General features: G+C 75.5%; 57 protein-coding genes and 1 pseudogene (1 of these 58 running past the window's edge). 34 read left to right on the top strand and 24 right to left on the bottom strand.

What is annotated here, in order from left to right; genetic code table 11:
* From ACIF6L_RS16375 to ACIF6L_RS16310, 14 genes and pseudogenes are all read left to right on the top strand, one after another.
* Positions 1 to 4,463, top strand: partial view of a type I polyketide synthase gene (locus ACIF6L_RS16375; protein WP_396487588.1) — the final stretch only. 12,586 nt of this gene lie to the left of the window's left edge; the window shows 4,463 of its 17,049 coding nt (coding positions 12,587-17,049); its start codon lies beyond the left edge, outside the window; it ends in the stop codon at positions 4,461 to 4,463.
* Positions 4,464 to 4,615: 152 nt separating this feature from the next.
* Positions 4,616 to 20,620: a type I polyketide synthase gene (locus ACIF6L_RS16370; protein WP_396492532.1), complete on the top strand. Its 16,005-nt coding sequence runs from the start codon at positions 4,616 to 4,618 to the stop codon at positions 20,618 to 20,620.
* A gap of 46 nt (positions 20,621 to 20,666) precedes the next feature.
* Entirely contained in the window at positions 20,667 to 36,635 is a 15,969-nt protein-coding gene (locus ACIF6L_RS16365; protein WP_396487585.1) for an SDR family NAD(P)-dependent oxidoreductase, read from the top strand.
* Complete coding sequence (locus tag ACIF6L_RS16360; protein ID WP_396492530.1) at positions 36,632 to 47,503, top strand: type I polyketide synthase; 10,872 nt, start codon at positions 36,632 to 36,634, stop codon at positions 47,501 to 47,503. The genes ACIF6L_RS16365 and ACIF6L_RS16360 overlap by 4 nt, the downstream gene beginning before the upstream one ends.
* Before the next feature lie 43 nt (positions 47,504 to 47,546).
* A pseudogene (locus ACIF6L_RS16355) lies at positions 47,547 to 58,184 on the top strand (type I polyketide synthase); the annotation flags it as partial.
* Between the two features lie 79 nt (positions 58,185 to 58,263).
* A complete protein-coding gene (locus ACIF6L_RS16350) occupies positions 58,264 to 59,139 on the top strand; it encodes an arylamine N-acetyltransferase (protein WP_396487583.1) in 876 nt (291 codons plus the stop codon).
* Positions 59,140 to 59,240: 101 nt separating this feature from the next.
* Positions 59,241 to 60,587, top strand: a complete 1,347-nt coding sequence (locus ACIF6L_RS16345; protein WP_359807019.1) for an NAD(P)/FAD-dependent oxidoreductase — start codon at positions 59,241 to 59,243, stop codon at positions 60,585 to 60,587.
* A gap of 161 nt (positions 60,588 to 60,748) precedes the next feature.
* Positions 60,749 to 61,825 (top strand): 3-dehydroquinate synthase family protein, encoded by a 1,077-nt coding sequence (locus ACIF6L_RS16340; RefSeq protein ID WP_396487581.1) that lies wholly within the window; start codon positions 60,749 to 60,751, stop codon positions 61,823 to 61,825.
* Positions 61,822 to 63,258 (top strand): 3-deoxy-7-phosphoheptulonate synthase, encoded by a 1,437-nt coding sequence (locus tag ACIF6L_RS16335; protein WP_396487579.1) that lies wholly within the window; start codon positions 61,822 to 61,824, stop codon positions 63,256 to 63,258. The genes ACIF6L_RS16340 and ACIF6L_RS16335 overlap by 4 nt, the downstream gene beginning before the upstream one ends.
* Positions 63,255 to 64,082, top strand: coding sequence for a shikimate dehydrogenase (locus ACIF6L_RS16330; protein WP_359807028.1), 828 nt, complete (start codon positions 63,255 to 63,257; stop codon positions 64,080 to 64,082). Before ACIF6L_RS16335 ends, ACIF6L_RS16330 begins: the two co-directional genes overlap by 4 nt.
* Positions 64,083 to 64,287: 205 nt before the next feature.
* Positions 64,288 to 65,448 carry a 3-amino-5-hydroxybenzoate synthase gene (rifK, locus tag ACIF6L_RS16325; protein WP_352294548.1) on the top strand — a complete coding sequence of 387 codons (1,161 nt, stop codon included), beginning with the start codon at positions 64,288 to 64,290 and terminating at the stop codon, positions 65,446 to 65,448.
* Positions 65,445 to 66,548, top strand: a complete 1,104-nt coding sequence (locus tag ACIF6L_RS16320; RefSeq protein ID WP_396487577.1) for a Gfo/Idh/MocA family protein — start codon at positions 65,445 to 65,447, stop codon at positions 66,546 to 66,548. Before rifK ends, ACIF6L_RS16320 begins: the two co-directional genes overlap by 4 nt.
* On the top strand, positions 66,545 to 67,240 hold the full coding sequence (locus tag ACIF6L_RS16315; protein WP_359807031.1) for an HAD-IA family hydrolase: 696 nt from the start codon (positions 66,545 to 66,547) through the stop codon (positions 67,238 to 67,240). Before ACIF6L_RS16320 ends, ACIF6L_RS16315 begins: the two co-directional genes overlap by 4 nt.
* 25 nt (positions 67,241 to 67,265) lie before the next feature.
* Positions 67,266 to 68,213, top strand: coding sequence for an ROK family protein (locus ACIF6L_RS16310; RefSeq protein ID WP_396487575.1), 948 nt, complete (start codon positions 67,266 to 67,268; stop codon positions 68,211 to 68,213).
* A 51-nt stretch (positions 68,214 to 68,264) separates the two neighbouring features.
* On the opposite strand, the gene ACIF6L_RS16305 is transcribed toward ACIF6L_RS16310, so the two are convergent.
* On the bottom strand, positions 68,265 to 69,926 hold the full coding sequence (locus ACIF6L_RS16305; protein WP_396487573.1) for a bifunctional 3-(3-hydroxy-phenyl)propionate/3-hydroxycinnamic acid hydroxylase: 1,662 nt from the start codon (positions 69,924 to 69,926) through the stop codon (positions 68,265 to 68,267).
* A gap of 362 nt (positions 69,927 to 70,288) precedes the next feature.
* Between ACIF6L_RS16305 and ACIF6L_RS16300 the strand changes: the two genes are divergently transcribed.
* The 5 genes from ACIF6L_RS16300 to ACIF6L_RS16280 all read left to right on the top strand — a co-directional run bounded on the left by ACIF6L_RS16300 (position 70,289) and on the right by ACIF6L_RS16280 (position 74,383).
* Positions 70,289 to 71,068: an alpha/beta fold hydrolase gene (locus ACIF6L_RS16300; protein ID WP_329491278.1), complete on the top strand. Its 780-nt coding sequence runs from the start codon at positions 70,289 to 70,291 to the stop codon at positions 71,066 to 71,068.
* 23 nt (positions 71,069 to 71,091) lie between these two features.
* On the top strand, positions 71,092 to 72,459 hold the full coding sequence (locus ACIF6L_RS16295) for a cation:proton antiporter (RefSeq protein ID WP_359807038.1): 1,368 nt from the start codon (positions 71,092 to 71,094) through the stop codon (positions 72,457 to 72,459).
* Positions 72,456 to 72,899: a type II 3-dehydroquinate dehydratase gene (locus ACIF6L_RS16290; RefSeq protein WP_329491280.1), complete on the top strand. Its 444-nt coding sequence runs from the start codon at positions 72,456 to 72,458 to the stop codon at positions 72,897 to 72,899. Before ACIF6L_RS16295 ends, ACIF6L_RS16290 begins: the two co-directional genes overlap by 4 nt.
* Before the next feature lie 111 nt (positions 72,900 to 73,010).
* Positions 73,011 to 73,703: an alpha/beta hydrolase gene (locus ACIF6L_RS16285; RefSeq protein ID WP_359807041.1), complete on the top strand. Its 693-nt coding sequence runs from the start codon at positions 73,011 to 73,013 to the stop codon at positions 73,701 to 73,703.
* A gap of 110 nt (positions 73,704 to 73,813) precedes the next feature.
* Positions 73,814 to 74,383, top strand: a complete 570-nt coding sequence (locus ACIF6L_RS16280; RefSeq protein WP_396487570.1) for an SRPBCC domain-containing protein — start codon at positions 73,814 to 73,816, stop codon at positions 74,381 to 74,383.
* 129 nt (positions 74,384 to 74,512) lie between these two features.
* Here the strand turns inward: ACIF6L_RS16280 and ACIF6L_RS16275 are convergent, their stop codons facing one another.
* A complete protein-coding gene (locus ACIF6L_RS16275; protein WP_396487568.1) occupies positions 74,513 to 75,985 on the bottom strand; it encodes an MFS transporter in 1,473 nt (490 codons plus the stop codon).
* A 192-nt stretch (positions 75,986 to 76,177) separates the two neighbouring features.
* Positions 76,178 to 77,557: a DUF6777 domain-containing protein gene (locus ACIF6L_RS16270; RefSeq protein WP_396487566.1), complete on the bottom strand. Its 1,380-nt coding sequence runs from the start codon at positions 77,555 to 77,557 to the stop codon at positions 76,178 to 76,180.
* A gap of 202 nt (positions 77,558 to 77,759) precedes the next feature.
* Here ACIF6L_RS16270 and ACIF6L_RS16265 point away from each other — a divergent pair, with 202 nt between their 5' ends.
* Positions 77,760 to 79,103, top strand: a complete 1,344-nt coding sequence (locus ACIF6L_RS16265) for a streptophobe family protein (RefSeq protein WP_396487564.1) — start codon at positions 77,760 to 77,762, stop codon at positions 79,101 to 79,103.
* Between the two features lie 18 nt (positions 79,104 to 79,121).
* Here ACIF6L_RS16265 and ACIF6L_RS16260 read toward each other — a convergent pair whose 3' ends face one another.
* The 3 genes from ACIF6L_RS16260 to ACIF6L_RS16250 form a co-directional block, all read right to left on the bottom strand.
* A complete protein-coding gene (locus tag ACIF6L_RS16260) occupies positions 79,122 to 80,108 on the bottom strand; it encodes a serine/threonine-protein kinase (RefSeq protein ID WP_396487685.1) in 987 nt (328 codons plus the stop codon).
* 92 nt (positions 80,109 to 80,200) lie between these two features.
* Positions 80,201 to 80,809 (bottom strand): hypothetical protein, encoded by a 609-nt coding sequence (locus tag ACIF6L_RS16255; protein ID WP_396487563.1) that lies wholly within the window; start codon positions 80,807 to 80,809, stop codon positions 80,201 to 80,203.
* Between the two features lie 94 nt (positions 80,810 to 80,903).
* On the bottom strand, positions 80,904 to 83,270 hold the full coding sequence (locus ACIF6L_RS16250; RefSeq protein WP_396487562.1) for an FHA domain-containing protein: 2,367 nt from the start codon (positions 83,268 to 83,270) through the stop codon (positions 80,904 to 80,906).
* A 226-nt stretch (positions 83,271 to 83,496) separates the two neighbouring features.
* On the opposite strand from ACIF6L_RS16250, the gene ACIF6L_RS16245 reads away from it, so the two are divergent.
* Positions 83,497 to 84,846: an acyltransferase gene (locus ACIF6L_RS16245; protein WP_396487560.1), complete on the top strand. Its 1,350-nt coding sequence runs from the start codon at positions 83,497 to 83,499 to the stop codon at positions 84,844 to 84,846.
* 147 nt (positions 84,847 to 84,993) lie between these two features.
* Here the strand turns inward: ACIF6L_RS16245 and ACIF6L_RS16240 are convergent, their stop codons facing one another.
* The 12 genes from ACIF6L_RS16240 to ACIF6L_RS16185 form a co-directional block, all read right to left on the bottom strand.
* A complete protein-coding gene (locus ACIF6L_RS16240) occupies positions 84,994 to 85,785 on the bottom strand; it encodes a DUF3050 domain-containing protein (protein WP_329491289.1) in 792 nt (263 codons plus the stop codon).
* A 76-nt stretch (positions 85,786 to 85,861) separates the two neighbouring features.
* Positions 85,862 to 86,824 carry a transketolase C-terminal domain-containing protein gene (locus tag ACIF6L_RS16235; RefSeq protein ID WP_359807060.1) on the bottom strand — a complete coding sequence of 321 codons (963 nt, stop codon included), beginning with the start codon at positions 86,822 to 86,824 and terminating at the stop codon, positions 85,862 to 85,864.
* Entirely contained in the window at positions 86,821 to 87,870 is a 1,050-nt protein-coding gene (locus ACIF6L_RS16230) for a thiamine pyrophosphate-dependent dehydrogenase E1 component subunit alpha (protein WP_396487557.1), read from the bottom strand. The genes ACIF6L_RS16235 and ACIF6L_RS16230 overlap by 4 nt, the downstream gene beginning before the upstream one ends.
* On the bottom strand, positions 87,867 to 88,781 hold the full coding sequence (locus ACIF6L_RS16225; protein ID WP_329491292.1) for a phytanoyl-CoA dioxygenase family protein: 915 nt from the start codon (positions 88,779 to 88,781) through the stop codon (positions 87,867 to 87,869). The genes ACIF6L_RS16230 and ACIF6L_RS16225 overlap by 4 nt, the downstream gene beginning before the upstream one ends.
* Positions 88,782 to 88,813: 32 nt before the next feature.
* Positions 88,814 to 89,926 carry a VOC family protein gene (locus ACIF6L_RS16220; RefSeq protein WP_396487554.1) on the bottom strand — a complete coding sequence of 371 codons (1,113 nt, stop codon included), beginning with the start codon at positions 89,924 to 89,926 and terminating at the stop codon, positions 88,814 to 88,816.
* 113 nt (positions 89,927 to 90,039) lie between these two features.
* Positions 90,040 to 91,305 (bottom strand): beta-ketoacyl-[acyl-carrier-protein] synthase family protein, encoded by a 1,266-nt coding sequence (locus ACIF6L_RS16215; RefSeq protein ID WP_396487553.1) that lies wholly within the window; start codon positions 91,303 to 91,305, stop codon positions 90,040 to 90,042.
* Positions 91,302 to 92,921 (bottom strand): class I adenylate-forming enzyme family protein, encoded by a 1,620-nt coding sequence (locus ACIF6L_RS16210; protein ID WP_359807071.1) that lies wholly within the window; start codon positions 92,919 to 92,921, stop codon positions 91,302 to 91,304. Before ACIF6L_RS16210 ends, ACIF6L_RS16215 begins: the two co-directional genes overlap by 4 nt.
* A gap of 138 nt (positions 92,922 to 93,059) precedes the next feature.
* The gene (locus ACIF6L_RS16205) at positions 93,060 to 93,569 is read right to left on the bottom strand and encodes a beta-ketoacyl synthase N-terminal-like domain-containing protein (RefSeq protein ID WP_359807072.1); all 510 of its coding nucleotides are present in this window, start codon (positions 93,567 to 93,569) and stop codon (positions 93,060 to 93,062) included.
* Positions 93,566 to 94,726 carry a beta-ketoacyl synthase N-terminal-like domain-containing protein gene (locus tag ACIF6L_RS16200; protein ID WP_359807075.1) on the bottom strand — a complete coding sequence of 387 codons (1,161 nt, stop codon included), beginning with the start codon at positions 94,724 to 94,726 and terminating at the stop codon, positions 93,566 to 93,568. The genes ACIF6L_RS16205 and ACIF6L_RS16200 overlap by 4 nt, the downstream gene beginning before the upstream one ends.
* A complete protein-coding gene (locus ACIF6L_RS16195) occupies positions 94,723 to 95,004 on the bottom strand; it encodes an acyl carrier protein (RefSeq protein WP_329491298.1) in 282 nt (93 codons plus the stop codon). The genes ACIF6L_RS16200 and ACIF6L_RS16195 overlap by 4 nt, the downstream gene beginning before the upstream one ends.
* The gene (locus ACIF6L_RS16190) at positions 95,001 to 95,276 is read right to left on the bottom strand and encodes an acyl carrier protein (RefSeq protein ID WP_329491299.1); all 276 of its coding nucleotides are present in this window, start codon (positions 95,274 to 95,276) and stop codon (positions 95,001 to 95,003) included. Before ACIF6L_RS16190 ends, ACIF6L_RS16195 begins: the two co-directional genes overlap by 4 nt.
* 136 nt (positions 95,277 to 95,412) lie before the next feature.
* Complete coding sequence (locus tag ACIF6L_RS16185) at positions 95,413 to 96,849, bottom strand: class I adenylate-forming enzyme family protein (RefSeq protein WP_396487549.1); 1,437 nt, start codon at positions 96,847 to 96,849, stop codon at positions 95,413 to 95,415.
* Positions 96,850 to 97,025: 176 nt separating this feature from the next.
* Between ACIF6L_RS16185 and ACIF6L_RS16180 the strand changes: the two genes are divergently transcribed.
* From ACIF6L_RS16180 to ACIF6L_RS16165, 4 genes are all read left to right on the top strand, one after another.
* On the top strand, positions 97,026 to 98,141 hold the full coding sequence (locus ACIF6L_RS16180; protein ID WP_396487547.1) for an alpha-hydroxy acid oxidase: 1,116 nt from the start codon (positions 97,026 to 97,028) through the stop codon (positions 98,139 to 98,141).
* A 147-nt stretch (positions 98,142 to 98,288) separates the two neighbouring features.
* Complete coding sequence (locus tag ACIF6L_RS16175) at positions 98,289 to 99,062, top strand: methyltransferase domain-containing protein (protein ID WP_359807082.1); 774 nt, start codon at positions 98,289 to 98,291, stop codon at positions 99,060 to 99,062.
* A gap of 201 nt (positions 99,063 to 99,263) precedes the next feature.
* Entirely contained in the window at positions 99,264 to 100,202 is a 939-nt protein-coding gene (locus tag ACIF6L_RS16170) for an alpha/beta hydrolase (RefSeq protein ID WP_359807084.1), read from the top strand.
* Positions 100,199 to 101,539, top strand: coding sequence for a PLP-dependent aminotransferase family protein (locus ACIF6L_RS16165; RefSeq protein ID WP_396487545.1), 1,341 nt, complete (start codon positions 100,199 to 100,201; stop codon positions 101,537 to 101,539). The genes ACIF6L_RS16170 and ACIF6L_RS16165 overlap by 4 nt, the downstream gene beginning before the upstream one ends.
* Positions 101,540 to 101,616: 77 nt before the next feature.
* On the opposite strand, the gene ACIF6L_RS16160 is transcribed toward ACIF6L_RS16165, so the two are convergent.
* From ACIF6L_RS16160 to ACIF6L_RS16145, 4 genes are all read right to left on the bottom strand, one after another.
* Positions 101,617 to 102,381, bottom strand: a complete 765-nt coding sequence (locus ACIF6L_RS16160; RefSeq protein ID WP_329491305.1) for an ABC transporter permease — start codon at positions 102,379 to 102,381, stop codon at positions 101,617 to 101,619.
* 23 nt (positions 102,382 to 102,404) lie between these two features.
* Positions 102,405 to 103,361, bottom strand: a complete 957-nt coding sequence (locus ACIF6L_RS16155) for an ATP-binding cassette domain-containing protein (RefSeq protein ID WP_352294601.1) — start codon at positions 103,359 to 103,361, stop codon at positions 102,405 to 102,407.
* Positions 103,362 to 103,510: 149 nt separating this feature from the next.
* Positions 103,511 to 104,692 (bottom strand): glycosyltransferase, encoded by a 1,182-nt coding sequence (locus ACIF6L_RS16150; RefSeq protein ID WP_396487542.1) that lies wholly within the window; start codon positions 104,690 to 104,692, stop codon positions 103,511 to 103,513.
* Positions 104,689 to 104,991: a hypothetical protein gene (locus tag ACIF6L_RS16145; RefSeq protein WP_396487541.1), complete on the bottom strand. Its 303-nt coding sequence runs from the start codon at positions 104,989 to 104,991 to the stop codon at positions 104,689 to 104,691. Before ACIF6L_RS16145 ends, ACIF6L_RS16150 begins: the two co-directional genes overlap by 4 nt.
* A gap of 97 nt (positions 104,992 to 105,088) precedes the next feature.
* Here ACIF6L_RS16145 and ACIF6L_RS16140 point away from each other — a divergent pair, with 97 nt between their 5' ends.
* From ACIF6L_RS16140 to ACIF6L_RS16120, 5 genes are all read left to right on the top strand, one after another.
* Positions 105,089 to 106,021 carry a 3-oxoacyl-[acyl-carrier-protein] synthase III C-terminal domain-containing protein gene (locus ACIF6L_RS16140; protein ID WP_359807096.1) on the top strand — a complete coding sequence of 311 codons (933 nt, stop codon included), beginning with the start codon at positions 105,089 to 105,091 and terminating at the stop codon, positions 106,019 to 106,021.
* A gap of 108 nt (positions 106,022 to 106,129) precedes the next feature.
* Positions 106,130 to 106,420 (top strand): acyl carrier protein, encoded by a 291-nt coding sequence (locus ACIF6L_RS16135; protein WP_329491311.1) that lies wholly within the window; start codon positions 106,130 to 106,132, stop codon positions 106,418 to 106,420.
* A 4-nt stretch (positions 106,421 to 106,424) separates the two neighbouring features.
* Positions 106,425 to 107,264, top strand: coding sequence for a hypothetical protein (locus ACIF6L_RS16130; RefSeq protein WP_396487539.1), 840 nt, complete (start codon positions 106,425 to 106,427; stop codon positions 107,262 to 107,264).
* On the top strand, positions 107,261 to 108,079 hold the full coding sequence (locus tag ACIF6L_RS16125; RefSeq protein WP_396487537.1) for a 4'-phosphopantetheinyl transferase family protein: 819 nt from the start codon (positions 107,261 to 107,263) through the stop codon (positions 108,077 to 108,079). The genes ACIF6L_RS16130 and ACIF6L_RS16125 overlap by 4 nt, the downstream gene beginning before the upstream one ends.
* A 111-nt stretch (positions 108,080 to 108,190) precedes the next feature.
* Positions 108,191 to 109,912 (top strand): condensation domain-containing protein, encoded by a 1,722-nt coding sequence (locus ACIF6L_RS16120; protein WP_396487536.1) that lies wholly within the window; start codon positions 108,191 to 108,193, stop codon positions 109,910 to 109,912.
* A gap of 95 nt (positions 109,913 to 110,007) precedes the next feature.
* Here ACIF6L_RS16120 and ACIF6L_RS16115 read toward each other — a convergent pair whose 3' ends face one another.
* Together ACIF6L_RS16115 and ACIF6L_RS16110 are read right to left on the bottom strand one after the other, a co-directional pair.
* On the bottom strand, positions 110,008 to 110,793 hold the full coding sequence (locus ACIF6L_RS16115) for a hypothetical protein (RefSeq protein ID WP_396487535.1): 786 nt from the start codon (positions 110,791 to 110,793) through the stop codon (positions 110,008 to 110,010).
* Positions 110,790 to 111,455, bottom strand: coding sequence for an RNA polymerase sigma factor (locus tag ACIF6L_RS16110; protein WP_396487533.1), 666 nt, complete (start codon positions 111,453 to 111,455; stop codon positions 110,790 to 110,792). Before ACIF6L_RS16110 ends, ACIF6L_RS16115 begins: the two co-directional genes overlap by 4 nt.
* A 232-nt stretch (positions 111,456 to 111,687) precedes the next feature.
* Here ACIF6L_RS16110 and ACIF6L_RS16105 point away from each other — a divergent pair, with 232 nt between their 5' ends.
* The 4 genes from ACIF6L_RS16105 (at position 111,688) to ACIF6L_RS16090 (ending at position 115,214) form a co-directional block, all read left to right on the top strand.
* On the top strand, positions 111,688 to 112,566 hold the full coding sequence (locus tag ACIF6L_RS16105; protein WP_396487531.1) for an SAM-dependent methyltransferase: 879 nt from the start codon (positions 111,688 to 111,690) through the stop codon (positions 112,564 to 112,566).
* 114 nt (positions 112,567 to 112,680) lie between these two features.
* On the top strand, positions 112,681 to 113,568 hold the full coding sequence (locus ACIF6L_RS16100; RefSeq protein ID WP_396487529.1) for a hypothetical protein: 888 nt from the start codon (positions 112,681 to 112,683) through the stop codon (positions 113,566 to 113,568).
* Positions 113,569 to 113,644: 76 nt separating this feature from the next.
* Positions 113,645 to 114,448: an SDR family NAD(P)-dependent oxidoreductase gene (locus ACIF6L_RS16095; protein WP_396487528.1), complete on the top strand. Its 804-nt coding sequence runs from the start codon at positions 113,645 to 113,647 to the stop codon at positions 114,446 to 114,448.
* Between the two features lie 16 nt (positions 114,449 to 114,464).
* Complete coding sequence (locus tag ACIF6L_RS16090; RefSeq protein WP_396487526.1) at positions 114,465 to 115,214, top strand: polysaccharide deacetylase family protein; 750 nt, start codon at positions 114,465 to 114,467, stop codon at positions 115,212 to 115,214.
* The last annotated feature ends 129 nt before the right edge of the window (positions 115,215 to 115,343 follow it).

Below are 115,343 nucleotides of genomic sequence, written 5' to 3'. Positions count from 1 at the left end.
ACCACGACTACGTGACCCGGCTGCGGCAGGTGCCCGACGACGTGCAGGGCTACGTGATGACCGGGACGTCCTCCAGCGTCGCCTCGGGCCGGGTGTCCTACGTGTTCGGCTTCGAGGGCCCGGCGGTCACCGTGGACACGGCCTGCTCGTCGTCCCTGGTGGCGATGCACCTGGCCGCGCAGGCGCTGCGGCGCGGCGAGTGCTCGATGGCACTGGCCGGCGGGGCGACCGTGATGTCCAGCCCGGACGCCTTCCTGGAGTTCTCGCGGCAGCGCGGCCTCTCCGCCGACGGGCGCTGCAAGGCCTACTCGGCGACGGCCGACGGCACCGGCTGGGCCGAGGGTGTGGGCGTCGTGGTGCTGGAGCGGCTCTCCGAGGCGCGGCGCAACGGGCACCGGATCCTGGCGGTGCTGCGCGGCAGCGCGGTGAACCAGGACGGCGCGTCGAACGGCCTGACCGCGCCCAACGGCCCCTCGCAGCAGCGGGTGATCCGCCGGGCGCTGGCGAACGCGGGCCTGAGCGCCGCCGAGGTGGACGTGGTCGAGGGCCACGGCACCGGCACCTCGCTGGGCGACCCGATCGAGGTCCAGGCCCTGCTGGCCACCTACGGCCAGGACCGGCCCGCCGACCGGCCGCTGCGGCTCGGCTCGCTGAAGTCCAACATCGGCCACACCCAGGCGGCGGCGGGTGTCTCCGGCGTGATCAAGATGGTGGAGGCGATGCGGCACGGCGTGATGCCCGCGACCCTGCACGTCACCGAGCCGACCCCGCAGGTGGACTGGGCGGCGGGCGCCGTCGAGCTGCTCACCGAGGCGCGGGAGTGGCCGCGCGACGGCCGGCCGCGCCGCGCGGCGGTCTCGTCGTTCGGTGCGAGCGGGACCAACGCGCACGTGATCCTGGAGGAGGGCCCCGAGCCGGTCCCGGCGGAGCCGGCCGACGGGCCCGCGCCGGACGCGGTGGTGCCGCTGGTGGTGTCGGCGCGGAGCGCCGCCTCGCTGGCGGGCCAGGCCGGCCGGCTGGTGGCCTTCGTGGAGTCGGCGCAGGCCGCGCCGCTCACCGGAGTCGCCGGGGCACTGATCGCGCGGCGGGCGGTGCTCGCCGAGCGCGCGGTGGTGGTGGCCGGTTCGCGGGACGAGGCGCTGGCCGGGTTGGCCGCGCTGGCCCGGGGCGAGCGCAGCCCCGCCGTGGTGACCGGGACCGCCGCGTCCTCCAGCGGACCGGGCCGCACCGTGCTGGTCTTCCCGGGGCAGGGTTCGCAGTGGGTCGGAATGGGGCGTGAACTGCTGGACGCCTCGCCGGTGTTCGCCGAGCGGGTGGCGGCGTGCGCGGCGGCGCTGGACCCGTGGGTGGACTGGTCGCTGGTGGACGTGCTGCGCGGGGACGCGCCGGCCGAGCTGCTGGACCGGGTGGACGTGCTCCAGCCGGCGAGCTTCGCGGTGATGGTTGGTCTGGCCGCCGTCTGGGCCTCGGTGGGCGTGCTGCCGGACGCCGTGTTGGGCCACTCGCAGGGCGAGATCGCGGCGGCCTGCGTGGCCGGTGCGCTGTCGCTGGAGGACGCGGCGCGGATCGTCGCGGTGCGCAGCCAGGTGATCGCGGGCAGCCTCGCCGGGCGCGGCGGGATGGCCTCGGCGGCGCTCTCCGAGGCCGACGCGCTGGTCCGGCTGGCGCCGTGGGCGGACCGGGTGGAGGTCGCCGCGGTCAACAGTCCGACGTCCGTGGTGGTGGCCGGTGACGCCGAGGCGTTGGACGAGGCGCTGGAGGTCCTGGCGGCCGACGGTGTCCGGGTGCGCCGGGTCGCGGTGGACTATGCCTCCCACTCCCGGCACGTCGAGGCGATCGAGGACACCCTGGCGGAGGCCTTCGCGGACATCCGCAGCCAGGCCCCGCTGGTCCCGTTCTTCTCCACCGTCACGGGCGAGTGGATCGACGGGGCGGGCGTGCTGGACGGCGGCTACTGGTACCGCAACCTGCGCGGCCAGGTCCGCTTCGGCCCGGCCGTCGCCGCCCTGCTCGGCCAGGGCCACACCGTCTTCGTCGAGGCCAGCGCGCACCCCGTACTGGTCCAGCCGGTCAACGAGATCTTCGACACCGCCGAGGACGACAGCGTCCGGCTGCGCGCCGTCGTCGGCGGCACGCTCCGCCGCGAGGAGGGCGGGCCGCGCCGGCTGCTGGCCTCGATGGCCGAACTCTTCGTTCGGGGCGTCGCCGTGGACTGGACCGGCATCCTGCCCGCCGGGGCCGACGCCCCGCTGGCGGAGCTGCCGACCTACGCCTTCGACCGCCGGCACTTCTGGCTCCAGGAGGGCGGGACGCCCGACGACGCCGCCTCGGCGGCCGAGGGCGCGGACGCCGACTTCTGGGCGGCCGTGGAGCAGACCGACCCCGACTCGCTCGCCCGGCTGCTCGAGCTGGCCGCGGCCGACCAGCGCGAGGCGCTGCGCACGCTGACCCCCGTCCTGGCCGACTGGCGGGGCCGGCGGCGGCGCCGGTCCAGCGCCGAGAAGCTGCGCTACAACGTCACCTGGCGGCCGCTCGAACGCGAGGCCGTCGGTGTGCCGAGCGGCCGGTGGCTGGTGGTCGTCCCGTCCGGGCGACCGGCGGACGCACCCGTCGACGGCCTGCTGGCCGCGCTGGCCGCGCAGGGGCTCGACCTCGTCACCCTGGAGGGCGCGGCCGAGGAGACCACCCGTGCCCGCCTCACCGAACGGCTGACCGCCGTGCTGGCCGAGCAGGACGTGACCGGCGTGCTCTCGCTGCTCGCGCTCGACCCGGGGACCACCGGGCCGGACGTGAGCGCCACGGTGGCCACCCTCGCGCTGATCCAGGCGCTCGGCGACGCCGCGCCCGGCCGCCCGCTCTGGTGCCTCACCCGGGGCGCCGTGAACATCGGGATCCAGGACACCCTCACCGCACCGGCGCAGGCCGCGCTGTGGGGCCTGGGCCGGGCCGCCGCGCTGGAATTCCCCGACCGCTGGGGCGGTCTGATCGACCTGCCCGCCGCGCACGACGCCCGGACGGCGCAGTACCTGCTCGGCGCGCTGAACGGCGCCGCCGGCGACGACCAGCTCGCCGTCCGCCGCTCCGGCGTCTACAGCCGCCGGCTGGTCCGCAAGGCCGCGCCGGAGCCCACCACGGGCGGCTGGCAGCCCAGCGGCACCGTGCTGGTGACCGGCGGCGCCGAGGGGCTCGGCCGCAACGCCTCGCTCTGGCTGGCGGAGTCCGGCGCGAGCCGGCTGATCGTCACCACCGGCCCCCGGACGGCCGAGGAGGACCTGGCCGGGCTGCGGGCGGAACTCGCCGCACTGGGCACCGGCACCACCGTGGTGGCCTGCGCCGACGCCGATCGGGACGCACTCGCCCGGCTGGTCGCCGAGGCGCCCGCGGACCAGCCGCTCACCGCCGTGCTGCACGCGGCCGACATGGCCTGGACCGGCTCCGTCACCGACACCGGCGCGGCGGACCTCGCCGAGGTCTTCGCCGCCAAGGTGGACACCGCCTTCTGGCTCGACGAGCTGTTCGCCGACACCCCGCTCGACGCGTTCGTCGTCTTCTCCTCGATCGCCAGCGTCTGGGGCGGCGGCGGGCAAGGCGTCTCCGGCGCGGCCAACACCGTGCTGGACGCGCTGGTCGAGTGGCGTCGCGGACGCGGCCTGCGGGCGACCTCGATCGCCTGGGGCGCCCTCGACCAGGTCGGCGCCGGGATGGACGAGGCGACCCTCGCCCAGCTGCGCCGCCGGGGTGTCCTGCCGATGGCTCCGCAGGTCGCGATGACCGCCTTCGAGCAGGCGGTGCGGGCGCACGAGAAGTTCGTCACGGTGGCCGACATGGACTGGGACGCCTTCATCCCGGCGTTCACCTCCGTCCGGGCCAGCCCGCTCTTCGCCGACCTCCCCGAGGCCGACGCCGCGCTGCGGGCCTCCCAGCCGGACAGCGGGAACAGCGACACCACCTCCTCGCTGGTGGACTCGCTGCGGGCCGTCCCGGAGGCGGAGCAGGGCCGGATCCTGCTGAAGCTGGTCTGCGGCCACGCCGCGACCGTCCTCGGCCACAGCGGCGCCGAGAGCATCGGCCCGCTGCAGGCCTTCCAGGAGGTCGGCTTCGACTCGCTGGCCGCCGTCAACCTGCGCAACAGCCTGCACGTCGCCACCGGCCTGCGGCTGCCCGCGACCCTGATCTTCGACTACCCCACCCCGGACGCCCTCGTCGGCTACCTGCGCGCCGAACTCCTGCGGGACACCGGCGACGACCTCGACGGGCGGGAGGACGACCTGCGGCGCGCGCTCGCGGACGTCCCGTTCGCCCGCTTCAAGGAGGCCGGCCTCCTGGACACCCTGCTCGCCCTCGTCGAGACCGAGGACGCCCCCGCACCCGACGCGGCGGCCGAACCGGCCGAGGACGACGCCGACCTGATCGATGCCATGGACGTCGCCGACCTGGTGCAGCGCGCCCTCGGCCGGAACTGACCCGGACGCCCGGCGACCACCGGTTCAACCCCGAACCGCCCCGAACCGCCCCGAACCGCCCCGAACCGCCCCGATGACCCGGTACGACCAGCTGACCACTGACAGCGGACTGACACGGAGGACGTAGGAACATGACGACGCCGGACGAGCAGATCGTCAACGCACTTCGTGCCTCGCTGAAGGAGAACGCGCGGCTCCAGCAGGAGAACCAGAAGCTCCTGGAGGCCCCCGCCGAGCCCATCGCCATCGTGTCGATGGCCTGCCGGTACGCGGGCGGGATCCGTACCCCCGAGGACCTCTGGCGGGTCGTCACCGACGGCACCGACGTGTACACCGCGTTCCCCGAGGACCGGGGCTGGGACCTCGAAGGCCTCTACCACCCGGACCCGGACAACCCCGGCACCACCTACGTCCGCGAGGGCGCGTTCCTGCACGACGCCGGCCAGTTCGACGCCGGGTTCTTCGGCATCTCGCCGCGCGAGGCGCTCGCCATGGACCCGCAGCAGCGGCAGCTGCTGGAGGTGTCCTGGGAGGCCCTGGAGCGGGCCGGCATCGCCCCGCACTCCGTCCGGGGCACCGACATCGGCGTGTTCGCCGGCATCGTGCACCAGGACTACGCCCCGGACCTCAGCGGCTACGAGGGCTTCCTCAGCCTGGAGCGGGCCCTGGGCACCGCCGGCGGTGTCGCCTCCGGCCGGGTCGCCTACTCGCTCGGGCTGGAGGGCCCGGCGGTCACCGTCGACACCATGTGCTCCTCGTCGCTGGTCGCCATCCACCTGGCCGCCCAGGCGCTCCGCCGCGGCGAGTGCTCGATGGCGCTGGCCGGCGGTGCGACCGTGATGTCCACCCCGGGCGGCTTCGTGGGCTTCGCCCGCCAGCGCGGCCTGGCCTTCGACGGCCGCTGCAAGTCCTACGCGGCCTGCGCCGACGGCTCCAGCTGGGCCGAGGGCGCCGGTGTCATCCTGCTGGAGAAGCTCTCCCGGGCCAGGGAGCTCGGCCACCGCGTGCTGGCGGTCGTCCGGGGCTCCGCGCTCAACCAGGACGGCGCCTCCAACGGTCTGACCGCGCCCAACGGCCCCGCCCAGCAGCGGGTCATCCGCAAGGCGCTGGACAGCGCCAACCTGTCCACGGGCGACATCGACATGGTCGAGGGCCACGGCACCGGCACCGTCCTCGGCGACCCGATCGAGGCGCAGGCGCTGCTGGCCACGTACGGGCAGGACCGCGTGGACGGCCGGGAACCGCTGCGGCTCGGCTCGGTCAAGTCGGTGATCGGCCACACCCAGGCGGCGTCCGGGGTCGCCGGTGTGATCAACATGGTGCAGGCGCTGCGGCACGGCGTGATGCCGGCCACCCGGCACGTCGACGCGCCCACCCCGCAGGTGGACTGGACGGCGGGCGCCGTCGAGCTGCTGACCGAGACCCGGCCCTGGCCGGAGACCGGGCGGCCGCGCCGGGCCGGGGTCTCCTCCTTCGGCGCCAGCGGCACCAACGCGCACCTGATCCTGGAGCAGGTGCCCGAGGACGAGCCCGCCCAGGCCGGGGCCGCGCCCGACGCCGTGGTGCCGCTGGTGGTCTCGGCGGCCTCCGAGGGGTCCCTGACGGGCCAGGCCGAGCGGCTGGTCTCCTTCCTCGACGCCGCGGAGGGGGTCTCCCTCGCCGGTGTGGCGGGGACGCTGGCCACCCGGCGCGCGGTGCTCGGCGAGCGGGCGGTGCTGGTGGCCGGTTCGCGGGACGAGGCGCTGGCCGGACTGGCCGCGCTGGCCCGGGGCGAATCCGCCGCCGGGCTGGTGACGGGGAGCGCGACCGGGGCGGGCAAGCTCGTCCTGGTCTTCCCGGGACAGGGTTCGCAGTGGGTCGGCATGGGCCGTGAACTGCTGGACACCTCCCCGGTGTTCGCCGCGCGCGTCGCGGAGTGCGCGGCGGCGCTGGAGCGCTGGGTGGACTGGTCGCTGGAGGAGGTGCTGCGCGGCGAGGCCCCGGCCGAGCTGCTGGAGCGCGTCGACGTGCTCCAGCCGGCCAGCTTCGCGGTGATGGTCGGTCTGGCCGCCGTCTGGGCGTCCGTGGGCGTGCTGCCGGACGCGGTGGTCGGGCACTCCCAGGGCGAGATCGCGGCGGCCTGCGTGGCCGGTGCGCTGTCGCTGGAGGACGCCGCGCGGATCGTCGCGGTGCGCAGCCAGGTGATCGCGGGCAGCCTCGCCGGGCGCGGCGGGATGGCCTCGGTGGCGCTCTCCGAGACCGACGCCGTCGAGCGGCTGGAGCGCTGGGCGGACCGCGTCGAGGTCGCCGCCGTCAACGGCCCGGCGTCCGTGGTGGTCGCCGGTGACGCCGAGGCCCTCGACGAGGCCCTCGACGCGCTGGAGGACCAGGGCGTGCGGGTGCGGCGGATCGCGGTGGACTACGCCTCCCACTCCCGGCACGTCGAGGCGATCCAGGAGACCCTCGGCGAGGCCTTCGCGGACATCCGCAGCCAGGCCCCGCTGGTCCCGTTCTTCTCCACCGTCACCGGTGAGTGGATCGACGGGGCGGGCGTGCTGGACGGCGGCTACTGGTACCGCAACCTGCGCGGCCAGGTCCGCTTCGGCCCGGCGATCACCGCGCTGCTCGGCGCGGGCCACACCGTCTTCGTCGAGTCCAGCGCCCACCCGGTACTGGTCCAGCCGATCAGCGAGCTGGTGGACGCCGCCGACGCCTCGGCCGTGGTCACCGGCTCGCTGCGGCGGGACGAGGGCGGCCCGCGCCGCCTGCTGACCTCGATGGCCGAACTCTTCGTCCGGGGCGTCGCCGTGGACTGGACCGGCCAGCTGCCGGCCGGGGCCGACACCGCCCTGGTCGACCTGCCGACCTACGCCTTCGACCACCAGCACTACTGGCTCCAGCTGACCGGATCGGCCACCGACGCCGCCTCGCTGGGCCTCACCGGCACCGACCATCCGCTGCTCGGGGCGGTGGTGCGGCTGCCGCAGTCGGACGGGCTGGTCTTCACCTCCCGGCTGTCGCTGCGCACCCACCCCTGGCTCGCCGACCACGCCATGCAGGGCGTGGTGATCGTCCCCGGCACCGTCTACGTCGACCTGGCGGTGCGCGCGGGCGACGAGTTCGGCTGCGGCATCCTCGAAGAGCTGGTCATCGAGGCCCCGCTGGTGCTGCCCGAGCAGGGCGGCGTGCGGGTCCAGGTCGCCGTCGGAGGCCCCGGCCCGACCGGCTCCCGCACGGTGGACGTCTACTCGCTGCGCGAGGACGCCGCCGGCGAGGACGGCGACGGCGAGTGGACCAGGCACGCGACCGGTCTGCTCTCGTCCGCCGCCCCGAGCGGCAGCACCACGCCCGCCGTGGACTTCGCCGCCTGGCCGCCGGTCGGCGCCGAGCCCGTGGAGATCGAGGACTTCTACACCGACCTGGTCGTCCGCGGCTACTCCTACGGCCCGGCGTTCCAGGGCCTGCGGGCGGTCTGGCGGCGCGGCGAGGAGCTCTTCGCCGAGGCCGTGCTGCCGCCGGAGCAGCGGGAGCACGCCGACCGGTTCGGGATCCACCCCGCCCTGCTGGACGCCGCCCTGCACACCAACGCGTTCACCAACCCGGAGGACGGCCGCAACGTGCTGCCGTTCGCCTGGAACGGGCTGGTGCTGCACGCGCTGGGCGCCTCCGCGCTGCGGGTGCGAGTCGCCCCCCGGGGCACCGACGCGCTGTCCTTCCAGGCCGCCGACGAGGCCGGCGAGCTGGTCCTGACGATGGACTCGCTGGTCTCGCTGCCGGTCTCCGCCGAGCAGTTGGGCAGCGCGGCCGGCCAGGACGGCCGGGACTCGCTGTTCCGGGTCGAGTGGACCGGGCTGCCCGCGCCCGAGGGCGCCACGGCCGCGCCGGTCTGGGCCCCGCTGTCCGGACCGGAGGACGTGGCCGCGCTGGCCGTCCGCGAGAACGTGCCGGCGGTCGCCGTGCTGGACGCGACCGCGGCCGACGCCGAGGCCGACCCGCTGGAGCTCACCTGCCGGGTGCTGGCCGCGATCCAGGCGTGGACGGCCGCGCCGGGCCTGGCCGAGGCCCGCCTGGTGGTCGCCACCCGGGGCGCCGTCCCGGCCGGCGGCGAGGCCGCGGTGACCGACCCGGCCGGCGCCGCCGTCTGGGGCCTGGTCCGCGCCGCCCAGGCGGAGAACCCGGACCGGATCGTCCTGGTCGACCTCGACCCCGCCGCCGCGGCCGGGGCGGGAGCCGTCCTCGGGGCGGTGCTGGCTTCCGGCGAGCCGCAGGTCGCGGTGCGCGGCACGGCGCTCTCCGCCTCCCGCCTGGTGCGTGCCGACGCCGCCCCGGAGGAGGCCCCTGCCACCGCCTTCGACCCGGACGGCACCGTCCTGGTCACCGGCGGCACCGGCTCGCTCGGCGCCGTGGTCGCCCGCCACCTGGTCACCGAGCACGGTGTCCGGCACCTGGTGCTGGCCGGCCGCCGGGGCCCCGCCGCCGAGGGCGCCGACGAACTGGCCGACGAACTCGCCGGACTCGGCGCCACGGTGTCGGTGGTCGCGAGCGACGTCGCCGACCGGGAGGCGGTCGCCGCGCTGCTGACCGCCGTCCCGGCCGAACGCCCGCTGACCGGCCTCGTCCACCTGGCCGGCATCCTGGACGACGGGGTGATCGGCGCGCTGACGCCGGAGCGGATCGCCGGGGTCTTCGCGCCCAAGGCGACCGCGGTGCGCCACCTGGACGAGCTGACCCGCGAACTCGCCCCGCAGCTGCGGACGTTCGTGGTCTTCTCGTCCGCCGCCGCGCTGCTCGGCTCGGCCGGCCAGGGCAGCTACGCCGCCGCCAACGCCTACCTCGACGCCCTGATGACCCGCCGTCGGGCCGGCGGACTGCCCGGTCTCTCGCTGGCCTGGGGCCTCTGGGAGCAGAGCACCGGCCTGACCGCCCACCTGAGCGAGGTCGACCAGGCCCGGATGAGCCGCGGCGGCGTCCTGGCGCTGACCCCGGCCGAGGGCCTGGCCCACTTCGACACCGGTCTGCGGGCCGAGCAGGCGCTGCTCGTCCCGATCAAGCTCGACCTGCGGGCGCTGCGCTCGGACACCGCGTCCGGCGGCGCCGTCCCGCACATGCTGCGCAGCCTGGTGCGGAGCGGGCGCCGGGTGGCACGGACCGCCGCCGGGGACGGCAGCGGGCTGGTCCGCCGCCTGGCGGGGAAGTCCGAGGCCGAGCAGGAGAGCATCCTGCTGGGCATCGTCCAGGCCGAGGCCACCGCGGTGCTCGGCTTCAACGGCCACGAACTGGCCCAGGGCACCCGGGGCTTCAGCGACATCGGCTTCGACTCGCTCACCGCGGTCGAGCTCCGCAACCGGCTGAGCGCCGCGACCGGGGTCAAGCTGCCCGCCACCCTGATCTTCGACTACCCCACGCCGGTGGCGCTCGCCCGCTTCCTGCGCGAGGAGCTCGGCGACACCGCGGCCGGTGCCGCCGCCGCCCCCACCGTGGTCGCGGCCGACCCGGACGAGCCGATCGCCATCGTCGGTATGGCCTGCCGGCTGCCCGGCGGCGTGGTCGACCCCGAGGGCCTGTGGCGCCTGGTGCACGAGGGCCGCGACGGCATGGTGGGCTTCCCGGACAACCGCGGCTGGAACCTCGACGAGCTCTTCGACGACGACGCGGCGAAGCCCGGCACCTCCTACGTCCACAAGGGCGGCTTCCTGCGCGACGCCGGGGAGTTCGACGCCGAGTTCTTCGGGATCTCGCCGCGGGAGGCGCTGGCGATGGACCCACAGCAGCGGCTGCTGCTGGAGGCCTCGTGGGAGGCGTTGGAGCGGGCCGGCATCAACCCCGGCACGGCGCGGGGCGGCAACATCGGCGTCTTCTCCGGTGTCTCCATCCACGACTACGTCGAGTCGCTGACCAGCATGCCCGCCGAGCTCGAAGGCTTCGTCACCACCGCGACCGCGGGCAGTGTGGCCTCGGGTCGGGTCTCCTACGTGTTCGGCTTCGAGGGCCCGGCGGTGACGGTGGACACGGCGTGCTCCTCCTCGCTGGTGGCGATCCACCTAGCCGCGCAGGCGCTGCGGTCCGGCGAGTGCTCGCTGGCGCTGGCCGGCGGCGTCGCCGTGATGGGCTCGCCGGTCGGCGTCCTCGGCATGTCGCGCCAGCGCGGCCTCGCCGCCGACGGCCGGGTCAAGGCGTTCTCGGCGGGCGCCGACGGCACCATCCTCTCCGAGGGCGTCGGCATCGTGGTCCTGGAGCGGCTCTCCGAGGCCCGGCGCAACGGGCACCAGGTGCTCGCGGTGCTGCGCGGCAGCGCGGTGAACCAGGACGGCGCCTCCAACGGCCTGACCGCGCCCAACGGCCCCTCGCAGCAGCGGGTGATCCGCAAGGCGCTGGCCAACGCGGGCCTGGCCGCCTCGGACATCGACGCGGTGGAGGCGCACGGCACCGGAACGGCGCTGGGCGACCCGATCGAGGCGCAGGCCCTGCTGGCCACCTACGGCCGGGACCGCGACCCGGAGCGTCCGCTCTGGCTCGGCTCGCTGAAGTCCAACATCGGCCACACCCAGGCCGCGGCCGGTGTCGCGGCCGTCATCAAGATGGTGCAGGCGCTGCGGCACGGTGTGCTGCCCTCCACACTGAACGTCAGCGCGCCGACCCCGGAGGTGGACTGGTCCGCCGGGGCGGTCGAGCTGCTGACCGAGGCGCGCGACTGGGCCGCCGGCGGCCGGCCGCGCCGGGCCGGGATCTCCTCCTTCGGGATCAGCGGCACCAACGCGCACCTGATCCTGGAGGAGTCCGTCGAGGTGCCGGCCGTCGAGCCGGCGGCGGACGACGTGCTGCCGGGCGCTGACACGGTGCCGCTGGTGGTGTCGGCCGCCTCGACCGGCTCGCTGGCCGGTCAGGCCGCGCGCCTGGCGGCCTTCCTCGACACGGCGGACCGGCCGTCGCTCGCCGCCACGGCGAACGCGCTGCTGTCCCGGCGCGCGCTGCTCTCCGAGCGCGCGGTGCTGGTGGCCGGTTCGCCGGAGGAGGCGCTGGCCGGGCTGGGCGCGCTGGCCCGGGGCGAGTCGGCCCCGGCCCTGGTGACCGGCGGTTCGCTCGGCTCGGCCGGTGCGGGCCGGACGGTGCTGGTGTTCCCGGGGCAGGGCTCGCAGTGGGCCGGCATGGGCCGTGAACTGCTGGACACCTCCCCGGTGTTCGCCGAGCGGATCGCGGAGTGCGCCCGGGCGCTGAGCCCCTGGGTGGATTGGTCGCTGGCGGAGGTGCTGCGCGGCGAGGCCCCGGCCGAGCTGCTCGACCGGGTGGACGTGCTCCAGCCGGCCAGCTTCGCCGTGATGGTCGGTCTGGCCGCCGTCTGGGCGTCCGTGGGCGTGCTGCCGGACGCCGTGCTGGGCCACTCCCAGGGCGAGATCGCGGCGGCCTGCGTGGCCGGTGCGCTCTCCCTGGAGGACGCCGCCCGGATCGTGGCGGTGCGCAGCCAGGTGATCGCCGGTCAGCTGGCCGGTCGCGGTGGCATGGCGTCGGTCGCGCTCCCCGAGAGCGAGGCGCTGACTCGCCTGGAGCGCTGGGCGGACCGCGTCGAGGTCGCGGCCGTCAACGGCCCGGCCTCGGTGGTGGTCGCCGGTGACGCCGAGGCCTTGGACGAGGCGCTGGAGGTGCTCGCGGCCGACGGCGTGCGGGTGCGCCGGGTCGCGGTGGACTACGCCTCCCACACCCGTCATGTCGAGGCGATCGAGGAGACCCTGGCGGAGGCCTTCGCGGACATCCGCAGCCAGGCCCCGCTGGTGCCGTTCCTCTCCACCGTCACCGGCGAGTGGATCGACCAGGCGGGCGTGCTGGACGGCGGCTACTGGTACCGCAACCTGCGCGGCCAGGTCCGCTTCGGCCCCGCCGTCGCCGCGCTGCTCGAAGCGGGCCACACGGTGTTCGTCGAGTCCAGCGCCCACCCGGTGCTGGTCCAGCCGATCAACGAGATCGTCGACGAGACCGCGGTCGACGCCCTGGTCGCCGGCTCGCTTCGGCGGGACGAGGGCGGTCCGCGCCGCCTGTTCGCCTCGATGGCCGAACTCTTCGTCCGCGGCGTGGCCGTCGACTGGACCGGTGTGCTGCCGGCCGGCGCCGAGACCGCCCAGGTGGACCTGCCCACCTACGCCTTCGACCACCGGCACTACTGGCTGCAGACCGCCCCGGCCACCGACGCGGCCTCGCTCGGCCAGGCCACCGTCGACCACCCGCTGATCGGCGCCGTCGTCCGGCTGCCGCAGTCGGACGGGCTGGCGTTCACCTCCCGGCTGTCGCTGCGCACCCACCCCTGGCTGGCCGACCACGGCGTCGGCAGGGTCGTCCCCGTCCCCGGCGCCGCGCTGGTGGAGCTGGCCGTCCGTGCCGGTGACGAGGTCGGTTGCGGCACCCTCGACGAGCTGGTGATCGAGGCCCCGCTGGTGCTGCCCGAGCACGGCGGCGTCCGGGTCCAGGTCACCGTCGGCGGCCCCGACGAGAGCGGTGCCCGCAGCGTCGACGTCTACGCCGCCCGCGAGGACGCCGACGACGACACCGGCGCCTGGACCAGGCACGCCACCGGCCGGCTCGCCCCGGCGGCGGCCCGCACCGAGGCGCACGCCGACCTCGTCGTCTGGCCGCCCACCGGCGCCCGGCAGGCGAGTGCCGACGAGCTCTACGACGACCTGCTCCGCCTCGGCTACGCCCTCGGCCCGGCCTTCCAGGGCGTCCGCGGGCTCTGGCGGCGCGGCGAGGAGGTCTTCGCCGAGGTCGTGCTGCCCGAGGACCAGCGCGCCGACGCCGGCCGCTTCGGCATCCACCCGGCGCTGCTGGACGCCGCCCTCCAGTCCGGCCTGCGCCACGCCGCCGTGGCCGACGGGACCGCGGGCGGACCGCGGCTCTGGCAGCCGGCCGAGTGGACCGGCCTGACGCTGCACGCCGCCGGCGCCTCGGCGCTGCGGGTGCGGCTCGCGCCGTCCGACCGGAACGGGCTCTCGCTGGAGGCCGCCGACGAGACCGGCGGCCCGGTTCTGACCCTGGAGGCGCTCGCCTTCCTGCCGGTCTCCGCTGAGCAGCTCTCGTCCGCCGCGGCGGACGCCGGCCCGGACGCCCTCTTCCGGGTGGACTGGACCGACCTGCCCGAGACCCCCGCCGGCGGCGAGACGCTGCCGCCGTGGGTGCCGCTGTTCCACGCGGACGAGGTGCAGATCCTCGCCGACAATGTCACCTCCCCGGTGGTCGCGCTGGTGGAGGCGACCGACCGGCGCGGCGACGCCCTGGCCCGGACCGGCCGGATCCTGGACCTCGTCCAGACCTGGCTGTCCGCACCGAGCCTGGAGGACTCCCGGCTGGTGCTGGTGACCCGGGGCGCGGTGCCGGCCGGCGGCGACGCCGCGGTGACCGACCCGGCGGGCGCCGCCGTCTGGGGCCTGATCCGCGCCGCCCAGGCGGAGAACCCGGACCGGCTCGTCCTGATCGACACCGACACCGACACCGCCACCGACCTCACCTCCGGCACCGACGTCGAGCCGCTGCTCACCGCCGTGCTGGGCTCCGGCGAGCCGCAGGTCGCGGTCCGGGCCGGGGTGCTCTCCGCACCGCGGCTGGTCCGCGCGGCCGGTGGCGACGCGACCGGCGCCGAACCGGCCTTCCGCCCGGACGGGACCGTCCTGGTCACCGGTGGCACCGGCTCGCTGGGCGCGCTGGTGGCCCGGCACCTGGTCACCGAGCACGGCGTCCGGCACCTGGTGCTGGCCAGCCGGAGCGGTCTCGGGGCCGAGGGCGCGCCGGAGCTGGTGGCCGAACTGGACGGGCTGGGCGCGGCGGTGACGGTCGCCGCCTGCGACGTCGCCGACCGGGAGGCGGTGGCCGCGCTGCTGGCCGCCGTCCCGGCCGAGCACCCGCTGACCGGCGTCGTGCACACCGCCGGTGTGCTGGACGACGGCGTGATCGGCGCGCTGACGCCCGAGCGGATCGCCGGGGTCTTCGCGCCCAAGGTGACCGCCGTACAGCACCTGCACGAGCTGACCCGCGACCTCGACCTGACGGCCTTCGCGGTGTTCTCCTCCGCCGCCGGCCTGTTCGGGTCGGCCGGCCAGGGCAACTACGCGGCCGCCAACGCCTACCTGGACGCCCTGATGGCCCGCCGGCGGGCCGACGGGCTGCCCGGTGTCTCGCTGGCCTGGGGTCTGTGGGAGCAGAGCACCGGCCTGACCGCGCACCTGAGTGAGCTGGACCAGGCCCGGATGAGCCGCGGCGGCGTCCTGGCGCTGACCCCGGCCGAGGGCCTGGCCCTGTTCGACGCGGCCCTGCACGCCGACCGGGCCCTGGTCGTGCCGATCAAGCTCGACCTGCGGGCGGCCCGCGCCGACGCGGCCTCCGGCGGCGCCGTCCAACCGCTGATGCGGGGTCTGGTCCGGGCCGGCCGGCAGGCCGTCCGGGCGGCGGCCGCCCAGCGCAGCGGCGGCGGGCTGGCGGACCGGCTGGCCGGGCTGTCGGCCAGCGAGCAGGAGGCCCTGCTGCTCGACCTGGTCCGCGGCCAGGTGGCGACCGTCCTCGGCCACGCCGGGGCGGACAGCGTCAAGGCGGAGAAGGCCTTCAAGGACGCCGGCTTCGACTCGCTGACCTCCGTCGAACTGCGCAACCGGGTCCGTGAGGCGACCGGCCTCAACCTGCCCACCACCGTGGTCTTCGACTATCCGACCCCGCTCGCCCTGGCCCGCCACCTGCACGGCGCGTTCGGCCACGTGGCCGCCGCGGCCGGGCCGGCGGCGCCGGCCGTCCTGGCCGCCGACCCCGACGAGCCGATCGCGATCGTCGGCATGGCCTGCCGGCTGCCCGGCGGCGTGGCGAGCCCGGAGGACCTCTGGCGGCTGGTCGCCGACGGCCGGGAGGCCCTCTCCCCGTTCCCGGAGGACCGCGGCTGGGACCTGGACGGCCTGTTCGACGCCGACCCCGGCCGGATCGGCACCTCCTACGTCGACCGGGGCGGCTTCCTGCACGAGGCCGGCCTGTTCGACGCCGGGTTCTTCGGGATCTCGCCGCGCGAGGCACTCGCGATGGACCCGCAGCAGCGGCTGCTGCTGGAGGCGTCCTGGGAGGCGCTGGAGCGGGCGGGCATCGACCCGGCCGCGCTGAAGGGCACCGACGTCGGCGTCTTCTCCGGCGTCATGAGCCAGGGCTACGGGTTCGGCGGCGAGGTGCCGCCGGAGCTGAGCGGCTTCACCGCGACGGGCTCCGCCGGCAGCGTGGCCTCGGGCCGGGTCTCCTACGTGTTCGGCTTCGAGGGCCCGGCGGTCACCGTGGACACGGCCTGCTCGTCGTCGCTGGTGGCGATCCACCTGGCCGCCCAGGCGCTGCGCCAGGGCGAGTGCTCGATGGCGCTGGCCGGCGGCGCGACGGTGCTGGCCAACCCGCACACCTTCGTGGAGTTCTCCCGCCAGCAGGCGCTCTCGCCCGACGGCCGCTGCAAGGCCTTCTCCTCGACGGCGGATGGCACCGGCTGGGCCGAGGGCGCGGGTGTGGTGGTGCTGGAGCGCCTCTCGGAGGCGCGGCGCAAGGGGCACCGGGTGCTCGCGGTGGTCCGCGGCAGCGCGGTGAACCAGGACGGCGCGTCCAACGGTCTGACCGCGCCGAACGGTCCCTCGCAGCAGCGGGTGATCCGCAAGGCGCTGGCCAACGCGGGCCTGTCCACCGTCGAGGTGGACGCGGTCGAGGCGCACGGCACCGGCACGGTGCTGGGTGACCCGATCGAGGCGCAGGCCCTGCTGGCCACCTACGGCCAGGACCGGGAGCCGGGGCGTCCGCTCTGGCTCGGGTCCGTGAAGTCCAACCTGGGGCACGCGCAGGCGGCCGCCGGGGTGGCCGGTGTGATCAAGATGGTGGAGGCGCTGCGCCACGGCGTCCTGCCGCCCACCCTGCACGTCGAGGAGCCCTCGACCGAGGTGGACTGGCAGGCCGGCGCGGTCGAGCTGCTGACCGAGGCGCGGGACTGGCCGGAGACCGGCCGACCGCGGCGTGGCGGGGTCTCCGCCTTCGGCGTCAGCGGGACGAACGCGCACCTGATCCTGGAGCAGGCCCCGGTCGAGGCCGAGGTGCAGGCCGTCACGGTCGAGAACGCTCCGGCCGGTACGGCGCCGCTGGTGCTGTCGGCGAAGAGCGCGGGCTCGCTGGCCGGGCAGGCCGACCGGCTGGCGCCCTTCGTCGAGACCTCCGGGGCGGGGACGGCGGAGATCGCCGCCGCCCTGCTGGCCCAGCGGGCGCTGCTGTCGGAGCGCGCGGTGGTGCTGGCGGGTTCGCCGGAGGAGGCACTGGCCGGGCTGAGCGCCCTGGCGCGGGGTGAGCACAGCCCCGTCCTGGTGACCGGCACGGTGTCCGACACCGACCGGACGGTGCTGGTGTTCCCGGGGCAGGGCTCGCAGCGGGTCGGGATGGGCCGTGAGCTGGCGGAGCGGTACCCGGTGTTCGCCGAGGCCTTCGACGCGGCCTGCGAGGCGCTGGACGCGCAGTTGGCGGGGTGGACCGAGCACCCGGTGAAGGACGTGGTGCTCGGTACGGCCGGATCACTGGACCAGACCGTCTACACCCAGGCCGGGTTGTTCGCCGTGGAGACAGCGTTGTTCCGGCTGATCGAGTCCTGGGGCGTCCGGCCGGACGCCGTCATGGGCCACTCGATCGGTGAGATCACGGCCGCGCACGTGGCCGGGCTGCTCTCGCTCGGCGACGCGGCGGCGGTGGTCGCCGCACGCGGTCGGCTGATGCAGGCGCTGCCCCCGGGCGGTGCAATGGTGGCGGTCGCGGCCACCGAAGACGAGGTCGCCGAACTCCTCGGTGACGGCGTGGACCTGGCTGCGGTGAACGGCCCGTCATCGGTGGTCCTCTCCGGTGAGGAGGCGGCCGTGCTGAAGGCCGCGGAGCAACTGCGCGAGCAGGGCCGCAAGGTCAAGCAGCTGACCGTCTCGCACGCCTTCCACTCGGCCCTGATGGAGCCGATGCTGGCGGAGTTCGCCACCGCCCTGGCCAACGTGTCGTGGGGCGAGCCCAAGCTCGCGGTGATCTCCAACGTCACCGGCCGGGTGGCCGAGCCCGGCCAACTGGCCGACCCTGCCTACTGGGTGGACCATGTCCGCCGCCCGGTCCGGTTCGCCGACGGCATCGCCACGGCGGCCGGAGCGGGTGGGGCGCTCTTCGTCGAGCTGGGCCCCGGCGCCGCGCTCAGCAGCGCGGTGGCGGAGTCCGCCGGGGAGGACGCGGTCTGCGTCGCCGCCCTGCGCGACGGCCGCCCCGAGGCGCACACCGTGCTGGCCGCGGTGGCCGAACTCTTCGTCCGGGGCGTCGCGGTGGACTGGACCGGCCTCCTGCCCACCGGCACCGCCCACCTGGAGCTGCCGACCTACGCCTTCGACCACCGGCACTACTGGCTGCAGACCACCGCCGCAACCGACGCGGTCTCGCTCGGCCAGGTCACGGCCGACCACCCGCTGCTCGGCGCGGTGGTGGAGGTGCCCGAGACGGGCGGGGTGCTCTGCACGTCCCGGCTGTCGCTGCGCACGCACGCCTGGCTCGCCGACCACGCCGTCGGCGGGGTCGTGCTGGTCCCCGGCACCGGCCTGGTGGAGCTGGCCGTCCGGGCCGGCGACGTGGTCGCCGCCGGCGGGCTCGACGAACTGGTCATCGAGGCACCGCTGGTGGTGCCCGAGCACGGCGGAGTCCGGATCCAGGTCGCCGTCGGCGGCCCCGACGAGGACGGCACGCGGACCGTCGCCGTCTACTCGGCCCGCGAGGACGCGGCCGGCGAGATCGGCCCGGACGCCTGGACCCGGCACGCGGCCGGCACCCTGACGGCGGCCCCGGCCGACCGCCCGGCGGCGCCCGGCTTCGACACCACCGCCTGGCCGCCGGCCGGCGCGGAGCCCGTGGAACTCGACGTCGCCGGCTTCTACGAGGACCTCGCCCGGCACGGCTACGCCTACGGCCCGGCGTTCCAGGGCCTCCAGGCCGTCTGGCGGCGCGGTGAGGAGCTCTTCGCCGAGGTCGCCCTGCCGGACGAGCGGCGCGACGAGGCCGCCCGCTTCGGCATCCACCCGGCGCTGCTCGACGCGGCCCTGCACACCCAGGCGTTCGCCCAGCCCGAGGAAGGCCACAACGTCCTGCCGTTCGCCTGGAACGGGCTGGTGCTGCACGCCGCCGGCGCGGGCGCCGTCCGGGTCCGGATCGCCCCGCAGGGGCCGGACAAGCTCGCGCTGACCGCGGTCGACGAGGCCGGCGGCGCCGTCCTGACGGTCGACTCGGTGACCTTCCGGCCGGTGGACGTCGAGCAGTTGGACACCGCGGCCGCCACGGACGAGGGCCGCGACGCACTGTTCCGCCTGGAGTGGAGCACACTGCCGGCGGCCGCGGCCGCGGCGGCGCCGTCCTGGGTGCCGGTCGCCACCGGCGAGGAGGTGGCCGCGCTGGCCGCCGAGGCCCCCGCCGTCGCCGTCCTGGAGGCCCACGGCGGCGAGGACGCCGACCAGGTGCTCGCCCTGACCGCACAGGCCCTGGAGGTCGTCCAGGCCTGGCTGGCCGACGCGGCCTTCGAGGACGCGCGGCTCGTGGTGGTCACCCGGGGCGCGGTGCCGGCCGGCACCGACGCCGACGTCACCGACCCGGCGGGCGCGGCGGTCTGGGGCCTGCTGCGCACCGCGCAGGCCGAGAACCCGGGCCGGATCGTCCTGCTCGACCTCGACCCGGACACCGACGGCTCCTTCACCACCGTGCTCGGCGCCGTCCTGGCCGCCGACGAGCCGCAGGTCGCCGTCCGGGCGGCGGCGCTCTCCGTGCCGCGCCTGGTCCGGGCGCAGGCCCGGCCCGCGACGGAGGCACCCGAGGCGTTCCGCCCGGACGGGACCGTCCTGGTCACCGGTGGCACCGGCTCGCTGGGCGCGCTGGTGGCCCGGCACCTGGTCACCGAGCACGGCGTCCGGCACCTGGTGCTGGCCAGCCGGAGCGGTCTCGGGGCCGAGGGCGCGCCGGAGCTGGTGGCCGAACTGGACGGGCTCGGCGCGGCGGTGACGGTCGCCGCCTGCGACGTGACCGACCGGGAGGCGGTGGCCGCGCTGCTGGCCGCCGTCCCGGCCGAGCACCCGCTGACCGGCGTCGTGCACACCGCCGGTGTGCTGGACGACGGCGTGATCGGCGCGCTGACGCCCGAGCGGCTGGCCCGCGTGTTCGCCCCGAAGGTGACCGCCGTGAGCCACCTGGACGAGCTCACCCGTGACCTCGACCTGACGACCTTCGCGGTGTTCTCCTCCGCCTCCGGCCTGTTCGGCTCGGCCGGCCAGGGCAACTACGCGGCGGCCAACGCCCACCTCGACGCCCTGGCGCACCGGCGCCGGGCGGCGGGCCTGCCCGGTACGTCCCTCGCCTGGGGCCTCTGGGAGCAGATCAGCGGCATGACCGCCCACCTGGGCGCCGCCGACCAGGCCCGGATGAGCCGCGGCGGGGTCCTGCCGATCGGCCCGGCCGAGGGCATGCGGCTGTTCGACGCGGCGCTGCGGACCGACACGGCGCTGGTCGTGCCGATCAAGCTGGACCTGCGGTCGCTGCGGGCCGACGCGGCCGCCGGCCGCACCGCCCAGCCGCTGCTGCGGGGACTGGTGCGCTCCGGGCGGCAGTTGGCCCGGACGGCGGCCGGTGACAGCGGCGGGCTGACCCGCCGGCTCGCCGGCCTGGCCCCGGCGGCGCAGGAGGCCCTGCTGCTGGACCTGGTCCGCGGCCAGGTGGCGACCGTGCTCGGTCACGCCGGGCCCGACCAGGTCGGCCCGGAGACGGCGTTCAAGGACGCCGGCTTCGACTCGCTGACCTCGGTCGAACTGCGGAACCGGCTGCGCGAGGCGACCGGTCTGAAGCTGGCCGCGACGGTCGTCTTCGACTACCCCGCGCCGCTCGCCCTGGCGCGGTACCTGCACGGCGAGCTCGGCACCACCGACGACGCGCTGTCGATGGTGAACGCCAAGATCGAGGACATCGAGTCGCTGATCGCCGGACTGGTGTCCGACGAGTCCAAGAAGGCCGGCATCGTGCTCCGCCTCCAGGGGTTGGTGGCGAGGTTCAACGGGGTCGAGCAGACGGAGGAGTCCACGGTCGCCGAGCAGTTGGAGTCCGCCTCCGCCGATGAGGTCCTCGACTTCATCAACGACGAGCTCGGCATCTCTTGAGCACCACGCCTTCACGGTCTGCCCAAACCCCGGTGAGGAATTGACGATGGCCACGGACGAGAAGATCCTCAAGTACCTCAAGCGTGTCACGGCCGAACTGCACGACCTGCGTAAGCAGGTCCAGCGGAACGCGGACGAGCCGGTCGCGATCGTGGGCATGGCCTGCCGCCTGCCCGGCGGCGTGACCGGCCCCGAGAGCCTGTGGCAGCTGGTCAGTGAGGGCCGGGACGGCGTGTCGGCGTTCCCGGACGACCGCGGCTGGGACCTGGACGCGCTGTTCGACGACGACCCGGACAAGGCCGGCACCTCCTACGTCGCGCAGGGCGGGTTCCTGCGCGACGCGGGGAGGTTCGACGCCGAGTTCTTCGGGATCTCGCCGCGCGAGGCGCTCGCCATGGACCCGCAGCAGCGGCTGCTGCTGGAGACCTCCTGGGAGGCGCTGGAGCGGGCCGGCGTCGACCCGACCTCGCTCAAGGGCGCGGACGTCGGGGTGTTCAACGGGATCATGGGCGTCGACTACTTCTTCGGCGGCAACGTGCCGCCGGAGCTGGAGGGCTTCGCCGGGACGGGCGCGGCGGGCAGCGTGGCCTCGGGCCGGATCTCCTACGTGTTCGGGTTCGAGGGCCCGGCGGTCACCGTGGACACCGCCTGCTCCTCGTCCCTGGTGGCGATCCACCTGGCCGCCCAGGCGCTGCGCCGCGGCGAGTGCTCGATGGCGCTGGCCGGCGGCGCGACCGTGATGGCGACACCGCACACCTTCGTGGAGTTCTCCCGCCAGCGCGGTCTGGCCTCGGACGGCCGGTGCAAGTCCTACGCGGACGCGGCGGACGGCACCGGCTGGGCCGAGGGCGCGGGCGTGGTCGTGCTGGAGCGGCTCTCCGAGGCCCGCCGCAAGGGGCACCGGGTGCTCGCGGTGCTGCGCGGGTCGGCGGTGAACCAGGACGGCGCGTCCAACGGTCTGACCGCGCCCAACGGCCTCTCCCAGCAGCGGGTGATCCGCAAGGCGCTGGCGGCGGCCGGGCTCACTCCGGCCGACGTGGACGTGGTGGAGGGGCACGGCACCGGCACGGTGCTGGGCGACCCGATCGAGGCGCAGGCGCTGCTGGCCACCTACGGCCAGGAGCGCGAGCCCGGGCGTCCGCTCTGGCTGGGCTCGCTGAAGTCCAACATCGGCCACGCCCAGGCGGCGGCGGGTGTCTCGGGCGTGATCAAGATGGTGCAGGCGCTGCGGCACGGCGTGCTGCCCGCCACCCTGCACGTCGACGCGCCGTCCTCCCAGGTGGACTGGTCGGTCGGCGCGGTCGAGCTGCTCGACCGCAGCCGGCCCTGGCCGGAGGTGGACCGGCTGCGCCGGGCCGGGGTCTCCTCCTTCGGGGTCAGCGGGACGAACGCGCACCTGATCCTGGAGCAGGCGCCCGAGGACGAGGTGGAGCCCCTCGCGGGTGAGGCCGCGCCGGGGGCCGGGGCCGTGCCGCTGGTGCTCTCGGCGAAGAGCGCCGGGTCGCTGGCCGGTCAGGCCGAGCGGCTGACCGCCTTCGTCGGTGCGTCGGAACAGGAACTCCCGGACGTCGCCGCCGCGCTGGTGTCGCAGCGGGCGCTGCTGTCGGAGCGCGCGGTGGTGCTGGCGGGCTCCTCGGAGCAGGCGCTGGCGGGGCTGGACGCGCTGGCGCGCGGGGAGTCCGACGCCGCGCTGGTGACGGGCAGCGGTTCGGTCCCGGCCCGGACGGTGCTGGTGTTCCCGGGGCAGGGGTCGCAGCGGGTCGGGATGGGCCGTGAGCTGGCGGAGCGGTACCCGGTGTTCGCCGAGGCCTTCGATGCGGCGTGTGCGGCGTTGGACGCGCGGTTGGCGGGGTGGACCGAGCACCCGGTCAAGGACGTGGTGCTCGGCACGGCCGGATCCCTCGATCAGACCGTCTACACCCAGGCCGGGTTGTTCGCGGTGGAGACGGCGTTGTTCCGGCTGATCGAGTCCTGGGGCGTCCGGCCGGACGCGGTCATGGGCCACTCGATCGGGGAGATCACGGCCGCGCACGTGGCCGGGGTGCTCTCGCTCGGCGACGCGGCGGCGGTGGTCGCCGCGCGGGGCCGGCTGATGCAGGCGCTGCCCTCGGGCGGTGCGATGGTGGCGGTGGCAGCCACCGAGGCCGAGGTCGCCGAACTCCTCGGTGACGGCGTGGATCTGGCGGCGGTGAACGGGCCTTCGTCGGTGGTCCTCTCCGGTGAGGAGGCGGCCGTACTGAAGGCCGCGGAGCAACTGCGCGAGCAGGGCCGCAAGGTCAAGCAGCTGACCGTCTCGCACGCCTTCCACTCGGCGCTGATGGAGCCGATGCTGGCGGAGTTCGCCACCGCCCTGGCCAACGTGTCGTGGGGTGAGCCCAAGCTCGCGGTGATCTCCAACGTCACCGGCCGCGTCGCCGACCTGGGCCAACTGGCCGATCCCGCCTACTGGGTGGACCATGTGCGCCGCCCCGTCCGGTTCGCCGACGGCATCGCCACGGCGGCCGCACCCGGTGGCGCGGTGTTCGTCGAACTCGGCCCCGGCGCGGCACTGAGCGGCGTGGTGGACGAGACGGTCGACGGCCGAGCCGTGTCGGTGGCCGCGCTGCGCGACGGCCGCCCGGAGGTGCCCACCCTGCTGGCCGCGGTGGCCGAACTCTTCGTCCGGGGCGTCGCGGTGGACTGGGTGAAGACCCTCCCCGCCGGAGCCGGCGCCGCCCGGGTGGAGCTGCCCACCTACGCCTTCGACCACGAGTACTACTGGCTCCGGATGCTGGCTTCGGTGACCGACGCGGCGGCCCTGGGCCTGACCGGCGCCGGTCACCCGCTGCTCGGCGCGGTCGTCCAACTGCCGCAGTCCGACGGCCTGGTGTTCACCTCCCGGCTCTCCCTGCGCACCCATGACTGGCTCGCCGACCACGCCGTCGGCGGGGTCGTGCTCGTCCCCGCCACGGCGCTGGTGGAGCTGGCCGTCCGGGCCGGTGACGAGGTCGGCTGCGGCACCCTCGACGACCTGGTCGTCGAGGCGCCGATCCTCCTGCCCGAGCACGGCGGGGTCCGCGTCCAGGTCGCCGTCGGCGGCCCCGACACGCACGGCGCCCGCACGGTGGAGGTGTACTCCGCCCGCGAGGACGCCACGGACGCGTGGACCCGGCACGCCACCGGCACCCTGACGGCGACGAAGGACACCGACGGCCCGGAGTTCGACTTCACCGCCTGGCCCCCGGCCGGCGCGCAGCCGGTCGACCTCGGTGACCTCTACCCCGACCTGGTCGCCCAGGGCTACGCCTACGGCCCGGCGTTCCAGGGCCTGCGGGCGCTCTGGCGGCGCGGCGAGGAACTGTTCGCCGAGGTCGCCCTGCCGGAGGACCAGCACGACGATGCTGACCGCTTCGGCATCCACCCCGCGCTGCTCGACGCGGCCCTGCACCCGGGCCTGCGGGACACCGTGGCGGCCGACGCCGACCGGCTGTGGCAGCCGCTGCGCTGGAGCGGGCTGGTGCTGCACGCCACGGGCGCGGCGGCCCTGCGGGTGCGCCTGGCCCGGCTCGGCGCCGGCACGCTGGCCTTCGAGGCCGCCGACGAGACCGGTGCCGCCGTGCTGGCGGCCGACTCCGTGACGCTCCGCCCCGTCGCCGTCGAGCAGTTGGCCGCCTCGGCGGGCGCGACCGGCGGCGACGCGCTGTTCCGGGTGGAGTGGACCGAGCTGCCCCCGGTCGCCGCTCCGGCCGCCGTGCGGTGGACGGTGCTGTCCGGTGCGGCCGAGGTGGCCGCGCTCGCCGCCCCGGCGGACGGCGCGCCCGCGCCGTCCGTGGTGGTCCTGGACGCGGTCGGGGACGGTACGGACGAGCACGCGGTGCTCGGTCTGACCGGCCGGGTGCTGGCGGTCGCGCAGTCCTGGCTCGCCGCGTCCGGCCTCGAAGGCTCCCGACTGGTGGTGCGCACCCGGGGTGCGGTGCCCGCCGGTGGCGACGCCGGGGTGACGGACCCGGCGGGTGCCGCGGTCTGGGGCCTGATCCGGGTCGCGCAGGCGGAGAACCCGGACCGGATCGTGCTGCTGGACACCGAGACCGACACCGAGGCCGACACCGACCTCGGTGCCGTCCTCGCCGCCGTGCTGGCCACCGGTGAGCCGCAGGTCGCCGTCCGGGGGGCGGCCCTGTCCGCGCCGCGCCTGGTCCGCGCCACCGACGGCGCCGCGACCGACGGGCCTGCCGCGTTCGACCCCGAGGGCACCGTCCTGATCACCGGCGGCACCGGCTCGCTGGGCGCGCTGCTGGCCCGGCACCTGGTCACCGGGCACGGTGTCCGGCACCTGCTGCTGGTCAGCCGCCGGGGTCTCGGCGCCGAGGGCGCACCGGAGTTGGCGGCGGAGCTGGAGGATCTCGGCGCGACGGTGACCGTCACCGCGTGTGACGTGGCCGACCGGGAGTCGGTGGCCGCACTGCTCTCCGGCGTCCCGGCCGAGCATCCGCTGACGGGTGTGGTGCACACCGCGGGTGTGCTGGACGACGGGGTGTTCGGGGCGCTGACGGCGGAGCGGCTGGCCCGAGTGTTCGCCCCGAAGGTGACCGCGGTGCGGCACCTGGACGAGCTGACCCGTGAACTGGCGCCGGAGCTGCGCTCGTTCGTGCTGTTCTCGTCGGCGGCCGGGGTCTTCGGCTCGGCCGGTCAGGGCAACTACGCGGCGGCCAACGCCTATCTGGACGCGGTCGCCCACCGGCGCCGCGCCGACGGCCTGCCCGCCGCGTCGCTCGCCTGGGGCCTCTGGGAGCAGGCCGGCGGCATGGCCGCCCACCTCACCGAGGCCGACCAGACCCGGGTGAACCGGGGCGGGTTCCTGGCGATCGCCCCGGCCGAGGGCCTGGACCTCTTCGACGCGGGCCTGCGCGGCGGCCGGGCCGTGACCGTGCCGATCAAGCTCGACCTGCGCGCCGTCCGGGCCGAGGCCGCGTCCGGCCGCGGCGTCCTGCCCCTGCTGCGCAGCCTGGTGCCGGTCGGCCGGCGGGCCGTCCGGACCGCCTCCGGGCTGGCCGACCGGCTCGCCGGGCTGGCGGTGGCGGAGCAGGAGACGCTGCTGCTGGACCTGGTCCGCACCCATGTCGCGACCGTGCTCGGACACGCCGGCGCGGCGAACGTCAAGGCGGAGAAGGCGTTCAAGGACGCCGGCTTCGACTCGCTCACCTCCGTCCAACTGCGCAACCGGCTCCGCGAGTCGACCGGGCTCAACCTGCCCACGACCGTCGTCTACGACTACCCCACGCCGGTCGCGCTCGCCCGCTTCCTGCGCGAGGAGCTCGGCGACACCGCCGCCGCTGCCGCCGTCCCGACGGTGGTCGCGGCCGACCTCGACGAGCCGATCGCGATCGTCGGCATGGCCTGCCGGCTGCCCGGCGGCGTGGTCACCCCGGAGGACCTCTGGCGGCTCGTCTCCGAGGGCCGGGACGCGGTGTCCGGCTTCCCCGAGGACCGCGGCTGGGACGTGGGCGGCCTCTTCGACGACGACCAGGAGAGCATCGGCACCTCCTACGTCGACCAGGGCGGCTTCCTGCACGACGCGGGGCTCTTCGACGCGGGCTTCTTCGGGATCTCGCCGCGCGAGGCGCTGGCGATGGATCCGCAGCAGCGGCTGCTGCTGGAGATGTCCTGGGAGGCGCTGGAGCGGGCTGGGGTCGACCCCGCCGCGCTGAAGGGCCGGGACGTCGGGGTGTTCTCCGGCGTGATGACCCAGGGCTACGGGATCGGCGGCGTCATCCCGCCGGAGCTGAGCGGCTTCACCGCCACCGGCTCCGCGATGAGCGTGGCCTCGGGCCGGGTGTCCTACGTGTTCGGCTTCGAGGGCCCGGCGGTGACGGTGGACACGGCGTGCTCCTCCTCGCTGGTGGCGATGCACCTGGCCGCGCAGGCACTGCGGTCCGGCGAGTGCTCGCTGGCGCTGGCCGGTGGCGCGACGATCATGGCGACGCCGCACACCTTCGTGGAGTTCTCGCGACAGAAGGCACTCGCCCCCGACGGGCGGTGCAAGGCGTTCTCCTCGACCGCCGACGGCACCGGCTGGGGCGAGGGCGCGGGCGTCGTGGTGCTGGAGCGGCTCTCCGAGGCCCGGCGCAACGGACACCGGATCCTGGCGGTACTGCGCGGCAGCGCGATCAACCAGGACGGCGCGTCGAACGGTCTGACCGCGCCCAACGGCCCCTCGCAGCAGCGGGTGATCCGCAAGGCGCTGGCCAACGCGGGCCTGGCCGCCTCGGACGTCGACGCGGTGGAGGCGCACGGGACGGGGACCTCGCTGGGCGACCCGATCGAGGCGCAGGCGCTGCTGGCCACGTACGGGCAGGGGCGCGGGGACGGGGAGGCACCCCTCTGGCTCGGCTCGGTCAAGTCCAACGTCGGCCACACCCAGGCCGCGGCCGGGGTGGCCGGTGTGATCAAGATGGTGGAGGCGCTGCGGCACGGTGTGCTGCCGCCCACCCTGCACATCGAGGCCCCGACGCCGCAGGTGGACTGGTCGGTCGGCGCGGTGGAGCTGCTGACCGAGGCGCGGGAGTGGCCGGAGACCGGCCGCCCCCGGCGGGTGGGCGTCTCCTCCTTCGGGCTGAGCGGGACCAACGCGCACCTGATCCTGGAGCAGGCGCCCGAGGAGGAGCCGGCCGAGGTCGGGGCCGGCCCCGACGCCGTGGTGCCGCTGGTGGTGTCGGCGGCCTCGACGGCCTCGCTGGCCGGGCAGGCCGAGCGGCTGGCGGCCTTCGTCGAGGCGTCCGCGCCGGTCTCACCGGCCGCGGTGGCCGGTGTCCTGGCGACCCGGCGGGCGGCGCTCGGTGAGCGCGCGGTGCTGGTGGCGGGCTCGCGGTCCGAGGTGCTGGCGGGGTTCGCCGCGTTGGCGCGCGGGGAGTCGGCGCCGGGGTTGGTGACGGGCAGTGTGTCCGGTGCGGGCCGGACGGTGCTGGTGTTCCCGGGGCAGGGTTCGCAGTGGGTCGGGATGGGGCGTGAACTGCTGGACGCCTCCCCGGTGTTCGCCGAGCGGGTGGCCGCGTGCGCGGCGGCGCTGGACCCGTGGGTGGACTGGTCGCTGGAGGACGTGCTGCGCGGGGACGCGCTGGCCGAGCTGCTGGACCGGGTGGACGTGCTCCAGCCGGCGAGTTTCGCGGTGATGGTCGGTCTGGCGGCGGTCTGGGCGTCGGTGGGTGTGGTGCCGGACGCGGTGGTCGGGCACTCGCAGGGGGAGATCGGGGCGGCCTGCGTGGCGGGTGCGCTGTCGTTGGAGGACGCGGCGCGGATCGTGGCGGTGCGCAGCCAGGTGATCGCCGGTCAGCTGGCCGGTCGCGGGGGGATGGCGTCGGTGGCGCTCTCCGAGAGCGAGGCTGTGGAGCGGCTGGTGCGCTGGGCGGACCGCGTCGAGGTCGCGGCCGTCAACGGCCCGGCCTCGGTGGTCATCGCGGGTGACGCCGAGGCGCTGGACGAGGCGCTGGAGGTGCTCGCGGCCGACGGCGTGCGGGTGCGCCGGGTCGCGGTGGACTACGCCTCCCACACCCGCCATGTGGAGGCGATCGAGGAGACCCTGGCGGAGGCCTTCGCGGACATTCGCAGCCAGGCCCCGCTGGTGCCGTTCCTCTCCACCGTCACGGGCGAGTGGATCGACGAGGCCGGCGTGCTGGACGGCGGGTACTGGTACCGCAACCTGCGCGGTCAGGTCCGCTTCGGCCCCGCCGTCGCCGCCCTGCTCGAAGCGGGCCACACGGTGTTCGTGGAGTCGAGCGCCCACCCGGTGCTGGTCCAGCCGGTCAGTGAGATCGTGGACGAGGCCGGGGCCGAGGCCCTGGTCACCGGGACGCTGCGGCGGGACGAGGGCGGCCTGCGCCGCCTGTTCGCCTCGATGGCCGAACTCTTCGTCCGCGGCGTGGCCGTCGACTGGACCGGTGTGCTGCCGGCCGGCGCCGAGACCGCCCAGGTGGACCTGCCCACCTACGCCTTCGACCAGCAGCACTACTGGCTGCGGACCTCCCCGGCCACCGACGCGGCCTCGCTCGGCCAGGCCACCGCCGACCACCCGCTGATCGGCGCGGTGGTCCAGGTACCCGAGACGGGCGGCGTGCTCTGCACCTCCCGGCTCTCCCTGCACACCCACCCCTGGCTGGCCGACCACGCCGTCGGCGGCGCCGTGCTGGTGCCCGGCACCGGTCTGGTCGAGCTGGCGGTACGGGCCGGTGACGAGGTCGGCTGCGGCACGCTGGACGAGCTGGTGATCGAGGCCCCACTGGTCCTGCCCGAGCACGGCAACGTGCGGGTCCAGGTCACCGTCGGCGGCCCCGACGGGGCGGGCGCCCGCAGTGTCGGCATCTACTCGGTCCGCGAGGACGCGGCCGGGGACACCGGCGCGGACGCCTGGACCCGGCACGCCACCGGTACCCTGACGGCGACCTCGGACGCCGGCGGTCCCGCGTTCGACTTCACCGCCTGGCCGCCCGCCGACGCGGAGCAGCTGGGTGTCACCGGCGGCTACGAGCTGCTGGCCCAAGCCGGTTACGGCTACGGGCCGGTGTTCCAGGGCGTGCGGGCGGTCTGGCGACGCGGCGAGGAGCTGTTCGCCGAGGTCGCCCTGCCCGAGGACCAGCGGGACGCCGCCGGCCGGTTCGGCATCCACCCCGCGCTGCTCGACGCCGCCCTCCACCCCGTCATGCTGGACGTGGCGCTGGGGGACCCGACGGGCGTGAACCGGGCGGGCGACGAGTCCGAGGTGCACCTGCCGTTCGGCTGGAACGGGCTGCGGCTGCACGCGGCCGGTGCCTCGGCGCTGCGGGTGCGCCTGGTGCGGTCCGACGCGCAGACGCTCGCGCTGGAGGCCGCCGACGAGACCGGCGGAGCCGTCCTGACGCTCCGTTCGCTGGTCTCGCGCGCCGTCTCGGCCGACCAGCTGGGCAGCGCGGGCGGCGACGAAGGCCGCGACGCGCTGTTCCGGGTGGAGTGGACGGAGCTGCCCACCGGTACCGCTCCGGGCCTGGAACTCCCGCCGGCCTGGGTGCCGGTGGCCTCGCCGGACCACGTGGCCATGCTGACCAACGGCTCGGGCGTGCCCCCCGTGGTCGTCCTGGACGCGGTCGGGGACGGCCCGGACGAGTACGCGGTGCTCGGTCTGACCGCCCGGGTGCTGGACGTCGTCCAGGCCTGGCTGAGCACGCGGGGGCTGGACGCGGCGCGGCTGGTCGTGGTCACCCGGGGTGCGGTGCCCGCCGGTGGCGACGCCGGGGTGACGGACCCGGCGGGTGCCGCGGTCTGGGGTCTGATCCGGGTCGCGCAGGCGGAGAACCCGGACCGGATCGTGCTGCTCGACACCGACGCCGCCCCCGGGACGGACGTCGAACCGGTGCTCGCCGCCGTGCTGGGCACCAACGAGCCGCAGGTCGCGGTCCGCGGGACGACGATGTACGTGCCCCGGATCGCCCGGGCCACGGCCCCGGCCGACGAGGCCGCGGCGTTCGACCCCGAGGGCACCGTCCTGATCACCGGCGGCACCGGCACCCTCGGCGGCCTGCTGGCCCGGCGCCTGGTCACCGGGCACGGGGTCCGGCATCTGCTGCTGGCCAGCCGGAGCGGCCTGCGGGCCGAGGGCGCAACGGAGTTGGCGGCCGAGCTGACCGCGCTGGGCGCGACGGTGACCGTCACCGCGTGTGACGTGGCCGACCGGGAGTCGGTGGCCGCACTGCTCTCCGGCGTCCCGGCCGAGCATCCGCTGACGGGTGTGGTGCACACCGCGGGTGTGCTGGACGACGGGGTGTTCGGGGCGCTGACGGCGGAGCGGCTGGCCCGTGTGTTCGCCCCGAAGGTGACCGCGGTGCGGCACCTGGACGAGCTGACCCGTGAACTGGCGCCGGAGTTGCGCTCGTTCGTGCTGTTCTCGTCGGCGGCCGGGGTCTTCGGCTCGGCCGGTCAGGGCAACTACGCGGCGGCCAACGCCTATCTGGACGCGGTCGCCCACCGGCGCCGCGCCGCCGGCCTGCCCGCGATGTCCCTGGCCTGGGGCCTCTGGGAGCAGGCCACCGCGATGACCGCCCACCTCGACACCGCCGAGGAGGCCCGGACCGGCCGGAGCCGGAGCCGTTCGCTGGCCTCGGACGAAGGCCTGGACCTCTTCGACGCGGCGCTGCGCACCGGCGACGCGCTGCTCGTCCCGATCAAGCTCGACCTGCGGTCCATGCGCGCCGACGCGGCGGCGGGCCGCGAGGTGCCGCCGCTGCTGCGCGGGCTGATCCGGGCGAGCCGGCAGACCGCGCGGTCGGCGGCGGCCGACGGTACGGCCGGCCTGGCCGGCCGGCTGACCGGGCTGACGGTGGCCGAGCAGGAGGCGCTGCTGCTGGAGCTGGTCCGCGGCCACGCGGCGACCGTGCTCGGGCACGCGGGACCGGAGGGCGTGAAGACCGACACGGCGTTCCGCGACTCCGGCTTCGACTCGCTGACCTCCGTCGAGCTGCGCAACCGGCTGCGCGAGGCGACCGGTCTGAAGCTGCCCGCGACGGTGGTCTTCGACCACCCGACCCCGCTCGCCCTCGCCCGGCACCTGCACGAGGAGTTCGGCCACGTGGCCGCCGAGACCGGCGCGGCGGCGCCGGCGGTCGTGCTCGCCGACCCGTCCGAGCCGATCGCGATCGTCGGCATGGCCTGCCGCCTGCCCGGCGGTGTGGCGAGCCCCGAGGACCTCTGGCGGCTGGTCAGCGAGGGCCGGGACGCGATGTCCGGCTTCCCGTCCGACCGCGGCTGGGACCTGGACGGCCTCTTCGACGCGGACCCGGACAAGGCCGGGACCTCCTACGTGGACCAGGGCGGCTTCCTGCACGAGGCGGCGCTGTTCGACGGGGGCTTCTTCGGGATCTCGCCGCGCGAGGCGCTGGCGATGGACCCGCAGCAGCGCCTGCTGCTGGAGACCTCGTGGGAGGCGCTGGAGCGGGCGGGCATCGACCCGGCCACGCTCAAGGGCACCGACGTCGGCGTCTTCTCCGGCCTGATGGGCGCGGGCTACGGCTCGGGCAGCGACGTACCCGCCGAGCTGGAGGGCTTCGTCACGACCGGCGCCGGCAGCAGCGTGGCCTCGGGCCGGGTGTCCTACGTGTTCGGCTTCGAGGGCCCCGCGGTCACCGTGGACACGGCCTGCTCCTCGTCCCTGGTGGCGATGCACCTGGCCGCGCAGGCGCTGCGGACCGGTGAGTGCTCGCTGGCCCTCGCCAGCGGCGCGGCCGTGATGACCGGCCCCGGCGCGTTCGTGCAGTTCTCCCGCCAGCGCGGTCTGGCCTCGGACGGCCGGTGCAAGTCCTACGCGGACGCGGCGGACGGCACCGGCTGGGCCGAGGGCGCGGGTGTGGTGGTGCTGGAGCGCCTCTCGGAGGCGCGGCGCAAGGGGCACCGGGTGCTCGCGGTGGTCCGCGGCAGCGCGGTGAACCAGGACGGCGCGTCCAACGGTCTGACCGCGCCGAACGGTCCCTCGCAGCAGCGGGTGATCCGCAAGGCGCTGGCCAACGCGGGCCTGTCCACCGCCGACATCGACGCGGTGGAGGGCCACGGCACGGGCACCGTGCTGGGGGACCCGATCGAGGCCCAGGCGCTGCTGGCCACCTACGGGCGCGGCCGCGACCCGGAGCGGCCGCTCTGGCTGGGCTCGCTGAAGTCCAACATCGGCCACACCCAGGCGGCTTCCGGCGTGGCCGGTGTGATCAAGATGGTGCAGGCGCTGCGGCACGGCGTGCTGCCGCCCACCCTGCACGTGGACGCGCCGTCCTCGCAGGTGGACTGGACGGCGGGCGCGGTCGAGCTGCTGACCGAGGCGCGGGAGTGGCCGGAGACCGGCCGCCCCCGGCGGGTGGGCGTCTCCTCGTTCGGGCTGAGCGGGACCAACGCACACCTGATCCTGGAGCAGGTGCCGGAGGAGAACGCGGTGGAGCGGCCCGCCGTCGAGCCGACGGGTGTGGTCCCGCTGGTGCTGTCGGCGAAGAGCGCGGGCTCGCTGGCCGGGCAGGCCGACCGGCTGGCGCCCTTCGTCGAGACGTCCGGGGCGGGGACGGCGGAGATCGCCGCCGCGCTGCTGGTCCAGCGGGCGCTGCTGTCGGAGCGCGCGGTGGTGCTGGCGGGTTCGCCGGAGGAGGCGCTGGCCGGGCTGAGCGCCCTGGCGCGCGGGGAGTCCGCCGCCGGTGTCGTGACCGGGGGTGGCCAGGCCCGGACGGTCCTGGTGTTCCCGGGGCAGGGTTCGCAGCGGGTCGGGATGGGCCGGGAGCTGGCGGAGCGGTACCCGGTGTTCGCCGAGGCCTTTGATGCTGCGTGTGCGGCGTTGGACGAGCGGTTGGCGGGGTGGACCGAGCACCCGGTCAAGGACGTGGTGTTCGGTACGGCCGGATCGCTGGACCAGACCGTGTACACCCAGGCCGGGTTGTTCGCGGTGGAGACGGCGTTGTTCCGGCTGATCGAGTCCTGGGGCGTCCGGCCGGACGCGGTCATGGGCCACTCGATCGGTGAGATCACGGCCGCGCACGTGGCCGGGGTGCTCTCGCTCGGCGACGCGGCGGCGGTGGTCGCCGCGCGGGGTCGGCTGATGCAGGCGCTGCCCTCGGGCGGTGCGATGGTGGCGGTCGCCGCGACCGAGGCCGAGGTCGCCGAACTCCTCGGTGACGGCGTGGACCTGGCGGCGGTGAACGGTCCTTCGTCGGTGGTGCTCTCCGGTGCGGAGGCGGCCGTGCTGAAGGCCGCGGAGCAACTGCGGGAGCAGGGCCGCAAGGTCAAGCAGCTGACCGTCTCGCACGCCTTCCACTCGGCGCTGATGGAGCCGATGCTGGCGGAGTTCGCGGCCGTCCTGGCTAACGTGTCGTGGGGCGAGCCCAAGCTCGCGGTGATCTCCAACGTCACCGGCCGTCCGGCCGAGCCCGGCCAACTGGCCGATCCCGCCTACTGGGTGGACCATGTGCGCCGCCCGGTCCGGTTCGCCGACGGCATCGCCACGGCGGCCGGTCCCGGTAACGCGGTCTTCGTCGAGCTGGGCCCCGGCGCCGCGCTGAGCGGCGTGGTCGCGGAGTCCGCCGGTGAGCGCGCGGTCACGGTCGCCGCGCTGCGCGACGGCCGCCCCGAGGCGCACACCGTGCTGGCCGCGGTCGCCGAACTCTTCGTCCGGGGCGTCGCGGTGGACTGGGCGAAGACCCTGCCCGCCGGCCTTCCGGTCACCCATCTGGAGCTGCCCACCTACGCCTTCGACCACGAGCACTACTGGCTCCGGAGCGCTGCCGCCACCGACGCGGCCTCGCTCGGCCAGGGCCGGGCCGACCACCCGCTGCTCGGCGCCGTCGTCCAACTGCCGCAGTCGGACGGCCTGGTGTTCACCTCCCGGCTGTCGCTGCGCACCCACGGCTGGCTCGCCGACCACACCGTCGGAGGAGTGGTCCTCGTCCCCGGTGCCGCCCTGGTGGAGCTGGCCGTCCGCGCCGGGGACGAGGTCGGCTGCGGCACCCTCGACGACCTGGTCATCGAGGTACCGCTCCTCCTGCCCGAGCACGGCGGGGTCCGGGTCCAGGTCGCCGTCGGCGGCCCGGACGAGCAGGGCGCCCGCAAGGTCGAGGTGTACTCCGCCCACGAGGACGCGACGGAGACCTGGACCCGCCACGTCACCGGCACCCTCGCGGTGGCGCCCAGGGCGGGGGCCGAGCCGTTCGACACCGGGGCGTGGCCCCCGGCCGGTGCGGAGCCGGTCGACGTCGACGGCCTCTACACCGAACTCATCGCTCACGGCCACGAGTACGGACCGCTGTTCCGCGCCCTCCGGGCGGTGTGGCGGCGCGGCGACGAGGTGTTCGCCGAGCTCGCCCTGCCCGACGGGCAGCGGGACACCGCCGCCCGGTTCGGCCTGCACCCCGCGCTGCTGGACGCCGCCCTGCACCCCGCCCTGCGGGACGCGGCCGCGGCGGACCGGGACCGGACGTGGCAGCCGCTGGAGTGGCACGGACTGGCCCTGCACGCCGTCGGCGCCTCCGCGCTGCGGGTGCGGATCACCGAGGCCGGGCCCGACACGCTGGCACTGGCGGCGGTCGACGAGGCCGGCGGCCCGGTCCTGACGGCAGCCGCGGTGACGCTGCGGCCGCTCTCCGCCGAGCAGTTGGCGGTCGCGGCGGGCCCGGCCGACGACGACGGCCTGTACCGGGTCGACTGGACAGTGCTGCCCCCGGCGCCGCTGCAGGGCACCGGCACGGCGCCGCGGCGCGCGGCCGTCGCGACCGAGGCGGACCTCGCGGCCCTGACGGCCGGTGGGGACGTTCCCCCGGTCGTGGTCCTGACGGCCGTCACCGACGGCGAGGGGGCGGACGCCGTCCTCCCGCTCACCACCCGGGTGCTGGCGGTGGTGCAGTCCTGGCTGGCCGACGAAGCCCTGGAGGACTCCCGACTGGTGGTGCGGACCCGGGGCGCGGTGCCCGCCGGCGGCGACGCCGCGCTCACCGACCCGGCCGGCGCCGCCGTCTGGGGCCTGGTCCGGGCGGCCCAGGCCGAGAGCCCGGACCGGATCGTCCTGCTCGACCTCGACCCGGCCGCGCCGGACGACCTGGACACCGCGCTCGCCGCGGCGCTGCCGCTCGGCGAGCCGCAGGTCGCGGTGCGCGGGACGGCGCTGCACATACCGCGCCTGGCCCGGACCGCCGGCGAGGTGCCCGGCGGCGAACCGGCCTTCCGCCCGGACGGCACGGTCCTGATCACCGGCGGCACCGGCTCGCTCGGCGCCCTGACCGCCCGGCACCTGGTCGCGCGGCACGGCGTCCGCCACCTGGTCCTCGCGGGCCGGCGCGGCCCGGACGCCGACGGCGCGGCGGAGCTCGCCGCCGAGCTGGAGGCCGCCGGGGCCACGGTGTCGGTGGTGGCCTGCGACGTCACCGACCGGGAGGCGGTCGCGGCGCTCCTGGCCGCCGTGCCGGCCGGGCACCCGCTGACCGGCATCGTGCACGCCGCCCGGGTCTTCGACGCCGGGGTGATCGGCGAGGTCGACCCGGACCGGATGGCGCGGGTCTTCGCGCCGAAGGTGACCGCCGTCCGCCACCTGGACGAGCTGAGCCGCGAACTCGCCCCCGAGCTGGACGCGTTCGTCCTGATGTCCTCCGCCTCCTCGGTCTTCCTGGGCGCAGGCACCGGCGGCTACGCCGCGGCCAACGCCTATCTGGACGCGGTGGCGCACCGGCGCCGCGCGGCAGGCCTGCCCGGTACGTCCCTCGCCTGGGGTGTGTGGGCGCAGGCCGACGGCTCCGCCGACGGGCCCGGTCAGGACCGGAGCGGCCGCCGCGGCGGTGTCCGGCCCCTGACGGCCGAGGCGGGCACGACGCTGTTCGACGCGGCGCTGCGCACCGGCGAGGCCCTGCTGGTGCCGGTCGAGCTCGACCTGCGGGCGCTGCGCGCCGACGCCGCGCTCGGCGGCGGTGTCCCGCCACTGCTGCGCGGTCTGGTCCGCACCGGCCGGCAGGCCGTCCGGGCGGCCGCCGGTGACGGCGGCGGCGGGCTGGCCCGCCGGCTGGCCGGGCTCGCGCCCGCCGAGCAGCAGGCCCTGCTGCTGGACCTGGTCCGCGCCCGGGTGGCGACCGTCCTCGGTCACGCCGGGTCGGAGCAGGTCAGGCCGGAGACGGCGTTCAAGGACGCCGGCTTCGACTCGCTCACCTCCGTCGAACTGCGCAACCGGCTCCGGGAGGCGACGGGCCTGAGCCTGCCGGCCACGGTGGTCTTCGACTACCCGACGCCGCTGGCCCTCGCGCACTACCTGCACGACCGGCTGGACCCGTCCGGCGAGGCCACCGCCACCTCGCACCCGCTGCTGGTCGAACTGAGCAGGCTGGAGGCGATGCTGGCCGAGACACCGGCCGGTGACACGGCCCGCGCCCAGGTCGCCACCCGGCTCCAGGGCCTGCTGGCCACCTGGTCGACGGCGAACGGCGGCGGGGCGGCCGAGGAACAGATCGACTACGACACCGCCTCCGACGACGAGCTCTTCGACCTCATCGACACGGAGTTCGGCAGCTGACCGCCAACGGCACCCCCGCAGACCACCCGACGCCACAGCCTTCTAGGAGCCGAACTTCGATGGCGGATGAAAGCAAGCTTCGCGACTACCTCAAGCGCGTCCTCGCCGAAGCGCGCCGCTCCCAGCAACGCGTGCTGGAGCTGGAGGCCGAGAAGGCGGAGCCGATCGCGATCGTGGGCATGGCGTGCCGGCTGCCGGGCGGGGTGGCGGGCCCCGACGACCTGTGGCGGCTGGTCACCGAGCGCGGGGACGGCGTGTCGGGCTTCCCGACCGACCGCGGCTGGGACCTGGACGGGCTGTTCGACGAGGACCCGGAGAAGAGCGGCACCTCCTATGTGAGCCGGGGCGGCTTCCTGCACGAGGCGGGGCTGTTCGACGCGGGCTTCTTCGGGATCTCGCCGCGCGAGGCGGTGGCGATGGACCCGCAGCAGCGTCTGCTGCTGGAGACCTCGTGGGAGGCGCTGGAGCGGGCCGGCGTCGACGCGGCGGGGCTGAAGGGCTCGGACGTCGGCGTCTTCGTCGGAGTGATCAACGAGGGCTACGCGACCGGCGGCCCCGTCCCCCCGGAACTGGAGGGCTTCACCGGGACGGGGACCACCGGCAGCGTGGCGTCGGGCCGGATCTCCTACGTGTTCGGCTTCGAGGGTCCGGCGGTCACCGTGGACACCGCCTGCTCCTCGTCGCTGGTGGCGATGCACCTGGCCGCGCAGGCGCTGCGGCGCGGGGAGTGCTCGCTGGCGCTGGCCGGCGGTGCCACCGTGATGGCCGGGCCGGGCATGTTCATGGAGTTCTCGCGGCAGCGGGCGCTGGCGGCCGACGGCCGGTGCAAGTCCTACGCGGACGCGGCCGACGGCACGGGCTGGGCCGAGGGCGCCGGCATGGTGCTGCTGGAGCGGCTCTCCGAGGCGCGGGCCAACGGGCACCACGTGCTGGCCGTGCTGCGCGGGTCGGCGGTGAACCAGGACGGCGCGTCCAACGGTCTGACCGCGCCGAACGGTCCCTCGCAGCAGCGGGTGATCCGCAAGGCGCTGGCGGCGGCCGGGCTCACCCCGGCCGACGTGGACGTGGTGGAGGGGCACGGCACCGGCACGGTGCTGGGCGACCCGATCGAGGCGCAGGCGCTGCTGGCCACCTACGGCCAGGAGCGCGAGCCCGGGCGTCCGCTCTGGCTGGGATCGCTGAAGTCCAACATCGGCCACACCCAGGCCGCCGCCGGGGTGGCGGGCGTGATCAAGATGGTGCAGGCCATGCGGCACGGCGTGCTGCCCGCGACCCTGCACGTCGACGCGCCCAGTACCGAGGTGGACTGGTCGGCCGGCGCGGTGGAACTGCTCACCGAGGCGCGGGACTGGCCGGAGACCGGGCGGCCGCGCCGGGCCGGGGTCTCCTCCTTCGGCGTCAGCGGTACCAACGCGCACGTCGTCCTGGAGGAACCGCCCGCCGAGGCACCCGCCGAGCCGGACGCGGTGCGGTCCGCCCCGGGCGGTGTGCTGCCGCTGGTCGTCTCGGCGTCCTCGGCCGGCTCGCTGGCCGGGCAGGCCGAGCGGCTGGCGGCCTTCCTCGGGACCGCCGACGGGCCGGAACCGGCGGACGTCGCCGCCGCGTTGGCCACCGGGCGGACGGCGCTCGCCGAGCGCGCGGTGCTGGTGGCCGGTTCGACGGAGGAGGCGCTGGCCGGGCTGGGCGCCCTGGCCCGGGGCGAGTCCGCTCCCGGGCTGGTGACGGGCAGCGCGGCCGGGGCGGGCAAGCTCGTCCTGGTCTTCCCGGGGCAGGGTTCGCAGTGGGTCGGGATGGGGCGTGAACTGCTGGACTCCTCCCCGGTGTTCGCGGAGCGCGTCGCGGAGTGCGCGGCGGCGCTGGAGCGCTGGGTGGACTGGTCGCTGGAGGAGGTGCTGCGCGGCGAGGCCCCGGCCGAGCTGCTGGAGCGCGTCGACGTGCTCCAGCCGGCCAGCTTCGCGGTGATGGTCGGTCTGGCCGCCGTCTGGGCGTCCGTGGGCGTGCTGCCGGACGCGGTGGTCGGGCACTCCCAGGGCGAGATCGCGGCGGCCTGCGTGGCCGGTGCGCTGTCGCTGGAGGACGCGGCGCGGATCGTGGCGGTGCGCAGCCAGGTGATCGCGGGCAGCCTCGCCGGGCGCGGCGGGATGGCGTCGGTGGCGCTCTCCGAGAGCGAGGCCGTCGAGCGGCTGGTGCGCTGGGTGGACCGCGTCGAGGTCGCGGCCGTCAACGGCCCGGCCTCGGTGGTCATCGCGGGTGACGCCGAGGCGCTGGACGAGGCGCTGGAGGTCCTGGCGGCCGACGGGGTCCGGGTGCGCCGGGTGGCGGTGGACTACGCCTCCCACACCCGTCATGTCGAGGCGATCGAGGACACCCTGGCGAAGGCCTTCGCGGACATCCGCAGCCAGGCCCCACTGGTCCCGTTCCTCTCCACCGTCACCGGCGCTTGGGTCACCGAGGCCGGCGTGCTGGACGGCGGCTACTGGTACCGCAACCTGCGCGGCCAGGTCCGCTTCGGCCCCGCCGTCGCCGCCCTGCTCGAAGCGGGTCACACGGTGTTCGTGGAGTCGAGCGCGCACCCGGTGCTGGTCCAGCCCGTCAGCGAGATCGTGGACGAAGCCGGGGCCGAGGCCCTGGTCACCGGGACGCTGCGGCGGGAGGAGGGCGGTCCGCGCCGCCTGCTGGCCTCGATGGCCGAACTCTTCGTCCGCGGCGTGCCCGTGGACTGGACGGGCGTCCTGCCGACCGGCACCGCCCGCGTCGAGCTGCCGACCTACGCCTTCGACCACCGGCACTACTGGCTCCAGCTCGGCCCGGCCGCCGACGCGGCCTCGCTCGGCCAGGCCGCCGCCGACCACCCCCTGATGGGCGCCGTGACGGAGGTGCCGGAGACCGGCGGCCTGCTCGGCACCTCGCGGCTGTCGCTGCGCACCCACCCCTGGCTGGCCGACCACGTCGTCGGCGGTGCCGTGCTGCTCCCGGCCGGCGCCCTGGTGGAGCTGGCCGTGCGGGCCGGTGACGAGCTGGGCTGCGGCACCCTCGACGACCTGGTGGTCAAGGCCCCGCTGATCCTGCCCGAACAGGGCGGCGTCCGGGTCCAGGTGACCGTCGGCGGCCCCGACGGGAGCGGTGCCCGCAGCGTCGCCGTCTACTCCACCCGGGAGGACGCGGCGGGCGACACCTGGACCCGCCACGCCACCGGCACCCTCACCGCGACGACCAAGACCGCCGCCCCCCAGGCCGACTTCACCGTCTGGCCGCCAGCCGGGGCCCGGCCGGTCGACGTCGACGCCCTCTACGCCGACCTCGGCAGGCACGGCTACCAGCACGGCCCGGCCTTCCGGGGCCTGCGCGGGCTCTGGCAGCGCGGCGCGGAGACCTTCGCCGAGATCGCGGTGGACGAGGAGAGCCGGGAGGAGGCCGGGCGGTTCGGCCTGCACCCCGCCCTGCTCGACGCCGCCCTGCACCCGGCCCTGCGGGACACCGCGGTGGCCGACGGCGCCGCGACCGGCGCCCGGGTCTGGCAGCCGCTGGCCTGGCAGGGGCTCGCCCTGCACGCCGTCGGCGCCTCCGTGCTGCGGGTGCGGATCGCGCCGCAGGGCGGCGACGCCCTGACGGTGGAGGCGGTCGACCCGGCCGGCGGCGTGGTCCTGACGGCGGACTCGGTGGAGCTGCGGCCGCTGACCGCCGAGCAGTTGACGGCCGGCCCGGGCACGGCGGGCGCCGACTCGCTGTTCCGCGTCGAGTGGAGCGACCTGCCACCGTCCACGGTGGCGGCGGCCGACCGGCCGGTCTGGGTCGCGGTGTCCGACGCGGCCGGGATCACCGCGCTGGCCGACGGCGCGGGCCCGGAGGCGGCGCTCCCCGCCGTGGCGGTCCTGGACGCCGTGGCGGACGGCACCGACGGCGTCGACGCCGCGCTCGTCCTGACCAACCGGGTGCTGGCGGCCGTCCAGGCCTGGCTGGCCGCGCCCGGACTGGAGGAGGCCCGGCTGGTCGTCGCCACCCGGGGCGCGGTCGGCGCCGGCGCGGACGGCGCGGTCACCGACCCGGCCGGTGGCGCGGTGTGGGGCCTGATCCGCGCCGCCCAGACCGAGAACCCGGACCGGATCGTCCTGCTCGACCTCGACCCCGCCGCGGACCTCGACCTCGGCCCGGTGCTGGGCACGGCGCTCGCCACTGGGGAGCCCGAACTGGCCCTGCGCGGCACGGCGCTGTCCGTCCCGCGGCTCGTCCGCGCCGCACCGGCCGCCGGGGCCGACGGCGGGACGGGTACCGGCCTCGACCCCGAGGGCATCGTCCTGATCACCGGTGGCACCGGCTCGCTGGGCGGGATCCTCGCCCGGCACCTGGTCGCCGACCACGGCATCCGGCACCTGGCGCTGGTCAGCCGGCGCGGCCCGGCGGCCGAGGGCGCGGCCGAGCTGGTCGCCGAACTGAAGGGGCTCGGCGCGACGACGGTCGCGGTGGAGTCCTGCGACGTGACCGACCGGGCTGCCGTGGCGGACCTGCTGGCCGACGTGCGACGCGCCGGGCGCCGGCTGACCGCCGTCGTGCACACCGCGGGCATCGCCGACGCCGGTGTCATCGGCTCGTTGGACCCCGAGCGGGTCGCCCAGGTCTTCGCCCCGAAGGTCACCGCGGCCCAGCACCTGGACGCCCTGACCCGCGAACTCGCCCCCGACCTGGACGCGTTCGTGGTCTTCTCCTCGGTCTCCTCGGTGTTCCTCGGCGCGGGCACCGGCAGCTACGCGGCCGCCAACGCCTTCCTGGACGCCCTCGCCCACCAGCGCCGGGCGGCCGGTCTGGCCGCGACCTCGCTGGCCTGGGGCCTGTGGAACCAGACCGCCGGCGGTATGGCAGCCGGCATGGACGACCTCACCCGCAGCCGGATGAACCGACGCGGCGGCGTGCTGGCGATGACGGCCGAGGAGGGCATGGACCTCTTCGACGCGGCCCTGCGCACCGGCGAGGCGCTGCTCATGCCGGCCAAGCTGGACCTGCGGGCGCTGCGCGCCGGCGCCGCGGCCGGCCGGGACGTCCCGACCCTGCTGCGCGGTCTGGTGCGGACCGGGCGGCAGCTGGTGCGGGCGGCCTCGGGGGACGGCGGCGGCGGGCTGGCCGGTCGGCTGGCCGGGCTGGCGGCGGCCGAGCAGGAGACGCTGCTGCTGGAGCTGGTCCGCGGCCACGCGGCGACCGTGCTCGGGCACGCGGGGCCCGACGCGATCAGGAGCGGGACGGCCTTCCGGGACTCCGGCTTCGACTCGCTGACCTCCGTCGAGCTGCGCAACCGGCTGCGCGAGGCGACCGGTCTGAAGCTGGCCGCGACGGTGGTCTTCGACCACCCGACCCCGCTCGCGTTCGCCCGTTACCTGCACGCCGAGTTCGGACTCGTCGCCGACGGGACCGCCGCGGCGGCGACGGCGGTCGCGCCCGCCGACCCGGACGAGCCGATCGCGATTATCGGCATGGCCTGCCGGCTGCCCGGCGGCGTCGGCAGCCCGGCGGACCTCTGGCGGCTGGTCAGCGAGGGCCGGGACGCGATGTCCGGCTTCCCCGAGGACCGCGGCTGGGACGTGGCGGACCTCTTCGACGCCGACCCCGGAAAGGCCGGCACCTCCTATGTGAGCCAGGGCGGATTCCTCTACGAGGCGGGGCGGTTCGACGCCGGGTTCTTCGGCATCAGCCCGCGGGAGGCGCTGGCGATGGACCCGCAGCAGCGGCTGCTGCTGGAGACCTCGTGGGAGGCGCTGGAGCGGGCCGGCATCGACCCGCTCTCGCTGAAGGGCACGGACGTCGGGGTGTTCTCCGGTGTCATGGGCCAGGGCTACGGCGCCGGCGGCGCGGTGCCCGCGGAGCTGGAGGGCTTCACCGGCACCGGCGGCATGGGCAGTGTGGCCTCCGGCCGAGTGGCCTACGTCTTCGGGTTCGAGGGCCCGGCGGTCACGGTGGACACGGCCTGCTCGTCGTCGCTGGTCGCGATGCACCTGGCCGCGCAGGCGCTGCGCCAGGGCGAGTGCTCGATGGCGCTGGCCGGCGGTGCGACCGTGATGGCCACCCCCGGCACCTTCGTGGAGTTCTCCCGCCAGCGCGGCCTGGCGACGGACGGCCGGTGCAAGTCCTACGCGGACGCGGCGGACGGCACGGGTTGGGCCGAGGGCGCGGGTGTGGTGGTGCTGGAGCGGCTGTCGGAGGCGCGGCGCAAGGGGCACCGGGTGCTCGCGCTGGTGCGCGGGTCGGCGGTCAACCAGGACGGCGCGTCCAACGGTCTGACCGCGCCCAGCGGGGTCTCCCAGCAGCGGGTGATCCGCAAGGCGCTGGCCAACGCGGGCCTGACCGGCACCGAGGTGGACGTGGTCGAGGGCCACGGCACCGGCACGGTCCTGGGGGACCCGATCGAGGCGCAGGCGCTGCTGGCCACCTACGGCCAGGACCGGGAGCCGGGGCGGCCGCTCTGGCTGGGCTCGCTGAAGTCCAACATCGGCCACACCCAGATGGCCGCCGGGGTGGCCGGTGTGATCAAGATGGTGGAGGCGCTGCGGCACGGTGTCCTGCCGCCCACCCTGCACGTGGACGCGCCGTCCTCGCAGGTGGACTGGACGGCGGGCGCGGTCGAGCTGCTGACCGAGGCGCGGGACTGGCCGGAGACCGGCCGCCCCCGCCGGGTGGGTGTCTCCGGCTTCGGGGTCAGCGGGACGAACGCGCACCTGATCCTGGAGCAGGCCCCGGTCGAGGCCGAGGCGCAGGCCGTCGCGGTCGAGGCCGCTCCGACGGGTGTGGTCCCGCTGGTGCTGTCGGCGAAGAGCGCGCGGTCGCTGGCCGGGCAGGCCGACCGGCTGGCGCCCTTCGTCGAGACCTCCGGGGCGGGGACGGCGGAGATCGCCGCCGCGCTGCTGGCCCGGCGGGCGCTGCTGTCGGAGCGCGCGGTGGTGCTGGCGGGTTCGCCGGAGGAGGCGCTGGCCGGGCTGAGCGCCCTGGCGCGGGGCGAGCAGAGCCCGGTGCTGGTGACCGGGACCGCCGGTGAGGCGGCGCGCACGGTGCTGGTGTTCCCGGGGCAGGGTTCGCAGCGGGTCGGGATGGGCCGGGAGTTGGCGGAGCGGTACCCGGTGTTCGCCGAGGCCTTCGACGCGGCGTGTGCGGCGTTGGACGAGCGGTTGGCGGGGTGGACCGAGCACCCGGTGAAGGACGTGGTGTTCGGTACGGCCGGATCGCTGGACCAGACCGTGTACACCCAGGCCGGGTTGTTCGCGGTGGAGACGGCGTTGTTCCGGCTGATCGAGTCCTGGGGCGTCCGGCCGGACGCGGTCATGGGCCACTCGATCGGGGAGATCACGGCCGCCCATGTGGCCGGGGTGCTCTCGCTCGGCGACGCGGCGGCGGTGGTCGCCGCGCGGGGCCGGCTGATGCAGGCGCTGCCGTCCGGCGGCGCGATGGTGGCGGTCGCCGCGACCGAAGACGAGGTCGCCGAACTCCTCGGTGACGGCGTGGACCTGGCTGCGGTGAACGGGCCTTCGTCGGTGGTCCTCTCCGGCGAGGAGGCGGCCGTGCTGAAGGCCGCGGAGCAACTGCGGGAGCAGGGCCGCAAGGTCAAGCAACTGACCGTCTCGCACGCCTTCCACTCGGCGCTGATGGAGCCGATGCTGGCGGAGTTCGCCACCGTCCTCGCCGAGGTGGTCTGGCGCGAACCGAGGCTCCCGGTGATCTCCAACGTCACCGGCCGACCGGCCGAGCCCGGCCAACTGGCCGACCCCGCCTACTGGGTGGACCACGTGCGGCGCCCGGTCCGGTTCGCCGACGGCATCGCCGCCGCGGCCGGGGACGGCACCGCACTGTTCGTCGAACTGGGCCCCGGCGCCGCGCTCAGCAGCGCGGTGGCGGAGTCCGCCGGCGACGGCGCGCTCTGTGTCGCGGCCCTGCGCGACGGCCGCCCCGAGGCGCACACCGTGCTGGCCGCGGTGGCCGAACTCCTCGTCCGGGGCGTCGCGGTGGACTGGTCCGGCCTCCTGCCCGCCGACCCGGGCCACCTGGAGCTGCCGACCTACGCCTTCGACCACCGGCAGTACTGGCTGCAACCCGCCCCGGCCGCCGACGCCGCCTTCCTGGGACTGACCGGGACCGACCACCCGCTGCTCGGCGCGGTGATGCACCTGCCGCAGAACGACGGCCTGGTGTTCACCTCCCGGCTCTCGCTGCGCACGCACCCGTGGCTCGCCGACCACGCCGTCGGCGGCGTCGTCCTGCTGCCCGGCACCGGCTTGGTCGAGCTGGCCGTCCGGGCCGGCGACGAGGCCGGCTGCGGCGCCCTGGACGAACTGGTCATCGAGGCACCGCTGGTGGTGCCGGACCACGGCGGCGTCCGGGTCCAGGTCGCGCTCGGCGGCCCGGACGAGCGGGGCACCCGGACGGTGGAGGTGTACTCCGCCCGGGAGGACGCGGTGGAGGCCGGTACGGACGGCTGGACCCGCCACGCCACCGGCACCCTGCGGCTGGCCGGGACCGGCGCCGCACCGGAGTTCGACCTCACCGCCTGGCCGCCGTCCGGCGCCCAGCCGGTCGAGGTCGATGTCGAGGGCTTCTACGCCGACCTGATCCGGCTCGGCTACACCTACGGCCCGTCGTTCCAGGGCCTGCGGGCGGTCTGGCGGCGCGGCGAGGAGGTCTTCGCCGAGATCGCCCTGCCGGAGGACCACCGCGAGGGGGCGGGCCGCTTCGGCATCCATCCCGCGCTGCTCGACGCCGCCCTGCACGCCAACGGCTTCGTCCGCCCGGCCGATGCCCCCGCGGCGGCGGACGAGCCCCGGACGGTCCTGCCGTTCGCCTGGAACGGGCTCACCCTGCACGCCGTCGGCGCCTCGGCGCTGCGGGTCCGGGTGGCACCGTCGGGCCAGGACGCGGTGTCGCTCCAGGCCGCCGACGAGACCGGCGGTCCGGTCCTGACGCTGGACTCCCTGGTGTTCCGCGCCGTCTCCGCCGAGCAGTTGGAGGCGGCGGCGGGTGCGCCGGGCGGCGACTCGCTGTTCCGGGTGGAGTGGACGGCCCTGCCGTCGCCGCCGCCCCTCGCGGCCGCGCCGAGCCGGGTGTCCGTCGCCACCGCCGACGAGGTGACCGCGCTGGCCGCGGAGGGCGGGGTGCCGGACGCCGTGGTGCTGACGGCGGCCGGTGCGGACGCGCTGGAGCTCGGCACCCGGGTGCTCGACGTGCTCCAGGCGTGGCTGGTCGCTCCGGTCCCGGAGGCCTCCCGGCTGGTCGTGGTGACCAGGGGCGCGGTGCCCGCCGGTGGCGACGCCGCGGTGACCGACCCGGCCGGCAGCGCCGTCTGGGGCCTGGTCCGGGCCGCCCAGGTGGAGAACCCCGACCGGATCGTGCTGCTCGACACCGCTGCCGGCACCGACGCCGATGCGGTCCTCGCCGCCGTGCTGGCCACCGGTGAACCGCAGGTCGCGGTGCGCGGCCCGGTGCTCTCCGCGCCGCGCCTCGCCCGGGCCGGTATCGCCCGGGGCACCGAGCCGGTGCTGGACCGGGCGGGGACGGTGCTGGTCACCGGTGGTACCGGGTCGCTGGGTGCGGTGCTGGCCCGGCACCTGGTGACCGAGCACGGGATCCGGCATCTGGTGCTGACCAGCCGGCGGGGCCTGGAGGCCGATGGTGCCCGGGAGTTGGTGGCCGAGCTGCACGCGCTCGGCGCCGAGTCGGTGGCGGTGCCGGCCTGTGACGTGACCGACCGGGACGCGGTGGCCGCACTGCTCGCCTCCGTGGTCGACGAGCGCCCCCTGACGGCCGTCGTGCACACCGCGGGCGTCCTGGACGACGGGGTGATCGGCGCGCTGACGCCCGAGCGGCTGGCCCGGGTCTTCGCCCCGAAGGTGACCGCCGTCGGCCACCTGGATGAGCTCACCCGCGAACTCGCCCCCGACCTGGCGGCGTTCGTCGTCTACTCCTCCGCCTCCGGCCTGTTCGGGTCCGCCGGCCAGGGCAACTACGCGGCGGCCAACGCCTACCTCGACGGCCTGATGGCCAGGCGCCGGTCGGCCGGCCTGCCGGCGCTCTCGCTCGCCTGGGGCCCGTGGGAGCAGAGCGCCACCGGGATGACCACCGGCGCCGAGGCGGCCGGGCGCACCCGGACGAACCGCCGCGGCGGCATTCTCGCGCTCGGGCCGGCGGAGGGCACCGCGCTGTTCGACGCCGCGCTCGGCGCGGACGAGGCGCTGCTGGTGCCGATCAAGCTGGACCTGCGGGCGATCAGGGCCGAGGCCGCGACCGGCGGGGGAGTACCGCCCCTGCTGCGCGGCCAGGTGAGGGCCGGCCGCCAGGTGGCCCGGGCCGCGTCCGGCGACGGCGGCGACGGCCTGGTGCGCCGGCTCACCGGGCTCGCCCGGGCCGACCAGGAGGCCCTGCTGGTGGACCTCCTGCGGGCCCAGGTCGCGCTGGTCCTGGGCCACACCGGACCGGACGGGGTGGTGGCCGGGACGTCCTTCAAGGACGCCGGATTCGACTCGCTCACCTCGGTCGAGCTGCGCAACCGGCTCCGCGAGGCCACCGGCCTCAATCTGTCCGCCACCGTGGTCTTCGACTACCCGACCCCGCTCGCCCTGGCCCGCCACGTGCACGGCGAGCTGCTCCCGGACGGCGCGGCGAGCGGCCCGGAAGTGGACGAGGACCGGCTGCGGCACGCCCTGGTCTCCCTCCCGATGGCCCGATTCCGGGAGGCCGGGCTGATGGAAGCCCTGGTCAGGCTGGTCGCACTGGACACCGGCGGACCGGCGGCCGACGCGGCGGACGAGGACGACCGGCCGGGCACGCTCGCCGACCTGGACGTCGACGACCTCGTCCAACTGGCGCTCGGCGGCGACGACGACGAGGGCCTCGAAAGCTGATGCGGTACAACGTGAATGGGGCAGTGAAGTGAGTACTTCATACGAGAAGCTTGTCGAGGCGCTGCGGAAGTCGCTCGAAGAGGTCGGCTCGCTGAAGAAGCGGAACCGCCAACTCGTCAGCGCCTCCAGCGAGCCTGTGGCGATCGTGGGTATGGCGTGCCGGCTGCCCGGTGGTGTCGACAGCCCGGAGGGGCTGTGGGACCTGGTCAGCGAGGGCCGGGACGGTGTCTCGGGCTTCCCCTCCGACCGGGGCTGGGACCTCGACGGGCTGTTCGACGAGGACCCGGAGAACCGCGGCACCTCCTACGTGGACCAGGGCGGCTTCCTGCACGAGGCCGGTCTCTTCGACGGGGGCTTCTTCGGGATCTCGCCGCGCGAGGCGCTCGCCATGGACCCGCAGCAGCGGCTGCTGCTGGAGACCTCCTGGGAGGCGCTGGAGCGGGCCGGCATCGACCCGGCCACGCTCAAGGGCAGCGATGTCGGGGTCTTCAACGGGATCATGGGCGTCGACTACTTCGCCGGCGGCAGCGTGCCGCCGGAGCTGGAGGGCTTCACCGGGACGGGCGCGGCCGCCAGCGTGGCGTCCGGCCGGATCTCCTACGTGTTCGGCTTCGAGGGCCCGGCGGTGACGCTCGACACCGCCTGCTCCTCCTCGCTGGTGGCGATCCACCTGGCGGCCCAGGCGCTGCGCCGCGGCGAGTGCTCGATGGCGCTGGCCGGCGGCGCGACCGTGATGGCCACCCCCGGCCTCTTCATCGACTTCTCGCGCCAGCGCGGGCTGGCGGCCGACGGCCGGTGCAAGGCGTACGCGGACGCGGCGGACGGCACGGGCTGGGCCGAGGGCGCGGGTGTGGTGGTGCTGGAGCGCCTCTCCGAGGCGCGGCGCAAGGGGCACCGGGTGCTCGCGGTGGTCCGCGGCAGCGCGGTGAACCAGGACGGCGCGTCGAACGGCCTGACCGCGCCGAACGGTCCCTCGCAGCAGCGGGTGATCCGCAAGGCGCTGGCCAACGCGGGTCTGTCCACCGCGGATGTGGACCTGGTGGAGGGCCACGGCACGGGCACGGTGCTGGGTGACCCGATCGAGGCGCAGGCCCTGCTGGCCACCTACGGTCAGGACCGGCCCGCCGAGCGGCCGTTGCGGCTCGGCTCGCTGAAGTCCAACATCGGCCACACCCAGGCCGCCGCCGGGGTGTCGGGCGTGATCAAGATGGTGCAGGCGCTGCGGCACGGCGTCATGCCGCCCACCCTGCACGTGGACGCACCGTCCACCCAGGTCGACTGGTCCGCCGGTGCGGTGGAGCTGCTCACCGAGGCGCGGGACTGGCCGGAGACCGGCCGCCCCCGCCGGGCGGCGGTGTCCGGCTTCGGCGTCAGCGGCACCAACGCCCACCTGATCCTGGAGCAGGCCCCCGAGGAGGAGGCGCGGCCGGCGGCCGTGCCCGAGGGCGTCGTCCCGCTGGTGCTGTCGGCCGCCTCGGCCGCCGCCCTGGCCGGCCAGGCCGGGCGGCTGGCCGCCTTCGTCGAGGCGTCCTCCGTCGACGCGCCCGGGGCCGGGGCGCCGGTCGCGGTGGCGGGTGCGCTGCTCGCCCAGCGCGCGGTGCTGGGCGAGCGGGCGGTGCTGGTGGCCGGCTCGCGCGAGGAGACACTGGCGGGCCTGGCCGCGCTGGCACGCGGCGAGTCCGCGCCCGCCGGGGCGAGCGGCAGCGCGTCCCCGTCCGGAGGTCCGGGGAAGGTGGTCCTCGTCTTCCCGGGGCAGGGTTCGCAGCGGGTCGGGATGGGCCGGGAGCTGGCGGAGCGGTACCCGGTGTTCGCCGAGGCCTTCGATGCTGCGTGTGCGGCGTTGGACGAGCGGTTGGCGGGGTGGACCGAGCACCCGGTCAAGGACGTGGTGTTCGGTACGGCCGGATCGCTGGACCAGACCGTGTACACCCAGGCCGGGTTGTTCGCCGTGGAGACGGCGTTGTTCCGGCTGATCGAGTCCTGGGGCGTCCGGCCGGACGCGGTCATGGGCCACTCGATCGGGGAGATCACGGCCGCCCATGTGGCCGGGGTGCTCTCGCTCGGCGACGCGGCGGCGGTGGTCGCCGCGCGGGGCCGGCTGATGCAGGCGCTGCCCTCGGGCGGCGCGATGGTGGCGGTGGCAGCCACCGAGGCCGAGGTCGCCGAACTCCTCGACGACGGCGTGGACCTGGCGGCGGTGAACGGTCCTTCGTCGGTGGTCCTCTCCGGGGAGGAGGCGGCCGTGCTGAAGGCCGCCGATAGCCTGAAGGCACAAGGCCGCAAGGTCAAGCAGCTCACCGTCTCGCACGCCTTCCACTCGGCGCTGATGGAGCCGATGCTGGCGGAGTTCGCCGCCGTGCTCGCCGACGTCGCCTGGGGCGAGGCACAGGTCCCGATCGTCTCCAACGTGACCGGACAGGTGGCCGAGCCCGGTCAACTGGCCGACCCCGCCTACTGGGTGGACCATGTCCGCCGCCCGGTCCGGTTCGCCGACGGCGTCGCCACGGCGGCCGGTCCCGGTAACGCGGTCTTCGTCGAGCTCGGCCCCGGCGCCGCGCTGAGCGGCGTGGTCGCGGAGTCCGCCGGTGCTCGCGCGGTCGCGGTGGCCGCGCTGCGCGACGGCCGCCCCGAGGCGCACACCGTGCTGGCCTCGGTCGCCGAACTCTTCGTCCGGGGCGTCGCGGTGGACTGGGCGAAGACCCTGCCCGCCGGCTTCACGCCCACCCATCTGGAGCTGCCCACCTACGCCTTCGAGCACGAGCACTACTGGCTCCCGGCCACCCCGCTGACCGACGCCACCTCGCTCGGCCAGGGCAAGGCCGACCACCCGCTGCTCGGAGCGGTCGTCCAACTGCCGCAGTCCGACGGCCTGGTGTTCACCTCCCGGCTGTCGCTGCGCACGCACGCCTGGCTCGCCGACCACGCCGTCGGGGGAGTGGTCCTCGTCCCCGGGACCGGTCTGGTGGAGCTGGCCGTGCGGGCCGGCGACGAGGTCGGTTGCGGGGTGCTGGACGAACTCGTCATCGAGGCACCGCTGGTGGTGCCCGAGCACGGCGGCCTGCGGGTCCAGGTCGCCGTCGGCGGCCCGGACGAGCGGGGCGCCCGCACGGTGGAGGTGTACTCCGCCCGCGAGGACGCGGTGGAGGGCACCGACACCGCGGGGGCCATGGACGCCTGGGTCCGCCACGCCACCGGCACACTGCTGCCGACGACGGCCGGCGCCGCCGAGCCGGAGTTCGACTTCACCGCCTGGCCGCCGCCCGGCGCGCAGCCGGTGGACATCACCGGCGGCTACGACCTGCTCGACCGCGCGGGGTACGCCTACGGCCGGTCGTTCCAGTGCGTGCGTGCGGTCTGGCGGCGCGGCGAGGAGATCTTCGCCGAGGTGGCCCTGCCAGACGAACTGCGCGAGCGGGCCGCCGGGTTCGGCATCCACCCCGGCCTGCTCGACGCCGCCCTGCACTCCAGCATGCTGGACGCGGCGGCCGCGCTGAGCGGCGCCCGGCCGGACGACGCACCGGACGAGGAGCCGGTGGTCCGGCTGCCGTTCGCCTGGAACGGGCTGGTGCTGCACGCGGCCGGGGCCGCCTCGGTCCGAGTGCGGGTCGCCCGGCCGGGGCCGGACGCCCTGTCGCTGGAGGCCGTCGACGATGCCGGCGGGCTCGTCCTGACGTTGGACTCGCTGGTCTCGCGCGCGGTCTCCGCCGAGCAGTTGGAGGCGGCGGCGGGGACGCCGGGCAGCGACGCGCTGTACCGGGTGGAGTGGACCGAGTCGGCCACCCTGCCCGCCACCCCCACCACCGGCCCGGTCCCGGCCCGGGTCATCGCCCCGGCGGACGTGGCGGCACTGTTCGAGGGCGAGGGCGAGGGCGAGGGAACCGGCGAGGGCACCGGCGCCGCCGCGCCGGCGGCGGTGCTGCTGGAGGCCGTCACCGACGGCCCCGGGGACACCCCGCTCGCGTTGACCCGGCGGGTGCTGGAGGTCGTCCGGGCCTGGCTGGCCGGGCCCGCCCCGGCGCGGGCCCGGCTGGTGGTGGTGACCAGGGGCGCGGTGCCCGCCGGTGGCGACGCCGCGGTGACCGACCCGGCCGGCAGCGCCGTCTGGGGCCTGGTCCGGGCGGCGCAGGCGGAGAACCCGGACCGGATCGTGCTGCTCGACGCCGAGGCCGGCACCGACCTCGACGCGGTCCTGACCGCCGTCCTGGCCACCGGTGAACCGCAGGTCGCCTTGCGCGGTGCGGCCCTGTCCGTGCCGCGCCTCGCCCGGGCCGGTATCGCCCGGGGCACCGAGCCGGTGCTGGACCGGGCGGGGACGGTGCTGGTCACCGGTGGTACCGGGTCGCTGGGTGCGGTGCTGGCCCGGCACCTGGTGACCGAGCACGGGATCCGGCATCTGGTGCTGACCAGCCGGCGGGGCCTGGAGGCCGACGGTGCGCGGGAGCTGGTGGCCGAACTGTACGCGCTCGGCGCCGAGTCGGTAGCCGTGCCGGCCTGTGACGTGACCGACCGGGACGCGGTGGCGGAGCTGCTGACCGCCGCCCGGCGCGACGGGCACCGGCTGACCGCCGTGGTCCACGCGGCGGGTGTCTTCGACGGCGGTGTGGTCGGCGAGATCGACCCGGAGCGGCTGGAGCGCGTCTTCGCACCGAAGGTGACGGCGACCCGGCACCTGGACGAGCTGACCCGTGAACTCGCCCCGGAACTGGACGTGTTCATCACGTACTCCTCCGTCTCGGCGGTGTTCCTGGGCGCGGGCACCGGCGCCTACGCGGCGGCGAACGCCTACCTGGACGGGCTGATGGCCCGGCGCCGGGCGGACGGCCTGCCCGCGCTGTCGCTGGCCTGGGGCCCGTGGGCGCAGAGCGACGGCATGGGCGCCGACCTGGACGAGCTGTCCCGGAGCCGGATGAACCGGCGCGGCGGCGCCCAGCCGCTGACGCCGGCGGAGGGCATGGAGCTCTTCGACACCGCGCTGCACAGTGACCGGGCGCTGCTCGTCCCGGTCAAGCTGGACCTGCGGGCCCTGCGCACGGCCGCCACGGCCGGCGCCGGGGTGCCGCCCCTGCTGCTGGGCCTGGTCCGCCCCGGCCGGCAGTCGGCGCGGGCCGCCGCGACCGGCGCCGGCGGCGGACTCGCCGGCCGACTGGCCGGGCTGGCCGCGGCCGAGCGCGAGGCGCTGCTGCTGGAGCTGGTCCGGACGCACGTCGCGTCGGTGCTCGGCCACGCGGGCGCGGCGAAGGTCGCGGCGGAGCGGGCCTTCAAGGACGCCGGCTTCGACTCGCTGACCTCCGTCGAGCTGCGCAACCGGCTGCGCGAGGCCACCGGCCTCAGCCTGCCCGCCACGGCCGTCTTCGACTACCCCACCCCGCTCGCCCTGGCCCGCTACCTGGACGGCGAGTTCGACGGCACGGCGGTCGCGGCGGGCCCGGTGGTACCGGCGGCGGCCGTGCACGATCCGGCCGATCCGGTGGCGATCGTCGGCATGGCCTGCCGGCTGCCCGGCGGGGTGGCCACCCCGGAGGACCTGTGGCGGCTGGTCACCGAGGGGCGGGACGGCGTGTCGCTGTTCCCCTCCGACCGCGGCTGGGGCCTGGACGAGCTGTTCGACGCCGACCCGGAGAGCGAGGGCACCTCCTACGTCAGCCAGGGCGGCTTCCTGCACGAGGCACCACTGTTCGACCCGGCCTTCTTCGGGATCTCGCCGCGTGAGGCGCTGGCGATGGACCCGCAGCAGCGGCTGCTGCTGGAGACCTCCTGGGAGGCGATGGAACGGGCCGGCATCGACCCGGGCTCGCTGAAGGGCACCGAGGTCGGGGTGTTCAACGGCATCATGGGCGTCGACTACTACGCCGGTGGCAGCGTGCCGCCGGAGCTGGGCGGCTTCGCGCTGACCGGCGCCGGCGCCAGTGTGGCCTCGGGCCGGGTGTCCTACGTGTTCGGGTTCGAGGGCCCGGCGGTCACCGTGGACACGGCCTGCTCCTCCTCGCTGGTGGCGATCCACCTGGCCGCCCAGGCGCTGCGCCAGGGCGAGTGCTCGCTGGCCCTGGCCGGCGGTTCGACGGTGATGTCCAGCCCGAGCATGTTCATGGAGTTCTCGCGGCAGAAGGCGCTGGCGACGGACGGCCGCTGCAAGTCCTACGCGGACGCCGCCGACGGCACCGGCTGGGCCGAGGGCGCCGGTGTGGTGGTGCTGGAGCGGCTCTCCGAGGCGCGGCGCAACGGCCACCCGGTGCTCGCGGTGCTGCGCGGGTCCGCGGTGAACCAGGACGGCGCGTCCAACGGTCTGACCGCGCCGAACGGCCCCTCCCAGCAGCGGGTGATCCGCAAGGCGCTGGCGGCGGCGGGGCTGTCGACGGCCGATGTGGACCTGGTCGAGGGCCACGGCACGGGCACCGTCCTGGGGGACCCGATCGAGGCGCAGGCGCTGCTGGCCACCTACGGTCGCGGCCGTGACCCGGAGCGCCCGCTCTGGCTGGGCTCGCTGAAGTCCAACATCGGCCACGCCCAGGCTGCGGCGGGTGTCTCGGGCGTGATCAAGATGGTGCAGGCGCTGCGGCACGGCGTGATGCCCGCGACCCTGCACGTGGACGCGCCCTCCTCGCAGGTGGACTGGACGGCGGGCGCCGTCGAGCTGCTGACCGAGGCGCGGGAGTGGCCCGAGGTGGACCGGCCGCGCCGGGCCGGGGTCTCCTCCTTCGGCCTGAGCGGGACCAACGCGCACGTGATCCTGGAGCAGGCCCCCGAGGAGCAGCCGGCCGAGGCCGGGTCCGCCCCCGACGCCGTGGTGCCGCTGGTGGTCTCGGCGAAGAACGCCGCCTCGCTGGCGGCCCAGGGCGGGCGGCTGACGGAGCTCGCCGGGGCGACCGCCCCCGCGGCGCTGGCCGGTGCGCTGCTCTCCCGGCGGGCGCTGCTCTCCGAGCGCGCGGTGGTGGTGGCCGGATCCCCGGCGGAGGCGTCGGCCGGGCTGGCCGCGCTGGCCCGGGGCGAGTCCGCCGCCGGGCTCGTGACGGGCACCGCGGGCGCGGTGGGCAAGCTCGTCCTGGTCTTCCCCGGTCAGGGGGCGCAGTGGGCCGGGATGGGCCGTGAACTGCTGGACACCTCACCGGTGTTCGCCGAGCGCATCGCCGAGTGCGCCCGCGCGCTCGGCCCCTGGGTGGACTGGTCGCTGGAGGAGGTGCTGCGCGGCGAGGCGCCGGCCGAGGTCCTGGACCGGGCCGATGTGGTGCAGCCCGCGAGCTTCGCGGTGATGGTCGGACTGGCCGCCGTCTGGGCGTCGGTGGGGGTGATCCCGGACGCGGTGCTGGGGCACTCGCAGGGCGAGATCGCGGCGGCCTGCGTGGCCGGTGCGCTCTCCCTGGAGGACGCGGCCCGGATCGTCGCGGTGCGCAGCCGGGTGATCGCCGGTCAGCTGGCCGGGCTCGGCGGGATGGCCTCGGTGGCGCTCTCCGAGGCCGAGGCGCTGGCCCGGTTGGAGCGCTGGGCGGGCCGGTTGGAAGTCGCGGTGGTCAACGGCCCCGCGTCGGTGGTGGTCGCCGGTGACCTCGACGTGCTGGACGAGGCCGTCGAGGTGCTGGCCGCCGACGGGGTACGGGTGCGCCGGGTCGCGGTGGACTTCGCCTCCCACACCCGGCACGCCGAGGCCCTGGAGGAGGTCCTGGCGGAGGCGTTCGCGGACATCCGCGGCCGGGCGCCGCTGGTCCCGCTCTTCTCGACGGTGACCGGTGAGTGGGTCCGCGAGGCCGGCGTGATCGACGGCGGCTACGTGTACCGCAACCTGCGGGACCAGGTCCGCTTCGGCCCGGCGGTCGCCGCGCTGCTCGCCGAGGACCACACGGTGTTCGTGGAGGCCAGTACCCACCCGGTGCTGGCCCAACCGATCACCGAGGTCGCCGACGGGGCCGGGGTCGAGGTCCTGGTGACCGGTTCGCTGCGGCGGGACGAGGGCGGCTTGCGCCGCCTGCTGGCCTCGATGGCCGAACTCTTCGTCCGCGGTGTGGCGGTGGACTGGACGGGCGTGCTGCCCGACGCGGCCGGTGGCGCCGAGGTGGACCTGCCGACCTACGCCTTCGACCACCAGCACTACTGGCTCCCGATGACCGCGGCGGCCACCGACGCGACCTCGCTGGGCCTGGCGGGGGTGGACCACCCGCTGCTCGGCGCGGTGGTGGAGGTGCCGGAGACCGGCGGGGTGCTGTGCACCTCCCGGCTCTCCCTGCGCACCCACCCCTGGCTGGCCGACCACGCGGTCGGCGACGTCGTGCTGGTGCCCGGGACGGGCCTGGTGGAGCTGGCCGTGCGGGCCGGTGACGAGGTCGGCTGCGGCACGCTGGACGAGCTGGTGATCGAGGCCCCGCTGATCCTGCCCGAGCAGGGCGGCGTCCGGGTGCAGGTCACCGTCGGCGGTCCGGACGAGGGCGGTGCCCGCACGGTCGCCGTGTACTCGACCCGCGAGGAGGCCGTCGGCGACCCGTGGACCCGGCACGCCACCGGTGTCCTGACGGCCACGGCCCGGGCGGCCGGGTCGCGGTTCGACTTCAGCGCCTGGCCGCCACCCGGCGCGGAGCGGGTGGAGATCGGCCCCGAGGAGTTCTACGCCGGTCTGCTGGAGCACAACTACGTCTACGGGCCGGTGTTCCGGGGCCTGCGGGCGGCCTGGCGGCGCGGTGACGAGGTCTTCGCCGAGATCGCCCTGCCGGAGGACCACCGGGGCAGCGCCGCCGGGTTCGGCATCCACCCGGCGCTGCTGGACGCGGCCCTGCACGCGAAGGCCTTCCTGAGCACGGGCGACCACCGGACGATGCTGCCGTTCGCCTGGAACGGCCTGGTCCTGCACGCCGCGGGCGCCTCGTCGCTGCGGGTGCGGGTCGCCCAGCCGGCGCCCGACGCGCTCTCGCTGGAGGCGGTCGACGAGGCCGGCGGCGCCGTCCTGACGGCCGACTCGCTGGTCTTCCGCCCGGTGTCCGCCGAGCAGTTGGGCGCGGCGGCGGGCCGTGCGGGCGGAGACTCGCTGTTCCGGGTGGACTGGACGGAGGTGCTCCCGGACGGGGCCGCCGGTTCGCCGTCCTGGGTGCGGCTGTCCACCGCCGAGGAGGTGGCCACCCTCGCGGAGGACGCGCTGTCCGGGGCGGCCGTCCCGGAGACCGCGATCCTGGAGGCGGTCACCGGCGGCGACGCGGACACCCCGCTGGACGTGACGGACCGGGTGCTGGAGGTCGTCCAGACCTGGCTGGCCGGCGCCGGGCTGGAGGAGACCCGGCTGGTGGTGGTGACCAGGGGCGCGGTGCCCGCCGGTGGCGACGCCACGGTGACGGACCCGGCCGGCGCCGCCGTCTGGGGTCTGGTCCGCGCGGCGCAGGCGGAGAACCCGGACCGGATCGTGCTGCTGGACACCGACGCGTCCGATCTGTCGGAGGTCGAGCCGCTGCTGGGGCCGGTGCTGGCCGTCGGCGAGCCGCAGGTCGCGGTGCGCGGCGCGGCGCTCCACGTGCCCCGGCTCGCCCGGGCCGGCGCCGTCGACCGGGCGGAGCCGGTGCTGGACCGGGCGGGGACGGTGCTGGTCACCGGTGGTACCGGGTCGCTGGGTGCGGTGCTGGCCCGGCACCTGGTGACCGAGCACGGGATCCGGCATCTGGTGCTGACCAGCCGGCGGGGCCTGGAGGCCGACGGTGCCCGGGAGTTGGTGGCCGAGCTGCACGCGCTCGGCGCCGAGTCGGTGGCGGTGCCGGCCTGTGACGTGACCGACCGGGACGCGGTGGCGGAGCTGCTGGCCGCCGTCCGGCACGACGGCCGCCGGCTGACCGCGGTGCTGCACGCCGCGGGCCTGTTCGACGCGGGCGTGATCGGCGAGGTCGACCGGGAGCGGCTGGAGCGGGTGTTCGCGGCGAAGGTGACGGCGACCCGGCACCTGGACGAGCTGACCCGCGAACTGGCCCCGGAGTTGGACGCGTTCGTGGTCTACTCGTCGGTGTCGGCGGTGTTCCTGGGCGCGGGCACCGGCGCCTACGCGGCGGCGAACGCCTACATGGACGGGCTGATGGCCCGGCGCCGGGCGGCCGGTCTGCCGGCGCTGTCGCTGGCCTGGGGCCTGTGGGAGCAGGAGACCGGCATGGCGGCCGGCACCGACGACCTCACCCGCAGCCGGCTGAACCGGCGCGGCGGTCTGCTGGGCATGACCCCGGCCGAGGGCATGGAGCTGTTCGACACCGCGCTGCGCGGTGACCGGGCGCTGCTGGTGCCGGCCAAGCTGGACCTGCGTGCGCTGCGCGCCGACGCCGCAGCCGGGCGCGAGGCACCGCCGCTGCTGCGCGGCCTGGTGCGCGCGAGCCGGCAGCTGGCCCGGGCCGCGGTCTCGGGGGACGAGCGGCGCAAGCTGGCCGAGCGGCTGGCCGGGCTGCCCGGCGCGGAGCGCGCGGCGCTCCTGCTGGACGTGGTCCGGGCCCAGGTCGCCGTCGTCCTCGGCTACAGCGCGTCCCACCACATCGACGTGGACCAGGGCCTCTTCGAGATCGGCTTCGACTCGCTGACCGCGCTCGAACTGCGCAACCGGCTGGGCGAACTGATGGGGGCGAAGCTCTCGGCCGGTCTTGTTTTCGATCACCCGACGCCGGGGATGATTGTCGCGCACATGCAAGAGCGCATGTTCGGCGAGGGCACGGGGGGTGTCGCGGCCATCTCGGTCTGAGCCGCCACGGCCGAGCCCCTGCCGCAGCCCCGGAGCGGTCCGGCGAGCGGCCCGGCCGACAAGCCGATGAACGACCCCGATGAACGACCCGGTGAACGACCCGATGAACGCCCCACTGAACGGCCCCGAACGAGCGGCCCTGATCCGGCTCGCGGACAAGAGAGGAGATGACGACGTGTTCGACGCGGACGCCTACCTCCGGCGCATCGGTTGCGCCGGGCAGACGCGCGTGGACATCGAGACGCTGCGCACCCTGCACAAGCGGCATCTCATGGCGATCCCGTACAACATCGCCGCCCAGGACTTCACCGACGGCATCAACCTGGTCGACCTCGACGAGGACGCCGTGTTCGAGACGGCCGTCGTCGAGGGACGGGGCGGTACCTGCTTCCAGCTGAACCGGCTGTTCTTCCGGCTGCTCGGCACCCTCGGCTACGAGGTCTCCCTGATGGCGGCCAGTACCGCCGAGGGCAGGGAGAACTTCGGCACCGAGATCGAGCACATGTTCGTCCGGGTGGCGCTGGACGGCGCCGAGTGGCTGGTCGACGTGGGCTACCCGGGGCCGTCCTACCTCGAACCGCTGCTCGTCACCGACGCGGTGCAGACCCAGTACGGCTGCCAGTACCGGCTGGTGGACCGGGGCGACGGTGAGACGGCGCTGCAGCGCCGGGGGCGGGTGACCCGCTGGAGCGTGGTCTACACCTTCAAGCTGCTGCCCCGGCGGTGGAGCGACTGGAAGGAACTGGAGGACCGCGCCCGGGAGAACCCGGCGCCGCCCCCCGAGGGGGACATGCAGGGCGTCCTCTACGGCCGGGCGTTCGAGGACGGCCAGGCCGTCCTGAAGGGCCGCCGGCACCTGACGGTCCGGGACGGACGGGAGCGGGTGCGCACCGTCGTCGACGACGACGAGCACCGCGTGCTCGTCGGCACGATCGTGTCCGGGGACCTCCCCTGACCGGCGGGAACACCGTCGGGAGCACCCGCGGGAACACCGGCGGGAGCACTTCCGGCAGCACCATTCGCAGACGATGTACGACAATTCTGGAAGGGAATCCAATGGCGAAGAACTCGGCCGATGTGGTTGTCATCGGCGGCGGCCCGGCCGGCGCGGTCAGCGCCTTTGTCCTGGCCAAGCAGGGTCATTCCGTGGTGCTCCTGGAGCGCGACGAGTTTCCGCGCTTCCACATCGGTGAGTCCCTGCTGCCCTACATGATGGGGCTTTTCGACCGGATCGGCCTGCGTGAGGCGCTGGAATCCCGCGGATACGTCCCGAAGTTCGGTGGCGAATTCATCGACCCGACGGAGAAGAAGTTCTTCTCGGGCGTCTTCCGCGCGGACTTCAGCAAGCAGGGCGAGGGGCGCTTCGACCGCGCCTTCCAGGTCGAGCGGGCCCGGTTCGACGCGATGCTCGTCGAGGAGGCGGCCAAGGCGGGCGCCGAGGTCCACCTGGGCGCCGGCGTCAAGGAGCTGCTGATGGAGGGCGACCGGATGGTCGGCGTCAGCTACGAGAAGGACGGCGAGGAGCACGAGGTCCGGGCGACCTACGTGATCGACGCCAGCGGCCGGTCCGGGCGGATCGCCAACAAGTTCGGGCTCCGCAAGACGCTGGAGAAGCTCCGGATGGTCGGGGTGTTCCGGCACTACGAGGGCCTCGACGAGAAGCACAACCTCGGGGCCGAGGGCGACATCCAGGTCGGCGCGCACAACGACGGCTGGGTGTGGGCGATCCCGATCTCCAAGGAGGTCATCAGCGTCGGCACCGTGATGCCGCGTGACACCTTCCGGGCGGCGGGCTCGCCGGAGGCGGCGTTCGACGAGCACCTGAACCGGGTGCCACGGATCACCGCGCGGCTCACCGGCACCCGGCCGAGCATGGACCTCAAGATCGAGACCGACTACTGCTACCACGCGGACACCGTCACCGGCCCCGGCTGGGTGATGGTCGGCGACGCGGGCTGCTTCGGCGACCCGATGTTCTCCGGCGGCGTGCTGGTCGCGACCGCCACCGCCACCCGCGCCGCCGAGACCCTCGACGCGGCGCTGAAGTCCCCGGCGGACGCCGACGCGCTGATCGACGAGTACTCGAACTACTTCAAGACCGGGTACGACACCTACATCCGGCTGATCCACGCCTTCTACGACGGCGAGCTGGTCTCGGTGGCCGCCGACGCCGGCCGGACCACCTCCCGCGACGCGCTGGAGCGCTACCTGATCCGGCTGATCGGCGGCGACTTCTGGAGCGAGCACAACGCCGTCGCCCAGGAGATGCGCCGGCGCCCGGAGTGGGACACCTTCGCGCCGTTCCAGCGGGTCTTCGGCTGCCCGTCCTACCCGCAGCTCGACGAGCACGACCGCAAGGAGCGGGCCGAGGCCCGCATCCTGCGGGTGACCACCGGCCAGTAACGGCCGGGCACGTCCTGCGCACGCCCGGGATCCCGGCGGCCGACCGCCGCCGGGGCCCCGGGCGCGGGTCCGGGCCCGGGTGGCACCGGAGCAGGGGCCCCACCGCGGGCGCACCACCGAAGAGTCGGCGTTCGACGTTCTACAGGACAGGTTGAAGCGGCGTGAGAGAACAAGTTCCGGTGCGCATCGGCGACCGTTCGTACGACGTGCTCATCGGCCCGGGAGTGCGCTCCTCGCTGGCCGAGGTGATCCGGGGGCTCGGTGCCCGGCGGGTGGCGGTGGTGTCGGCGCGCCCCGCCCAGTGGGTGCCCGACACGGGTGTCGAGACCCTGCTGCTGCCCGCCCGGGACGGCGAGCCGGACAAGAACCTCGCCACCGTCGAGGCGCTCTGCGCGGAGTTCGTGCGGTTCGGGCTGACCCGCTCCGACGCCGTGGTCTCCTGCGGCGGCGGCACCACCACCGACGTGGTCGGCCTGGCGGCGGCCCTCTACCACCGCGGGGTGCCCGTCGTGCACCTGCCGACCACGCTGCTGGCCCAGGTGGACGCCAGCGTCGGCGGCAAGACGGCGGTCAACCTGCCGTCCGGCAAGAACCTGGTGGGCGCCTACTGGCAGCCCGCCGCGGTGCTCTGCGACACCGACTACCTGGCGACGCTGCCGCACCGCGAGATGCTCAACGGCCTCGGCGAGATCGCCCGGTGCCACTTCATCGGCGCCGGCGACCTGCGCCCGCTGGCCCTGGCGGACCGGATCGCCGCCAGCGTGACGCTCAAGGCCGGCATCGTCTCGGCCGACGAACGCGACACCGGACTTCGGCACCTGCTCAACTACGGCCACACCCTGGGCCACGCCCTGGAGGTGGCCACCGACTTCGCGCTGCGCCACGGCGAGGCGGTCGCCGTCGGCACCGTCTTCGCGGGCCTGCTCGCGGGCGTCCTGGACCGGATCGACCCCGCCCGGGTGGACGAGCACCGGGCGGTCGTCGCCTCCTACGGCCTGCCCGGCGCGCTGCCCAAGGGCGTGCGGCCGGGCGAACTGGTCGAGCTGATGCGGCGGGACAAGAAGGCCCTCAGCGGGCTGGCCTTCGTCCTGGACGGCCCGGCGGGCGCGGAACTGGTCCACGACGTGCCCGAGCGGGCCGTCCTGGAGGCCCTGGCGCGGATGCCGCGCCGGCCGCTCGCCCGGCTCGTCGGGCACGGCGCCGACGGGCCCGCCGGGACGGGGGCGGCGGTGTCATGAGGTACTCACCACGGCGGCCGCCCGGCGGCCCGCCGGCCGCGCGGACCGGCCCGGCGGAACGGCTGCTCGCCGACCGCCTCGCCGCCGCGCTGGCCAGGCCCGCCGCGCAGCAGCCCGGCTGGCCGGACCGGGCCCGCGCGCAGGAGGTCGTCGCCCGGCTGCGCGCCGCCGCCCCGATCGTCACGCCCGCCGAGACCGCCCGGCTCGCCGAGCGGCTGGCGGCCGTCGCCCGGGGCGAGGCCTTCCTGCTCCAGGGCGGCGACTGCGCGGAGACCTTCGCCGACAACACCGAGCCGCACCTGCGCGCCAACCTCGGCCTGCTGCAGCGGATGGCCCTGGTGCTCGCCCACACCACCGGACTGCCGGTGGTGCCGGTCGCCCGGGCCGCCGGCCAGTACGCCAAGCCGCGCTCCCACCAGGTCGACGCCCACGGCCTGCCGGTCTACCGGGGCGACATCGTCAACGGCGTCGAACCCACGCCCGCCGCCCGCACCCCGGACCCGGAGCGGATGCTGCTGGCCCACGCCGAGGCCTCGCGGACGGTGGCCATCGCCCGGCGGCTCCGCCGGGACGGCCTGGGCGACCCGCACGCGCTGCACGCCGAGAACCTCCGCTTCGTCCGCGACTCGCCCGGGGGCCACCGGTACGCGCCGGCGGCCGAGGAGATCGGCCGCGGCCTGGGCCTCCCGGCCGGCCCGGGAGCCGACGGCGGGACGGCGCCCGGGAGCGAGGTCTACGTCAGCCACGAGGCCCTGCTGCTGGACTACGAGAGCGCCCTGCTCCGGGTGACGGACGACGGGCCGGAGCCGCTGTACTCCAGCGGACTGGCGCACTTCCTCTGGATCGGCGAGCGCACCCGCGGGCCCGAGGACGCGCACATCGCCTTCGCGGAGCTGCTGGCCAACCCGATCGGCGTGAAGATCGGCCCGGGCACCACCCCCGAGCAGGCGGTCGAGTACGTGCGCCGGCTCGACCCGCACGGCGCCCCCGGGCGGCTGACGCTGATCAGCCGGATGGGGCACGCGCGGGTCCGCGAGGTGCTCCCGCCGATCGTCGAGAAGGTCACCGCCTCCGGCCACCAGGTGGTCTGGCAGTGCGACCCGATGCACGGCAACTCCCGCACCGCGGACAACGGGTACAAGACCCGCCACTACGACCACGTCGTCGAGGAGATCGCCGGCTTCCTCGACGTCCACCGCGCGCTCGGCACCCACCCCGGCGGCCTCCACCTGGAGTCGACCGGGGAGGACGTCACCGAGTGCCTCGGCGGCGCCCGGAGGATCGCCGAGCACGAGCTGCCCGGCAACTACCGGACCGCCTGCGATCCGCGCCTGAACGCCGAGCAGTCGATGGAACTCGCCTTCACCGTCGCGGAGATGTTCGCGAAGACGGTCGCACAGGGCACCGCACCCCGCCCCGGGAGGCCACGATGACCGACGCCCCGCAGCACGCCGTCCCGCCCGGCCCGCCGATCGGCGGGGCCACCCGGCTGTACGCCGTCCTCGGCGACCCGGTCGCCCAGGTGCAGTCGCCCGGGCTGCTGAACCCGCTGTTCGCCAGGCTCGGCATCGACGCGGTGCTCGTCCCGGTGCACGCCCGGCCGGGAGACCTGGCCACGGTGGTCCGCGGCCTGCAGCACATCGGCAACCTGGACGGCCTGTTCGTCACCGTGCCGCACAAGGCCGCCGCCGCCGGCCTCGCCGACCGGCGCAGCCGCACCGTGGAGATCACCGGCACCGCCAACGTGCTGCGCCGCGAACCCGACGGCGGCTGGCTCGCCGAGAACTTCGACGGCTCCGGCTTCGTCGCGGGCCTGGCGCGGGCCGGCCACGACGTCCGCGGCCGCCGGGTCGCGCTGGCCGGCGCCGGCGGGGCGGGCAGCGCCATCGCGGCCGCCGTGCTCGCCGCGGGCGCGGAGCGGCTCGCCGTCACCGACCCGGACGGGCCCCGGCTGGCCGCGCTCGTCGCACGGCTGGCCGAGCACTGGCCCGGCCGGGTCCGGGCCTCGGCCGAACCGCCCCTGCACGACAGCGACATCGCGGTGAACGCCAGCCCGCTGGGCCTGCGCCCGGGCGACCCGCTGCCGTTCCGGCCGGACGCCCTCGCGCCCGGCGCCGTGGTGGCGGACATCATCATGCAACCGAGGGAGACGCCGCTGCTGCGGCTGGCGGCCGCCCTGGGGCTCGACGTCCACCACGGAATCCACATGCTGAACGGTCAGGTGGACGAGTACCGCGCATTCTTCGGGTTGCGCTGACGGGTGATCGGCAGGTCGGGGCCGACGACTACCAGAACGAGGGATGCGGGCCGCCGAGGGCGGCGCCTACTGTGAGGCCGCAATACCTTGCGTGAAATACCAGGGGCCATTGTTCCGCTCTTCCGTCGGCCACGCGCCCCGCCCGCTCAATCCCGCCAGGCCGTCCAAAAGCGGAGACCAGTTCGTAGCGGAGATTTGGAGAGACATGAACGCGCGACCGGCACCGGAATTCCCCTCCTGGCCGCAGTACGACGACGACGAGCGGAGCGGCCTGATACGCGCTCTGGAGCAGGGCCAGTGGTGGCGCATGGGCGGGGACGAGGTGAACTCCTTCGAGCGCGAGTTCGCCGACCACCACGGCGCACCGCACGCCCTGGCGGTCACCAACGGCACGCACGCGCTGGAGCTGGCGCTGCAGTGTCTGGGCGCCGGCCCCGGCACCGAGGTCATCGTGCCGGGCTTCACCTTCATCTCCTCCTCCCAGGCCGCCCAGCGGCTCGGCGCGGTCGCCGTCCCCGTCGACGTCGACCCGGTGACCTACAACATCGACGTGGCGGCCGTGGCCGCCGCGATCACCCCGCGCACCCGGGTGATCATGCCCGTGCACATGGCCGGGCTCATCGCGGACATGGACGCCCTCGGCAAGCTCTCCGAGTCCACCGGCGTCCCGCTGCTCCAGGACGCCGCGCACGCGCACGGCGCGCGCTGGCAGGGCAAGCGGGTCGGCGAGCTCGGCTCGGTGGCCGCCTTCAGCTTCCAGAACGGCAAGCTGATGACCGCCGGCGAGGGCGGCGCCCTGCTGTTCCCCGAGTCGGAGCTGTACGAGGCCGCGTTCCTGCGGCACAGCTGCGGCCGGCCGCGCACCGACCGCCGGTACTTCCACCAGATCGCCGGCACCAACATGCGGCTCAACGAGTTCTCGGCGTCCGTGCTCCGCGCCCAGCTGCGCCGCCTCGACGCCCAGACCGACCTGCGCGAGGAGCGCTGGAACCTGCTGTCCGGCCTGCTCGGCGCGATCGACGGCGTCGTCCCCCAGGGCAGCGACCCGCGGGCCGACCGCAACTCGCACTACATGGCGATGTTCCGGATCCCCGGCATCTCCGAGGAGGGCCGCAACGAGCTCGTCGACCGCCTGGTCGACGCCGGCCTGCCGGCCTTCGCCGCGTTCCGCGCGATCTACCGCACCGACGCGTTCTGGGAGACCGCCGCCCCCGACGAGACCCCGGAGGCGGTCGCCGAGCGCTGCCCCAACACCGAGGCCATCAGCCGGGACTGCGTCTGGCTGCACCACCGCGTCCTGCTCGCCTCCGAGGAGGCCCTGCACGCCACCGCCGCGATCGTCGCCGACGCAGTGGCAGCCCTGTGAGGCATCGCGCCGCCGTCGTCGGGCTCGGCTGGGCCGGCCGGGAGCTCTGGCTCTCGCGGCTCAGGACGCACGAGGACTTCGACGTGGTCGCCGTCGTCGACCCCGACCCGGCGCTGCGGGCGGCGGTCGGCGAGGCGACGGGCGTCCCCGCCCACGCGGCGGTGGACGCGCTCCACCCCGAGGACGTCGACGTCGCCGTCGTCGCCGTGCCCAACCACCTGCACGCCGAGGTGGCCGCGGCGCTGCTGCGGCGCGGCCTCGCGGTCTTCCTGGAGAAGCCGGTCTGCCTGACCTCCGCCGAGGCGGACGGCCTGGCGCGGGCCGAGCTCGACGGCGGCATGCTGCTGGCCGGCAGCGCCGCCCGGCACCGCGCCGACGTCCGCGAACTGGCCGCGCTCGTCCCCGACCTGGGGCGGGTGCGGCACGTCGACCTGTCGTGGGTGCGGGCCCGCGGCGTCCCGAAGGCCGGCGGCTGGTTCACCCGGCGCAGCACGGCCGGCGGCGGGGTGCTGGTCGACCTCGGCTGGCACCTGCTGGACGCGCTGGCCGCCCTGGTCGGGCCGGCCGAGTTCGCCCAGGTGGTCGGCGCGACCTCCGACGACTTCGTCAACGTCGGCGCCTGGTCAGCCGCCTGGCGCCAGGACCGGCCCGCCGACGCGCTCACCGGCGACGTGGAGGACACCGCCCGCGGCTTCCTGGTCCGCGAGGACGGCATCTCCGTCTCGCTGCGGGCCAGTTGGGCCTCCCACGAGGCCCTGGACGTCTCCCGGATCGTGGTCGAGGGCAGCGCCGGCAGCGCGGAACTGCGCTGCACCTTCGGCTTCAGCCCCAACCGGCAGCCCGAGCCGGTCCTGACCCTGACCCGGGAGGGCACCACCCGTCGGATCGCCGTGCCGGCGGAACCGATCGGGGCCGAGTACCGGCGCCAACTGGACGGCCTCGGGGCACTGCTGGCCGACCCCGCCCATCGCGGCCGGGCCATCGCGCAGGCGCGTGGCACGGTCCAGCTCATCGAGAGTTTCTACGAGTCGGCCCGCGTTGCCGGCCGGGCGCGATCCGCCCGTCCCGCAGCCGCCCACGAGGAGGTGAGGACCTCATGACCGCCACATCGGCACCCGGGTCCGCCACGACCACGGACAGACCAGCGAACCCCCGGCAGGCGGTCGTCTTCGACCTGGACGGGGTCATCGTCGACAGTTTCGCCGTGATGGGCCAGGCGTTCTCCATCGCCTACGCCGAGATCGTCGGCGGCGGCCCGGCGCCCTTCGAGGAGTACCAGCGCCACCAGGGCCGCTACTTCCCCGACATCATGCGGATCATGGGCCTGCCGCTGGAGATGGAGGCGCCCTTCGTCCGCGAGAGCTACCGGCTCGCGCACCAGGTGCAGGTCTTCGACGGCATCCCCGAACTGCTTCAGGAGCTCCGTGACCGGGGCCTGCGGATGGCCGTGGCCACCGGCAAGGCCGGCGACCGGGCCCGCTCCCTGCTCGACGGCCTGGGCCTGCTCCCGTACTTCGCCCACGTGATCGGCTCCGACGAGGTGGCCCGGCCCAAGCCCGCCCCCGACATCGTGCTGCGCGCGCTGGAACTGCTGGACGTACCCGCCGACCAGGCCATCATGATCGGTGACGCGCCGACCGACCTGGCCAGCGCCCGCGGCGCCGGCGTCGCCTCCGCCGCCGCCCTCTGGGCCGGTCCGGACGAGGCCGAGCTGCTCGCGGCCGGCCCCGACGTGGTGCTGCGCCGCCCGGTCGAGCTGCTCGCCCTCTGCCCGGCCCTCAGCGAGCGCTGACCCGACCGCGCGGAGGCGGCACACCATGCGGACCGGCGAGAACGGACCGGCACCGGGGCCCGGCGGCGCGGCGGAGGCCGAGGAGGCGCCGCGCTACCTCGGCATCGACGTCGGCGGCACCAAGGTCGCCCTGCGGGCGGAGTCGGCGACGGGCCGGGCCGAGGAGACCTCCTTCGCCTGGGGCCCGGGCCGCGACGCCGACCACGACCTGGCCCGGCTCGCCGAGCACGTCGGCACGCTGGCGGCCCGGTCGGGCGCGCCCTTCCGGGCCGTCGGTGTCGCGATGCCCGCCACCGTCGGCCCGGACGAGCGGGTCACCGCCTGGCCCAGCCGGCCGGAGTGGACCGGTCTGCCCCTGGGCCCGGCGCTGCGGGCGCTGTTCCCCGGGGCGGCCGTCGTCTGGGCGGACGACGGGGACCTCGCGGCCCTCGCCGAGGCCGAGGCGGCGGCCTGCGCCGACCTCCTCTACCTGGGCGTCGGCACCGGCATCGGCGGCGGCCTCGTGCTCGGCGGCCGGCTCTGCCCGGGCTCGGCGCACGGCTCCTTCGAACTCGGCCACCTGGTCGTCGAACTGGACGGCCCGGTCTGCGTCTGCGGCCGCCGGGGGTGCCTCCAGGCGACCGCCTCCGGGCCCGCCACCCTGGCCCGCGCCGAGCGGCTGCGCGGCGCGCCCGTCACCTTCGACGAGCTGCGGGCGGGGCTGCGGGCCGGGCAGTCCTGGGCCGTCACGGCGCTCGACCGGACCGGCCGCGCCCTGGCCGCCGCCGCCGTGGGCGTGGCGGAGCTGCTCCACCCCCGGCTCGCCGTGCTCGGCGGCGGCTTCGCGGCCGGGATCCCCGAACTCGTCGACCGGACGGCCGAGCACCTCGCCGCCCTCGCCCGGCCGGGCCTGACCCCGCTGCCGGTCGCCCCGGCCCGGCTGGGCGGGCTCTCCTCGCTGCGCGGCGCCGTGCTGCTGGCCCGCGGGCAGTAGGGCGCGGGACGGCCCGCCCGGACCAGCCGGTCCGGGCGGGCCGTCGCCGCGTCAGCCCCCGTGGCCCGCCGCGCCCGCCGGTACGGCGGCCGTCAGCCCGGCCCGCAGCCCGTCCACCAGCGCGGCCGCGCCCGCCGGCTCGCCGGTCGCGCCGAACACGTGGTAGTCCGGGCGGACCAGCAACGCGCTCGCCCCGTACCGCGCCAGGTAGGCCCCGTAGACGCCGTCCGTGTCCACCACCCGGACCTCGCCGGACTCCCCGGCGCCGGCGTCCCCCTGCCCGTCCCGGGTCCGGCCGGCCGGCAGCAGCCGCACCACGTGCGCCCGCAGCCCGGCCAGGAAGGAGAGCCGCTCCGCGCCGAGCCGGGCGTCCGCCCCGGGCGCGAGCAGCAGCACGAAGCCGCGCCCGACCACCTCGTCGAACAGGCCGCGGCCGCCGGGCCCGTCGACCACCCCCTGGGGCACGACCTCGCCGGCCGGCCTGAGCGGTCCGTCGCCCCCGCCGCCGTACAGCAGGCCCTCGGTGAGGGGCTTGGCCGGCTCCGGCCGGGTCGGCCCCCGGCCGTGCCGGTTGGCCAGCACCGTGGCGTCCCGCTCGGCGGCGGCGGCCGGGTCGGTCACGCAGATCACCCGGCCCAGCTGGACCGAGGCCAGGATCGACTCCCTGACCTGCGCCCGGCGTTCCCCGGTGTAGGTGTCCAGCACCGCCTCGTCGGCGAGACCGCGCAGCACGAGGTCCAGCTTCCACGACAGGTTGACCACGTCCCGGATGCCCGAGCACATGCCCTGCCCGGCGAACGGCGGCATCAGATGGGCCGCGTCACCGGCCAGCAGCACCCGGCCCGCCCGCCAGCGGTCGGCCCACCGGGCCTGGAACATGTAGGTGGTGCTGCGCAGCAGGGTGGCGGTGTCCGGCGTGACCCCGAACGGGGCGAGCAGCCGCCAGGCCGTCTCCTCGCGGTTCAGCTCGGCGGCCCGCTCGCCCGGCAGCCGCATGAACTCCCAGCGCCGGTGCCCGGGGCCGCTGCCCACCAGCGTGGTGGGCCGGGCCGGGTCGCAGATCTGCAGGTTGGTCGGTACGAACGCCCGCGGCTCGCGCAGTTCGACGTCGCACAGCAGCCACTCGTAGGAGAAGCCGAGGTCGGTGACGGGGACGTCGAGGTGGTCCCGGACGAAGCTGTTGGCGCCGTCGCAGCCCACCACCCAGCGGGCCGAGACCGTCCGCGCCGCGCCGTCCCCGTCCTCGGCCGTCACCAGGACCCGGTCGCCGTGGTCGGCGATCCCGACGACCTGCCGGCCGCGCTCCACGGTGACCCCGGGCAGCCGCGCGGTCCGGGCGGCCAGCAGTTCCTCCAGGGCGGGCTGGTGCATGGTGTTGGCATCCGGCCAGCCGTACGGGCCCGGGGTCCGGAACTCGATGTCCAGCAGGGTCTCGCCGGCCGCCGTCCGCCACTGGTAGCCGGAGGCCGGTTCGGTGATCCCGCCGAGGTCCGGGCCGATCCCGCAGGCGGCGAGCAGCCGGGCGGTCTCCCCGTCGAAGCTGGTCGCCCGGGGCAGTGTGTACGGGCGCCGGCGGCGTTCCAGCACGGTCGTCCGCCAGCCGTGCTGGGCGAGCAGGACGGCGAGCGCGGCCCCGATCGGCCCGTTGCCGACGACGACCACGTCCGTGTCCGTCGGGCCGGTCGGGGGCTCGTGCGGTGACACCTTGGGCATAGGGACCCCTCATCGCAGGGAGGCGGCGGACCGGTGCGGACCGGTGCACGGCGGGTGGGCACGGCGGCGGGAACGCGGCGGAGGAGTGCGAAGACGCGCTGCTCGGACGCCGCGGCGGCTGCGCGCGACAACGGGGCGCGACAGCCCTGGCAGGAACATCGGAAGACTACTACCGCGACCCGCGTGAAGCGTCAACGTCCGCCCCGGGCTATCAGATCGGGGGATACCACGACCGGTCTTGATCGGCCTACTGTGCGGACGTCCCGAAGAATCCGGGGACCCGTGCGCAGTCCGCCCGCCACCGCCTTCCGGCGCGGGCCCGCGGCCGCGCCACGGACCGTTGCCCGAAGGGAAGACCCGGCATGGCCCAAGCGACGACCGCCCACTACGAGAAGTGGGTCAGTGTCTTCCACCCGGTGCCGACGAGCACCGTGCGGCTCGTCTGCCTGCCCTACGCCGGCGGGTCCGCGAGCTTCTTCTTCCCGGTGTCGCGGGTGCTCGCCCCGAAGGGGATCGAGGTGCTGGCGATCCAGTACCCGGGCCGTCAGATGCGCCACCAGGAGCCGGGCATCGACAACATCCCCGAGTTCGCGGACGAGATCTTCGCGGCGGTGCGCCACCTGGACGACAAGCCGCTGGCGCTGTTCGGCCACAGCATGGGCGCGGTGCTCGCGTACGAGGTGGCCCTGCGCCTGCGGCGGGCCGGACTCCCGGCGCCGGTACGGCTGTTCGCCTCCGGCCGGCGGGCGCCGTCCCGCTACCGCGACGAGAACGTCCACACCGGCTCGGACGCCGACGTGGTGGCCGAGCTCAAGGCGCTGAGCGGTACCAGCCAGCTCATGCTGGCCGATCCGGAGAACCTGGCGATGATCCTGCCGGCCATCCGCAGCGACTACACCGCCATCGAGCGCTACCGGCACGACCCCGACCAGCGGCTGGACTGCCCGCTGACGGTGCTCGCCGGCGACAGCGACCCGCGGGTGTCGATCGACGAGGCGCGGGCCTGGGAGGAGCACACCACCGGGGCGACCGAGCTGGAGGTCCTTCCCGGCGGACACTTCTTCCTCGCCGACCGGAGCGCCGAGGTAATCGAGCTGCTGGCCCGGAGACTCACCGGGCAGGACGCCGCAACCAACCGCTGAACCACCTCCTGGAATGGGTCGACATGCGAACCGCCGCACCCGTGCCGACGATCGGCCAGCACTCGCTCCTGGTGTTCCTCCTCCAGGTCGCCGTGCTGCTCCTCCTGGCACTCGTCCTCGGCCGGCTGGCCCAGCGCTTCAACCTGCCCGCGGTTGCCGGTGAGTTGTGCGCGGGCGTCCTGCTCGGGCCCTCGGTCCTCGAACCGCTGCTGCCGGGCTTCTCCGACTGGCTGCTGCCGCAGAAGCCGGACCAGCTGCACCTGCTGGACGCCGTCGGGCAGCTCGGCGTGCTGCTGCTCGTCGGGGTCACCGGCGCGGAGCTGAAGTTCGCCCTGGTCCGCCGGCGCGGGCTGACCGCGGCCCGGGTCAGCATCGCCGGCCTGCTGCTGCCGCTGGGCCTCGGGATCGGCACCGGCTACCTGCTGCCGCGGTCCTTCCTGCCGAGCGGAGCGGACCCGGCGGTGTTCGCGCTCTTCCTCGGCGTGGCGATGTGCGTCACGGCGATCCCGGTGATCGCCAAGACCCTGCTGGACATGAAGCTGCTGCACCGCGACATCGGCCAGCTCATCCTGGCCGCGGGCGTGGTCGACGACGTGGTGGGCTGGTTCCTGCTCTCCGTCGTCTCGGCGATGGCCACCGCCGGGCTGACCGCCGGGGTGGTCACCACCGCGGTGCTGTACCCGATCGGCGTGGTGGTCTTCGCGCTGGTGGTCGGCCGCCCGCTGGTCGGCCGGGCCCTGCGCGCGGCCGGCCGGTCGGAGGGCCCGATGCCGACGATCGCCACCGCCGTGGTGCTGGTGCTGTTCAGCGCGGCGGCGACGCAGGCGATGCACCTGGAGGCCATCTTCGGCGCCTTCGTCTGCGGTGTGCTGATCGGCACCAGCGGCGAGCTGGACCCGGCGAAGCTGGAGCCGCTGCGGACCACGGTGCTGGCCTTTTTGGCCCCGCTCTTCTTCGCCACCGCCGGCCTGCGGATGGACCTCACCGCGCTGGGCCGCCCGATCGTCCTGGGCGTCGCGGTCGCGGTACTCGCCGTGGCGATCTTCGGCAAGTTCGTGGGGGCCTTCATCGGGGCCAGGCTCAGCCGGCTCAACCGCTGGGAGGCGCTGGCGCTCGGCGCCGGGATGAACTCCCGCGGCGTCGTCGAGGTGATCGTCGCGATGACCGGCCTGCGGCTCGGCGTCCTGAACACCGAGACGTACACCATCATCATCCTCGTCGCGATCGTGACCTCGCTGATGGCACCGCCCATCCTGCGGTACGCGATGACCCGCGCCGAGGAGGTGGCCGGGGCCGAACTCGGCCTGGGCGACCAGCACACCGACCCGGTACAGACCCCCGACCGGGCACCCGGCGCGATCCGCGTCTCCGACCAGCGAGGTGACTCATGACCACGATGCTTCTCCTGAACGGCCCCAACCTCGGGATCCTCGGCCAGCGCGAGCCGGAGATCTACGGCACCGACACGCTGGCCGACATCGAGAAGGCCGTCGCCGAGGAGGTGAGCGGCGTGGGCTGGGAGGTCCGCTCGATCCAGCACGACTCCGAGGGCGACCTCGTCCGGGCCATCCACGAGCACCGGCTCAGCAGCGTCGGCGCGGTGGTCAACCCCGGCGCGCTGATGATCGCCGGGTGGAGCCTGCGCGACGCGCTGGCGAGCTATCCGCAGCCCTGGGTCGAGGTGCACCTGAGCAACGTCTGGGCGCGCGAGCAGTTCCGGCACGAGTCGGTGATCGCCCCGCTGGCCGGCGGTGTGGTGGTCGGGCTCGGCGCCTTCGGCTACCGCCTGGCGGCCCGCGCCCTGGTGCACCTGACCGCCGCCGACCGCTGACGACCCGCCGGGTCGCCGCGGCCGGCCCGCCGCGTACGGCCGCCGGACACCGCCGGGCCGTCAGACACCTCCGGACCGTCCGGACCACGCGTTGAGAGGAAGACCCGGCCCATGAGGCTCAAGCTCCACGAAGTCGGCGACGGCGACAAGGTCGCCCTGCTCGTCCACAGCATCATCTCGTCGTCGGACACCTGGAGCCGGGTGGCGCCCCGGCTGGCCGACCGCGGCTACCGGGTGATCATGCCGGACCTGCGCGGCCACGGCGAGAGCCCGCAGGCCGACTCCTACTCGCCGGAGCTGCTCGCCGCCGACCTGGTGGAGTCGCTGCCGGCCGGCGCCGACCTCGCGATCGGCCACTCCTTCGGCGCCTCGGTGCTCTCGCTGGCGGTGGAGGGGCTGCGCCCGGCCAAGGTGGTCTACAGCGACCCCGCCTGGCGTTTCACCGAGAAGGCGGTCGCGGAGATCCGCGAGTTCGCCCAGTTCACCAAGGTGGCGACCGCCGAGGCCATCCGCCCGATGTTCCCGCGCTGGCAGCCCGAGGACATCGAGGCCGAGCTCGCCGGGTACGCGCGGTGGGACGTCCGGGCCGTCGACTGGCTGGAGAGCTCGCACAGCTACGTACCAGACCGCCCGGTCGTGCCCTCGCTGGTCCAGGGCGCCGGCGACCACCACCTCGTCCCGGACGAGCTGGCCGAGACCCTGCGCGCGAGCGGGTTCGAGGTGCGGTACGTGCCGGACACCGGCCACTGCATCCACCGGGACGACCTGGACGGCTTCCTGGCCTCCCTCGAAGGCTGGATCTGACCCTATGGGCAACGAAAGTTGACGTCCGATCAGGTTGTTCGGCCGGCGACGCGACACGGTCGCCGGCCGAGCGGCCGAACGGTGATCGGCCTGCGTGGTAGTGTCGCCGCGTGAGCTCTGGCCGCCTTGATCACGCACATGAGGGCACTTCTCCGACCGACGGGAAACCGCAGGTCGTCCACGGTTCCTTCACTCTGCAGGTCGGCTTCTCGGCGCCGCCGGAGCAGGTCTTCGCGGCCTTCGCCGAGCCCGCGCTGCGCACCCGCTGGTTCCGCCTCCCCGGCTCCTCGAAGCACGCCACCCACGCGCTGGACTTCCGGGTCGGCGGCAGCGAGGTGGCGACCAACCTGTTCGTCTCCGGGGACATCGAGGAGCGGCTCGAATACCGCTCCCGGTTCCACGACATCGTGCCCGGCGAGCGCATCGTCTACGTGTACGAGGCCCACGTGGACGGCCTGCGCCGCTGGGTCTCCCTGGTGACGCTCGAACTCGCCGCCCAGGGCGCCGGATCCCGGCTCGACTGGACCGAGCAGTACGCGTACCTGGTGCTGAGCGGGGACGGCACCCAGGACACCGCCCACCTCCAGGGCGGCACCCGGCTGATGCTCAACGGACTGTCCGCCGTGGTCGACCCGGAGCGCTACCGGGGCCTGGCGAAGATCCGCCCCGAAGAGTCCTGACTTTCGTCAGTTTCTCGCGAGAGGCGCAGCCGGCACGGGCGGCCCCCTGTCGAGGGGCCGCCCGGACCCCCTGCCGCGCCGGGACCTCGGGCGGCAGCCGGGATCCGCTCGCGCGGGGGCGACGAAGCGTCAGGTGTTCGAGGCGCGCACCGCGGTGAGGGTGGCCGGCTCCGGCTCCGCCGCGCTCGGCGCGGGACGGCGGCGCCGGACGAGGGCGAGGAGGAGGGCGCCCGCGGCCGCGCCGGCGAGGAGGACGATCGCGGCGACCGAGGCCGCGCGGCCTACGGCGTCGGTGAAGGCCTGGGCCACGTCCTGCGGCCGCGGGTTCCGGAGGGCGCCGAGCCGCTCGCCGAAGCGGCTGGTCATCAGGGTGCCGAGGACGCTGGTGCCGAGCACCGCGCCGACCTGGCGGGCGGCGTTGACCGTGCCGGCGGCCGCGCCCTCCTTGCCGCGCGGCACATGGCCGACCGCCAGCGCGGTCGAGGGCGCGCCGGCCAGGCCGCAGCCGAAGCCGAACAGCACCAGCGCCGGGGCGTAGCCGCCGAACCCGTCGGCCGGTTCGACGGTGGCGAACAGGCCGGCGCCCGCCGCCGCCAGCAGCAGCCCGGTGATGATGAGCCGGGCCGCGCCGAACCGTGGCCCGAGGATCCCGGCGACCGCCGAGGCCAGGATGAACATGCCGAATTCCGTGAGGAGTTGGACGCCCACCTGGAGCGCGGTCAGTCCGCGCACCTGCTGCAGCCAGAGCACCTGGAGCATGGCGAGGCCGACGAAGCCGAACAGGACGGTGCCGGCCAGCAGCAGCGCCGCGCTGTACGAGGGGTCGCGCATCAGCCGCAGGTCGAGCAGCGGGTGGGTGCGGCGCAGTTCGACCACGGCGAAGGCGGCGAGCAGGACGGCCGCGCCGAGGGCGGCGGCCAGTGGGGCGCCGCCGAGGTAGCTGTGGTGGCCGCCGTCGATCAGCCAGTAGATGAGCAGGGCGAGCCCGCCGGTGGCGAGGATCTGCCCGGGCCAGTCCAGGCGGACGCCCTCGGCCCGGGACTCGGTCACGCCGAACAGGGCGGCGGCGCCGGCGAGCGCGGCGATCACGGGGCCGAGCCAGAACGCGGTGTGCCAGGTCGACCAGCGCAGCGCCAGCCCGGCCGTGATCGGCCCGAGGGCGAGGCCGAGGCCGGAGGCGGCGGCCCAGGCGGCGATCGCGCCGGCCCGCCGGCGCGGGTCGGGGAAGGCGTCGGTCACCAGGGCGAGCGAGCTGGGGGTGATCAGCGCGCCGCCGAGTCCGGCCACCGCCTGCCCGAGCAGGACGGTGGACAGGCTCCCGGCGAACACCAGGACCACCCCGCCGGCGCCCATCGCGAGCGCGCCCAGCAGGAAGATCCGCCGGCGGCCCCAGCGGTCGGCGAACGCGCCGCCGCCGAGTACGACGGAGGCCACCACCAGGGTGTACATGCTCGGGATCCAGACCAGGTCCGCGGCGTCGAGGCCGAGGTCGGCGCGGACCGCGCCCAGCGTGCCGATGGTCTGGGTGGTCTGGATGAAGACGGTGAAGAGGCCGAGGCAGGCGGCCAGCAGCACGGTCCCGGTGCGGTCAGTGCGCGGCATCCGGCACCTCCGGGGTGCGGGGCGCGGCGGTGCGGGGGGCGGTCACGAGAGCTCCCAAGGGCGTGGGTTTGACATCGCGACTCACTGTAGCGCTGTGCGTTTGATAATCCAACTATGCAGGTGGACGGCGTGACGCAGCGGCGGGGCGCCCGGTGGATCCGAGGCGCCCCGCCGCTGCGGAGGAGTGGTCGGTCAGCTGGGCGTGCTGCCCGAGGCACCGGGGCACGGCGGGAGGGTCGAGGGCGCGACGGTCGCACAGGTCGCGGTGGCCACCGTCGGCCCGGACGCCGTCGCCGAGTTCGCGGACGCCGTCGCCGTGGAGGGCGTCACGCTGGCGGTGGACGGGCCGGGCGGCGAGGACGAGGTGGGGCCGGCGGACTTGGTCGACGACGAGGCCGACGCCGAACCCGTGCTCGCCGAGGACGACGGGCCGGAGGACGGCCCGGACGGCGTGCCCGAGGAGCTGGAGGCCGAGGCCGACCCGGTCGACGGACCGGTCGAGCCCGAGGTCGAGCCGGAGGTCGAGGGCGAGCCCGAACCCGAGGTGGAGCCCGACATCGACGCCGACGGGGAGACCGGCTTCATCGGAGCGGCCGGCGGGATGCCCGGCACCAGGACCTCCGGCGGCTGGACCGTCTTGTCCACCACCTTGATCTGCCCGGTCACCCGGGCGAACCAGCCACCGGTGGTGATGTCCACCAGGACGAGCTCCGTCACCGGCTTCGGCGCCGCCACCACGATGACCAGCGAGGACGGCTGGAAGCCGGTCCACGACTTGCCGGTGTACTTGGCGTCGCTCACCAGCTCCGGCGGCTTCAGCGGGTTCCCGCAGCTGCAGCGCACCCGCGGTACGCCCTGCGCGTCGACCAGGACGGCGGTACCGGCCTGCAGCACCGACTGGTAGGCGACCGACGCCCCGCCCTTGTAGCTGTGGTTGGTGACCCGGGTGTCCACCCGCAGGTAGGCGGAGGTCAGCGAGCGCAGATAGCCCGGGATGGCGGACTGCTCGATCCCCTGGGCGGCCGCCCAGGCCCGGCCGGTGTCCCCGGTCGACGTCATGGAGATCAGCCGTTCGACGTCGCAGGCCGGCTTGGACTTCTCACCGGCGTAGAGCCCGGCCGAGGAGCCCTGCACGGTGCGGATGCCGCTCGGCGAGGCCGCGGCGGTGTTCTTCGTGGCGCCGCCCGGACTGCCCGGGGCCGACGCGGGAGAGGAGACCGCGGTGGTCTCGACCGACTGGGTGAACGGCGCCGGTCCCGGATCGCCCGGAGTCTGCAGCGCCACCTCGTTCGCGGCCGGGATGGCATCGCTGGGGGTACCGCTCCCGCCGCCGCTGTTGACGATCAGCACCGTCGCCAGCACGGCCAGCGCCGCGGTGCCCCCGGCCAGCGCCAGCTTCGTGCGGGACCGCCACCACGGCGTCGGACGCCCGCCCGGCCCACCGGCCGAGGAGCCGCCCGGCCCGGACGGGGGAACGGACGGCGGTCCCGGCGGGCCGCTGGACGGCGGCCCGGAGAGCGGGCCGGACGGCGGGCCGGACGGGGGCCCGGAGAGGGGCGGTTGGGAACTCATCGAGGCTCCGTTTCGCGGGCGGCCGGCGAAACGACCGGCACAGAAGGCTCCTGCCACTGGCTTCCATTTCTGCCCCCGCCCGGCAACCGCCGCAACAGCACGCCACCGCCGGCTTGCCGTGCGCACACAGCGCGCGCGGCCCGGTCCTGGGTGACGCTGGACTCAGACGCGAGGGGGGCACCCGAGTCCACCAGGAGCCCGCATGCCCCAGGAGCCCCCCACCACGGCGCCCGGCCCGCCCGGCGTTCTGCGCGGTTGGCTGGACGCGTCGGCGGTCGTCCTCGCCGGGATCGCCGCGATGGCGGCGGTGGCCGCCCTCGGCCTCTGGGCCGCCGGCGCCGGCTCCCTGCCGGGCGGCGGCTTCCCGTACGTCCTGGCCGGTGCGCTGGCGCTCGCCGTCGGGGGCTCCGTGCAGCTCGACGGCGGGGCGGGCTTCTTCGCCCAGGTGGACGCCGGGATCACCGCGATGCCGCTGACCGTCGGACTGGTCGGCGCCCTGGTGATGGCGGAGGTCTTCCTGCGCCAGCTGCGCTTCCGGGCGGTCGCCGGCGGCGCCGAACTGCTCGGCCGGGTGGCCCGGACGGCGGCCGTCTGGGTGGTGGCCCTGGTGCTGATCACCCTCGCCGCCCGGCACACCTTCGTCGTCCCGCTCGGCGACGACCTCGTCCAGGACCTCGGCGGCGCCCTCGGCCTGACCCCCGAGATCGGCTTCCACGCGGAGCCGCTGAGCACCATCGGCCTCGGGCTGCTCTGGCTGCTGGTGGTCCTGGCGGCCACCTTCGCGGTCTCCCGCCGGGCGCCGCTGCCGCGCGGCCTGGTGCCGTTCCAGCAGGCCGTCCGGCCGGCCGCGTTCGCGATGCTGCTGGTGCTGCTCACCTGTGTGGTGCTCGGCCTGGTGGCGGGGCTCGTCACCGCCGTCGTGCACGGCGACGCCCGGGCGACGCTGGCCCTGCTCCTGCTGGCGCTGCCCAACCTGGTCTGGCTCGCCCTCGGGCTGGGGATGGGCGCCGAGTGGCACGGCCACCTGGTCGGGGCGATCGGGCTGCCCGTGCCGGAGTCGCTGTCCGAGGTGCTGCGCGCACCCGAGGGCAAGTCGGCCACCATCAGTCTCAGCACCCTCGCGGAGCAGGACGGCCGGGTCTGGTGGCTGCTGCCGCTGACGGCCGTGCTGCTGCTGGCGGCCGGCTTCCTCACCGCCTACCGCTCCCCGCGCGGGGTCCGGCTCTGGCAGCACGCCGTCCGGCTGGGCGCGGCCGCGGCCGTGACGATGCTGCTGGTGGGCGTCTGGTCCCGGGTCTCCGCCGACTACGGCCTCTCGGTGCTCGGGGTCGGCGCCGGGGACGGCGGGCTGGGCGACCTCCTCGGCTCCGTGCTCGGCGACACCAACCCGGTCGCGGGCCTCGGCGGCGGCTCGCTCGTGCTCGACCCGAAGCTCTGGCTGCTGGTGCCGCTGGCGGCGGGCTGGGGCCTGGTCGCCGGCCTGCTCGGCGGTCTGCTGGCGGCCCACCGGAGCAGGCGCGGCGAGATCGCGGCGGATGGCGGCTGACGGCCGGGACCGCGCGCCTCAGCGTCCCCGGGGGTGGACGACCGGCGTCGCCCAGTCCGGCGGCTCGGGCACCGGGGGCGAGACGTACGGCCCGCCCGCGCCGCCGCCGTACGCCGGGAGCACGTGGGTGGCCGGTCCGTCCGCCAGCCACGGGGTGGCGGGGCCGGGCGCCTCGGCGGTGGCGGCGCGCAGCTCGGCGACGAACTGCAGGCAGCTGGCGTACCGCTGCTCGGGTGATTTGGCGAGTGCCCGGGCCACCACGGCGTCCACCTCGGCGGACAGGTCCGGGCGGTGGTCCCGCAGCGTCGGCGGCGGGTCGTTGAGGTGGGCCCAGAGCAGCGCGAGATCGCTCTCCCGGCGGAACGGCGGCGTCCCGGTCAGCATCTCGAACACCACACAGCCCAGGCTGTACTGGTCGCAGCGGCCGTCCAGCGGCCGTCCGGAGATCTGCTCGGGCGCCGCGTAGTCCAGGGTGCCGACGATCTGCCCGACGGTGGTCAGGCCGCTGAGCGAGAGCGACTTCTTGGTGAGGCCGAAGTCGGCCAGGTACAGGTGCTCCGGGTGTTCGCTGTCCGTGCCCGCGGCGACCAGCACGTTGCCCGGCTTGACGTCCCGGTGGACCAGGTCCTGGTCGTGCGCGGCGTCCAGCGCGGAGCCGATCTGCAGGGCCAGCCGGGCCGCCCGGCCGACCGTGAACGCGCCGCCCCGGTTCATCAGCTCGCGCAGGTCGCCGCCGTGCACGAAGCGCATCGCGATGAACAGGATCCCGTCCGTCTCGCCCGCCTCGAACACCGGGATGATGTGCGGGTGGTCGATCGCGGCGGCGGCCTCCGACTCGTGGATGAACCGCTGGCGGAACACCTCGTTGCGGGCGAGCTCCGGCGCCAGCAGCTTCACCGCGACCGTCCGGCCCAGCCGCAGGTCCTTGGCCCGGTACACGACGGCCATGCCGCCCCGGCCGATCTCGGCCTCCAGCCGGTAGCCGGCCACCCGCCGCCCGACCATGCCGGACGGCAGACCGGGGACCTCCTCGGTGTGCGAGCCGGACGGCGGCGGCGGTTCGGTGGGCTCACCGCTGCCCGACTCCTCCGGGGGGATCACGGCTCACCCGTCCGGGTCGGCTCGTACCCGGTGGGGGCTCGGCCGGGCGCGGGCGAGGGCGTCGGGCCGGGCGCGGGCGGGGGCGAGGCGGCCGGGCGCGGGGTCGCGGCCGGGGAGGCGTTCGGCCGCCCGGGCGCCGCGTAGGTCTGCAGCTGGAGGCCGTCGCAGTAGCACCAGCGGTCGTGCACCGGGTCGAACAGCCAGAGCGCCTCGCCGTCGACGACCAGCCCGATCCGCAGGCCGCGGGCCCGGTCCCGGAAGGTCTCCAGATCGGCGCTGCCGGCCGCGAGGTCCTCCAGCAGCGCCCGGTAGCGGGCCAGCGCGCCCTCGGCCTCGGCCAGCGCCGGGCGGGGGTCGGCGGTCCGGGCCGGCGGGCCGGTGGCGTCCGGCGGCGCCGTCGGGAGGTTGATCAGCAGCCGGCCGTCCACCCAGGTGGTCCAGCCGTTGGAACAGAGCACGTGCCCCCAGTCGCCCTGCCGGGCGATCAGCTGGACCGGCAGCAGCGGGTCCAGCCGGGCGGCCGGCTGCGCCGGGTCGGGGGCCGTCCAGGTGGCCATCCCGTCCGGCGGGGCGACATGGGTCGGGCGGAACGCGAATTCGTCCATGGGCTCCGTCCATCGGAGGCGTTCACTTCTGCGTGATCACTTCCAGCTGATCACCTGCGTCCTGCACACCCGCGTCCCGGTCGCGCGCATCCGATCACTTCCGCATGATCGAGGGCTCCTGCCGGCGCAGCAGTGCCAGCACGGCGCCGCCCAGCACCACCGAGAGGCCCACCAGGATGCCCAGGCACCGCAGCCAGCGGGTGCGGTCGGGGCGGAACAGCGGGTCCGCGGTGATCGCGGTCGGGAAGACCGTGTGCAGGTCGACGGTCTGGGCCATGGCGGCCAGACCCCAGCGCGACGGCACCAGCCAGGCGAACTGCTCCAGGCCGGGCACTCCGTGCAGCTTCAGCATGGCGCCGCTGAAGACGATCTGCACCACCGAGAGGAGCACCAGCATCGGCATGGTGGCCTCCTCCTTGCGGACCAGCGCGGAGACCAGCAGGCCGAGCATCATGGCCGAGAAGGAGAGCATCGCGACGGCCAGGATCAGCTCGGCGAGCGGCGGCAGCACGACGCCGCTGTGCACCGTCACCCCGTTGGGCAGCGTCGGGCTGAGGTCCACCCCGGCCAGGCCGACCGTGGTCAGCACGGCCGCCTGGGCCACCGTGACGGTGCCGAGCACCACCACCTTGGAGACCAGGTACGCCGATCTGGAGAGCCCGACCACCCGTTCCCGCTGGTAGATCGGCCGTTCCTTGACGATCTCGCGCACCGCGTTGGCGGAGCCGGTGAGCAGCCCGCCGATGCACAGGGTGAGCACCACGTTGATGGCGTTGTCGGGGGAGATCCGGGAGCCGGCCATCGCCCGGCACATCACGCCGATGATGAACGGCAGGGCGATCATCACGGTGAGGAAGAGCCGGTCGGCGGCCAGCACCGCGGTGTAGCGGCGGACCAGGGTGCCCAGCTGGGAGAACCAGCCCTGCGGCTTCTCCCGTCCGATCGGGCTGCCGCCGACCGCGGCCGGGCGCCCGGCGGGGACGCCCGGCACCGCGCCGGCGGCGACGTACCGCTGGTACTGCGGGGACGCCAGGAACCTGCGCTGCCAGGCGGCGTGGTCTTCGCTCTCGAAGGCCTCGAAGGCCTCGGGCCACTCGGAGTAGCCGAAGAACTCCAGGGCCTCGCCGGGCGGCCCGTAGTAGGCGGTCCGCCCGCCCGGGGCCAGCACCAGCAGCCGGTCGCAGACGGACAGGCTCAGGACGCTGTGGGTGACCACCACGACGGTGCGGCCGTCGTCGGCGAGGCCGCGCAGCATCGTCATCACCGAGCGTTCCATGCCCGGGTCCAGCCCGGAGGTCGGCTCGTCGAGGAAGAGCAGGGAGGGCTTGGTCAGCAGCTCCAGGGCGACGCTGACGCGCTTGCGCTGGCCGCCGGAGAGGCTGGAGATCACCAGGTCGGCCCGGCTGTCCAGGCCGAGTTCGTGGATCACCTCGTCGACCCGGGCCTCGCGCTCGGCCTTGGTGGTGTCCCCGGGGAAGCGCAGTTCGGCCGCGTAGGAGAGCGCGCGGCGGACGGTGAGCTGGGTGTGCAGGATGTCGTCCTGCGGCACCAGGCCGATCCGGCGGCGCAGTTCCGCGTAGTCGCGGTACAGGTCGCGGCCGTCGTAGAGGACGGTGCCCTCGTCGGCCGGGCGCAGCCCGGTGAGGGCGTTGAGCAGGGTGGACTTGCCGGCGCCGCTGGGCCCGGCCACCGCGAGCAGGGCCTTCTCGGCGAGCGGGAAGCCGACGCCGTCCAGCAGCACCCGGCGGTCGGGGCCGACCCGGACCACCAGGCCCTGGACGTCCAGCGAGATCTCGCCGGTGTCGGTGTACTCGACCAGCTCGTCGCCGGACAGGCAGAGCGCGAAGTGGCCGATGCCGACGATGTCGGCCGGTCCGACCGGGGCCCGGACCACCGGGCGGCCGTTGAGGTAGGTGCCGTTGTGGCTGGAGAGGTCGACGATCTCGTGCCCGCCGTCGGGGAGGGTGCGCAGCTCGGCGTGGTGGCGCGAGACCACCAGGTCGTCCAGGACGAGGTCGTTGTCGTCGGCCCGGCCGATCCGCACCGTCCGGCCCGGGAGCCGGATGATCGCGCTGGGCTGCCGGAAGACGCCGGAGGCCTGCGGGGCGATCAGCGACGGCCGCTCGCGGCCGGCCGGCGCGGGCAGCCCGGCGAAGGTCGCGGAGGGGCCGTCGGCGGGGTTGCCGAACCGCAGCCGGGTGCCGGGGCCGACGTCCTGGTGGTCGATCCGGCGGCCGTCGGTGAAGGTGCCGTTGGTGCTGCCGACGTCGTCCAGCAGCCAGTGGCCGTCACTGGTGTGCAGGACGGCGTGGTGCCAGGAGACCCGCGGGTCGTCGATGACGATCTCGCTGGTCGGGTCGCGGCCGACGTGGTACGACCGGCCGGGATCGATCAGCTGCGAGTCCCGGTCGGTGACGAGGACCAGAGGCGGCGCGACGGGCGCGCCTGCGCGCTCTCCCATGGTTCGGATTCTAGTCCGGCCGGGGCGGCCCGGCGTTCCCGGCGGGGCTCCGGGGGCGCTCCTGCCCTTGACCAGCCCGAGTCAATTGGACTGGACCACTGGATCGGAAGCGGACCGCTGCCCTATCGTTTGCCCCATCGTCCGGAGCGTCTGCCACGCCGTCCGGAGCGTCTGCCCGCCGCCCGGAGCGCTCCGGGCGGCCCCCCGCGAGCCCCTGGATGGACCGATGAGCCTCTGGCCGCAGTTGCGCGATTCCCGGCTGGTCCGGGCCGGCCGGGCCCCGGGGACCCGCCTGCGCTGCGGGCTGATGGACACCATGCTGGCCGACCTCTCGGTCTCGGTGGTCCTCTTCTTCGAACAGACCCTGGACGAGGACCGGCTCGCCGCCGGCCTCGCCCGGGCACTGGCGCAGGTCCCGGTGTTCGCCGGGCGGCTGCGCACCGACGGCGACGAACTGACCGCCGTCTGCGACGACTCCGGTGTACCGATGGACAGTTACGACGTCGACGGCACGCTGGCGGAGGCGATGGGCCGGGTCACCTCGGCCGGCGCCGCGCTGGTCGACCCGGTGGACGCCCCGGCCGCCCGGGCCGGCGGCGTCCCGCTGCTCACCGTCCGGATCACCCGGCCCTCGGCCGGCGGCACGGTGCTGGGCTGCTCCTGGCACCACGCGATCGGTGACCTGCAGAGCTTCATGCTGCTGATGCGGGCCTGGTCTGCCGCGGTGGAGGGCGAGGAGCTGCCCGAGGCCGAACTGGTCGAGGACCAGGACGCGTTGCTCGGCAAGGTGCTGCCCGCCGAGGACTGCGGGCGGCCCGGGTTCCGACTGCCCGGCCCGGCCGAGGCCGCCGTGCTGGCCGCTGTGGTGGCGGCCGGGCCGCGCGCCAACCGGACCGTCCAGCTGTACTTCGGTGAGGCCGAACTCGCCCGGATGCGCGAGGAGTTCAGCACGACAGCAGGGCGAAGACTCTCCTCCGGCGACGTGCTCTGCGCCCATGTCGTCAGTACGGTGCGGGAGTTGGACGAGGACGGCGAGACCCGCTGGCTCACCGTCCCGGTCAACGCACGCCGCCCGCTCGGTCTGCCGCCGACCCTGGTCGGCAACCTGCTGGGAGACGTCCACCTGCCCCACGCGGCGCAGGACGGCCCGGCGGCCCTCGCGGCCGCCCTGCGCGAGGCGCTGGAGGGCTTCGCCGACGGGCACCTCAACCTCCGCTCCAATCTGGCCTTCCTGGAGGCGATCGGGCGGTCCCGGCTGCGCGACTGCGTGCCGCTCGGCTTCGACCCGGAGCACCGCCGGTTCAGCTTCTCCAACTGGAGCCGGTTCGGCGCCTACCGGATCGCCTTCCAGGGCCACCGGCCGGTGTTCTTCAGCCCGGCCGCCAACTACCCGCTGCCGTGGGTCTCCTGGACGGTGGAGGGGTTCCACGGGGCCGGATCGCTCACCACGGCGGTGCTCCCGGCCCGGTTGGCCGCCCGGCTGCGCAGCGCCGAGGGGCGGGCGGCACTGCACCGCCACCGCGACCCGGCCGACGTGCTGCCCGAGCTGGCCACCACCCTCGCGAAGGTGCTCTGACCGGGTCGGGCCGCCGCGTAACGGCGACGCCGACGAGGGGGTGGGCCGTCGGGCCCACCCCCTCGCGTCGGTCCGGGGCTCCGGAGGCCCGGAGGGCACCAAGGCGGTGCGTGCCCTCCCGTGCCCTCCGGTCCGTCCCGGTGCCGGTCAGGCCGGGAAGGCCTCCTCGATCGCCGTCCAGAGCCGCACCCGGGCGCTGAGCGCGAGCCGGACGGTCTCCGCGCAGGCCGCCCACTTGGCGTCGTCGTCGCCGCAGAGGTCGATCAGCATCTGCATCGCCATCGGGGTGTGCTGCTCGCCGTCCACCTCGATGTGCCGGGCCAGGTAGTCCTTGAACACGGTGAGCGCGCCGTCCGGGTCGTCGATGCTGATGACCTGGGCGAACATGTCGGGGATGAGGTCCTCGCGGCCGAAGGCGAACGCGGCCGCGCGGCAGTGCACCGGCGCGTTCTCGATGATCTCCCAGGTGGTCGCGGTGAAGTCCACGGCGGCCTGCGGCACCCCGGCGGTCTTCAGTGCCTCGGGCACCGGGGTGCCCGCGCGCAGCAGCTCCAGGAAGGCCTCGACCGGTGCCGGGTCGGCGCCGGCCTGCCGCATGCCCTCGACGTACAGCTCGAAGTGGCTGGTGAAGCCCTCGCCGAGCTCGTCGCTCTCCTCCACCAGCACGATGTCGTTGATCAGCCGGCGGCTGGCGGTCGGGCCGTTCGGGACCCACGGCACGTCGACGCAGGTCAGCTCGCGCTGCAGGCTCTTCAGCAGCGACATGAAGTCCCACACGGCGAAGACGTGCCGGTCCAGGAAGGTGCGCACGTGCCCGATGCTGGTCAGTCCGCCGTAGACGGTGTGGCCGACGACCTCGCGGCGCAGCGGGTCGATGGCCTCCTGGAGACCGGTCAGGCCGGGGTGCGAACGGTCCCAGTGGTAACGGCTGGTGGACATGTGGAGCTCCTTCACGGGGGGAACGGGATTCTGCCACGAGGGGTGCGCGCCGGACAGGGGGCGCGCACCCCTCGGGTTACTTCATGACGGCGCGCAGCGCGTGCCGCAGCTGCTCCCGGCCGGGCTGGAGGGCGCGGTCGAGGGCGGGGGCGAACGGCAGGACGGCGCCGTCGGGGCGGGTGACGCGGCGGGGCGGGGCGATCAGCCGCATCTCCTCGGCGGCGGTGGCCAGCACCTCGGCGCCGATGCCGCAGCTGCGGTTGGAGTCGTCGACGACTACCAGCCGGCCGGTGCGCTCCAACGAGGCGGCCAGCGCCGTCCAGTCGAAGGGGTGCAGCGTACGGGGGTCGAGCACCTCGACCGAGATCTCGTCGGCGAGCTCCTCCGCGACCGCCAGCGCGTCGTGCACCAGGTGGCCGACGGCGACCAGGGTGACGTCGGTGCCGGTGCGGTGGACGCGCGCCGAGCCGAGCGGGATCGGCTCCAGCGCCCAGGTGACGGTCTCGCGCACGGCCAGCGCGGCGGCCGGCGCGAACACCACCACCGGGTCCGGGTCGCGCACGGCCGAGCGGAGCAGGCCGTACGCGTCGGTCGGCGTGGCGGGCACCACCGTCTTCACCCCGGCGTGCGCGAACAGGCTGTAGGGATGGTCGGAGTGCTGGCCCGCCCAGCCGTCCCGGGAGCCGGATCCGGGGACCACGCAGGTCAGCGGGACACTGGCCTGGCCGCCGGTCATCAGGGAGAACTTGTGCGCCTGGTTGACGAGTTGCTCGAAGACGAGGAACAGCAGCGAGGGGATCTGGAACTCGATCACCGGCCGTCGGCCGCTCAGCGCCGCGCCGATCGCCATCGCCGTGAAGGCCTGTTCGGAGAGCGGGGTGTCGACGATCCGCCCGGGCCCGAAGCGGTCGAGCAGCCCGAGGGTCGGACCGGCCAGGCCGGCGCCGATGTCCTCGCCGAACACGCAGACCGCGGGGTCCTCGGCCAACTCGTCGGCCAGTGCCCGGTTCAGCGCCTTGGTGTAGGAGAGTCTGGTCATCCCGTCGCTCCCGCCCGCGGCCGCCGTCCGTCGGCGTACAGATAGTCCAACGCGCCCTCCAGGTCGGGCAGTTCGGAGGCGAGCGCGAATTGCTCGGCGGCCGCCAGCTCGGCCGCCACCGAGGCGTCGAGCTCGGCGGCGCGTACCTCGCCGATCGCGGCCGCGGCGCGCGGCAGCGGGTCGCGGGCCCGCCAGTCGGCCACCTCCTCCGGCGTGCGGTAGCGCAGCTTCATCCGGCGTTCCATGGTGTGGTGGCCCTCGAAGCGGTAGGTGCGGCACTCCAGGAAGCCCGGGCCGCCGCCGGACCGGGCCCGGGCGACGGCCTCCTCGGCCGCGGCCCGGACGGCCTCGGTGTCCATCCCGTCGACGGTGACGGCGGGGATGCCGAAGGCGGCCGCCCGGCCGACCGCGCTGCCCGCGACCGCGGTGGCGGCCGGCAGGGTGGTGGCGTAGCCGTTGTTCTCGCAGACGAAGACCACCGGCAGCCGCCACATCGCGGCCAGGTTGAACGACTCCAGCAGGACGCCCTGGTTGAGCGCGCCGTCACCGAAGAAGGAGACCGCCACCCGGTCGTCGCCGGCCTGCCGGGCCGCCCAGGCGGCGCCGACCGCGATCGGCGCACCGGCGCCGACGATGCCGTTGGCGCCCAGGATGCCCAGCGAGAGGTCGGCGGCGTGCATGGAGCCGCCCCGGCCCCGGTTCAACCCGTCGACCCGGCCCGCCAGTTCGGCGAGCAGCCGGCGGGGGTCGACACCCCGGGCGAGCACGTGGCCGTGCCCGCGGTGGGTGGAGGTGAGCCGGTCGCCCGGGCCCAGCGCGGCGCAGACGCCGACCGCCACGGCCTCCTGGCCGATGTAGGGGTGGATGCCGCCGGTGATCACCCCGGACTTCACCAGGGTGAGCGCCTGCTCCTCGAAGCCGCGGATCAGCCGCAGCATCCGGTACCGCTGCTCGGGGGTGCCCAGCGGCGCGGGCCCGGCGGCGCCCGGCCGGGGGACCGGGCCCGCCGGGGCCACCATGGTGGCGGTGCCGCCGACCGCCGTCACGGGGTGCCCCGCCAGAGGGTCGGGCAGATGTCCGGGTCGGCGTAGTCCGGCCGGCCGTCGGCGGTGCGGCGGACCACCACGTCGTGGTTGTAGACCACCGTGCCGCCGTCCGGCCTGAGGTGGTGGCGGTACTCGTTCCCGCCGTCCTGGAGGTGCAGCGAGACGGCGCGGCGCGGTGCGTCGGACAGGTTGGCACCGCTGCCGTGGTAGGTCCGGCAGTGGTGGAAGCTGACGTGTCCGCGCGGGATCTCGATCGGGACCTTGCGCACCTGCTGCCCGTTGTGGTGCGCGTTGGCGGCCAGGATCGACTCCAGTTCGGAGCGGTCGCGGTGGGCGAAGTGCCGGGTGGAGTCCTCGCCGGAGTCCAGCTCGCGCCAGCGGTGGCTGCCGTCGATCATGGTGATCGTGCCGTTCTCCACCCCGCAGTCGTGGAACGGCAGGAAGGCCGTGAGCATCCGGTCGGAACTGGACGTCTGCCAGTAGTGCTTGTCGAAGTGCCAGGGCACCTGGTTGGTCGGCTCCTCGGGCACCGGCGGCTTGTAGATCAGCGTCGCCTGGAAGACCCGGATCTCCTCGGCCTCGGCCAGCAGCGCGGCGACGGCGCCCAGCAGCGGCTTGCGCAGGATCGCGCCGATGGCGTCGCTCTCGTAGTGCACGTAGTCGTTGTGCCGCTGGACCGGGCCGTGCTCCGGCGTCCAGGCAGCGAGGTTCGGCGGGCGGACGGCGAGTTCGCGGTCGCGGTGGCCCTCGTAGTACTTCTCGGTGGCGGCCTGCAGGGTGTCCAGCTCCTCGTCGCTGAACAGCCGGCGGGAGAGGTACCAGCCGTGTTCGAGGTAGCCCGCCACCTCCTCGGGGGTGGGCAGCAGTGCGCGCTCGGCCTCGGTGAGCCGGAACTCGGGTGCGGTGGTCATGCGGGGGCCTCCTTCTGCGGGGCGGGGGTTGCTCAGACGGAGGCGGTGGCGTTCGTCCGCTCGACGGCCTCGTACAGGGCCTTGATGTTCGCGGTGCCGAAGGTGCCCGCACCCTGGCGCTCGATCAGTTCCAGGAAGTAGGTCCGGCGCGGGTGGGTCGAGCGCAGGAAGATCTGGAAGAGCTGCCCGCCGTGGTCCTGGTCGACCAGCACGTCGAGTTCGCGCAGCGTGTCGACCGGGATGGCCGTCCCGCCGAGCCGCTCGGCCAGCGCGTCGTAGTAGGCGCCCGGGGTGGTGAGGAACTCCACCCCGCGGTCGCGGATGGTGCGCACGGCGGTGGCGATGTCGCCGGTGCGGAAGGCCAGGTGCTGGACGCCCGCGCCCTCGTTGTCGGCCAGGAAGGTGTCGATCTGGCCGGGCCGGCGGGAGGTGTCGGGCTCGATCAGGGTGAAGGTGACCTCGCCGGAGGCGCTCTGCACCACACTGGAGTCCATCGCCTGCTCGCCGACCTCGATGTACTCGCCGAAGATCCGGTGGAGGCCGAGCGCGGCCTCGCAGAACCGCACGGCGGGGGCGAGTTCGCCGGCCGGGACGCAGATCGCGGCGTGGTCGAGGGCGTCCAGCAGGGCGCCGGGGGCGGGCTCCGCCGCCGGGCCGGAGGCCGCCCCGGCGGCGGTGTCGGGGACGAACCGCAGGGCGACGTCGCCGAAGCCCGCCACCAGGCCGCCGGCCCGGTCCAGGACGCGGGCGCCGTGCCGCTCGGCTCGCTCCAGCGAGGCCTGCGGGTCGGTGCAGCCGAGCGCGATCACCCCGACGCCGTCGCCGTGCACGGCGACGAACCGGGCGACCGGGTGGGCGGGGTCGGCGGCGGAGACGAGGTGCAGCCGGATGTCGCCCTGGCGCAGCCGGACGGTGCGTACGCCGTCCGGCCCGGCGGCCGGCCCCCCGGGCGCCTGCTCCGCCGACGTCCGGGCATCGGGCGTGCGGGCTTCGGGCGTGCGGGCTTCGGGCGTGCGGGCTTCGGGCGTCCGGGCGTCGGGCGTGCGTTCATCGGGCACGAAGCCGAAGTCGGCACGGAGGCCGGCCGCGGTCTTGTCGGCGTCCGCGCAGTGGAACTCGACATGGGTGATGGACTGGATGGACAACGGGTGCTCCCCGGGGGTGGCGAATGATGGGTGGCCGGGGCACCGCGCCGGGCCGGGTCGGCTCCGACGGGTGCCCCGGGGCAGGCCGGGGTGCGACCCCGGTGCCCGGTCGGTTACTTGACGGACCGGGTGGACGCCGGGCCGAAGACCAGGCTGAGGTTGTGCCCGCCGAAGGCGAAGGCGTTGCTCAGCGCGGCGCCCGGCGGTACGGACCGGGCCGCGCCGCGCACGTGGTCGAGCGCGCAGGCCGGGTCGGGATCGGTCAGGTTGAGCGTCGGTGGCAGCATCCCCCGGGCGACCGCGAGCGCGGTCACCACAGCCTCCAACGCCCCTGCGGCGCCCAGGAGATGGCCGGTCGCGCCCTTGGTGGAGCTGACCGCCGGACCGTGCTCGCCGAAGACCGCGCGCAGGGCGGCGGTCTCGGCGACATCGCCCAGTTTGGTGCCGGTGCCGTGCGCGTTGACGTAGCCGATGTCGGACGGCGCCAGACCCGCGTTGGCGATCGCGGCGCGCATCGCGTCGGCCGCGCCCGAGCCGTCCGGTCGTGGCATGGTCGGGTGGTGGGCGTCCGTCGAGGCGCCCCAGCCGGTGAGGTCGGCGTACCCGGCCGCGCCGCGGGCGTCCGCGTGCTCTGCCCGCTCCAGGACGAGGACGGCGCTGCCCTCGCCGAGGACGAAGCCGTTGCGGCGGGCGTCGAACGGCCGGCTGGCCTCGGTCGGATCTTCCCAGCCGGCCGACAGTGCACGGGCGTTGGTGAAGGCGGCGGCGATCGTCGGGTGCAGCGAGGACTCGCTGCCGCCGCAGACCACCACGTCGGCGTCGCCGGCCCGGATCAGCCGCAGCCCCTCGGCGACGGCCTGGGCGCCGGCCGCACAGGCCGTCACGATGGCCGAACTGAAGCCCCGGATCCCGTGTTTGATGGCGATCCGGGCGGTGGCCATGTTGGAGAGCATGCCGGGCAGCAGGTACGGGCTGACGCCGGGCCGGCCGCGCTCCAGTCGGCGGTGCGACTGCTGCTCGAAGGTCTCCAGCCCGCCGCCGCCGGTGGCCAGTACCACGGCGGTGCGGTGCGGGTCGGCGTCCCGGCCGACCACCAGGCCGGCGTCGGCGAGCGCGTCGTCGGCGGCGGCGAGGGCGAGCAGCACGAACCGGTCCACGCACCTGGTCTCGGTGGGCGGCAGCACGTCGCGGCCCTCGACGGCGGGTGCCAGGCCGGCGGCGGTGAGCCAGCCGTGCGCGGCGTGGCCCTCGGGCAGCGCGCGGATGCCGGAGCGGCTGGCGGTGAGGGCCTCGAAGACCTCGGCCGGCTTTCGGCCGACCGGTGTGACCAGGCCGATCCCGGTGACCACGGCGCCCGGGCGGGCGGTGGCCGCGCTCATCGGGCGGCCACCGAGTCGAGGTAGCGGCGGCGCAGCAGCACCTTGCGGACCTTGCCGGTCGGCCCGAGCGGGATGTCGTCGCCCGCCACCACCAGGACCTGGCGGACGGTGGCCGCCGCGGCCTCGTCGAGGGCCGCGGTGACCGCCTTGGTGCGGTCGGCCGTCGGATCCGCGTCCGCGGTCAGGATCAGCAGGACGTCGGTGACCACCTGGTCGCCGTCCCGGACGGCGACCACCGTGCAGTCCGCCACGTCGGGGCAGGCGGCCAGTACCCGCTCCTCCGACATCGCGGTGAACAGCCGCTTGCCGTCGCCGAGTTCCACCGAGTCCACGGCGCGGTCGACGTGGTAGTAGTAGCCCTCCTCGTCCCGGTACATGAGGTCCCCGGTGAGGAAGCGGCCGCGGATCCGGGTGCGGAAGGTCTTGACCGAGTCGTTCCAGTAGCCGAGTGCCAGGGTGGGGGAGGCGGTGGCGAGTTCGCCGACCTCGCCCGTCCCCAGCGGCTCGCCGTCCGGGCCGACCAGCTCGCAGTCGACGAAGGCGTGCGGGCGGCCGACGCAGCGGCCGTAGCGTTCGGTGCCGGGTCCGTGGGTGATGAAGAAGTGCGAGTGGCCCATCTCGGTGGAGCCGAGGCCGTCCACGAACAGCGAGCCGGGCAGCCGGACCCGGCCCTCGCGGGTGACGGCTTCGCGGCTGCCGGCGGCGATCAGCCGGCGGATGTGCACCTCGTGCGCGCAGTCCCCGGTGTTCCACCAGAGCGCGACCGACGACAACTCGCGCTTCGCCAGGTCGTGGTGGGCCAGCTCGGCCCAGGTGGCGGCGAAGCCGATGACACCGGTGGGCCGGCGCTCCTCGATGGCGTCCAGCACACCGGCGCCGGCCTGCCGGGAGAGCAGGTCGAGCCGGGTGTGCGAGCTGAGCGCGAGGTTCACCGCGATCAGGGTGGCGGCGTGCGGCGCGGGCAGTGCGCTGAGCATCCGCTCCTGGCCCTGCGGGCGGGGCAGTCGCAGGCGGTGGCGGATCGCCGCGTACAGGCTCGCGTGGGAGTGGACGACTGCCTTGGGCATCCCGGTGGTGCCGGAGGAGTGCGTGATCGCCACCGGGTCGTCGGACCAGTGCCGGTAGGGGGCGGGGGCGGCGTCCGGGTCGCCCGAGCCGAGCGTGCCGACCTCCGGGAGCAGCGGGGCGCCCGGGTCGTGGCCGGCCAGCGCGGCGAGGTGCGGGGCGTCGGCGAGGATGCCGACGGCGCCGATCCGGGCGATGTAGCGGGCGGCGCGCTCCCCGTCCACGTTCGGGTTCAGCAGCGCCGGGATGGCGCCGAGCCGGGCCAGTGCGAGGAAGGAGAGCACATGGTCGGCGACGTCCGTCGCGTAGACCACCACCGGGTCGCGGCGGGTGACGCCGAGGCCGTGCAGGGCCGCCGCCCGGGCCCGGACGGCGCGGTCGAGTTCGCGCAGTGTGAAGGGCTGCCAGGCGGCATGGCCGTCCACCGGGGTGTCGAAGGCCAGCAGCGGTTCGTCCAGTCCGAGGCCCAGGGCCATCCGGCGGGTGAGGACGTTGCCGGCGCCGACGTCGGGGTCGTCCGCGAGAAGGGTGCGGATACTGCGGATGCTCACGGTGGTGAATCCCTCCCATGGTGCTGGGCGTACTTCGGCGGGGCGCGTCGGGTGCGCCGCTCGCTCGATGGCGGTGCGGGCGGTACGGGGTGGCGGGGTACGGAGGCGGCGTGGTGTGCGGTGGCGGGGCGGCGCGGATCAGCCGGCCGTGACCAGGACGGCGGCGGCCCGGTCCGTTCCCCCGGCGGACGCCGCCTGCTCGGCGGCGACGACGAGCACCTGGTCCGCGTCGCCGTCCGCGAGGAGCAGCGCCGCCAGGTCGAGCGCGTCCTGCGGCACCAGGCCGGGTACGGAGTCGGCCGGGCTGATCGACACCACCGGCCCGGTCAGGCCCCAGCGGGCGGCGATGTGTCCGAGCACGGCGTTCGGGTTGGACTGGAAGAACAGCAGGGGCGGCACCCGCCCCCCGGAGGCGGCGGCGTCGTCGATGGCGCGGGCGGTGGCGCGGTCGCCGCCCGCGCTGGCCAGCAGCAGGGCGGTCCGGCCGGGGGCCGGGGCGCTGCCGTGCCGGGCGCGCAGGCAGCGCTCGGCGGTCTCGGCGACCAGCGGATTGAAGGAGGAGGCGGTGAAGCCGGGGATCGGCGGGAGCGGCTCGTGGTGGCCCGGCTCCGGCCAGCGGGCTTCGGCGAGGACGCGCAGTGCGCTCACCGGGTCGCCACCAGGAGTGCGGTGTTGGCGCCGCCGAAGGCGGAGTTGAGCGTCAGCGCGTAGCGTGGCCGGTCGGCGCGCGGGCCGTCCAGCACGAGGTCCAGTCCGACGTCCGGGTCCGGGCCGAGCCAGCCGGCGTTCACCGGGAGCCGCCCGTCGCGCAACGCCCCGATGGTGACGGCGAGTTCGAGCAGGGCGGAGGCCTCCAGGGCGTGCCCGTGGACGGCTTTGCTGGAGCTCACCGGGAGCCGCCCGGCGTGCGCGCCGAACACCTGGTGCAGGGCGTTGGCCTCGGCCCGGTCGGACAGCGGCGAACCGGTGCCGTTGGCGTTGACGTAGCCGACCTCGTCCGGGGCGAGGCCCGCCCGGGCGAGCGCGGCCCCGACGGCGCGGGCGACGCCGTCGCCGCTCGGCTCCGGGCGGCAGACGTGGTGGGCGTCCCCGGACCGGCCCCAGCCGGCCAGCCGGGCGAGCACGGGTGCGCCGCGCAGCTCGGCCCGCGGCTCCGCCTCGACGACCACGGCGGCGGCCGCGTCGCCGAGCAGGGTGCCGGTCCGGCCGGCGCTGAACGGGCGCAGCTCGCCGTCCCGGGCCAGCGCCCGGCCGGCGTCGAAGGCGGCGAAGACGCCCGGCTCCACCAGGTGGCCGGCGGCCACCAGCACCCGGGGGTGGCGGCCGGCGGCCACCAGGGCGGCGGCGTCGGCCACGGCGGTGCCGGCGGCGACGCAGGCACCGGTGTAGACGCGGGTGACGCCGGCGGTCCCCCAGGCGGCGGTGGCTCCGGCGGCGACGGCGGCGGTGACGGCCCGGGTGTGGAGGTCACTGTGCAGCGCGAGCAGGACGGGCATGCCCTCCCGGTCCGCCGCGGCCCGGCCGTCGCCGTCGGGGCCGTCACCGCCGCGCCCGGCGGGCAGGCCGGCCTGGCGGCAGGCCTGGTCCACGGCGGCGAGGACGGCGTCGGCCAGCGGCACCGGCTCGGCCAGCAGCGCGGCCCGGGTGGTCCGGCGCGCGGAGACGTCGAACCTGGTCACCGTGGTGAACGCGGTCTTGCCGAGGGCGGCCGCGTCGGTGAGCGCGTCCAGCCCGGTGCCGGCCGCGCTGAGCACGCCGACTCCGGTGACCACGGGCCGGACGGCGGGCGGAGCGTGGCCGGTCATGACTGCGCGACCCCTGCGGTCCGTTCCGGCGGCGCGCCGGCGGCCGCCGCGAGGACGGCGGAGCGGAGCACCTCGACGGCGTCGTCCACCGTCCGGATCGCCTCGAAGCGTTCGTCGTCGAGATCCGGCTCGATGCCGTAGCGCTGCTCGAACTCGGCTATCAGCCACGTGAGTTCCAGGGAGCCGAGTTCCTCGGGGACGGTGTCGGCGGCGCGCTGCCCGAACGCCGCCAGGATCGTCAGTACCTCGGCCCGGTCGGGGAGGACGGGCTCGGTCACGCGGGGCTGCCGGAGGTGGCGGTGACGGCGGCGAAGCGCTTGGCGACGTCGGCGGTGAACTCGTCGAGCGTCATCAGCGCGGTGCTCTCCATCTCGTCGAAGTCGAACTTGATCCCGAACTCGTCCTCGACCTGGACCGAGAGGTCGGCCAGCGCGAGCGACTCCAGGTCGAGCCCGGCCGGGCCGAGGTCGGTGTCGCCGGTGACCTCGGAGACGTCGTACTGCATCTCGGTCAGGGCGGCGAGGACGAACTCGCGGATGCGGTCCTGCATGGTGTGCTCCTGTACTCGCGCGCAGCGGCGCGCGGATCGTCGGGGGAGAAGCAAGCGGCGGGGAGAAGCGGTGGGGAGTCGGGGACGCGGCGGTCCGGGTGCGGCGGGTCTGTCCGGCGCCTCCCGGCGGGGCCGGTCAGCGGGGCGGTTCGGCGGCGGTCGCCCGCAGGGCGGCCGGGTCGCGCAGCAGCTTTCCGGTGGCGGTGCGCGGGAGTTGCGGGAGGAAGGACAGCCGGCGGGGCCGCTTGTAGGCGGCGAGCCGCCGGGTCAGCCCGTCCCGGACCAGCGCGTGGTCGGCGTCCTGGTCGGCGGCGAGGTACGCCTCGATGGCGCCCTCGTCGAAGACCACGACGGCCTCGCGGACCTGGGGCAGGGCGGCCAGGATCAGTTCGACCTCGGTGAGGTCCACCTTCAGCCCGCCGATCGAGACCTGGGAGTCCCGCCGGCCCAGCACGGTGACCAGCCCGGTGGCCCGGTCCAGCTCCGCGGCGTCGCGGGTGTGCAGCCAGCCGTCCGACCACCGGGTCGGGTCGTCCAGCCCGGGGTACGGCGAGGCGGCCGTTCCCAGCTGCAACTCGCCTGCCACCAGGCGCAGTTCCATGCCGTACACGGGACGCTTCGCCGGGTGCAGCGCGCCGTCCAGATCGGTGGCGATGACGCCGAGCTCGGTCATCCCGTACATGGTGCCCAGCGGTACGCCGTACCGGGCGGTGAAGGCCGCCGGCAGGCCCGGGCGGACCAGCTCCCCGGCCACCACCATCCGGCGCAGCCGTGGCAGCGCCGGGGGTGCGGCCACACCGGCCAGCAGTTCGGCGTGGAAGGGGACACCGATCACGGTGGTCGGCCGTTCCCCCTCGTCGCCGACGGCGGCCAGGATACCCGCCGCCGTCATCCGCTCCGGCACGGTGAGCGGCGCGTGGGCGTACAGGCTGTTCAGCAGTCCGCCGACCAGTCCGAGGACGTGCACCACCGAGGAGAGCAGCACCACCCGCTCGCCCTCGCCGGGGAAGTCCGCCAACCGCCGGTAGCAGTCGAGTTCACGGAGCAGGTCGCCGGCGGTGCGGGCGATGACCTTGGCCGGGCCGGTGGACCCGGAGCTGAGCTGGACCAGCGCGTGGCCGGTCCGGGCAGGTCGCCCGCCCGGTAGCCGGACGGCCACCGGCTCGACCTCGGAGAAGCCGCGCAGCGCCGCCGAGGGCCGGTGCTCGGACCCTACCAGCACCTGCGGGGTCAGCCGTTCGACCGCCAGGGCGATCTCGTGGTCGGTCAGCCGATGGTCCAGCAGGGCTACCTGGGCGCGCAGTTGCCAGCAGGCGAGCAGCGCGGCGACGAAGCCCAGGGAGGGCGGCAGTCGCAGCGCCGCGGTGCCGCCGGGGCCGAGGCCGGCCGCGGTCAGCCGTGCGGCCTGCTCGTCGACCAGGGCGCGCAGGGTGGCGCGGTCGACGGGTGTGCCGAAGCGCAGGCACTCCGCGTCCTCGGGGCCGGCCAGCAGGAACCGTGCCACCCAGTCGTCCGGGGCGTCGGCGTGCGGCGGTGAGGAGGGTGGAAGTGCGGGGAGGGAAATGCCGGTCAACGCCACTCCACGGAGAGGAGATTTGACATGGACGCCGTTCTCAAACCAATACGGTCAATTCCGTTGCCAGACCTTTGCACAGACGTTTGGTCAAATCAAGGTCTATACCAATCTGGTCCGTACCTTCTACGCTGCCGAAGCGGGACTGGTCCGAGCGCGGCCGTCCGGGAACGAGGATGCCCGTGGGACTACTCACGCTGGCCGGTATGGAGCGCGCGGCGCGCGCCCAACTACCACCGGAAATATGGGACTTCATCGAGGGTGGCAGTGGATCCGAACGCACCCTGGCGGCCAACCGGGAAATGTTCGGTCACTATGCGCTGCGCCCCCGCACGCTGGTCGACGTCTCGACCTGCTCGACCGCCGTCCCGCTGCTCGGAACCGAGCTCCGGACGCCACTCGCAATTGCCCCGATGGCCTACCACCGGCTGGTCCATTCGGACGGGGAAACCGTGACCGCCCGGGCAGCCGGCCGGGCCGGCGCGGTGCTGGTCGCCGGAATCTTCGCCAGCCGCAGCCTGGAGTCCATCGCGGCCGCGGCCACCGGGCCGCTCTGGTTGCAGCTCTACTGGCTGCGCCGGCGCGACGCGCTCGCCGCCCTGATCGAGCGGGCCGAGGCGGCCGGCTTCGCCGCGCTCATGCTGACCGTGGACGCGCCCCGGATCGGCCGCCGGCTGCGCGACCTGCGCAACGGCTTCGCCGTTCCGCCGGACATCCGCGCCGTCAACCTCGACCCCGCGCTGATGGCCGCCAGCCACCGCGCCGACGCGGGGTCCTCCGGCATCGCCGAGCACGCCCTGGAGCAGTTCGACCCCAGCCTGACCTGGTCCGACCTGGCCTGGCTGCGGGCCCGCACCCGCCTCCCGCTGGTCCTCAAGGGCATCCTGACCGCCGAGGACGCCCGGCTCGCCGCCGAACACGGGGTGGACGCCGTGGTGGTCTCCAACCACGGCGGCCGTCAACTGGACGGCGCGCTCCCGGCGCTGGCGGCGCTGCCCGAGGTGGTCGCGGCGCTCCCGCCGGAGGTCCCGGTGCTGCTCGACGGCGGCGTCCGTACCGGCACCGACATCGCCGTCGCCCTCGCGCTCGGCGCCCGGGCCGTCCTGGTCGGCCGCCCCGTGCTGTGGGGGCTCGCCGTCGACGGCGAGGCGGGAGTGGTCCGCGTCCTCGACCTGCTCCGCGACGAACTGGAGCACACGCTGGCCCTGCTGGGCCGGCCCACCCTCGCGGACCTGGACCGCAGCGCCCTCGCGCCCTGGCCCACCGCCCCCGCGCCCCGGCCCACCGCCTGACGGGCGCGACCCCGGCCCCCGCCCCACCGCGCGGCCCCCGCCCATCTCCCCGCGCCCGGCCCACCGCCCCACCGCGCGGCCCCGCACCGAGCTCCGGACCGAAGTTCCGGGCCGAAGCACCGCACGCCCGACAGAGAGACCGACGACATGAAGAACCAGGACGCCTTCCCCGGCTGGGACTGGGACGACCCGGACGGCCTCGCCGTCCGCCTCGACGCGTTCAGCGCCGACGTCGCCACCTGCGAGAAGCTCGAACCGGCCGCCGGCGGCCTCCCGCGGGACCACCAGGGCTTCCGCGAACTCGGCATCACCGGAATCGAGTTCGCCGCCTTCCGGACGGCCCACCCGGAAGGCCTCGGGACCGACCTGACCGCCCTGCGCAGCCCCGGCGCCAGTACCGAACCCGGCACCCTCTACCGCGTCGACGGCGACCGCTGGTTCACCCAGCTCGACATCGGCCGCCCGCTGCCCTTCGCGGACGCCAGCGTGGACTGGGTCTACGCCGAGCACCTGATCGAGCACGTCACCATGCCGGTCGCGATCGGCTGGCTGCGCGAGGCCCGGCGGGTGCTGCGCCCCGGCGGCGTGCTGCGCGTCACCACCCCCGACCTGGCCCGCTACCTGGTCGGCTACGCGACCGACGACGGTTTCCTCACCAAGCACCGCCGGCGCCTCACCACCATGGGGTTCGGCCCGCCGATGCCGCCGCGCCCGGCCTTCCTGGTCAACCAGATCTTCCGGTACTACGGCCACCAGTGGATCTACGACCTGGACGAGCTGCGGCACGTCCTCACCCAGGCCGGCTTCGAGGCCGACGCGATCCGCCACTGCGCCTACCGCCAGGGCGTCCGCGCCGACGTCGCCGACCTCGACACCGCGTTCCGCACCGACGAGACGATCTACGTCGAGGCCGACCGCTAGGGAGTGTCGGCAAAGTCCCGCCTGATCCGACGCGACTCTGCCAGCACCCCCTAGGACTTGTCCGACACTCCCCGCCGCGCTTTTGCGACGCGAACTGCTCGGACAAGCCCCAGGACTCCCCTCCGCGAGCCCGTCCGGGCGTGACCGACCGGGCAGGCTCGGAGCAGGAGCGCCCGACCCCCGCCGTCCGATGGGATGACCATGCCCTTGCACCCCCAGGCCCAGGCCCTGCGCGAACGCCGTGCGCAGGCCGGCACACCCCCGCTCTACAGCCTCACCCCGGCCCAGGCCCGCGCTGCCGACCTCGCCGACATCCGGTCCGCCGCCGGCACCCCCGAGCCCGTCGCCGCCGTCGAGGAGCACCGGATCCCCGGCCCCGGCGGCGAGCTCGCCCTGCGGCTCTACCGCCCCGAGCCGGCCGGCCGGCCGCTGCCCGCGCTGCTCTACCTCTTCGGCGGCGGCTGGACCCTCGGCTCGCCCGACACCAGCGACGCGATCTGCCGCCGGCTGACCAACGCCGTCGGCTGCGTCACCGCCTCCGTCGGCTACCGCCTGGCCCCCGAGCACCCCTTCCCCGCGGCCGTCCACGACTGCCGCGCCGCCGCCCGGTGGCTGGCCGGGAACGCCGACGCCCTCGGCGTCGACCCGGCCCGGCTGGCCGTCGGCGGCGACAGCGCCGGGGGCAACCTCACCGCCGCCCTCACCCTGCTCGCCCGGGACGAGGGCGGCCCGGCCCTGCGCCACCAGCTGCTGGTCTACCCCAACACCGACCACCGCGCGGTCGCCGCCGCACCGCCGGAGCGGCACGACGACCCGCTGCTCTTCAACCGCCGCTCGGTGGCCTGGTACTGGGGCCACTACCTGGCCGATCCCGCCGACGGCGCCCACCCCTACGCCTCCCCGCTGCGCGCCCCGAGCCTGGCCGGGCTGCCGCCCGCCACCGTGATCACCGCGGAGTACGACCCGCTGTGCGAGGAGGGGGAGCACTACGCCGACGCGCTGCGGGCGGCCGGCGTCCCGGTCGAGTCCCGCCGGTTCGCAGGCATGCCGCACGGCTTCTTCGCCATGACGGGCGTCCTGGACGCGGCCGGCGAGGCCCAGCGGTACGCCGCCGAGCGGCTGCGCGAGGCCCTGCGGTGACCGCCCTCCGCCCGCTCGCCCCGCCCGACGCCCCGGCCGTCGAGCCCCTCGCGCTGTCCGGACTGCACGCCTCGCTGTCGGATCCGCTGCTGGACGCGATGACCTTCCTCAACGAGGTCACCACCCGCTACCCCGGGGCCGTCTCCTTCGCCCCCGGCCGCCCCTACGAGGGCTTCTTCGAGCCGGAGGACGTCCACGGCCACCTGGACGCCTATCTGGACCACCTGGCGGCCCGCGGCCTGGACCGGGACGCCGTGCGCACCACGCTGTTCCAGTACGGCCCGACCAAGGGCGTCATCGCCGACCTGGTCGCCCGCACCCTGGCCAACGACGAGGGCCTCACCGTCGCCCCCGAGTCCCTGGTGCTCACCGTCGGCGCCCAGGAGGGCATGCTGCTGACGCTGCGCGCCCTCTGCGCCGGCCCGCAGGACGTCCTGCTGGTCAGTTCGCCCTGCTACGTCGGCGTCACCGGCGCCGCCCGGCTGCTCGACCTGACCACCGTCCCGGTGCCCGAGGGCCCCGACGGCGGCCCCGACCCGCAGGCCGTCCGGGCAGCCGCCCGGGCCGTCCGGGCCGGGGGCGGGCGCCCGCGCGCCCTCTACGTGGTGCCCGACTTCGCCAACCCCTCGGGCACCAGCATGCCCGTCGGCGCCCGGGCGAGGCTGCTGGAGACCACCGCCGCGGAGGGGCTGCTGGTCATCGAGGACAACCCGTACGGCTTCTTCGCCCGCGACCCCGGCGAGCGGCCGACCCTGAAGGCGCTGGACCGCCGCCGGCAGGTCGTCTACCTCGGCTCCTTCGCCAAGACCTGCTTCCCCGGCGCCCGGCTCGGCTACGTCGTCGCCGACCAGGAGGTGGCCGGCCCCGGCGGTCGGCGCTCGCTGCTCGCCGACGAGCTGGCGAAGCTGAAGAGCATGACGACGGTGAACACGCCCGCGCTCAGCCAGGCCGTCATCGGCGGCATGCTGCTGCGCCACGACTGCCGGCTGCGCGCCGCCAACGCCCGCGCGACGGCCTACTACGCGGCCAACATGACGGCGCTGCTGGGCGCCCTGGAGCGGGAGTTCCCGGCGGCGGAGCGCCGGCGGCTGGGCCTGTCCTGGAACGAGCCGGAGGGCGGCTTCTTCGCCGTGCTGACGGTGCCCTTCACGGCCGACGAGGCGGCCATGGAGCGGTGCGCCAGGGACTTCGGAGTGCTCTGGACGCCGATGGCGCCGTTCTACCCGGCGGGCGGGGGAGAGCACCGGCTCCGACTCTCGGTCAGTTCGCTGACGGAGCACCAGATCGACGTCGGCGTCGCCGAGCTGGCCCGCTTCATCCGGGCGCAGGCCCGGTAGCGACACGGACGAGGGCGGGGCCGGGGCTTCTTCGAGCCCCGGCCCCGCCCTCGTGCCGCATGGGGAACGCGCGGGGCTCAGCGCACCCGGGTCGAGAACAGGCGGGCCGACCAGTACACGGACACCACCGTCATCAGGACGACCACCAGCAGCCCCTGCCAGACCACGCTGTCCCCGACATGGCCGGAGAACAGCGCCCGCATGCCTTCCACGGCCCAGTAGAAGGGGTTCCACTTGGCCACGTTCTGCAGCCACACCGGCGCCAGCACCAGCGGCAGCAGGACGCCGGAGAGCAGCGCGATCGGCTGCGCGAGGGTGTTCACCACCGGCGCCATCGCCTCGTCGGCCGGGAGCACCAGCGCGATGCCGTAGGAGATCGCCGAGGTCATCAGGGCCAGCAGGCCGAGCAGCAGGTACGCCAGCAGCAGGTCCAGCGGTGCCACCCGCAGCCCGAACGGCAGCGCGATCAGGGTGATCAGGACGGCCTGGACGAGCAGCGCCACCGTCTCGCGCAGCGCCCGGCCGAGCAGCAGCGCCAGCCGGCTCACCGGGGTCACCCGGGACCGTTCGATGATCCCGGCCTTCAGCTCGCCGAGCAGGCTGAAGCCGGTGTACAGGCCGCCGAAGATGCAGAGCACCGCCAACAGGCCCGGTACGTAGATCTGGTAGGCGTCGGCGTAGGTGATCGCGCCCATCGGCGCCAGCACCGTCTTGAGCAGCGGGGCGAACAGCAGCAGGTAGAAGAGGGGCTGGATCAGCCCGACGGCGATCCAGATCGGGGTTCGCCACATGATCAGCAGCTGTCGCTGGAAGACCAGCCAGGTGTCGCGGGCGAGCTTCATGGGGGCCTCTCGGGGATCAGTGCTCAGGACTGCTCGATGGAACGGCCCGTCCGGGCCAGGAACACGTCGTCCAGGCTGGGCCGCTGCAGCTGCACGGTGCCGGGCACGACGCCCGCCCCGTCGAGGGCGCGCAGCAGTCGCGGGATCGCGGCCGCGCCGTCGTCGAGGTAGAGCCGCAGGTCGTCCTCGCCCTGGGTCTCCAGGCGGTGGAGGTACGGCTGTTCGCGCAGCGCCTTGGTGGCGCGTTCGGCCTCGCCGGCCGCCAGGCCGACCAGGACGACGTCGCCCGAGATCTCCCGCTTCAGGCTCTCCGGGGTTCCCTCGGCGACGACCTCGCCGTGGTCGACGATCGCCACCCGGTCGCAGAGCGCGTCGGCCTCCTCCAGGTAGTGCGTGGTCACCACGACGGTCAGGCCCTCGGCGTTCAGGCGGCGGATCTCCGCCCACACCTGCACCCGGCTGGCCGGGTCGAGCCCGACGGTGGGTTCGTCGAGGAAGAGCACCCGCGGCGCGTGGATGACGCCCAGTGCGATGTCCAGCCGGCGGCGCTGGCCGCCCGAGTAGGTGCGGCACGCGCGGTCGCCGAACTCGGTGAGCCCGAAGGCCTTCAGGGCCTCCTCGGCCCGCTGCTGGGCCAGGGTCTTGCGGGCGCCGTACATCCGGGCCTGCATCACCAGCTCCTCGCGGGCGGTGACGGCGTCGGCGGTGCCGCCGCCCTGGGCGACGTACCCGATCCGCTGCCGGACTCCGGCCGGGTCGGTCAGCAGGTCGGCGCCGGCGATCCGGACCGCACCGCCGTCCGGCCGGATGAGGGTGGCGAGCATGCGCAGGGTGGTCGTCTTACCGGCGCCGTTGGGCCCGAGAAAGCCGAAGATCTCGCCTGCGGCCACGTCCAGGTCGATGCCGCGGACGGCGTCGACGGCAGCCTGGCCGCGTTGTTTGGACGGATAGGACTTGCGAAGTCCTTTGGTCTCGATCAACCAGAACTCCCGTGCGGGGATGGATGTGCCACGTCGACGACGTCCAGCGCACACAGGGCTGGACGGTCCGTGCGGGGAAGGTGGCCGGGGCACCTGGGAAGCGGTGCTTCGCGCCACACTAGGGTCTGCGGCGCCCCGGATACAATGGCCTAGACCAATGGATTCGATCGTTCTGCCCCGGTTCCGACCAGCGACTCCAGTCGGTCGGCCGCCGTCAGGGCCCCGCCGCCGGACCGCAGTTCGGCGCCCACCCGGGCGGCCGCCGCGCGGTGCTCCGGTGCGTCGAGGACGGTGCGCAGCGCGGCCGCCAGCCCCTCGGGCGTGACGCGCGCGAACGGCACCCGCAGCCCGGCGCCGGCCGCCGCCACCTGGGCCGCGACGAACGGCTGGTCGTGTCGGATGGGTGCGGTGACCAGCGGGATCCCGTGCGCCAGCGCCTCGCCGACGGTGTTCATCCCGCCGTGGCACAGCACCGCGTCCAGCGCTCCCCGCGCCATCAGCTCCAGCACCGGTGCCCGATCCACGGCCACCGCGTGGCGGGGCAGTTCGGGCAGCAGCGCGGCGGGCGCGGCGATCACCGGCTGGACGTCGTCCCCGCACAGCGCCAGGGCCCGGACGGCCCGGGCGTGGAAGTCCGCGCCGAGGTCTCCGGCCAGCGTCCCCATGGTGACCAGGACCCGGCGCCGGCCCGGATCCAGCCGTTCCCAGGGGAAGGCCGGGTCGGCCGGCCGTTCGGCGAGCACCGGCCCGACCAGGGCGTAGTGCGCCGGGAGCGGTGCCGGACCGGCCAGCGCGGGACCGGTCGTCGCCAGGACGAGGGCGGGGGAGAAGCGCGGGTCGGTGTACTCCTCCTCCGGCAGTCCGGCCCGTCGCCAGAGCCCGGTGAGCAGCCCGGTCATCCAGGCCTCGACCTTCGGCAGCGCCCGGAACGGCCGCCCCAGCTCCATCGCGCCCGGCGCCAGGCTGGCCCACGGCAGACCGTGCCGGTGGGCGACCAGCGCGCCCGCGGGCGTGTGCTGGTCGACCAGCAGCGCGTCCGGCCGGTACTCCCGCACCGCCGCGTCCAACGGCTTCGCGGTGAACCGCGCGTAGGGGACGATAAAGCCCTCCCAGAGCGAGCGCAGGGCGACCAGTCCGTGCCCGCCCTGCGTCCGGAACGCCCGGGTGCCCGTCCCCAGGACGACCGCCCCGGGGCCGAGCAGCGGCCGCAGGACCGACTCGGTGCCGGTCCAGGCGACCTCGTGGCCGCGCGCGGCCAGCTCGCGGGCGATCCCCACGACCGGATTGACGTGTCCCGTCAACGGCGGTACCACCAGCAGGAATCGGCTCATCGGATGGGCTCCTCGGCGGGCAGCAGCCGCTGCACCTCGGCGACGGTCAGGGCTTCCAGCTCGGCCAGGTCCAGCCCGGCACGGTGTGCGGCGAGGCCGGCGGCTGCCCCGAAGTGCCCGCACAAAAGGGCATCGAGCACCGTCAGTTCGTACTCGTCCAGCAGCAGATCGGCGTCCAGCCGGGCCTGCGGGGTGACCAGCGCGGCCCACTCGGGCGGCGCGCCGGCGGCCCGGGCCAGCAGGGCGACCAGCTCCGGACGGACCTGGGCGGCGGAGGATTCGGGTTCGGAAGAGGTCATGGGGGCTCCACCTGCTCGACGGCACGGGGGCGGATTGGGACTGCGAAGGGCCCGAGATCACTTGTGCGACCCGTCGGGCGTCGGAATACTAGCCCGCGTGACAGCACTGGAGGCAGTGGCCGTCCACCTCCCCCACCACACCGTGCCCATTGAGGCAGTGGGCGAGCGGATCGGCCTGACCCCGCGTCAACTTCGACTCTTCCGCCGTTTCCACGGACTGGACCAGCTGCGGCTGGATCCGGACGGGAAGCTGCCCGACCTGCTCGGCGCCGCCGTCGAGGCCTTACCGGAGCTGCGCGGACGCGAACGGCACGTCCGTTTCGTGATCCACGCCCGCAGCATGCCGGTGGCGGTGCCGTACCCGCTCAACCCCCTGCACGACCTGCTCGGCCGGTACGGCCTGGCGCACGCCTCGGCCTTCACGGTGACCCACCACGCCTGTGCGGTGGGTCTGCTGGCCGTCGACCTGGCCGGCCGCCTGCTCGCCGGGCAGGACGACCCGGAGGCCCTGGCGCTGGTGCTGGCCGGCGAGAAGACCTTCACCAAGGACGCCCAGGTGGTGCCCGAGACCGGGATCTTCGCCGAGGGCGCGGCCGCCTGCCTGGTCCGGGCCACCGGCGAGCGCAATCGGGTGCTCTCCTACGCCGTCCGCCACCGCCCCGAGTTCGACGGCCGCCTGGCCGGGGACGCGGACCTGCTGGCGCGCTACCAGCGGGAGTACCCGGTGGTGATGATCGAGGCGATCGAGGCCGCCCTCGACCAGGCAGGTCTGGACCTCTCGGACCTCGCCCTGGTGCTCCCGCACAACGTCAACCAGGCCTCCTGGCGGATGATCTGCCGACGGATCGGGTTCCCGGTGGAGAAGGTCGTGCTGGACAACGTGCGCTCCGTCGGGCACAGTTTCGCTGCAGACAGCCTCATCAATCTCCACACCGCCACCACGCGGGGGCTGCTCCACCGGGGCGACCGCTACCTGATCGCCGCCGCCGGTGTCGGAGCCACCTTCTCCGCCATGGCCGTCGAACACTGACGCATCGTCGTTTCGGCGCACCCGGGCGACGCATCGGCACGGCGAGGACGACCACGCCTCCGCCCGCCGCACCCATTCACCTCTCACGCACGACGGGACGGGACATCCATGCCAGAACCCGCGGTCCAGACCACTGATGTCGAGCTGCGCGACCGGATCCTGCGGAGCATCGGCGAGCTGCTGCCGCGCGTCCTCAAGCGCGACCTCCCCGAGATCCCCGAGAACGCCTGCCTCTTCGACGACCTCGGCCTGACCTCGGCCGGCACCATCGAGCTGATCCTCGAAGTCGAGGAGACGCTGGACATCCAGGTCGACGTCGAGCAGATCGGCGAGGACGACCTGCGCTCGGTGACCAGCCTGGCCGACTACGTCGCCGGGCACATCATCCCCGAGGACTGACCGGGTGGCCGCCGATTCCGCGCCGCCGCTCGCCCTGGGTGTCACCCGGATCCTCGCGCGGTCCTTCGACGGCAGGTCGGAGACCTCGCTCGACCCGGACCTGCGGGTGTTCGTCACGGACCTGGTCCGGCCCTACGGCCTGCCGGTGCGGGAGGACCTCCTCGCCGAGGGCGTCGGCCACTCCTACGAGGAACTGGCCGAGGGCCTGCTGGCCGAGGCGCTCGCCGACGGCGTGCCGGTGGACCTGCTGATCCTCGCCTTCGACTCGCCCGACGTGCGCCCGGGGGCGCCCAGCTCGCTGGCGCTCAGCCGGTCCTGCCCGGGCGCGCCGCTGGCCTTCGCCCTCTGCGACCAGGGGTCGGCGGTGGCCTTCAGCGCCCTGCGGGTGGCCGCCGAGTACCAGCGCACCGGGGCCTGCCGGCGGGCGGTGGTGGTACTGGCGGAACAGACCGCGCTGCACTACCGGCCGGCGGCGCCGGTCGACCTGGCCGAGCGGCACAGCGTCGTCGTACTCGTCCTGGACGAGGCCGCCGACGTGGACCTGACTGTGCGTCAGTTCTCCGCGCTCGACGGCCGGAAGGCGGCCGAGGTGGTCGGCGCGGAGGTCGGAACCCTCGGGGCTGACGCGGCCGTCCTGCTGGGCTCCGGCCTGGCGGCCGAGCCGGTCCCCGAGGTGGCAGCCGTGGCCGGCCTGCCGTTCGCCGGTCTGCCGTTCACCGGTCTCTGGGCGGAGCTGGCCGAGCGGCTGCCCGAGTGGCAGGAGAAGGGGCGGCCGGTGCTGGCCGCCGGTTTCGACCGCAGGCTGGGCGTGCTGAGCACCCTGACCCTTCGGGCCGGCCCGTGACGGCGGGTCCGGCCACCGCCACCGCCTCCACGTCCACCTCAACCTCCGCTGTCGCCTCCACGTCCGACACCGCCTCCACGCCGGACACCGCCGACCGGGTCGACCTCTGGACCATTCCCACCGACCAGCCGGACGAGGTCGTCCGGAGCCTGCGAAGCCTGCTGGACCGTGACGAACTCGCTCGCGCCACCGGTCGGGGCCCCGCCCGCGATCCCGTGGCCGGCCGACGGTTCACCGTGGTGCACGGCGTCGTCCGGCTGCTGGTGGCCGAACGCCTCGGCCTGCACCCCGCCGAACTCGCCTGGCGGTACGGCCCGCACGGCAAACCCGAACCGGCGGTGGGGCGCGAGCGGGTCGGCGTCAGCTACTCCGGCTCCGGCGCCCTGGCCGTGCTGGCCCTGACCGCGGGGCGGCCGGTCGGTGTCGACGTCGAGGAGGTCCACGACGCCCGGGTGGCCACCCGGGTGGCCGAGCGCTACTTCCCGGGCGCCGAGGCGGAGTTCCTCGCCCGGTCGGCCTCGCCCGCCGTGCTGGCCGAGCGCTTCACCACCCTCTGGTGTCGCCGGGAGGCCTGCGTCAAAGCCTACGGCGGCCGACTGGTGCAGGGCTTCGGGCTGCCGTTGGCCGGTCCGGCCCCGCTGCGTCTGGCCCACCCGGGCACGCTCGGCGAGGGCCCCTGCCTGCTCGACGACGTCCCGGTGCCCGGGCCGTTCCGCGCCGCGGTGGCGGTGCTCGGGGAGCAGCCCTTCCGGCTGCGCCGGCACCGCTGGAAAGCCTTGTCAGAGGCCTGTCAGCCTCTCCGGCACCGGAACTGACGGCCCGTCGGCTCTCCCAGAGATTTGGTCTGTACCACTTCGCCGGGCCGCTGATAGCGTCCCGACCCGCACACCGCTCCAACCCCAGGCCGGCCGAAGGGCGCGTACGACGTGAGAGAGACCAGCCGGCGGATCACCGTCCGGTACAGCGGCGCGAGCAGCGGCTTCGGGCCGCTGACCCTCGGCCAGGACAACATGATCCGCTGCATCCGGCGGGACCGACCCGAGCAGATCAACAAGGAGTCCGTCTGGCCGGTCCCCGACGGGACGACCCTGACGGCCGCGCTCGACGCTGTGCGGCGGCTCGTCGAACGGCACGACTCGCTGCGGACGGTGTTCCCGCCCGGGCCGGGGCCGGATGCCTTCCCCGAGCGTCAGCTGGTCTGCGGCGAAGGCGAGTTCGACGTCACCGTGGTGGACAGCCGGTCGACCGGCGGGGCGGCGGGGATCGACGCGCTCGCCGAGGAGCTGGGCCGGGCCGACGTCGCCGTCCCGTTCGACCTGGCGGCCGGGCCCCGGCTCCGGTTCACCCTGCTGACCGAGGACGACCACCCGCTCCGGCTGGTGGTGGTCGTCTGCCACGCGGGTGCGGACGGCGCCGCGACGACGCTGCTCATCGAGGACTGGTGCGCCCTCGCGGCCGGCAAGGAGCTCCCGCCCGTCACCGCCCGGACGCCGCTGGAGGTGGCCGCGGTGGAGCAGAGCGACCAGGGCCGGCGCAAGGCCGCCGCCGCGCTGCGGCACTGGCAGAAGGTCCTGTCCACCGCGCCGCAGGCCGCCTTCGCGGACTCCCGGATCACCGGCCCGCCGGACGGCGTAGCCGCCGTCGTCCTGCGCTCGCGGCAGGCCGCCGCCGACCTGCTCGCCACCGCGCGGCGCACCGGCGCGAGCCCCTCCGTCGTCCTGCTGGCGGCCTTCGCTTCCCTGGTGGCCCGCCGGGCCGGCCGCGGCGACCTGGTGATGTCGGCGCTCTCCGCCAACCGCCAGCGCGCCGCGATGGCCGACCACATCGGCACCCTCGCCCAGGACGCCCTGATCGCCCTGGACACCGACGCGGCCGACCTCGACGAGGTGATCGGCCGGGCCAAGGCGGCGTCGCTCGCCGGCTACTGGCACAGCACCCTCCCGGCGGGCGCCGTCTGGCAGCTGATCGAGGACGTCGCCCATCTGCGCGGCTCCCGCTTCGCCCGCCAGGTCGTGGTCAACGACCTGAGCATGACCATCCCCGAGGCGATGTCGGACGCCCGCCCGTCCCCGACGAGCGACCCCGAACTGACCTGGCTGCCGGACCAGCCGGTCGCCGTCCGGCTGATGTTGAACATCCTGCGGACCTCGAACAGCCTGGAGTTCGCACTGGTCGCCTGCCCGCAGGTGCTCGACCGCGAGGAGACCGGCCGTTTCGCGCTGGCCCTGCCCGCGCTGCTCGAAGCCGCCGCCCGGGGGCCGGTCCCGCTCGCCGGTCTGCCCGCGCTGACCGGTCTGGGCGGCGCCGTCCGGACCGGTGCGTGGCAGCGGATCGAGAACTCCTGGGTGGACCTGGACGCCGTCCGGGCCCTGGTCGTCGACGCGCTCGGCACCGCCACCCGGGTCGACTTCGTCGACGGCCGTCTGATCGCCCGGATCGCCACCGACGACCCCGGGTTCACCCCGCTGGTCGCCCACCGCACGGTGATCGAGGCCCTGCCAGGCCGGGACACCGCGATGGCCCCGCAGCACTACGTGGTCCATGCCGCCGCCCACCCGGCCGGCCCGCCGTGCTGGGACGACGCGACGGTGGTGGCCGAGGGCTCCGGCCGGTGCCCGGAGATCGCCGGCCGCCTCGCCCCGCGCTGAGCGCCCGGGGCGGGCGCCGCCCTGCGCCCGCCCCGTCCGGAGATCGCCGGCCCGGGGACTCACCCGAACGGGGCCGGGCCGTCCCGCCGCCCGGTTCACCCCTGCGCGCCGTCCCAGGAACAGGCCGAGGTCGCACCCGAGGTCAGCCCCCACGGGCTGGGTACGTCACCGCTCCGGTCCGGGTCGCCGTGGTCGTTGTCGCTGTGGCCCGGATCGCCGCGGCCCGGGTCGCCCTGGCGCGGCAGGCGGTCGATCACCTCGACCAGCGCCGGGGGCAGTTGCGGCGCGAGGCCCCGGTGGCAGCGCGAGAGCACGTCCCGCCGGACGTCGTCCGGCAGCAGCGGCCGGTCCACCCGCGGCGGGGTCGGTCCGCGCGGGCGCGCTCCCGGCGGGCCCAGGGCGGCGGCGAGCTGGTCGGACCAGGCCCGCCAGTAGTCGGCGTCGTCGGTCTCGCCGTACCGCAGGTGGTACAGGTGCAGGCAGTACGCCGCCGTGCCGCTGCCCGATCCGGCGGCGAACCGCCACCAGAACTCGGCGCCCTCCTCGCGGCCGGTGGCGTAGAGCAGCGCGGCGAACACCTCCGCTCCCTCCGGCTGGATCCGCCGCGCGTTGACCAGCAGGTCCAGCCCCCGGGCCGCGTCCGGGGTACCCAGCACCAGGGCGACCACCAGGCCCAGCTCGAAGGCGGCCTGTTCGTGCTCGGACGGCAGGTGGGTGGGCGCGGCCGTGAGCCTGGCCAGGCGCAGCGCGGCGATCCGCTCGGCGTGCGCCCGTTCGGGCCGGGGGATGTGCGGCGTCGCCGTCCCGCCCTCGGCCGGTGGCACGGCCCCTGGTGGCGTGGCCGGTGCGGCGGGCGCCTCGGCCGGGGGCCGGGGGATCACTGTTCGCCTCCCCGGTCCGGCAGTTCGCGCACACCGAGCCGTCTGGCCAGCCGCTCGCGGGCGTGCCGGAGGTTGGAGTGGACGGTGGCGACGGGCCGGCCCAGATAGGCGCCGATCACCTTGACGTGCAGCCCGAGCAGGTACCGCAGGACGACCACGTCCCGCTGCCGGTCGGGGAGTTCGAGGATCGCCGCATAGAGCCGGACCTCGTCCGCCTCGCTGTGCAGCAGGCCGTTGGCGACGTCCTTGAACGCTCCGATGACGGCCTCGAAGGTGACCGCCTCCACCTCGACCCGCTCCTCGCCGGACACCCAGTCGGCGACATGACGGTTCGCCAGCCGCCAGGCGTACGCGGCCGGTTCCTCGAACCGCAGGACGTGGGCCCAGTGCCGGGCGAGGTCCTCCTTGACCGCCTCGACGATCAGCGCCGCGTCCGCGCGGTTGCCTATCCGGGTCAGGGCGAGGGCCCGCCAGGCCGGCTCATGGGTCTCGCAGAACGCCGAATAGGCAAGCTCCAGGCGGATGTTGGCGTACTCCGGGCCGCTGTACCCGTGCTCGTCGGCATCTCCGTGGCCGTCCCCCCGGCGGCCGCCCCCGCCCGGGCCCGCCGGCGCCGGTCCTCCCCGGTGCCCGAGTACCCGGACACCCCTGTCGATCGTCATCGAACCTGCCTTCCACCGCCGCCGACCGACCGCCGGCCGCCCGAGGGTGCGGGCCCCGTGCCCGCGGACCCCATTCCACCAGGTTTCGTCACCGCAGGCGTTTGTGCGAATACCGACAGTCATTGCGTCCGATCTACGGATCATCGGCCAGCGGAACTCCGCGGATCGGAACGGCGGTTGACGGGCCGGTAGCGTGGGCAACGACGGGTGAGTCCTGCGGCCGGGGAGAGCGATGAGCCTTTACGACGGTGTCGACCTACGACTGAACGTGCCGCACTCGGCCCGGATGTACGACTACTTCCTGGGCGGCATCACCAACTTCGCCGCCGACCGCGAGGCGGCCGGCCAGGCGCTCGCCGCGCTCCCCTGGGTGCGCGCGACCGCGCGCGCCAACCGTGCCTTCATGCACCGCTCGACGCGCGCCCTCGCCGAGGCCGGCCTGGACCAGTTCCTCGACATCGGCACCGGCATCCCCACCTCGCCCAACCTGCACGAGATCGCCCAACGGGTGAACCCGCGGGCCCGGGTGGTCTACGTCGACAACGACCCGATCGTGCTCTCGCACGCCCAGGCCCTGCTCACCGGGGCCCGCGAGGGCCGCACCGCGTACGTCGAGGCCGAGCTGACCGAACCGGCGGCGCTGCTCGCCGCACCCGGTCTGCGGGACACCATCGACCTCGCCCGCCCGGTCGCCCTCTCCCTGAACGCCGTCCTGCACTTCGTCCCCGACGACCCCGACGCGCCCGACGACCCCGACGCGCCCGACGACCCCGTCGCACCGGGCGGCCCCGACGGCGCCGCGGGGCAGCGCGCCCACGCGATCGTCGAACACCTGAAGGCCGCCCTCGCGCCCGGCAGCGCCCTGGTGCTCTCCCACGTCACCGCCGACTTCGCGCCCGAGGAGATCGCCCGGCTGGCCGGCATCTACCGCGCCGCGGGCGCCCCCGGCCAGGCCCGCGCGCACCATGAGATCGCCCGGTTCTTCGACGGCTGGACGCTCCTCGCCCCCGGGCTCGTCCCCACCCCGCGCTGGCGCCCGGCCGGCCCCGAGGACACCGCCGTGTCCGACACCGAGGCCTCCCTCTACGCGGCCGTGGCCATCAAGCCGTGACACCGGCGCGCCGGCCCGCGCCGGTGCGGCGGCCGCCGTGCCCGCACCCCGTGCGGGTGCGCCCGCACGGGACCAGACTGGTCGTGGAGCCCGCCCCGAGGAGCGAGGAGAGTCATGCTGCTCGGACTCACCACCGCCCTGGTCGCGACCGTCTGCTTCGGCTTCGGCTCGGTCTTCCAGGCGCGCGGCGCGCGGTCGGCGCCGCGGTCGGACCGGGTGCGGGTCGGGCTGCTCGCCGCCCTGGCGCGCTCCTGGCAGTTCCTGCTCGGGACGGCGCTGGACATCGGCGGCTTCGTGCTGAGCGTCGTCGCGCTGCGCAGCCTGCCGCTCTTCCTGGTCCAGGCGGTCACCAATGCGGGTCTGGCGGTGACGGCGCTCGCCGCGGTCTGGCTGCTCGGCGCCCGGCTGCGGCGCGGCGACGTGGCCGCGATCGTGGCCGTGGTCGCCGGGCTGACCCTGCTGGCCCTCGGCTCCGGGCGGGAGGGCCGTGAGTACGCCGCGCCGGCCTTCCACTGGGCGCTGCTCGGGACCACCCTCCTGATGCTGCTGCTCACCCTGGTGCTGGCCCGCCGGGGCGGTGGCGCCGCGGCGGCCGGTCTGGGCCTGCTCGCCGGGGTCGGCTTCGGCGTGACCAGCCTGGCCGTCCGGGTGCTGGACGTCGGCGGGGTGGCCGACGTGCTGACCGACCCGGCGGCGTACGGGCTCGCCTTGGGCGGCCTCGGCGGCTACCTCGCGTACGCGCTCGCGCTGCAGCGGGGCACCGTGACGGCGGCGACGGCGGCCGGGACGGTGACCGAGACCTTCGGTCCGGCCCTGGTCGGCGTGGTCGCGCTGGGCGACGCGGCGCGGCCGGGCTACGCCTGGTGCGCGCTGGTCGGCTTCGCGGTGGCGGTCGGCGGCACCTTCGTGCTCGCCCGCTTCGGCGAGGTGGAGGCCGAGGTGCGGCCGGTCGTGGCGACGGCGGACGGCCGGAGCGAGGCGGCGGCGATCCCACCCCGGTAGCCCGGACGGCGCCCCCGTGCGAAGGTGACTTGCCGGACAAAACGGACGGCCAGGTGTGGGAAGGACGGGAGCAGCCATGGTGGACGAAGGCCGTCACCGGCCCCGGCGGCCGGACCGGCCCGGGGCCCCTGCCGCCGGGCCGCCGGTGGCGCTGGTCACCGGAGCCTCCTCCGGCATCGGCGCGGCGACCGCCGCCCGACTCGCGCCGTCCGGCTGGCAGCTGCTGCTCTCCGGCACCGACCGCACCCGGCTGGACGCGGTCGCCGCCCGCACCGGCGGCCGGGCCCTGCCCGAGGACCTCTCCAAGCCGGACGGCCCGCAGCGCCTCGCTGAGGCGGCCCTGGCCGCCGCCGGGCAGGTCGACGTCCTGATCGCCAGTGCCGGCCTCGGCTGGCGCGGCCCCTTCGCGCAGACCCCCACCGACACCCTGGACCGGATGATCGAGGTCAATCTGGCCGCCCCGCTACGGCTGGTCCGCCTGCTGCTCCCCGGCATGCTGGAGCGCCGGCGCGGCCGGATCGTGCTCCTCGGCTCGATGGCCGGGCAGGTCGGCGTCCGCGACGAGGCCGCCTACTCGGCGACCAAGGCCGGGCTGGCGATGTTCGCCGAGAGCCTCTGGTACGAGCTGCGCGGTACCGGCGTCGGCGTCCGGATCGTCCTGCCGGGCGCGGTGGACACCCCCTTCTTCGCCCAGCGCGGCACCCCCTACCAGCGTGAACGACCTCGGCCGGTGACCGCCGAGCGGGTCGCCGAAGCCGTCGTCGGGGCGATCAGCACGTCCTACGACCGGCCCTTCGTCCCGCGCTGGCTCGGCCTCGCCGCACGCGTCCACGGCGTCGCACCGGGGGTGTTCCGGCGCATGGCGTCCCGGTTCGGCTGACCCGGGGCGGGCACCGATGGACCGGACGCGCACCGCCCGCCGGGCGGCCCTCACCGTGGCGGGCGCCGAGCTGCTCCACCTCGCCCCGGCCGCCGTCCGCCTGCCGCCCGTGCGCCGCACCCTCGCCCGGCGCACGGCCGGGTACGGCGACGCGGGCCGGCACGTCGCGCTGACCTTCGACGACGGCCCGGACCGGCGCAGCACCCCGTACGTCCTGGACGCGCTGGACGGCCTCGGTGTCCGGGCCACCTTCTTCCTGCTCGGCACGATGCTGGAGCGGGCCCCGGAGCTCGGCCGCGAGCTGGTGGCCCGGGGTCACGAGGTGGCCGTGCACGGCTGGTACCACCGCCCGCAGTGGTACCCGGCCCCCGCCCGCGACCTGCGCGAACTGCGCCGCGCCACGGCGGCGGTCACCGAACTCTGCGCGGTCCCTCCGTCCTGGTACCGCCCGCCGTACGGCGTCCTGGCGGCCGGCCCGGCGCTGGCCGCCCGCCGCCTCGGCCTGCGCACCGTGCTCTGGACGGCCTGGGGCCGGGACTGGACCGACGACGCCACCGGCGCCTCCGTGTACGCCACCGCCCGCCCCGGCCTGTCCGGCGGCGCCACCCTCCTGCTGCACGACTCGGACTGCACCTCCGCCCCCGACTCCTGGCGCGCCACCCTCGCCGCCCTCCCCCTGATCGCCGCCCACTGCCGCACCCACGGCCTCACCCTCGGCCCACTCCGCGACCACGCAGTCCCGCCCCGCACGGGCCGGACCGGCTAGGGAGTGTTGGGGGGGGGGGGGCGGGGGGGGGGGGCCGCGCCCCCCCCCCCCCCCCCCCCCCCCCCCCCCCCCCCCCGAGCCCCCCGCACCGGCGCCCCCAACAACCGCCGAGCGGCCGGGCGGGCCGGG

Source organism: Kitasatospora sp. NPDC086009, from assembly GCF_044540385.1.
Classification (GTDB): Bacteria; Actinomycetota; Actinomycetes; order Streptomycetales; family Streptomycetaceae; genus Kitasatospora.
Note: the sequence above shows the minus strand (reverse complement) of the source record. Positions and strands in the feature narration are given on the sequence as shown.

Bases quoted from the DNA above. Each gene is read 5' to 3' on its own strand.
- ACIF6L_RS16365 (WP_396487585.1), top strand. From the start codon at position 20,667: ATGGCCACGGACGAGAAGATCCTCAAGTACCTCAAGCGTGTCACGGCC.
- ACIF6L_RS16350 (WP_396487583.1), top strand. From the start codon at position 58,264: ATGAACGACCCGGTGAACGACCCGATGAACGCCCCACTGAACGGCCCC.
- ACIF6L_RS16345 (WP_359807019.1), top strand. From the start codon at position 59,241: ATGGCGAAGAACTCGGCCGATGTGGTTGTCATCGGCGGCGGCCCGGCC.
- ACIF6L_RS16335 (WP_396487579.1), top strand. From the start codon at position 61,822: ATGAGGTACTCACCACGGCGGCCGCCCGGCGGCCCGCCGGCCGCGCGG.
- ACIF6L_RS16330 (WP_359807028.1), top strand. From the start codon at position 63,255: ATGACCGACGCCCCGCAGCACGCCGTCCCGCCCGGCCCGCCGATCGGC.
- rifK (WP_352294548.1), top strand. From the start codon at position 64,288: ATGAACGCGCGACCGGCACCGGAATTCCCCTCCTGGCCGCAGTACGAC.
- ACIF6L_RS16315 (WP_359807031.1), top strand. From the start codon at position 66,545: ATGACCGCCACATCGGCACCCGGGTCCGCCACGACCACGGACAGACCA.
- ACIF6L_RS16310 (WP_396487575.1), top strand. From the start codon at position 67,266: ATGCGGACCGGCGAGAACGGACCGGCACCGGGGCCCGGCGGCGCGGCG.
- ACIF6L_RS16305 (WP_396487573.1), bottom strand. From the start codon at position 69,926: ATGCCCAAGGTGTCACCGCACGAGCCCCCGACCGGCCCGACGGACACG.
- ACIF6L_RS16300 (WP_329491278.1), top strand. From the start codon at position 70,289: ATGGCCCAAGCGACGACCGCCCACTACGAGAAGTGGGTCAGTGTCTTC.
- ACIF6L_RS16295 (WP_359807038.1), top strand. From the start codon at position 71,092: ATGCGAACCGCCGCACCCGTGCCGACGATCGGCCAGCACTCGCTCCTG.
- ACIF6L_RS16290 (WP_329491280.1), top strand. From the start codon at position 72,456: ATGACCACGATGCTTCTCCTGAACGGCCCCAACCTCGGGATCCTCGGC.
- ACIF6L_RS16285 (WP_359807041.1), top strand. From the start codon at position 73,011: ATGAGGCTCAAGCTCCACGAAGTCGGCGACGGCGACAAGGTCGCCCTG.
- ACIF6L_RS16275 (WP_396487568.1), bottom strand. From the start codon at position 75,985: ATGCCGCGCACTGACCGCACCGGGACCGTGCTGCTGGCCGCCTGCCTC.
- ACIF6L_RS16270 (WP_396487566.1), bottom strand. From the start codon at position 77,557: ATGAGTTCCCAACCGCCCCTCTCCGGGCCCCCGTCCGGCCCGCCGTCC.
- ACIF6L_RS16265 (WP_396487564.1), top strand. From the start codon at position 77,760: ATGCCCCAGGAGCCCCCCACCACGGCGCCCGGCCCGCCCGGCGTTCTG.
- ACIF6L_RS16260 (WP_396487685.1), bottom strand. From the start codon at position 80,108: ATGGTCGGGCGGCGGGTGGCCGGCTACCGGCTGGAGGCCGAGATCGGC.
- ACIF6L_RS16255 (WP_396487563.1), bottom strand. From the start codon at position 80,809: ATGGACGAATTCGCGTTCCGCCCGACCCATGTCGCCCCGCCGGACGGG.
- ACIF6L_RS16250 (WP_396487562.1), bottom strand. From the start codon at position 83,270: ATGGGAGAGCGCGCAGGCGCGCCCGTCGCGCCGCCTCTGGTCCTCGTC.
- ACIF6L_RS16245 (WP_396487560.1), top strand. From the start codon at position 83,497: ATGAGCCTCTGGCCGCAGTTGCGCGATTCCCGGCTGGTCCGGGCCGGC.
- ACIF6L_RS16240 (WP_329491289.1), bottom strand. From the start codon at position 85,785: ATGTCCACCAGCCGTTACCACTGGGACCGTTCGCACCCCGGCCTGACC.
- ACIF6L_RS16235 (WP_359807060.1), bottom strand. From the start codon at position 86,824: ATGACCAGACTCTCCTACACCAAGGCGCTGAACCGGGCACTGGCCGAC.
- ACIF6L_RS16225 (WP_329491292.1), bottom strand. From the start codon at position 88,781: ATGACCACCGCACCCGAGTTCCGGCTCACCGAGGCCGAGCGCGCACTG.
- ACIF6L_RS16215 (WP_396487553.1), bottom strand. From the start codon at position 91,305: ATGAGCGCGGCCACCGCCCGCCCGGGCGCCGTGGTCACCGGGATCGGC.
- ACIF6L_RS16200 (WP_359807075.1), bottom strand. From the start codon at position 94,726: ATGACCGGCCACGCTCCGCCCGCCGTCCGGCCCGTGGTCACCGGAGTC.
- ACIF6L_RS16190 (WP_329491299.1), bottom strand. From the start codon at position 95,276: ATGCAGGACCGCATCCGCGAGTTCGTCCTCGCCGCCCTGACCGAGATG.
- ACIF6L_RS16180 (WP_396487547.1), top strand. From the start codon at position 97,026: ATGCCCGTGGGACTACTCACGCTGGCCGGTATGGAGCGCGCGGCGCGC.
- ACIF6L_RS16175 (WP_359807082.1), top strand. From the start codon at position 98,289: ATGAAGAACCAGGACGCCTTCCCCGGCTGGGACTGGGACGACCCGGAC.
- ACIF6L_RS16170 (WP_359807084.1), top strand. From the start codon at position 99,264: ATGCCCTTGCACCCCCAGGCCCAGGCCCTGCGCGAACGCCGTGCGCAG.
- ACIF6L_RS16160 (WP_329491305.1), bottom strand. From the start codon at position 102,381: ATGAAGCTCGCCCGCGACACCTGGCTGGTCTTCCAGCGACAGCTGCTG.
- ACIF6L_RS16150 (WP_396487542.1), bottom strand. From the start codon at position 104,692: ATGAGCCGATTCCTGCTGGTGGTACCGCCGTTGACGGGACACGTCAAT.
- ACIF6L_RS16145 (WP_396487541.1), bottom strand. From the start codon at position 104,991: ATGACCTCTTCCGAACCCGAATCCTCCGCCGCCCAGGTCCGTCCGGAG.
- ACIF6L_RS16135 (WP_329491311.1), top strand. From the start codon at position 106,130: ATGCCAGAACCCGCGGTCCAGACCACTGATGTCGAGCTGCGCGACCGG.
- ACIF6L_RS16110 (WP_396487533.1), bottom strand. From the start codon at position 111,455: ATGACGATCGACAGGGGTGTCCGGGTACTCGGGCACCGGGGAGGACCG.
- ACIF6L_RS16105 (WP_396487531.1), top strand. From the start codon at position 111,688: ATGAGCCTTTACGACGGTGTCGACCTACGACTGAACGTGCCGCACTCG.
- ACIF6L_RS16100 (WP_396487529.1), top strand. From the start codon at position 112,681: ATGCTGCTCGGACTCACCACCGCCCTGGTCGCGACCGTCTGCTTCGGC.
- ACIF6L_RS16095 (WP_396487528.1), top strand. From the start codon at position 113,645: ATGGTGGACGAAGGCCGTCACCGGCCCCGGCGGCCGGACCGGCCCGGG.
- ACIF6L_RS16090 (WP_396487526.1), top strand. From the start codon at position 114,465: ATGGACCGGACGCGCACCGCCCGCCGGGCGGCCCTCACCGTGGCGGGC.